The sequence below is a fragment of the Larkinella knui genome (assembly GCF_003858645.1).
GTDB classification, from domain to species: domain Bacteria; phylum Bacteroidota; class Bacteroidia; order Cytophagales; family Spirosomataceae; genus Larkinella; species Larkinella knui.
In genome coordinates this window covers 865,071-980,413 of sequence record NZ_RQJP01000001.1, presented here as the reverse complement: position 1 = coordinate 980,413, position 115,343 = coordinate 865,071, and the positions used below count along the sequence as shown (strand labels likewise).

107 protein-coding genes and 1 tRNA gene (1 of these 108 only partly in view) are annotated in these 115,343 nt (G+C 50.1%); 48 read left to right on the top strand and 60 right to left on the bottom strand.

Annotated elements, in window-relative coordinates; translation table 11 throughout:
* Positions 1-244: 244 nt before the first annotated feature.
* The 11 genes from EHT87_RS03965 to EHT87_RS03915 all read right to left on the bottom strand — a co-directional run bounded on the left by EHT87_RS03965 (position 245) and on the right by EHT87_RS03915 (position 12,928).
* The gene (locus tag EHT87_RS03965) at positions 245-1,144 is read right to left on the bottom strand and encodes a glycosyltransferase (protein ID WP_124904072.1); all 900 of its coding nucleotides are present in this window, start codon (positions 1,142-1,144) and stop codon (positions 245-247) included.
* A gap of 51 nt (positions 1,145-1,195) precedes the next feature.
* A complete protein-coding gene (locus EHT87_RS03960) occupies positions 1,196-2,077 on the bottom strand; it encodes an aldo-keto reductase family protein (protein WP_124904070.1) in 882 nt (293 codons plus the stop codon).
* 11 nt (positions 2,078-2,088) lie between these two features.
* Positions 2,089-3,111: a Gfo/Idh/MocA family protein gene (locus EHT87_RS03955; protein ID WP_124904068.1), complete on the bottom strand. Its 1,023-nt coding sequence runs from the start codon at positions 3,109-3,111 to the stop codon at positions 2,089-2,091.
* Positions 3,104-3,892: a WecB/TagA/CpsF family glycosyltransferase gene (locus tag EHT87_RS03950; RefSeq protein ID WP_124904066.1), complete on the bottom strand. Its 789-nt coding sequence runs from the start codon at positions 3,890-3,892 to the stop codon at positions 3,104-3,106. The genes EHT87_RS03955 and EHT87_RS03950 overlap by 8 nt, the downstream gene beginning before the upstream one ends.
* 7 nt (positions 3,893-3,899) lie before the next feature.
* Complete coding sequence (locus tag EHT87_RS03945; protein ID WP_185716136.1) at positions 3,900-4,763, bottom strand: glycosyltransferase family 4 protein; 864 nt, start codon at positions 4,761-4,763, stop codon at positions 3,900-3,902.
* A gap of 281 nt (positions 4,764-5,044) precedes the next feature.
* Positions 5,045-5,923, bottom strand: a complete 879-nt coding sequence (locus tag EHT87_RS03940; RefSeq protein WP_124904062.1) for a glycosyltransferase family 2 protein — start codon at positions 5,921-5,923, stop codon at positions 5,045-5,047.
* 18 nt (positions 5,924-5,941) lie between these two features.
* Positions 5,942-7,477 (bottom strand): O-antigen ligase family protein, encoded by a 1,536-nt coding sequence (locus EHT87_RS03935; protein ID WP_185716135.1) that lies wholly within the window; start codon positions 7,475-7,477, stop codon positions 5,942-5,944.
* Positions 7,467-8,630: a glycosyltransferase family 4 protein gene (locus EHT87_RS03930; RefSeq protein ID WP_124904058.1), complete on the bottom strand. Its 1,164-nt coding sequence runs from the start codon at positions 8,628-8,630 to the stop codon at positions 7,467-7,469. Before EHT87_RS03930 ends, EHT87_RS03935 begins: the two co-directional genes overlap by 11 nt.
* Positions 8,631-8,879: 249 nt before the next feature.
* The gene (locus tag EHT87_RS03925) at positions 8,880-9,809 is read right to left on the bottom strand and encodes a glycosyltransferase family protein (RefSeq protein ID WP_124904056.1); all 930 of its coding nucleotides are present in this window, start codon (positions 9,807-9,809) and stop codon (positions 8,880-8,882) included.
* Between the two features lie 52 nt (positions 9,810-9,861).
* Positions 9,862-12,159, bottom strand: coding sequence for a GumC family protein (locus EHT87_RS03920; protein WP_124904054.1), 2,298 nt, complete (start codon positions 12,157-12,159; stop codon positions 9,862-9,864).
* A gap of 109 nt (positions 12,160-12,268) precedes the next feature.
* A complete protein-coding gene (locus EHT87_RS03915) occupies positions 12,269-12,928 on the bottom strand; it encodes a sugar transferase (RefSeq protein ID WP_124904052.1) in 660 nt (219 codons plus the stop codon).
* Positions 12,929-13,777: 849 nt separating this feature from the next.
* Here EHT87_RS03915 and EHT87_RS03910 point away from each other — a divergent pair.
* From EHT87_RS03910 to EHT87_RS03900, 3 genes are all read left to right on the top strand, one after another.
* Complete coding sequence (locus tag EHT87_RS03910) at positions 13,778-14,764, top strand: glycosyltransferase family 2 protein (protein ID WP_124904050.1); 987 nt, start codon at positions 13,778-13,780, stop codon at positions 14,762-14,764.
* Positions 14,765-14,979: 215 nt separating this feature from the next.
* Positions 14,980-17,886, top strand: a complete 2,907-nt coding sequence (locus tag EHT87_RS03905) for a T9SS type B sorting domain-containing protein (RefSeq protein ID WP_124904048.1) — start codon at positions 14,980-14,982, stop codon at positions 17,884-17,886.
* 93 nt (positions 17,887-17,979) lie between these two features.
* A complete protein-coding gene (locus EHT87_RS03900; RefSeq protein ID WP_124904046.1) occupies positions 17,980-18,237 on the top strand; it encodes a hypothetical protein in 258 nt (85 codons plus the stop codon).
* 14 nt (positions 18,238-18,251) lie between these two features.
* On the opposite strand, the gene EHT87_RS03895 is transcribed toward EHT87_RS03900, so the two are convergent.
* Entirely contained in the window at positions 18,252-18,965 is a 714-nt protein-coding gene (locus EHT87_RS03895) for a YebC/PmpR family DNA-binding transcriptional regulator (protein WP_124904044.1), read from the bottom strand.
* Between the two features lie 78 nt (positions 18,966-19,043).
* The gene (lysA, locus tag EHT87_RS03890) at positions 19,044-20,300 is read right to left on the bottom strand and encodes a diaminopimelate decarboxylase (RefSeq protein ID WP_124904042.1); all 1,257 of its coding nucleotides are present in this window, start codon (positions 20,298-20,300) and stop codon (positions 19,044-19,046) included.
* Positions 20,301-20,499: 199 nt separating this feature from the next.
* Here lysA and EHT87_RS03885 point away from each other — a divergent pair, with 199 nt between their 5' ends.
* The 7 genes from EHT87_RS03885 (at position 20,500) to EHT87_RS03855 (ending at position 27,055) form a co-directional block, all read left to right on the top strand.
* On the top strand, positions 20,500-20,790 hold the full coding sequence (locus EHT87_RS03885) for a hypothetical protein (protein ID WP_124904040.1): 291 nt from the start codon (positions 20,500-20,502) through the stop codon (positions 20,788-20,790).
* A gap of 155 nt (positions 20,791-20,945) precedes the next feature.
* The gene (locus tag EHT87_RS03880) at positions 20,946-21,494 is read left to right on the top strand and encodes an RNA polymerase sigma factor (RefSeq protein ID WP_124904038.1); all 549 of its coding nucleotides are present in this window, start codon (positions 20,946-20,948) and stop codon (positions 21,492-21,494) included.
* A complete protein-coding gene (locus tag EHT87_RS03875; RefSeq protein WP_124904036.1) occupies positions 21,491-22,366 on the top strand; it encodes an anti-sigma factor in 876 nt (291 codons plus the stop codon). Before EHT87_RS03880 ends, EHT87_RS03875 begins: the two co-directional genes overlap by 4 nt.
* Positions 22,367-22,729: 363 nt before the next feature.
* Positions 22,730-23,290 carry a fasciclin domain-containing protein gene (locus EHT87_RS03870; RefSeq protein ID WP_124904034.1) on the top strand — a complete coding sequence of 187 codons (561 nt, stop codon included), beginning with the start codon at positions 22,730-22,732 and terminating at the stop codon, positions 23,288-23,290.
* 99 nt (positions 23,291-23,389) lie between these two features.
* Complete coding sequence (msrB, locus tag EHT87_RS03865; protein ID WP_124904032.1) at positions 23,390-23,878, top strand: peptide-methionine (R)-S-oxide reductase MsrB; 489 nt, start codon at positions 23,390-23,392, stop codon at positions 23,876-23,878.
* Between the two features lie 232 nt (positions 23,879-24,110).
* The gene (locus EHT87_RS03860) at positions 24,111-26,684 is read left to right on the top strand and encodes a penicillin-binding protein 1A (protein ID WP_124904030.1); all 2,574 of its coding nucleotides are present in this window, start codon (positions 24,111-24,113) and stop codon (positions 26,682-26,684) included.
* Positions 26,685-26,785: 101 nt separating this feature from the next.
* A complete protein-coding gene (locus EHT87_RS03855; RefSeq protein ID WP_124904028.1) occupies positions 26,786-27,055 on the top strand; it encodes a hypothetical protein in 270 nt (89 codons plus the stop codon).
* A 102-nt stretch (positions 27,056-27,157) separates the two neighbouring features.
* Here the strand turns inward: EHT87_RS03855 and EHT87_RS03850 are convergent, their stop codons facing one another.
* Both EHT87_RS03850 and EHT87_RS03845 read right to left on the bottom strand, forming a co-directional pair.
* Complete coding sequence (locus tag EHT87_RS03850) at positions 27,158-28,918, bottom strand: ABC transporter ATP-binding protein (RefSeq protein WP_124904026.1); 1,761 nt, start codon at positions 28,916-28,918, stop codon at positions 27,158-27,160.
* A 195-nt stretch (positions 28,919-29,113) separates the two neighbouring features.
* A complete protein-coding gene (locus EHT87_RS03845) occupies positions 29,114-30,025 on the bottom strand; it encodes a DMT family transporter (RefSeq protein WP_124904024.1) in 912 nt (303 codons plus the stop codon).
* Positions 30,026-30,214: 189 nt separating this feature from the next.
* Between EHT87_RS03845 and EHT87_RS03840 the strand changes: the two genes are divergently transcribed.
* Complete coding sequence (locus EHT87_RS03840) at positions 30,215-31,315, top strand: helix-turn-helix domain-containing protein (protein WP_185716134.1); 1,101 nt, start codon at positions 30,215-30,217, stop codon at positions 31,313-31,315.
* A 114-nt stretch (positions 31,316-31,429) separates the two neighbouring features.
* Positions 31,430-32,578 carry a DUF4932 domain-containing protein gene (locus EHT87_RS03835; RefSeq protein WP_124904020.1) on the top strand — a complete coding sequence of 383 codons (1,149 nt, stop codon included), beginning with the start codon at positions 31,430-31,432 and terminating at the stop codon, positions 32,576-32,578.
* A 70-nt stretch (positions 32,579-32,648) separates the two neighbouring features.
* Here the strand turns inward: EHT87_RS03835 and EHT87_RS03830 are convergent, their stop codons facing one another.
* Positions 32,649-33,335 (bottom strand): fasciclin domain-containing protein, encoded by a 687-nt coding sequence (locus EHT87_RS03830; RefSeq protein ID WP_124904018.1) that lies wholly within the window; start codon positions 33,333-33,335, stop codon positions 32,649-32,651.
* 224 nt (positions 33,336-33,559) lie between these two features.
* Between EHT87_RS03830 and EHT87_RS03825 the strand changes: the two genes are divergently transcribed.
* Both EHT87_RS03825 and EHT87_RS03820 read left to right on the top strand, forming a co-directional pair.
* A complete protein-coding gene (locus tag EHT87_RS03825) occupies positions 33,560-34,030 on the top strand; it encodes an FKBP-type peptidyl-prolyl cis-trans isomerase (protein WP_124904016.1) in 471 nt (156 codons plus the stop codon).
* A 104-nt stretch (positions 34,031-34,134) separates the two neighbouring features.
* Positions 34,135-34,725 carry a hypothetical protein gene (locus EHT87_RS03820; protein ID WP_124904014.1) on the top strand — a complete coding sequence of 197 codons (591 nt, stop codon included), beginning with the start codon at positions 34,135-34,137 and terminating at the stop codon, positions 34,723-34,725.
* Positions 34,726-34,806: 81 nt separating this feature from the next.
* On the opposite strand, the gene EHT87_RS03815 is transcribed toward EHT87_RS03820, so the two are convergent.
* Positions 34,807-35,547 (bottom strand): EcsC family protein, encoded by a 741-nt coding sequence (locus EHT87_RS03815; protein WP_124904012.1) that lies wholly within the window; start codon positions 35,545-35,547, stop codon positions 34,807-34,809.
* 30 nt (positions 35,548-35,577) lie between these two features.
* Positions 35,578-37,020, bottom strand: a complete 1,443-nt coding sequence (locus EHT87_RS03810; RefSeq protein WP_124904010.1) for a right-handed parallel beta-helix repeat-containing protein — start codon at positions 37,018-37,020, stop codon at positions 35,578-35,580.
* Positions 37,021-37,112: 92 nt separating this feature from the next.
* On the opposite strand from EHT87_RS03810, the gene EHT87_RS03805 reads away from it, so the two are divergent.
* A complete protein-coding gene (locus EHT87_RS03805; protein ID WP_124904008.1) occupies positions 37,113-37,793 on the top strand; it encodes a murein L,D-transpeptidase catalytic domain family protein in 681 nt (226 codons plus the stop codon).
* Between the two features lies 1 nt (position 37,794).
* On the opposite strand, the gene EHT87_RS03800 is transcribed toward EHT87_RS03805, so the two are convergent.
* Positions 37,795-39,000 carry a L,D-transpeptidase family protein gene (locus EHT87_RS03800; RefSeq protein ID WP_124904006.1) on the bottom strand — a complete coding sequence of 402 codons (1,206 nt, stop codon included), beginning with the start codon at positions 38,998-39,000 and terminating at the stop codon, positions 37,795-37,797.
* A gap of 161 nt (positions 39,001-39,161) precedes the next feature.
* Complete coding sequence (locus EHT87_RS03795) at positions 39,162-40,124, bottom strand: MBL fold metallo-hydrolase (protein ID WP_124904004.1); 963 nt, start codon at positions 40,122-40,124, stop codon at positions 39,162-39,164.
* Between the two features lie 167 nt (positions 40,125-40,291).
* On the opposite strand from EHT87_RS03795, the gene EHT87_RS03790 reads away from it, so the two are divergent.
* Positions 40,292-40,522, top strand: a complete 231-nt coding sequence (locus EHT87_RS03790) for a hypothetical protein (protein WP_124904002.1) — start codon at positions 40,292-40,294, stop codon at positions 40,520-40,522.
* A gap of 253 nt (positions 40,523-40,775) precedes the next feature.
* Positions 40,776-41,075: a hypothetical protein gene (locus EHT87_RS03785; RefSeq protein WP_124904000.1), complete on the top strand. Its 300-nt coding sequence runs from the start codon at positions 40,776-40,778 to the stop codon at positions 41,073-41,075.
* Here EHT87_RS03785 and EHT87_RS03780 read toward each other — a convergent pair.
* Positions 41,072-41,824: a DeoR/GlpR family DNA-binding transcription regulator gene (locus EHT87_RS03780; RefSeq protein WP_124903998.1), complete on the bottom strand. Its 753-nt coding sequence runs from the start codon at positions 41,822-41,824 to the stop codon at positions 41,072-41,074. The two genes, EHT87_RS03785 and EHT87_RS03780, sit on opposite strands and share 4 nt — an antisense overlap.
* Before the next feature lie 60 nt (positions 41,825-41,884).
* On the opposite strand from EHT87_RS03780, the gene nudK reads away from it, so the two are divergent.
* The 5 genes from nudK to EHT87_RS03755 all read left to right on the top strand — a co-directional run bounded on the left by nudK (position 41,885) and on the right by EHT87_RS03755 (position 46,705).
* On the top strand, positions 41,885-42,466 hold the full coding sequence (gene nudK, locus EHT87_RS03775) for a GDP-mannose pyrophosphatase NudK (protein WP_124903996.1): 582 nt from the start codon (positions 41,885-41,887) through the stop codon (positions 42,464-42,466).
* Positions 42,467-43,116: 650 nt separating this feature from the next.
* Positions 43,117-43,380, top strand: a complete 264-nt coding sequence (locus EHT87_RS03770; RefSeq protein ID WP_124903994.1) for a hypothetical protein — start codon at positions 43,117-43,119, stop codon at positions 43,378-43,380.
* A gap of 187 nt (positions 43,381-43,567) precedes the next feature.
* The gene (locus tag EHT87_RS03765; RefSeq protein ID WP_114404734.1) at positions 43,568-43,759 is read left to right on the top strand and encodes a cold-shock protein; all 192 of its coding nucleotides are present in this window, start codon (positions 43,568-43,570) and stop codon (positions 43,757-43,759) included.
* 172 nt (positions 43,760-43,931) lie between these two features.
* Complete coding sequence (locus EHT87_RS03760) at positions 43,932-46,064, top strand: Tex family protein (protein ID WP_124903992.1); 2,133 nt, start codon at positions 43,932-43,934, stop codon at positions 46,062-46,064.
* A gap of 71 nt (positions 46,065-46,135) precedes the next feature.
* Positions 46,136-46,705: a C40 family peptidase gene (locus EHT87_RS03755; protein WP_229320825.1), complete on the top strand. Its 570-nt coding sequence runs from the start codon at positions 46,136-46,138 to the stop codon at positions 46,703-46,705.
* Here EHT87_RS03755 and EHT87_RS03750 read toward each other — a convergent pair.
* The 6 genes from EHT87_RS03750 to EHT87_RS03725 form a co-directional block, all read right to left on the bottom strand.
* Positions 46,702-47,259, bottom strand: coding sequence for an NUDIX hydrolase (locus EHT87_RS03750; RefSeq protein ID WP_124903990.1), 558 nt, complete (start codon positions 47,257-47,259; stop codon positions 46,702-46,704). The genes EHT87_RS03755 and EHT87_RS03750 overlap by 4 nt on opposite strands.
* 152 nt (positions 47,260-47,411) lie before the next feature.
* A complete protein-coding gene (locus EHT87_RS03745) occupies positions 47,412-48,089 on the bottom strand; it encodes a ClpP family protease (protein ID WP_124903988.1) in 678 nt (225 codons plus the stop codon).
* A 109-nt stretch (positions 48,090-48,198) separates the two neighbouring features.
* On the bottom strand, positions 48,199-48,417 hold the full coding sequence (locus EHT87_RS03740) for a hypothetical protein (RefSeq protein ID WP_124903987.1): 219 nt from the start codon (positions 48,415-48,417) through the stop codon (positions 48,199-48,201).
* A 5-nt stretch (positions 48,418-48,422) separates the two neighbouring features.
* Complete coding sequence (locus tag EHT87_RS03735) at positions 48,423-48,980, bottom strand: RNA polymerase sigma factor (RefSeq protein ID WP_124903985.1); 558 nt, start codon at positions 48,978-48,980, stop codon at positions 48,423-48,425.
* Positions 48,981-49,245: 265 nt separating this feature from the next.
* A tRNA-Ala gene (locus EHT87_RS03730) sits at positions 49,246-49,319 on the bottom strand.
* Between the two features lie 115 nt (positions 49,320-49,434).
* Positions 49,435-49,920 (bottom strand): DUF3299 domain-containing protein, encoded by a 486-nt coding sequence (locus EHT87_RS03725; protein ID WP_124903983.1) that lies wholly within the window; start codon positions 49,918-49,920, stop codon positions 49,435-49,437.
* Between the two features lie 177 nt (positions 49,921-50,097).
* Here EHT87_RS03725 and EHT87_RS03720 point away from each other — a divergent pair, with 177 nt between their 5' ends.
* From EHT87_RS03720 to EHT87_RS03690, 7 genes are all read left to right on the top strand, one after another.
* The gene (locus EHT87_RS03720) at positions 50,098-51,612 is read left to right on the top strand and encodes a sensor histidine kinase (RefSeq protein WP_124903981.1); all 1,515 of its coding nucleotides are present in this window, start codon (positions 50,098-50,100) and stop codon (positions 51,610-51,612) included.
* A complete protein-coding gene (locus tag EHT87_RS03715) occupies positions 51,584-52,237 on the top strand; it encodes a response regulator transcription factor (RefSeq protein WP_510186261.1) in 654 nt (217 codons plus the stop codon). Before EHT87_RS03720 ends, EHT87_RS03715 begins: the two co-directional genes overlap by 29 nt.
* Positions 52,238-52,374: 137 nt before the next feature.
* Positions 52,375-53,010, top strand: coding sequence for a peroxiredoxin (locus tag EHT87_RS03710; protein ID WP_124903979.1), 636 nt, complete (start codon positions 52,375-52,377; stop codon positions 53,008-53,010).
* A gap of 323 nt (positions 53,011-53,333) precedes the next feature.
* Positions 53,334-53,606, top strand: coding sequence for a hypothetical protein (locus EHT87_RS03705; RefSeq protein WP_124903977.1), 273 nt, complete (start codon positions 53,334-53,336; stop codon positions 53,604-53,606).
* 173 nt (positions 53,607-53,779) lie between these two features.
* The gene (locus EHT87_RS03700) at positions 53,780-54,520 is read left to right on the top strand and encodes a glycoside hydrolase family 25 protein (protein WP_124906001.1); all 741 of its coding nucleotides are present in this window, start codon (positions 53,780-53,782) and stop codon (positions 54,518-54,520) included.
* Positions 54,521-54,531: 11 nt separating this feature from the next.
* A complete protein-coding gene (gene pgi, locus EHT87_RS03695; protein WP_124903975.1) occupies positions 54,532-56,202 on the top strand; it encodes a glucose-6-phosphate isomerase in 1,671 nt (556 codons plus the stop codon).
* 80 nt (positions 56,203-56,282) lie between these two features.
* Positions 56,283-57,119, top strand: a complete 837-nt coding sequence (locus tag EHT87_RS03690) for a PorT family protein (RefSeq protein ID WP_124903973.1) — start codon at positions 56,283-56,285, stop codon at positions 57,117-57,119.
* A gap of 80 nt (positions 57,120-57,199) precedes the next feature.
* Here EHT87_RS03690 and hisS read toward each other — a convergent pair whose 3' ends face one another.
* Positions 57,200-58,567 carry a histidine--tRNA ligase gene (hisS, locus tag EHT87_RS03685; RefSeq protein WP_124903971.1) on the bottom strand — a complete coding sequence of 456 codons (1,368 nt, stop codon included), beginning with the start codon at positions 58,565-58,567 and terminating at the stop codon, positions 57,200-57,202.
* Positions 58,568-58,694: 127 nt separating this feature from the next.
* Here hisS and EHT87_RS31220 point away from each other — a divergent pair, with 127 nt between their 5' ends.
* Positions 58,695-58,871: a hypothetical protein gene (locus tag EHT87_RS31220; protein ID WP_185716132.1), complete on the top strand. Its 177-nt coding sequence runs from the start codon at positions 58,695-58,697 to the stop codon at positions 58,869-58,871.
* 70 nt (positions 58,872-58,941) lie between these two features.
* On the opposite strand, the gene EHT87_RS03680 is transcribed toward EHT87_RS31220, so the two are convergent.
* Complete coding sequence (locus tag EHT87_RS03680) at positions 58,942-59,280, bottom strand: hypothetical protein (RefSeq protein ID WP_124903969.1); 339 nt, start codon at positions 59,278-59,280, stop codon at positions 58,942-58,944.
* Between the two features lie 150 nt (positions 59,281-59,430).
* On the opposite strand from EHT87_RS03680, the gene EHT87_RS03675 reads away from it, so the two are divergent.
* Complete coding sequence (locus EHT87_RS03675; RefSeq protein WP_124903967.1) at positions 59,431-60,195, top strand: methyltransferase domain-containing protein; 765 nt, start codon at positions 59,431-59,433, stop codon at positions 60,193-60,195.
* A gap of 7 nt (positions 60,196-60,202) precedes the next feature.
* Here EHT87_RS03675 and EHT87_RS03670 read toward each other — a convergent pair whose 3' ends face one another.
* The 7 genes from EHT87_RS03670 to EHT87_RS03640 form a co-directional block, all read right to left on the bottom strand.
* Positions 60,203-61,189 (bottom strand): NAD-dependent epimerase/dehydratase family protein, encoded by a 987-nt coding sequence (locus EHT87_RS03670; RefSeq protein ID WP_124903965.1) that lies wholly within the window; start codon positions 61,187-61,189, stop codon positions 60,203-60,205.
* Between the two features lie 16 nt (positions 61,190-61,205).
* Positions 61,206-62,213 carry a glycosyltransferase family 2 protein gene (locus EHT87_RS03665; protein WP_124903963.1) on the bottom strand — a complete coding sequence of 336 codons (1,008 nt, stop codon included), beginning with the start codon at positions 62,211-62,213 and terminating at the stop codon, positions 61,206-61,208.
* 9 nt (positions 62,214-62,222) lie between these two features.
* Entirely contained in the window at positions 62,223-63,506 is a 1,284-nt protein-coding gene (gene hemL / locus EHT87_RS03660; protein WP_124903961.1) for a glutamate-1-semialdehyde 2,1-aminomutase, read from the bottom strand.
* Between the two features lie 106 nt (positions 63,507-63,612).
* On the bottom strand, positions 63,613-65,340 hold the full coding sequence (locus EHT87_RS03655; RefSeq protein ID WP_124903959.1) for an ABC transporter substrate-binding protein: 1,728 nt from the start codon (positions 65,338-65,340) through the stop codon (positions 63,613-63,615).
* 163 nt (positions 65,341-65,503) lie between these two features.
* Positions 65,504-67,336: a membrane protein insertase YidC gene (yidC, locus tag EHT87_RS03650; protein WP_124903957.1), complete on the bottom strand. Its 1,833-nt coding sequence runs from the start codon at positions 67,334-67,336 to the stop codon at positions 65,504-65,506.
* A 132-nt stretch (positions 67,337-67,468) separates the two neighbouring features.
* Complete coding sequence (pyrG, locus tag EHT87_RS03645; protein WP_124903955.1) at positions 67,469-69,133, bottom strand: CTP synthase; 1,665 nt, start codon at positions 69,131-69,133, stop codon at positions 67,469-67,471.
* A 126-nt stretch (positions 69,134-69,259) separates the two neighbouring features.
* Positions 69,260-70,240, bottom strand: a complete 981-nt coding sequence (locus tag EHT87_RS03640; RefSeq protein ID WP_124903953.1) for a GlxA family transcriptional regulator — start codon at positions 70,238-70,240, stop codon at positions 69,260-69,262.
* Between the two features lie 170 nt (positions 70,241-70,410).
* On the opposite strand from EHT87_RS03640, the gene EHT87_RS03635 reads away from it, so the two are divergent.
* The 5 genes from EHT87_RS03635 (at position 70,411) to EHT87_RS03615 (ending at position 74,877) form a co-directional block, all read left to right on the top strand.
* Positions 70,411-70,995 (top strand): alpha/beta fold hydrolase, encoded by a 585-nt coding sequence (locus tag EHT87_RS03635; RefSeq protein WP_124903951.1) that lies wholly within the window; start codon positions 70,411-70,413, stop codon positions 70,993-70,995.
* Positions 70,996-71,146: 151 nt separating this feature from the next.
* Positions 71,147-71,584, top strand: coding sequence for a VOC family protein (locus tag EHT87_RS03630; protein WP_124903949.1), 438 nt, complete (start codon positions 71,147-71,149; stop codon positions 71,582-71,584).
* Positions 71,585-71,706: 122 nt separating this feature from the next.
* Positions 71,707-72,294: a dihydrofolate reductase family protein gene (locus EHT87_RS03625; protein WP_124903947.1), complete on the top strand. Its 588-nt coding sequence runs from the start codon at positions 71,707-71,709 to the stop codon at positions 72,292-72,294.
* Positions 72,295-72,353: 59 nt separating this feature from the next.
* The gene (locus EHT87_RS03620; RefSeq protein ID WP_124903945.1) at positions 72,354-72,602 is read left to right on the top strand and encodes a hypothetical protein; all 249 of its coding nucleotides are present in this window, start codon (positions 72,354-72,356) and stop codon (positions 72,600-72,602) included.
* A gap of 88 nt (positions 72,603-72,690) precedes the next feature.
* The gene (locus tag EHT87_RS03615; RefSeq protein WP_124903943.1) at positions 72,691-74,877 is read left to right on the top strand and encodes an outer membrane protein assembly factor BamB family protein; all 2,187 of its coding nucleotides are present in this window, start codon (positions 72,691-72,693) and stop codon (positions 74,875-74,877) included.
* A gap of 13 nt (positions 74,878-74,890) precedes the next feature.
* On the opposite strand, the gene nspC is transcribed toward EHT87_RS03615, so the two are convergent.
* Both nspC and EHT87_RS03605 read right to left on the bottom strand, forming a co-directional pair.
* Positions 74,891-76,024 carry a carboxynorspermidine decarboxylase gene (gene nspC / locus EHT87_RS03610; protein WP_124903941.1) on the bottom strand — a complete coding sequence of 378 codons (1,134 nt, stop codon included), beginning with the start codon at positions 76,022-76,024 and terminating at the stop codon, positions 74,891-74,893.
* 120 nt (positions 76,025-76,144) lie between these two features.
* The gene (locus EHT87_RS03605) at positions 76,145-76,966 is read right to left on the bottom strand and encodes an energy transducer TonB (RefSeq protein WP_124903939.1); all 822 of its coding nucleotides are present in this window, start codon (positions 76,964-76,966) and stop codon (positions 76,145-76,147) included.
* 123 nt (positions 76,967-77,089) lie between these two features.
* Here EHT87_RS03605 and EHT87_RS03600 point away from each other — a divergent pair, with 123 nt between their 5' ends.
* On the top strand, positions 77,090-78,490 hold the full coding sequence (locus tag EHT87_RS03600; RefSeq protein ID WP_124905999.1) for a glucoamylase family protein: 1,401 nt from the start codon (positions 77,090-77,092) through the stop codon (positions 78,488-78,490).
* A 76-nt stretch (positions 78,491-78,566) separates the two neighbouring features.
* Here EHT87_RS03600 and EHT87_RS03595 read toward each other — a convergent pair whose 3' ends face one another.
* Positions 78,567-79,778: a saccharopine dehydrogenase family protein gene (locus EHT87_RS03595; RefSeq protein WP_124903937.1), complete on the bottom strand. Its 1,212-nt coding sequence runs from the start codon at positions 79,776-79,778 to the stop codon at positions 78,567-78,569.
* 260 nt (positions 79,779-80,038) lie between these two features.
* Here EHT87_RS03595 and EHT87_RS03590 point away from each other — a divergent pair, with 260 nt between their 5' ends.
* Together EHT87_RS03590 and EHT87_RS03585 are read left to right on the top strand one after the other, a co-directional pair.
* On the top strand, positions 80,039-80,470 hold the full coding sequence (locus tag EHT87_RS03590) for a WapI family immunity protein (protein WP_124903935.1): 432 nt from the start codon (positions 80,039-80,041) through the stop codon (positions 80,468-80,470).
* 222 nt (positions 80,471-80,692) lie between these two features.
* Positions 80,693-81,262 (top strand): TetR/AcrR family transcriptional regulator, encoded by a 570-nt coding sequence (locus EHT87_RS03585; protein WP_185716130.1) that lies wholly within the window; start codon positions 80,693-80,695, stop codon positions 81,260-81,262.
* A 46-nt stretch (positions 81,263-81,308) separates the two neighbouring features.
* On the opposite strand, the gene EHT87_RS03580 is transcribed toward EHT87_RS03585, so the two are convergent.
* On the bottom strand, positions 81,309-82,604 hold the full coding sequence (locus EHT87_RS03580) for an aminopeptidase P N-terminal domain-containing protein (RefSeq protein WP_124903931.1): 1,296 nt from the start codon (positions 82,602-82,604) through the stop codon (positions 81,309-81,311).
* 83 nt (positions 82,605-82,687) lie between these two features.
* Here EHT87_RS03580 and EHT87_RS03575 point away from each other — a divergent pair, with 83 nt between their 5' ends.
* A complete protein-coding gene (locus tag EHT87_RS03575) occupies positions 82,688-84,226 on the top strand; it encodes a S8 family serine peptidase (RefSeq protein WP_124903929.1) in 1,539 nt (512 codons plus the stop codon).
* A 75-nt stretch (positions 84,227-84,301) separates the two neighbouring features.
* Here the strand turns inward: EHT87_RS03575 and rfaD are convergent, their stop codons facing one another.
* Positions 84,302-85,267 (bottom strand): ADP-glyceromanno-heptose 6-epimerase, encoded by a 966-nt coding sequence (gene rfaD / locus EHT87_RS03570; RefSeq protein WP_124903927.1) that lies wholly within the window; start codon positions 85,265-85,267, stop codon positions 84,302-84,304.
* Positions 85,268-85,583: 316 nt separating this feature from the next.
* Here rfaD and EHT87_RS03565 point away from each other — a divergent pair, with 316 nt between their 5' ends.
* Positions 85,584-86,000, top strand: a complete 417-nt coding sequence (locus EHT87_RS03565; protein ID WP_124903925.1) for a 6-pyruvoyl trahydropterin synthase family protein — start codon at positions 85,584-85,586, stop codon at positions 85,998-86,000.
* 3 nt (positions 86,001-86,003) lie between these two features.
* The gene (gene lpxB / locus EHT87_RS03560) at positions 86,004-87,146 is read left to right on the top strand and encodes a lipid-A-disaccharide synthase (RefSeq protein WP_124903923.1); all 1,143 of its coding nucleotides are present in this window, start codon (positions 86,004-86,006) and stop codon (positions 87,144-87,146) included.
* Here the strand turns inward: lpxB and EHT87_RS03555 are convergent.
* The 5 genes from EHT87_RS03555 to EHT87_RS03535 all read right to left on the bottom strand — a co-directional run bounded on the left by EHT87_RS03555 (position 87,139) and on the right by EHT87_RS03535 (position 92,073).
* The gene (locus EHT87_RS03555; protein WP_124903921.1) at positions 87,139-87,705 is read right to left on the bottom strand and encodes a 1-acyl-sn-glycerol-3-phosphate acyltransferase; all 567 of its coding nucleotides are present in this window, start codon (positions 87,703-87,705) and stop codon (positions 87,139-87,141) included. The genes lpxB and EHT87_RS03555 overlap by 8 nt on opposite strands.
* Before the next feature lie 37 nt (positions 87,706-87,742).
* Positions 87,743-88,888 (bottom strand): site-2 protease family protein, encoded by a 1,146-nt coding sequence (locus EHT87_RS03550; RefSeq protein ID WP_124903919.1) that lies wholly within the window; start codon positions 88,886-88,888, stop codon positions 87,743-87,745.
* Positions 88,851-89,531: an HAD family hydrolase gene (locus tag EHT87_RS03545; protein WP_124903917.1), complete on the bottom strand. Its 681-nt coding sequence runs from the start codon at positions 89,529-89,531 to the stop codon at positions 88,851-88,853. Before EHT87_RS03545 ends, EHT87_RS03550 begins: the two co-directional genes overlap by 38 nt.
* A gap of 11 nt (positions 89,532-89,542) precedes the next feature.
* Positions 89,543-90,496 (bottom strand): acetyl-CoA carboxylase carboxyltransferase subunit alpha, encoded by a 954-nt coding sequence (locus tag EHT87_RS03540; protein ID WP_124903915.1) that lies wholly within the window; start codon positions 90,494-90,496, stop codon positions 89,543-89,545.
* 140 nt (positions 90,497-90,636) lie between these two features.
* A complete protein-coding gene (locus EHT87_RS03535) occupies positions 90,637-92,073 on the bottom strand; it encodes an MBL fold metallo-hydrolase RNA specificity domain-containing protein (protein ID WP_124903913.1) in 1,437 nt (478 codons plus the stop codon).
* Positions 92,074-92,333: 260 nt separating this feature from the next.
* Between EHT87_RS03535 and dacB the strand changes: the two genes are divergently transcribed.
* Positions 92,334-93,866 carry a D-alanyl-D-alanine carboxypeptidase/D-alanyl-D-alanine endopeptidase gene (gene dacB / locus EHT87_RS03530; protein WP_229320823.1) on the top strand — a complete coding sequence of 511 codons (1,533 nt, stop codon included), beginning with the start codon at positions 92,334-92,336 and terminating at the stop codon, positions 93,864-93,866.
* Between the two features lie 10 nt (positions 93,867-93,876).
* Here dacB and EHT87_RS03525 read toward each other — a convergent pair whose 3' ends face one another.
* The 4 genes from EHT87_RS03525 to EHT87_RS03510 all read right to left on the bottom strand — a co-directional run bounded on the left by EHT87_RS03525 (position 93,877) and on the right by EHT87_RS03510 (position 98,250).
* Positions 93,877-94,326, bottom strand: a complete 450-nt coding sequence (locus tag EHT87_RS03525; protein ID WP_310587507.1) for a response regulator — start codon at positions 94,324-94,326, stop codon at positions 93,877-93,879.
* A complete protein-coding gene (locus tag EHT87_RS03520) occupies positions 94,286-95,776 on the bottom strand; it encodes a sensor histidine kinase (protein WP_124903907.1) in 1,491 nt (496 codons plus the stop codon). The genes EHT87_RS03525 and EHT87_RS03520 overlap by 41 nt, the downstream gene beginning before the upstream one ends.
* Positions 95,777-95,903: 127 nt before the next feature.
* Complete coding sequence (gene hslV / locus EHT87_RS03515; RefSeq protein WP_124903905.1) at positions 95,904-96,443, bottom strand: ATP-dependent protease subunit HslV; 540 nt, start codon at positions 96,441-96,443, stop codon at positions 95,904-95,906.
* Positions 96,444-96,546: 103 nt separating this feature from the next.
* The gene (locus tag EHT87_RS03510) at positions 96,547-98,250 is read right to left on the bottom strand and encodes a pyruvate dehydrogenase complex dihydrolipoamide acetyltransferase (RefSeq protein WP_124903903.1); all 1,704 of its coding nucleotides are present in this window, start codon (positions 98,248-98,250) and stop codon (positions 96,547-96,549) included.
* 163 nt (positions 98,251-98,413) lie between these two features.
* Here EHT87_RS03510 and EHT87_RS03505 point away from each other — a divergent pair, with 163 nt between their 5' ends.
* Positions 98,414-100,150 (top strand): FAD-dependent oxidoreductase, encoded by a 1,737-nt coding sequence (locus EHT87_RS03505; protein WP_124903901.1) that lies wholly within the window; start codon positions 98,414-98,416, stop codon positions 100,148-100,150.
* 70 nt (positions 100,151-100,220) lie between these two features.
* Here the strand turns inward: EHT87_RS03505 and EHT87_RS03500 are convergent, their stop codons facing one another.
* The 6 genes from EHT87_RS03500 to EHT87_RS03475 all read right to left on the bottom strand — a co-directional run bounded on the left by EHT87_RS03500 (position 100,221) and on the right by EHT87_RS03475 (position 108,438).
* Positions 100,221-100,991: an oxygenase MpaB family protein gene (locus tag EHT87_RS03500; RefSeq protein WP_124903899.1), complete on the bottom strand. Its 771-nt coding sequence runs from the start codon at positions 100,989-100,991 to the stop codon at positions 100,221-100,223.
* Positions 100,992-101,249: 258 nt separating this feature from the next.
* Positions 101,250-102,011 (bottom strand): OmpA family protein, encoded by a 762-nt coding sequence (locus EHT87_RS03495; protein ID WP_124903897.1) that lies wholly within the window; start codon positions 102,009-102,011, stop codon positions 101,250-101,252.
* A 36-nt stretch (positions 102,012-102,047) separates the two neighbouring features.
* A complete protein-coding gene (locus tag EHT87_RS03490) occupies positions 102,048-103,640 on the bottom strand; it encodes a DUF1501 domain-containing protein (protein ID WP_229320820.1) in 1,593 nt (530 codons plus the stop codon).
* Positions 103,641-103,670: 30 nt separating this feature from the next.
* Complete coding sequence (locus tag EHT87_RS03485; protein WP_124903893.1) at positions 103,671-105,221, bottom strand: DUF1800 domain-containing protein; 1,551 nt, start codon at positions 105,219-105,221, stop codon at positions 103,671-103,673.
* Between the two features lie 124 nt (positions 105,222-105,345).
* A complete protein-coding gene (gene lepA, locus EHT87_RS03480; protein ID WP_124903891.1) occupies positions 105,346-107,133 on the bottom strand; it encodes a translation elongation factor 4 in 1,788 nt (595 codons plus the stop codon).
* Positions 107,134-107,211: 78 nt separating this feature from the next.
* On the bottom strand, positions 107,212-108,438 hold the full coding sequence (locus tag EHT87_RS03475; protein ID WP_124903889.1) for a DUF819 family protein: 1,227 nt from the start codon (positions 108,436-108,438) through the stop codon (positions 107,212-107,214).
* A gap of 601 nt (positions 108,439-109,039) precedes the next feature.
* On the opposite strand from EHT87_RS03475, the gene EHT87_RS03470 reads away from it, so the two are divergent.
* On the top strand, positions 109,040-109,528 hold the full coding sequence (locus EHT87_RS03470; protein ID WP_124903887.1) for an Lrp/AsnC ligand binding domain-containing protein: 489 nt from the start codon (positions 109,040-109,042) through the stop codon (positions 109,526-109,528).
* A gap of 5 nt (positions 109,529-109,533) precedes the next feature.
* Here EHT87_RS03470 and EHT87_RS03465 read toward each other — a convergent pair whose 3' ends face one another.
* Positions 109,534-110,091, bottom strand: a complete 558-nt coding sequence (locus EHT87_RS03465) for a DUF8453 domain-containing protein (RefSeq protein WP_124903885.1) — start codon at positions 110,089-110,091, stop codon at positions 109,534-109,536.
* 138 nt (positions 110,092-110,229) lie between these two features.
* Between EHT87_RS03465 and sufB the strand changes: the two genes are divergently transcribed.
* Positions 110,230-111,675, top strand: a complete 1,446-nt coding sequence (gene sufB / locus EHT87_RS03460) for a Fe-S cluster assembly protein SufB (RefSeq protein ID WP_124903883.1) — start codon at positions 110,230-110,232, stop codon at positions 111,673-111,675.
* Positions 111,676-111,807: 132 nt separating this feature from the next.
* Here the strand turns inward: sufB and EHT87_RS03455 are convergent, their stop codons facing one another.
* The 3 genes from EHT87_RS03455 to EHT87_RS03445 all read right to left on the bottom strand — a co-directional run bounded on the left by EHT87_RS03455 (position 111,808) and on the right by EHT87_RS03445 (position 114,488).
* A complete protein-coding gene (locus tag EHT87_RS03455; protein ID WP_124903881.1) occupies positions 111,808-112,557 on the bottom strand; it encodes a hypothetical protein in 750 nt (249 codons plus the stop codon).
* Positions 112,554-113,666 carry a serine hydrolase domain-containing protein gene (locus EHT87_RS03450; protein ID WP_124903879.1) on the bottom strand — a complete coding sequence of 371 codons (1,113 nt, stop codon included), beginning with the start codon at positions 113,664-113,666 and terminating at the stop codon, positions 112,554-112,556. Before EHT87_RS03450 ends, EHT87_RS03455 begins: the two co-directional genes overlap by 4 nt.
* Before the next feature lie 99 nt (positions 113,667-113,765).
* Entirely contained in the window at positions 113,766-114,488 is a 723-nt protein-coding gene (locus tag EHT87_RS03445) for a hypothetical protein (RefSeq protein WP_221621977.1), read from the bottom strand.
* Positions 114,489-114,658: 170 nt separating this feature from the next.
* On the opposite strand from EHT87_RS03445, the gene EHT87_RS03440 reads away from it, so the two are divergent.
* Together EHT87_RS03440 and EHT87_RS03435 are read left to right on the top strand one after the other, a co-directional pair.
* Positions 114,659-114,970: a DUF3817 domain-containing protein gene (locus tag EHT87_RS03440; RefSeq protein WP_124903875.1), complete on the top strand. Its 312-nt coding sequence runs from the start codon at positions 114,659-114,661 to the stop codon at positions 114,968-114,970.
* A 21-nt stretch (positions 114,971-114,991) separates the two neighbouring features.
* Positions 114,992-115,343 carry the 5' portion of a lipase family protein gene (locus EHT87_RS03435; protein ID WP_124903873.1) on the top strand. 752 nt of this gene lie beyond the right edge of the window, so only the first 352 of its 1,104 coding nucleotides appear in the window; its start codon is at positions 114,992-114,994; the stop codon falls past the right edge of the window.

Here is a 115,343-nt window from a genome sequence, read left to right as displayed (position 1 = left end):
CAATACTCTATCATTTTTATATATTGGAAATAAAAATTAAGTAAATTACTATCTAGATTTTTTCAATTTACTTAAAAATAATTTTACTTTTATTTGTCACTTCTTTTTAAAGAGCGACAATTAGCGCATACTTCTTTTAAGTTATTAGCAACTATAATGAAGTGGAGTATGATTTATATCGCTGATCTTATAAAAACGATGGTAAAACTTAATTTTCATATAGCCATGCTGTTTTAGTATTGTTTCATCGAAAACCCGCATACGTCAATAATCGCGCGAAAATGCGTACCTGCAAACTGTATTTCCAGCGAAATTGCCGGGCAAAATGATCCTCCTCATTCACCTGCTTTGCGAACGAAAATTTCCGCCTAACACCCGGATCGAGTACGGTTTTGTAGCGATTGTATTCATTGGTATTCATACCGTCTTTTGAATAAAATCCGATATTTTCCACTTTAGACACCGTGGGATACAGCGTTTGCTTGCCCTTTTTAAAAATGTTGTAACAAACGCGGATATCCCAGGCATCCAGCTTCCCTTCCATCGTTTTACGGAGCATTCGGACCATGTCCATACCCGCCCGATTGAAGGCCCTGCGCTGGCCCGAATCGTTCATAAACTGTTGAAAGTCGGTAATCTCCCAGTCGATTTCCTGCCAGCGATCGGCCCAGATTCCCCACCCCCAGGCACAATGACGGCCAAAAAAATAGCCGTCAGCCTGGTAACCATCCGGTTTTTTGAAGGGAAATGTGTACCCGCCAATCGAAAAAACCCGTTGATCATCAGCGTAGTGCGCCAGAGACTGGTTAATAAAATCCAGGAAATTCGGGGTGGTGACAATGTCGTCTTCCACCACAATGACGGTCGGATGCGCCTTCAACACCTTCGTAACGCCCTGAATGATGGAGTCGGCACACCCGATGTTATGCTCGCTGATCATGCGGTGTACCGTTTTGAAACCCGTTATTTCCCGGACAAGCTGGCGAACCTGCTCCACTTTCGGCACGTCTTTTTCGGATCTCGGGCCATCCACAAAAACGTACAGTTCACTCTCGGAGGCCAAATGGTTGGCCCGGAGAGCCGCCAGGGTCTTCGCTAATTCGGACGGTCTTTTGTAAGCAAAAAGGGCAATGGGGGCTATCATTGGGAATATAGTCAAGTCAGAAACAACAGAAAGTGAGTTAGTTAGCAGTGGCTAGACCAAAACTGCTTCATCTTTCTTCCAGTATTGATTAATCAGATCCCGGTTTTGTTCGATGTGGCTCCGCGAAGAAGCGCCAAACAGAATGGAACTGATGTGCGGCAGATTGCAAACGTACTCCAGGGCTTCTTTGGGAGGAATGGCACCCGCGGCAAAGACCTGCATGGCAATGACGCGCATTTGTTTTTCCCGCAAAGTACGCTCGTAAAGCTCTACCCCACCGGTCATCCGGAAACCCACTTTGTTGATCGAAGCACAGATAATCGGATTCTCGACGCCCACCTTCTCCAGTGCCTGGTGCAGCATGGGAAGATTCATCGTGATAAAACCGGCTTCTGCGTTGTATTTTTTCTTGACGTAATCGCTGAACGCCCGGAAAAAATCGTACATGCCTAATCCCAGAATCAGGTCGGTAATGACGTTCTGGATAAAAATAACGTCCGTCCGCACGCCCTTGAACATCTTCATCTCGGTGTCTACCAGAATTTCCATGATGCTGATGAAGTCCTTTTTAAAAACCGCCAAACCGCCTTTCGCCAGCGTACCCAGCAAATTTGAGCTTGGCATGTATTCCTTCAGCGTTCCCATAATCCCCAGTTCCGTTACCGCATTGGCATACTTGTGCGCATAAGGCATACAGGGGTAAATCTGAAAATTGGCGTACTGATTCGGGTTCCGGCGGATGTGGTCGCAAATGTTGGCAATCCGGTCGTGCGTCGTACACATAAACGTGTTGATGTCGCAATCGATGGCGGTATCCAATACCTTGATAATCGCGCTGTCGTCCTTGAAGCGGACGGCCTGAGCTCTTGATTTTTCGTCGGAAAGGTGGTTGACGGCAAAAAACTGGTTATCACCAAATAAGATTCGTTCCATGATCGTGTGCACTATTGAGGGTAAGTTCGTAATAAATTGAGGACCCGGTCGGTTTCCAGCGCACTGCGGAAGGTGCTGATTCCGTGAGCATTCCGGTTTTGAATACAGCGGGCGAAATAATCGATCTGCGCCGAATACTCTTCCCCCCGCAGGTAAAAATCGACACCGGGTGTCAGATCAGTGATGTATTTCACGTTCCAGCCTTTTTCGTATCCGGCAATCGCTGGGGCGGTTTTGAAATACACTTTCATTTCCTGCGCATCCGCCACCAGTTTTCCGCTCATCCCGATAATGGTGAGCTGCGTCGACATTTTCCGGTAGGTTTCATCGCTCCAGTTCACCGATAGAAAACCGGATATACCGCTGTCCAGATGCAGCGTAGAATACACTGCATCTTCAACGCTGGAGGAATAGATCTTTTTGAGCGTGCTGCCATCCACCTTGTCTACCCGTCCGAGCACAAACTGCAGCAGATCGACCACATGGGAGGTATAATCCAGCAGACACCCGCCCCCTTCGCTCGGATTCGACCGCCAGGTGTCTTCTTTTTTCCGCGTGACCACCGGACCGTAGGATTCGGCAACAAAATGGTAGACGTCGCCCAATGCGCCCAGATCGACCAGACGCTTGACTTCGTTGAAAACCCCGATAAACCGGTTGTGATACCCCACCTGCGTAACCAGATTTCGGGCCTCGGCCAGCCGAACCAGTTCTTCGCCCTGGCTCATGTTCAGGGTGAACGGTTTTTCCATAAACACGTGAAGACCTCGCTCCAGGGCAAAACGGGCCATTTCGAAGTGCAGCTTCGTCGGCGTGGCAATCAACACGGCTTCGGGACGCACTTTATCGACCATTTTTTTGTAGTCGGCAAAGCACTCGAAGGCGGAATGCTGTTTGAGGGCTTCCATCACGATTCCGGATGTGTCGCAGACGCCAACGACCTCCAGCGCCGGGTGGGCATTCAGAATCGCCAGGTGCGAAATCCCCATCTTTCCCAGGCCAATGATGGCAATCTTTACTTTTCGATCAGTCATTTGCTATCTTTTTTAAACGGGTAAAACACAGGAGCATATCTTTTACAAAAACGAGTTGATTCCGGGTATTCCGGCGGAATATTTCCGGGCGATGAAAAATCCGCACCAGCCATTCGAGCCGGAGCGTAATCCAGATTTTAGCCGGCCGTTTGCTGTTTCCGGCATACCAGTCGAAGACGTTGCCGATTGTGGCAATCACTTTCGTGTTGAGGGAAGACTTATTTTGGTAGGCCCATTTTTCTTGTTTCGGTGCCGACATGCCCACAAAAACGACATCCGGCTGAAAGGCGTTGATCCGCTCGATAATGGGTGCCGAGTCTTCGGCGGTCAATTCGTCTTTGTAGGGCGGAGAATAGTAATCCGCTTCGAGCCGGGGGAAATCTTTGGCCAGTTGGGCCACGATTTTTTGCAACGTTGCTTCCGTCGATCCCACAAAAAAGCACCGCCCGCCCCGCTGGTTAAAGTAAGCGGCCAGGTAATCGAACGTGTCCGCACCGGCAATTTTTCTGATGTTTTTGCCATTCAGCAAAATCGAACCGAGGGCCACGCCAATACCGTCCAGCGTCAGTACGTCGCAGTTTTTGAGAGACTTTTCGAAGAGGGCATCTTTCCGGGCGAGTCCATACGAATTCGGGCTCATGGTGTTGATCAGCAGGGTGTTCTGTCCACCAATCGGGAGCTGATCCAGTTTACCCGAAAAAACCGGGTACCCCATGACCGTCGTGGTAAGTGCCGGCTTCGCGCTTGCCGGCGTAACGTTCTGAACGAAGGTTGTATTCATCGGATAATTAGCAGTTGAGTGCAGCGTCGAGCACCGAGACCATATTTTTTTCAAAAACCGGTAAGCTGAATCGGTTGTCAAACTTGGCCTGACCGGCTTTCCGGAAAGCGTTGAACCGTTCGTGATTGGCCCACAGCCCCATGATTTTATCGCAGTATTGCGACACATCGTCCGGATTGATCACGAATCCATCGACGCCATCCTCGATCAGATCCGGAATGCCTCCTTCGGGAGAAGAGACGGGAATCAGGCCAAACTTGAAAGCTTCCTGAATGACTAAAGGAGTCGTTTCCCGTTTGTAAAAAGTCGGAAAAATCAGAAAATCCGAAGCCCGTAAATAGGCATCTTTTTCGTCATTGTATTTCGGGCCGACCAACGTAATCTGGTAATCCAGTTTTTTTTCACGAATCAATGTCAGAAGTTCGGTCATGGATATATCCGACTCGTTACCGATAATATCCGCGTGATAGGCGAATCCTCTTCTGGTTAATTCGGCACAAATACTGACAAAAACCAGGATACCTTTTTCAATGATCAGATTGGATAAAAACAAAAGTTTGGGACCACTCTCTACCGTATAATCGCCCGTTCGTACAGCACTGGTGCCGGGGGTACCGCTGCAAACGACGTACTTTTTTGTAGTATACGAATCGAATTCAGCGAGAAGGAGTTTTGACGTAACAATGAGGTTGGAGCCGTTAATCATCCCCCTCGTAATCAACCGATTGAGTTTATTTTTTTGAGCCGTTGTCTCGATGCCTTTCTCGTGCAGCATCACGACCCGGTTTTTGATAAAAGCCGCGGCAATCATCCAGACCAGTGCGCTTTTGTAAAAAGCGATTCCATCCGTGCTTAAGGTAACGAATACCAAATCGTAGCGAGTCGATAAACAGGATTTTATAATTCGCAGACAAAGCTTTGCGATAACGGCAACTTTTGACCAGCTAAATTTCTGTACATCACTTAAATCTTTGGCCGTTATAATATTAATATGCTCCGTTTCGAATTTTTCATTGATCGATATACTCGTTTTTAGATATTCATTAATCTTGGACGCTCCGTGAATTGGTGGAGGAAGTTGTGTCAGGAAAAGTATTTTATTGGTCTTTTTCATCGGTTGTATTCTTATTGTTTCTGCGATAGTTAGTCAGGCTAGATCAAGCGTAGTTTTCGAAGAAAATAACCGGTAACGATTCGGCCGACCTCCAATACCAAATACAAGTGTTTGGTGTGGGTATGGCGCATCGCAAAATGGTAGCGCATGGGAATATTGATGGGCGAATAGCGCCCCCATAATCCTTTCCAGAACTTGCGGATCGGCAGTTGATGATTGACCTGGAGCCCGGTGGCCTCAACGTGCTCATAAACGATGCTGGAGGGCGCTATGACCAGGCGATAACCCGCCCGTTTGGCCCGAACCGTGAATTCAATATCAGCCATGTAGTGGACGTAATGTTCCGTATCGTAGAGGCCCACTTTCTCAAATACCTCGAAGGGAATGAGCACACCCCGACCCGGCAAACTGTCGGAATCGATCGTGTCGGTAGTTTCTGTTAACTGACTGTAACTGTTGCCGAAATGGGCGTTTGCCAGGTAGGTCTCGTTCGCCGAATAGAGATTCAGTTTCATACCGGCATATTGCAGGGAATCAGGTTTGGCAATATCGACGCTGACCGAACCGGCCAGACACGGTTTATGCTGAGCGTAGGTGGCCAGCAGCGAAGCCACATAATCCGGACGAACTTCGGTGTCGTCGTTAATAGTCAACACAAAATTTTCTTCGTCTGCCACCCGGTTTTGCAGTGCATACCGAACGCCGACATTGGTACCTTCAGTCCACCAGAGCGTTCCGTCACCGGGCAACACCACCACATCCGGAAATTCGGTCCGGATCATCTCATCAGTCCCGTCGGTCGAGCCGTCGTTGACCACCACAATGGTAATTCGGGAAATCGTTTGGCGGGTTAAACACGCGAGACACCGCCGGGTTAAGTGCTTTCGGTTATGAACGGGGATAACAATAAAAATCATCGTATGTCCGGTTTATCGTTAGTGGAGTACAGGCTCAGGGTGCCGATCGGTTTGCATTCGGAATTCATTGCTTACGGAACCAACCGCCAGCCGGTTCGCCTGAATGCTAAATCCCAGCCAACACCAGATCAGCATCAGGTAATTGGGCTCCCGGATCGCCTGGATCTTGAATTCGTTGATGAAAAATACCGCCCAGAAAACGGCCATTCCTACGACCAGGGCTTCCAGATGCGGCTGAGGAGCCGATCGACAGGCAACCAGCGTCTGAAAAGCGTGATTGAGAAGTAACAGGATGAACAAACCGGTGCCAATCCAGCCCAGCGTAATGGGCAGGCTCAGGTATAAATTGTGATAATCCCGCATTTCACTATTGGGTATTCCAAAAAAAGCCATGGAATAGTGCTCGGAAACGCCATAACCGTACCCAATCAGCCAATCCTGGTCCAGCAGTCTTTCCAGACCGGCCTGATACGTTTCACCCCGGTTGATGGCTTCCGCACTTTTCGCGGAACCGGAACTCAAGCGATTCACATCCAGCTCGTTGAGCCGTTCCATGACGTAATCCAGGCCGATGTAAGGTCCGACGAGTACGATCAGGCCGACAAAAGCCCCCACGGCACCCAGCAGAGCGGGTTTCCGAACAAATTGGCTCCGGTAGTAAAACAGATAAAAGAAAGTCACAGGAATCAGCAGCAAAATCGACGATCGCGTGGCGGTCATCAGAACACACAGGAACGAGCCGATCACCGCCAGAGCCGGAATGATGGCTTTCATCCGAAAATACCGGCTGACCTGTCCGATCAGGATCGGAAAAAACACGGCATACAGGAGCGATGCATATTCGGCAAAGAGTTCGAAGTCTTTAAATGGACCGTCGGCCCTTTCGGACTTATTTTCGTACGTTTCCCAACCATTGTTTTCCAGGCCATCGCCATTGCCTTTTGGCAATAAAGGTGAAACCGATTCGAGGAAGTGGGTTTTCTGACTCAGCGCAATTACCACGAACCATAGCCCCACCCCGGCCATCACCAGCAACAAGCGGCTGAATAAGGCGGTCGTGGCCGGTAGCTGAAGAATAAAAAGAAACAGGAAAGCATAGGACAGACTGACCAGAAATCCTTCCATTCGACCAGACACGGAGGATTCGGCCACAAAAACCAGCCCCAGTGCATTGACCAGGAACAAGCCTCCAAGGACCGTTTTCTGGAACGGCGTCAGATTCGACGTTCCCTCCCACCACGGCTCGACGAAGGCAATAACCAGCAGGGCCAATACATTGATGTAATTCCACAAGCCCCCGTGGTTGTTACCGTAGTAGAAATGGCTGCAGGTGAAAATAATCAAGACGTAATCGAGGTAAAACCGGCGGAACAACAGGCGGATCAACAGAAACAGGATAGCGGCAAAACCGATCGGATACCCAATGGTGGGATTCACCAGATCACTCAGACACAAATGCCCAACCAGCAACAGACCGACGATATGCAGGAGCAGTTGCGGCAACGAAAGGAGGGCTACGGCCTTGCCGGGCAGCCTGTTCAGGTTAGTTGGCATGGCGTATGATTTCCTGATAAATGGATACCGTCTTGTCGATAATTTGCTGCCGGTCATGGCGGTTTCGGGCCACGGCCCGGGCGTTGGAAGCTATGGCCCGGTGCAGCTCCGAATTTTTCCATAGCGTCAGCACGGCATCGGCAATCGAGTCGGGCTCCAGCGTAGTGAGTAATCCGGTCTGTCCGTGGTCGATCAGGGAACTCACCCCACCGACGTCGGAAGCGACGACCGGCAAACCGGCGACCTGCGCTTCACAAACGCTGTTCGGACTGTTGTCGATGTAGGACGGATGAATCAGACAGAACGCTTCCTGATAGGCTTCGCGTAGTTTCTTCCCGTTCAAAAATCCTTTGTGCTCGATATCTTCCGCCCGGATATTGCTCAATTCCAGCGAATGAATGAGTTGAATGACGTCGGCCTTGTCACCGGATCCCGCCACACAAAACCGCAACGGGAGCGTACGGCACAGGGAGTCGTAGGCCCGGAGCGCTTCCCGGATGCCCTTGATCCGGTTGGTACCTCCGACAAAGAGAAGTGTTTGGGCGGTTTTGGCACTGACGGAAACCGGCTCGAAAAACTCGGCCCGGATCGGTTCCCAGTTGTGGTGAATCACGGCGTTGGGCTGCATCCGGAGGGTATGGGACTGATCCCAGTGGGTCCGGCAAATGAAATGCCGGACCGAACGCAGGTATTTCCGTTCGTAATAACCCGCCACCAGCCACGAGATATGGCGGTAATCGGGTTTGGCCGGAAGAATTTTATAATATTCCGTGACGATTCCCTGGACAGAAAGGACTTTGGGAATGGGCAAACCGGCTCCGATCACTTGGTATTGCTGCTCTGAACCGTGGATATGCACCAGATCAAATGTTCCCTTCAATGACGCCAAATACGAGCGCAGGCGGTTAATTCGCTGGGTGTAAGCGGTCAATAAATCCCATTTATCATCGGGCACTTTTAGATAGATATAATTGATACCGTCTGCCGTAAATAGTTCATCCTGGTCGATGGCGGAGGAATAGCTCATGATGGTAAGGCCCAGGCCGTTACTGGAAGCCAGACCATTGGCCAACATCGTCATCCAGGGAACCGGATGGCGGTTGGGGTTGACCCTCAGGGGGTGCGGATAGTCGCCTAACCAAAGGATATTCATACGGTTTGAAGGTTAAAAGCGGGAGCCGTCACGTGCTTCCGTTTATATAACCCGGCGGAAGTACTCAGAACACAGCCATAAACCCCGGGTGGATGAATTTTGAAGATCGATAAGACCGGAAGCGTTATCGTAGATAGGGCAAAGTTCACGGCCGGAACCCCCAGGTACCACGCCGTCTTTTTAAGCTTTTCTACAATGGATTTGGTCATTAACTGAATTTGAATAGGGTGTCGTGATGGATTTGCGGCCTCAGGCCACAGTCAGAATTTCGGATAGTTTTTGTACCCTCCGCTTCAACCGAATCCAGAGGGGATCTTTGCGCAGGAAATAATGATCCATGTTGTAGGCGTCGAAATTCGGGTGCCGAACGGGTTCTCTATGAGCGTCCTTTATTTGAAAATCCGCGTGAGCCTTCCGTCGATGCCGGAATTCATCGGACCGGCTGTCATGCACGCCTTCAGCGCCAATATTTTGAATCAGATTTTTCCGGGGTGTAATCGAAAGGCCACCGTTCCGGAATAGGGCATATTGCCACTGGTAGTCCCAGGTGTGTTTCTGCGTTTGATGATAAACCGTATCGAAATTGCTTTCCCAATAGTGAACATGCCGGTGAGCGGGCAAGACTTTGGTGATCAGATCGGTATTTTTCTCCAACGGCCAGGTCGACATCTGGTAATCATAATGCTGCCAGGCGCGTCGCCAGGTGGCCCACCCCCAGATGTGTCCGATTGCGGTAAAGAAATACGACGACTCAATGGGAAATTCTTCGTTCCAGCGCGTTCCGGAAATGTGCATAACCCGCTCGTCGTCCTGATAGCGGAGCAACATTTCCGCACAGAAACTGAAAAAGGCGGGCGTCGGCACACAGTCGTCTTCCAGGATGATGCCCATCGGTTCGTACTCAAAAAACCAGGCTATTCCCTCACTGACGGCCCGCCCACAACCCAGATTCTGATCCCGCTTCAGAATGCCAACGCGGCAGGGCCAATCGATCCGGTTCAGGAGTGCAAGGCACTTTTCAACGTTTTCCGCATCCGTCGGGTGTCCGGCCCGGGGACCATCGACGGCCACGTAAATACGGGAAGGCTTGACCGTTTCCAATACCGAAAGGACTTCAGAAGCGTACTGCGGCCGATTGAAAAGCAACAAAAGAACCGGTATGTCAACGGAGTTGAACATCGCGTGATAAATGAGGTAGAAAAAAAGGAAAAGGAATTACCGGATCATGGGGCTAGGTTGGCTGGCTCCGCTTCAAACTGGTGGTTGCGTACTGGTGGTAGTACGGCTTTTGCTCATTGACACCATTGAGAACTACATTCAACCGCTGAAACCGTTGTTCCTGATAGAGCGATTCCAGGGTTTTGAGTGATTTTTTGGGCGTTACATCGCAGCGGACAATAAACAGGGTCGCATCGACATGAGCGGCAATCAACTGCGCATCGGTCACCAGACTGACCGGTGACGAGTCGATCAGGACGTACGAAAACCGGGAACGTAATTCGTCGATTAACGCCGGCAGACGCGGACTGCCAAGCAGTTCGGCCGGGTGAGTCGGCAGCTGGCCACTCGTGATGATCCAGTAATTCTTCTGACCCGGGACTTCCCGAAGGATAGAATCCAGCGTAGCCTGCCCTTGCAGGTATTCTGTGATACCGATCGAATTGTCTACCCCCAGAGCCGGATGAATCTGTGGATTGCGTAGATCCATTTCCAGCACCAGGGTGGGGTGATCGGCCATTGCCAGACTGGCTCCCAGATTGGCGGAGACAAAGGATTTGCCTTCGCCACTGACACTGGATGTAATTAAAATAACCGGCGTTTGGGTTTCATTTCTCAGAAACTGAACCCGGGTGCGAAGCATCCGGATTTGCTCATCAATCAACGAGCGGCTTTGGGGAAGCAGGCCAACGGACGGATTACCAGGGTTTTGAACCAGCTCGGCCAGAATAGGAACCTGCGTGGCCTGTTCGACATCCGAGCGACGCAGGATCCGCCCGTTGATCAAATCTCGGGTGAAGATTACGCCAATGGGTAACAAAAAACCGAGTAATACGCCCAGCAAAACCAGGTAGCTTTTGCGGGGTTTTACCGGTATACCGCTATGATAGGGCTTATCGACCACCCGGCTGTCGGAAACCGTAGAAGCATACGATAAAGCCGCTTCTTCGCGCTTCTGAAGCAGATAGGTATACAGATCATTCTTGATTTTTTGCTGACGGGTGATGTTCAGAAGCACACGGTCTTTTTTCGGCACCCGCCGGATCAGCCCTTCGTTGTGTTGACTAACGGCTTGCAATTCGCGCTGGGTGCCGGTGAGCGTCTGCCGCAAGGTTTGAATATTCTCCCGAATATTGCTTTTGACCGAACGAATCTGATCGTCAAGCGACTGCACCAGCGGATTCAATTCGTTCATGGTCGATGCCAGATTTCGGCGTTGCAATTCCAGGTCGCTGAGCTTGGTAACCATCTGAAGCAATACCGGATCATTGAGGCCCAGCGTGTTGGGGGCTGTTCCCAAATCACCGGCTTTGTTCTCAATGTAATCCTCCATATTTTCCAGCGCCCGCAACTGAATCATGACCTGATTCAACTGCGCATCGTTCTCTTTGACGGTTTGCAGCAGGGTGCCCGCCTGTGAACTCAAATCGGTAATTCCTTCCGCTGATTTATACGATTCTACCTCTTTTTCAATCGCAGCCAGATCATTTCCAATCAATGAAAGCCGCGATTCGATGAATTTAAGCGTGTTGATCGCCATGCGGTTTTTTTCTTCAATAGCCGCCCGGTTGTATTCTTCAATCAACTGGGTCAGCAGCGCCATCCCTTTTTGGGGAATAGTTTCTTCGATTGATAACAACAGAACGGTTGAGGTCTTACTGGTCGGCTCCACTTTCAGACTTTTCAGGTAGGAACTAACGACCTTTGAAACGGGCATCACCTGCACTTCCACTGGGTCAACTTTCGGGCTAATGGGCTGTCGGGTGGCCAGCCGCAACTGACCAAAGGGCGTCGTGATGACCTGATTGACCGGATACGGTTTTTGGTTGATGAGAACGGTTTGGGAATCGACAAACTGGATGGAAAGGGCGGTCGTGTAAAGGGATTCGTTCGGTTTCAGCACCTGAAGAATAATGGGCGAGTCTTCGTAAAGTTGCTGGTTTCGGAAAGTCCCCGGGCGTGAGTAAAAGACATTCAGATTCAGCCGTTCCACCACTTTAGTCATCAGCATGGTGGATTTCAGCACCTCGGTTTCGTTTTCAACAACTTTTTTCGGGATGAAAATCTGCTGTTCTTTCAGCACTTTCTCTTCAAAGCTCCCCTTCTTTTCATCATTAATCATCAAGCTGGCCTGGATGCTGTATACCGGCGACAATTTTAGAGCATAAGCAACGGAGAGAGCACCCATTAGGGTAACCGATCCGATAAACCACTTCCAATAGTGCTTGTATCGAAGAAAAATAGAGCTCAAATTAGGGCTCTCAAGTTTCCTCGATGGTGACGGTTCATAATAGAATTGATTCGATACCATGCTATTATACAATTTGACGACACTGTCTCTTTCGCTACTTGCTTTGCTAAACCTGATCTATCTCAAAATAACCGACTATTCGAGCGACAACGGTGCCTTCTCTGCGGCATCACCAGGCATTTTCATCGCCCTGAAACATCGTTTTAATAGTCCACCAGCAGATGAGCATATCAAAAAAAAAGGAACATTTTTTAATATAATGCAGGTCATAACGTAACCTGCGCTCCATTTTTTTGGGCGTCTCGGTTAGTCCTCTGGCTCCGCGAACCTGGGCCAGCCCCGTGATTCCCGGCCGGACCGCATAGCGACTCGGATACCGTGGAATAGCCGTCCAATAGGTCTTGTCGTGATCAACAGCATGGGGTCGGGGACCAACCAGACTCATATCGCCCAGTAAAACATTCAAAAATTGCGGCATCTCATCCAAATTGTTCTTACGGAGAAATCGGCCGACGGACGTAATGCCAGGATCATTTCGGGTGACCTGTTTGAATGGCACCGTACGGCTATGCACCATTGTCCTGAATTTGAAACACCGAAAGGTTCTTCCATGCCGTCCCGTACGCATTTGCACAAAAAAAACCGGGCCGGGTGACGTTAATTTAATAGCAGCGCCAATCAGCGGAACCATCCAAAACAAGACGAGTAATGTGATAAGAAATGCAAAAACCAGATCGAATATCCGCTTTGAAGCACTCACAAAAACACCGCCGGAAGGAGAGATTATACGATCATTTTCAATGATTTCAAGATCAGTATAAGTTACCATAATAACCTATTATTAAAGAGGAAGGCAGAGAATGTATATAAATAAACTAGTAAAAATAAATCCAATCCGATGCTAGAAAAGCGCAAAGCCTGCCTAGTTCGAAATGACAAATAATTTCCTGATCAATAGAGATTTAGTACTATATGGGAATCTTAAAAACTGATTACACGTAACAATAAAGCTGCAGAAAAAATAAGTAATACTACTCAATTTTAATATTTACTGGGTAGTAAGTACTAGTTGTATCGAATTTAGTAGTGAAAAAATAGTAAAAATTAACTATTGGCACCCTATCTCAATCAGGGCAACAATCCAAAGTTAATACATGAATTTTAAAATAAAATAGAATTTTATTCGGCAATAAGCCATCTGAGCGGACCCTATCGCTTTATCAGACAGAGTACAAAAAAAATCATATGATTTTGTTTACTATAAAACATACTCATTGGGCAGATTAAAATTTTACAGATAATACTCAGATATCAATTAACACAAAACAATCTATGAATTGTACTAAACGTATATGTATCCAATATATGTTTAACGGTTACATTTTTTTGTACATAACGAAATGCTTTTCACAATCGCGTCTGATAACCCTTTCATTTAACAGACAAAAAATAATTTATATTTTTTTTATACTTTCAATTAAATACTACTGCTAAAAACTACGATTCGGATTTCATTATGAGTTGCTATTGTTAAAATTAAAAACCGACTTCAGATGCGTATAACTATTTCACCTAGTTCTCTTTAAAAAGGGAACGTTCCCAATCTGCAAAAACAATTGGAGGCATCCGGGATGGAGCTGTGTTATGACTCGATTTAATACGTAACTTTGCATCCAGTATGCAAGCGCCCGATCTCTCCATCATTCTCGTTAATTACAAAACTCCGCACCTCATTGTCGATTGCCTTCGTTCGGTCGAAGAACACACGTCCGGTTTGACGTATGAGGTTTTGGTGGTCAACAACGATCCTGATCCAACGGGTCAGGCGGTGGTTTTAACCGCTTTTCCAAGCACACGGTGGATTGAAATGGGCTACAATTCCGGTTTTGCACGCGCCAACAACCGCGGCATTGCCGAAGCCAAAGGCCGCCTGATCCTGCTGCTGAATTCGGATACGCTGCTCATCGACAATGTATTTAAACGATGCGCCAGCGTGCTGGACAGCCGCCCCGAAGTGGCCGCCGTTGGGCCGATGCAGATAACGCGCGAAGGCAAAGTGCACACTGAAGCCTACGACGGTTTTTCTCAACTGCGCCGGTATTTTTACATCGTGCCCACGTCCGGTTTTTTCAAACACCTGCTTCACCGCCTGCTGCCCGACAACCACTATTCCGACCCGAACGAAGTAGACTGGCTCATTGGCTCCTTCATTATGACCCGCCGGGAAACGGTTCGGAAAGCCGGTGGGCTGGACGAAAATTTCTTTATGTATGCCGAAGATGTGGAATGGTGCTGGCGGCTGGGCAAACAGGGTAAAATGCTGCTCTTGCGCGATGCTTTTTACATTCATTTGGAATACGGCAGCAGCACCGACTACCAGGAACGGAAAGTCACGCATATCAACCGGTTTAAACCGCAAATGCACGTTTCCAATTTGTTGTGGGTTCGGAAACAATACGGCGTGGGAGCTTATTTAATCCTGATCCTGCACTACTTGACGTTGTTACCCGTGATCTTCGGCTGGAAAATCGGCGTCAATCTGCTCAACTTTCGGAACCCTTTTTCGGGCTTGGAAAACCAGCGGGAATTTGCCCGTCAGGTTGGCATTTTCCTGCGTTTCTTCTGGAAAACCCTCTTCAATCAAAAGGGATTTTATAAAATTTAGGCCGGGCAGAATTCGCCCTTAAATTCTCTGAATGGAGCTTTCGGTAGGTGACGCATTCATAATTAGGTTTCCTGGCAGCATAAAAACTGGGTAAAGAGGGGCATTTAAACCCTTCAACTCCCAAACTTTATTGTTATAATTGTCCCCAATGGCTCCAAACCGTATACACAACCCAGGCAATTGTACGTTCTTGTAGGTATAGAAATTTATTGGTTATGAAAACATATTTCCTCACGTTATGGTGGGCTTTGTTTCTTGGATTGCTTGCAATTACAGAAACGCAGGCAACTCACTTGCGGGCCGGCGAAATTACCACCCGTCGTATTTCCAGTACATCCCTGACTTATGAGGTCACCATGACCACCTACCACGATGAAATCGGGGGGCGAACGGCTAGTGACCAGCAGGATCCATCTTATTTTTGCTTCGGTATTGGGCCAGCCGTAGCCGTGAAACGAGCCAGTCGCATTGTAATCAATCGGGCCACAACGGCCAATACATACGTCGCTACGTTTACCTATCCGGGGCCTGGTACCTACCGCATTACCTGTACGATTACCAACCGGAACGAAAACGTCCGCAATATTCCGACTTCCATTCAAACCAGTTTTCAGCTCCAGACCACCATTGTTGTCAATGCCGCCCTTGGGCTGAACAGTACCCCGGTCTTGTTGAATCCTCCTCTGGATTCCGCGCGGGTTGGTCAGAAATGGTGTCACAATCCGGCGGCTTATGATGCCGACGGCGACAGTCTGGCCTACCGGCTATATGTCCCTTCCGGAAAACTGAACGACGAACAGGGCAACTGTACCTTAAAGTCGGTATCGGGCTACTCCGATCCCACGCTCATTGGTGTCAATCGAATAAACGAAGCCGGAACCGGTCCGGCTACCCTGACCGTCAATGCTATAACCGGTGACGTTTGCTGGGATGCGCCTGCTGAACAGGGCCAGTACAACATTGCTTTTATTGTGGAAGAGTGGCGCGACGGGGTCAAAATCGGGGAGATCATCCGCGATATGCAGATCATCGTTACGGCGTCGCCTAATAAACGTCCCGCTATTCAGGTTCCCGACGATATTTGTGTCGAAGCGGGTACGCTCATTCAACGGAATATTACCGCTACCGATCCCGATGGAAACCGGGTCGAATTATCGGCTTATGGCGGCCCCTTCAACGTTGGGCCCGACGGCCGGCCGTACCTGGCTGCGGATGGGAAGACCCGGCTCAACATTATTTCGCCCGAATTTGCTACGTTTTCACCCACTACGGCGCAAAATACGCCCGCTACGGGGACCTTCCGCTGGCAGACGAATTGTGCTCACGTCCGCGCCGAACCCTACGATGTCATCTTCCGGGTGGTCGATTTGCCCAGAGGAAGCGGCCAAACCCAGTTGGCCACGCTCGAATCCTTCCGCATCAAGATTTACGCGCCCAAACCCCAGGGACTGACCGCCCGCCCGGCCGCCGATGCCGCCGGACGCGCCATCATCCTCAACTGGACTGCTTATGCCTGCGGGGTGTCGTCGTTGCCGGAAGGCTCTCAAATGGTGATTTATCGCAAAGAAGGCTGTTCGAATGTCGCTCTGGACCCTTGCACCAATCCCGGACTGGCTCCTTCAACCGGTTATGTGGAAGTAGGCCGGGTCGGTATTGGCCAGACTACGTTTACCGACAACAACAACAACCAGGGACTCAAACGGGGGGTGCAATACAGCTACCGGATTGTGGTCATGCTGCCCCGTCCCAACAACGGCCAGAGTGTGGTTTCCGAGCAGGTCTGCGTGAACTTACCCCAGCAGGTGCCCCTCATTACCCACGTCACCGTCGACAGCACCTTCGAGACCCGGGGCGTCATTACCGTCCGCTGGACCCGCCCGCCCGGCATCAACCCCAACGATGGCACCGGACCGTTCCAGTACCGCCTGTTCCGGGCTACGGGGTTGACCGGCACCAACTTTACCCAGATTGCCGCCATCACGACCACCCTCCAACCCACGGTGGCCGATACGGTTTACACCGATCGCGGTCTCAATACCGTAGCCAATGCTTACCGCTACCGCATCGAGTTCTATTTCACCGAACCGGGGACGGGACAGCTCCAGCGACTGGATGTGACCGACAACGCCAGCTCGGTCCGGCTGACGGCCACCGGTGGCGTCAAGCGGGTTCAACTCAAATGGGAAGCCAATGTGCCCTGGAGCAATGACAACCAGCAACACCGCGTTTATCGCAGTAAAACCGGTCCCAATGGCCCCTTCAACCTGGTGGCGGTGGTTCCGGTGACCACCGCGGCCAGCTACGTCTACACCGATCAGGGGGCCGATACGTATGCCGCCGATGGGGTGCAGCCGGTGAGCATGTCGGTGGATAGCAATTACTGTTACCGGGTCGAAACGGTGGGGCGGTATTCGGCTCCGCTGACGACGATACTGCTCAACAACTTCTCGCAGGGGGTCTGTGCCATGCCCATCGATACGGTCAAACCGTGTCCGCCCCAACTGGCCGTCGACACGCTCAATTGTGCGGCTTTGACGCCGGAGGCCTTCTGCAACCAGACCACGTTTGCCAACAATCTGACGTGGCAAAACCCGGCAACGGGAAATTGTGATCGCAACATTGTCAAGTACAACATTTATTACACGCCCTGCGAAGGGCAGGACCCCGTGTTGCTGACGTCGGTGAATGCCCCCACCCTGACGTTCCGGCACGAGAATCTGAGCTCGTTTGCGGGCTGTTATCAGGTGACGGCGGTGAGCCGCAGCGGAGTGGAGAGTGCCCCCTCGAACCGGGTATGCAAAGACAATTGCCCGTATTTGATGCTGCCGAACGTGTTTACGCCCAACGGCGATGGTAAGAATGATGTGTTTCAGCCCATGCAGTGCCCCCGCTTTGTGGAGTCGGCCGAGTTGACGGTGGTGAATCGCTGGGGCGCGAAAGTCTACCAGAGCAGCGACCTTTCATTGAAGTGGAATGGCAAAAACAGCCAGGGAAAAGACGTTCCGGGGGGCGTTTATCTGTATCAGGTAACCGTCAAATTCAAACGGGTGAACTGTTCAGCACCCGCCGAAATCATTAAAGGCTGGGTCGAACTGCTGCGCGAAGCAGGCAACGCAAATTAATACGTTAGACCAACGAGTGTTGAGAAGAGACGAAAGACTTGATGAGCAGCTACCGGCGCTTCGTCTTTTGTCTCTTCGCTTTACGTCAGAACCATGTGGTACTTCACCATCCGCCAGAACGATTTATCCAACGATCAGTATCAGCTACTGCAAAAGAAAGCCAGTTTAACGGAAGTGGAAATCTTCAATGAACCCTACGAAAACCTGTGCCTTTTCGAAGTCGAAGGGAGTCATTACCCGCAGTTTGTCGATGCACTGGATCTGGAGGGACTGGCCTACGAAGTGGTCAGTGAGCGCCCCTCCCGGAAGCAATTGATGGATTCGATGCGCTCAGGAGGAAATAGGCGGTAATCGGATTTTCCCGATTACCGCATGTTATGAAAGACGTTCAGGACATCTTCATCTTCTTCGATTCGTTCCAGAAGTTTTTCCACATCCGCGGCTTCTTCTTCAGTCAATTCCTTGGTATCATTTGGAATACGCTCAAATTCAGCCTGTTTGAGCTCATAGCCTTTTTCTTCCAGGTGTTTCTGAATGGCACCGAAAGCCGTAAACTCACCATAAATCACAATCTGCTCGGCTTCTTCGTCCAGTGAGATTTCATCAGCCCCAAAGTCGATCATTTCCAGTTCCAGATCATCCAGATCGATGTTCCCGGCCGGAATGCGAAATACGGATTTGCGGTCGAACATGAAGTCGAGCATACCCGAAGTCCCGAGGGCACCTCCGCACTTGCTAAAATAACTCCGCAGGTTGGCCACCGTCCGGTTGATGTTGTCCGTGGCGGTTTCTACTACAATCCCAATGCCATGCGGGCCGTAGCCTTCGTAGGTTATTTCCTTAAAGTCTTCCTGTTCTTTCGAAATAGCCCTTTTGATGGCCCGATCCACATTTTCTTTCGGCATATTGGCCGCCCGGGCATTCTGGATAACGGCCCGCAATCGTCCGTTAGTGCTCGGATCAGGCCCTCCGCTTTTTACGGCAAGAGCAATATCTTTTCCAATTTTGGTGAAGGTTTTAGCCATCATCCCCCACCGCTTGAATTTTCTGGCTTTCCGGTATTCGTATGCGCGTCCCATGATTGAATTATGGATGATGAATGATGAACGATGAATTGATGCGTTAGCCCTTTATCGTTCATCATTCATAACTCATCATTATTTTTTAATACTTATTTCTTCTTCAAAATCTACTTCAATCTGATTCCGAACCAGGTCTTCGAAGGTTTCGCGCCGACGGATCAGGTACGGTTTGCCTTCATAAACCAGCACTTCGGCGGGTCGAACCCGCGAGTTGTAGTTGGAACTCATGCTGAAACCGTAGGCTCCGGCATTTTTAAGCGCCAAGACGTCGCCCGGACGAACTTCATTCAGCGACCGATCCCACCCCAACGTATCGGTTTCGCAAATATACCCGACCACACTGTAGGTCTGTTTTTCGCCCGCCGGATTCGAAACGTTCACAATTTCGTGGTAAGCATCGTACATCATCGGTCGGATCAGGTGATTCAAACCCGAATCAACACCCACAAAAGTACGGTTCGGGTTCTGCTTCACCACATTGACGTTGACCAGCAGAACGCCACTTTCGCTCACGAGAAACTTGCCGGGTTCAAAACACAATTCGATTTCCCGACCATAGTTCCGGCAAAAATTCCGGAATGCCGTCGTCACTTTTCGCCCCAGTTCCACAACATCCGTACTGTGATCGCCTTCGCGGTAGGCCACTTTAAAACCGCTGCCGAAGTCGAGAAATTCCAGATCCGGGTAATCGCTGGCGAGTTCAAACAACACGTCGGCTCCTTTCAAAAACGCATCGGCATTCTTGAAATCCGAACCGGTATGAATGTGCAGCCCAACGACCGGAATCGAATACCGTTCCACGATGGCGCGAATTTCGCTTCGCTGCTCCATCGAAATACCAAATTTGGAATCGGCGTGTCCCGTCTGAATTTTTATATTTCCGCCTTCGGCAATGTGCGGGTTGATTCGGATTCCGACCGGTTTACGACTACCGTAGGTCTGGCCCATGAATTCCAGCAAGGGTAAACTGTCGACGTTCAGGCGAACGCCCAAAGCCAGAGCTTCCTGAATTTCGGCAAACGACACCCCACTCGGCGTATACATAATCTGCCCGGAATCAAATCCGGCCAGCAAAGCCATCCGGATTTCGTTAACCGAAACCACTTCGATATCAATGCCCCGGCTGCGCATCAACTTCAGAATCGACACATTTGTCAGGGCTTTGGCTGCGTATTTTATCTTTAGCGTGACGCCCTGAAAAGCCGCCTGAAGCGTCCCGATTTTCTCAATAATTTTGTCGGCATCATATACGTACAAAGGAAGGCCGAACTCTTCGGCCATGGCCAGAACGTCGACGCCCTGAATCTGATAACGGTTTTGATTGATCTGCATAAGCCGTGTTGACAGCCAATTTTGAGGTGCAAATATAAGCGATTTTATGCCATTTTTGGCAACTCCACTGCGATGCAAACGCATCCTGAAACCGCTTTTTACAAAAAATCCCGGCGGCAATAAAAACCGCCGGAGCACTTCGGATGAACAATTCGCGCTTTTCTGGGTTAATTTTCTACTTAACGTAGATACCAGAATCATGAAAAAAATAGCCTTTTTAGCTGGAATCCTGTTCTGGATCACCAGCCAGGGACAAGCCCAGACTCCTTCACCCAATGCCCACGCGCCCGAGCAGGCGTCGGAAACCTTCCCCCAGGGGGATCCTACGGCCAAAATGGACTCGTTGAAAAGCAAGCTGGTCAAGGGCACACAATCGAGCCGGAACGCCCGGCGTTCGAGCGATGCAGCCGTCAACCGGAACACGACTATAAAGAAAAAAACGACTAAGACGGTCAAAACGAAAAAGACCGGTGATCCGTCGGAACGGTAATTTTTTCAGTGGATACGCCAAAAAAAGCTATTTCCAACCCTGGAAATGGCTTTTTTTTTATTTTACGTGCTAAATCATCCCCTGGATGTTTGCCCGCATCATTTTATTCGTATTTTTGACTTCGACCCTTTTGGTTACTGAATTACTCCATTACCTTGAAGCGTTCAAACCTCCCATTTTCGGAAGACGTACTGGTCAAAAAGCTCCAACTGCGAGAGGAACAGGCTTTTCATTTGCTGTATGACCAGTATTCGCCTGCTTTATATGGCGTAATTTTGAAAGTTGTACGTGATGAGGAAGCCGCCCGTGACGTTTTACAGGACTCGTTTGTCAAAATCTGGCGCAATATTCCTTCTTACGACGCCCAGAAAGGCCGACTCTTTACCTGGTTGCTCAATATTGCCCGAAATACGGCAATCGATGCCATCCGTACCCGTCATTCAGGTCAATCAATCCAAACCAGCACCGATATCGTAGATATTATTGATCAAAATCAGCAAACCTATCAGCCCGCTGTAGAAACGCTTGATTTGCCCGATAAGGTGAATCAATTAAACCCTGATCGTCGAACGGTAATTGACCTTGTCTACTTCTATGGATACACCCATGAAGAGGTAGCACAGAAACTCAATTTGCCTCTCGGAACGGTCAAAACTCGAGTTCGGTCTGCTTTACAGGAATTGAAGAAGTTATTCGGCACATGAACACGAAAGAATACATTGAGTCTGGAATACTGGAAGAGTACGTGCTTGGCACCGTCAGCCCGCAGGAAAAGCGGGAGGTCGAGTGTATGTCGAGCATTTACCCTGAAATCCGACAGGAGTTAGACCAGTTGTCTGCCGCCCTGGAAGAGTATGCCCAGACGTTGCGCCGTGAACCACCCGCTGATATTAAAACCTGGCTATTGAATGAATTAGAATTTGGTACTTCCCTAAACACAGACGTTAACGAATCAGCCCAATCAACCGATACAGAATCAGCAGAAATAACGGAAACACCCATTCGGCCGCTCTATTCAAAAGAGGAATATCCCAATTCAAGACCAACGTTTCGGGTGACCTGGCTGGTAGCCGCTTCACTAGGGTTGATCGTGTTGGTATTTGCTTACTTTCTGTATTCCCAATTACAGGGTAGTCAGCAAACGCTCAGTTCCCTGCGCAGTGCAAACCAGGAGTTAACGGAAGAAGTCCGGCTTTTGCGGGCTCATCAGGCGGAATCGGATCAAACCCTGGCCATTTTGAAAGAACCCGGTACGCGGGTCATCCGGCTGAACCCAACCGATAGCACGACTTCTAATCTGGCCACTATTTACTGGAATGCGAGCACGGGCCAGGTTAATCTTGAAATTGATTCGCTGGTCCGGCCACCGGAAACGCAACAGTACCAGCTTTGGGCCATCGTTGATGGAAAACCGGTCGATGCCGGCGTGTTTGATGTGGGCGAAACGACCCGCGTGGTGCAGCAGACTAAAAAGTTTCTAAAAGCGGATGCCTTCGCCATTACGCTCGAACGGCGTGGAGGGAGCCCCACTCCTACTCTTTCCACCATGGTTGTCCTCGGAAATGTGAATTCCTGATGGACGTATAGTCCGTATTTAATTTTTGCAAGTAATCCCCATCTATACGTCGATCAATTCTACCTAGAAACGTATAACCCCTAAACTTACTTTTTCATTTAATAGTGATCATTTTATAATTTACACCCTTCTTTAAAATCCGGATTTTCTTTTAGCAAGGCGGTATTAAATTATAAAATAACTCAATAGCCAATCGATTAAGAAAACGGCCTTGACAGTGCGTCAAGGCCGTTTTCTTTGAAGTTAGTTTCTTTTTTCAAGCAAATCAAATCCAAATGGAATATAATGACGTAGGTATTGTTGTGAGTCGGTTGCAACCAGATTCTTTCGTTTATTTCCACCTAATTAAAATCAACATTCATCATGAAAGCCACAATTAAAACTGGATTTATTATAGCCATCCTTTGCGCATTTGTTTCCGTTTCTTACGCTCAAAAGCCAAAAGAAGTTGGCGGTGCAATGATGTATCCGACCAAAAATATCATTGAAAATGCCGTTAATTCAAAAGATCACACCACCCTGGTTGCTGCGGTAAAAGCGGCTGGTTTAGTTGAAACGTTACAGGGACCGGGCCCCTTTACGGTTTTTGCCCCGTCCAATGACGCTTTTGCAAAATTGCCCGCCGGAACGGTTGAATCGCTGGTGAAGCCCGAGAACAAAGCTACGCTGACAGGGATTTTAACCTACCACGTCGTAGCGGGTCGTCTGGACGCCAAAGAACTGGCCAAACTGATCAAAGCCGGTAATGGATCTGCCACCCTGAAAACTGTAGCCGGTGGTGATCTGACCGCTAAAATGAGCGGAAAAAACCTGGTGCTGACCGATGCGAAAGGCGGAACTTCAACGGTCACCGTCTCCGACGTGTACCAATCGAATGGGGTTATCCACTCCATCGACACGGTTTTGATGCCCATGACGATGTAATTCAGCCTGATTATGTTGGTACCGAAAAGCCACATGCACAACTGTACTGTGGCTTTTTCGATTACCAAACTATCCTTAAAAATAAAGTGTTAACTGATTATGAACCGCAATCTTTTTCTTGGAGTTTTGTGTGGGCTGGTGCTCACCGGCTCGATCGCTTCAATCTCGTTGACGCCTGCCCATGACGATGCCAAACCCCGCAAGGTGGTTAAAACCAATGCGGAATGGAAGAAAATCTTAACGCCCCAGCAATATAACGTGTTGCGCGAACAGGGCACCGAACGGCCTTTCACCAGCCCGCTGGTGGATAATCACGAAAAAGGAATTTTTAAGTGTGCCGCCTGTAAAACGCCCTTGTTTAGTTCAGACACCAAGTTTGAGTCAGGCACAGGCTGGCCGAGTTTTTACAAATCCCTGTCGAAAGAAAATGTGGTTGAGAAAGTAGACCGCAGCTACGGAATGGTACGGACCGAAGTCGAATGCGGGGTTTGCGGAGGGCACCTGGGACACGTTTTTGAAGACGGCCCCAAGCCGACCGGCCTGCGCTATTGCATGAACGGCGTAGCCCTGGAATTTGAAAAGAAATAAGCGGGTAGTAACTCGCTGGTTTTGAGCCAACCCGGTGAGCGGGTTGGCTTTTTTCATATTATATCGTCTAAATTTCCGTTATATTTGCTTTGAAGGGCGGATTTTCGAATCCGTCTTTTTTGCATACACGATTATATTTGCTTTTTAAATCCAGACGGACAGAACGTGCATCCTTCTCAAGATGCAACGGCCCGGGTTCCGTTCTTCAATTTTAACCGTCAAAATACCAGGCATGAGTAAATTCTGGGGGCAGCTTCGTACCCTTTGGCAAGGCATCACCGGCTTTTTCGGTCAACTAAGCAGCGGCTTTAAGCGACTGATTTACCGTTTGATGTCGGGTCTTTTTGGAAAAGAGCGTGTCGATTCAGCAACCGAAAAATACCGGGGTGTTCGGCAAAGCTACCGAAACTGGCTTAACGCCCGCTTTGATACCCGATCACTTGGTTTCCGGATCTTTTATACGACCACGAAAAGTCTTATCCTTGGCTTTGTGCTGGTGCTGCTATACGTTCTTTCCATCGAAACCAATTTCCTGTACCTCAGCGGAGAAATGCCGAGCGTCGAGGACCTCAAGAACCCGAAAGTTGCCCAGTCTTCCGAAATTTATTCCTACGATAAAGTCATGATTGGTCGGTTTTTTACCGAAAACCGTACGCCAATTAAATTCACCGATTTACCGCCTTCGCTCATCCAGGCGTTGATTGCAACGGAAGACATCCGGTTTTACGAACATTCGGGCATCGATACCCGCAGCTTGGGACGCGTGGCCTACGGTGTTTTGACCGGAAACAGTTCCGGTGGGGGCAGTACGATCACGCAACAGCTGGCCAAAAACCTTTTTAAAACCCGCCGGCGGCAATCACGAGGTTTGCTGTATAATGTTCCGGTGGTCAAAACGGTTATTTTGAAAACCAAAGAGTGGTTGATGGCCATTAAACTGGAGCGGAACTTTTCGAAAGAACAGATTCTGACCATGTATTTCAATACCGTCGATTTTGGTAGTAATGCCTACGGCATCAAAACAGCGGCCCGGACGTATTTCAGCAAATCGCCGGAAAACCTGAGTGTGCAGGAGTCCGCCGTCTTGGTTGGCCTGCAAAAAGCCACGACGACGTATAATCCCCTGATCAAACGAAATTTCGAAAAATCGCGAAACCGCCGGAATGTGGTCTTGAAACAAATGGAGAAATACGGTTTTCTGACCAAATCACAAGCCGATTCCCTTTGCGACTTACCGCTGAAAACCCGGTTTACGCCCGATAACCCGTATTCCGGCCCAGCCAATTATTTTAAAAATGCGGTGGTCGATGTTGTCAAAAAATGGGGCGAAGAAAACGGGTATGATCTCTATACCGACGGTCTTCGAATTTATACCACCGTCGATTCCCGCATGCAGGCGCTAGCCGAAGAGGCCGTCAAGGAGAAAATGAAGCAACTGCAACGGATTTTCGACAACCACTGGTCGGGCCGAAATCCCTGGACGGATGAAGATGGCAAAGAAATTCCGGATTTTTTGGATAAAGTAGCCCAGCGAACGGAACGCTATAAGGCGTTGCAATTGAAATATCCCAACCAGCCCGATTCCATCAGCTACTACATGAAGGAGAAAAAAGACAGCATGACTGTTTTCTCCTGGAACGGCCCGCTCAAGAAATACATGACGCCCATGGACTCCATTGCCTATTACAAACGCTTTTTACAGGCGGGTTTGGTAGCGATGGACCCGCACACCGGTTTTATCCGCACCTGGGTGGGCGGGCTTGATTACGAGTTTTTTCAGTTTGACCACGTCAAACAGGGAAAACGGCAACCGGGGTCGACGTTCAAGCCGTTCGTGTATGCCACCGTTATCGATGATTCGACCATCAACCTAGGGCCCTGCGACCGCCGGCGCGACGAACCCTTCCGCAAAGAGTATATCAACGAAAAGGGAGAAGAAGATTTCTGGGCACCAAAAAATTCGGCCGGATCGTTCTCGTATTCCAATATGACCTTACGCCGGGCCATGGCGCGATCCATCAATTCCGTTACGGCTCAGTTGACCAACGACGTTGCGACCCCGCAACGGGTGGTGGAATATGCCCACCGGATCGGCATCAAGAGTCCGTTGGCGGCTGTGCCATCGGTTGGTCTGGGTTCTTCTGATGTATCCTTGTATGAAATGGTGGCCGCCTATTGCACCTTCGCCAATAACGGCGTTCATACCGAACCTTTGCTGGTTACGCGTATTGAAGATCGCAATGGCAAGGTGATTGAAGAGTTTGTGCCGGAACGCAAGCAGGCCATTCGGGAAGAATCGGCGTTTTTAATGCTCCACATGTTGCGGGGCGGTCTGGAAGAGTCGGGCGGGACGTCCCAAAATTTATGGTCGTATGATCTGTTCAAAAACCACAACCAGGTTGGTGGCAAAACCGGGACGACCTCCAACAATTCCGACGGCTGGTTTATGGGCGTCACCCGCGATCTGGTGGTGGGCGCCTGGGTGGGTGGCGACGATCGCAGCATCCATTTTCGCTCTACGGATATGGGCGAAGGGGCTAAAACGGCCTTGCCCCTGGTGGGCCGGTTTTTGGAAAAAGTGTACCGGGACAAAGCACTGAAGCTTTACCAAGGTCCGTTTGACAAGCCGACGGTTAAAATAACGAAAGATTATCTGAACTGCCCCGGCGGCTATGATGAAGAAGATATGGAAGAATCCGATTCGACCAATACGGATATTCCGGAAGATTCCCTTTTTATTCAACCAGCTGCTCCTCAACAGGTTGACCCGCCCGACACGACACAACGGGCGCAACCCTTCCGATAACTAGTCAGGCCAACCCACTCCGGTTGGCCTTTTTCGTGACCGGTTTTCGAAAACAACACCGGCGGGGAATGGTTATAGCAGGATACCATCAACGCAAGCTTATGACACCATCACAAAATCCGAACCTGCATCCCGTGAAGGACACCGCTCCTTTGAAGGATATTCCTTCGGGGATGGACGACGACCCGAATGCGGATGAGGAAATAATCGATCAAACCGGGCCAACGCCCAGTGAAGAGGAAACCGATCTGGAACCGAATGCGAATGGCGTGGGACGTATTCCCTCAGAAATGGACAACGATCCGGCCAACGACGATAACTTAAATCAAAAAATTGCCTACGCCCTGGCCGGGGCGGAACCGAAAAAATAGGTAAGAGTTAAAAAGTAAGCGTTAAGAGTAAAACCGGTAGCGTTAGCCTACTTTTTGCTCTTAACGCTTACTTTTTAACTCCTCATTCTTAACTCTCTTTTCTCAAACCATCTCCTTGTATTGCATCCGGTATAAATTGGCGTAGAATCCTTCCTGTTGCAGCAGTTCATCGTGTGTGCCCTGTTCTACAATCTGACCTTTGTCGACAACGATGATTTTATGCGCTTCGCGGATGGTCGAAAGCCGGTGGGCGATGACGATGGCGGTCCGCCCTTTCATCAGCTTTCCGATAGCATCCTGAATCAGACCTTCTGTTTCGGTATCGACCGATGAAGTCGCTTCGTCCAACACCATAATGCGCGGGTCGTGAACCATAGCGCGGACAAAGGATATCAACTGACGCTGCCCAACGGAAAGCGTCGAACCCCGCTCCATGACGTTGTAATCGTAACCGCCCGGCAATCGCTCGATGAACTCATGTACGCCCACCAGTTTTGCCGCTTCCACAATTCGCTCCCGGCTGATGGATTTATTACCGAGCGTAATGTTGTTTTCAATCGTATCCGAAAACAGAAACACGTCCTGCAAAACAACGCCGATACTTTGCCGCAGGGCTTCCAGTTTGTAATCGTGAACCTCAACGCCGTCGATGCGAATTTCGCCTTTATTGACATCATAAAACCGGCTCAACAAGTTAATAATCGACGACTTTCCTGCGCCGGTTGCGCCAACAAAAGCAACGGTTTCGCCTTCTTTTACCGTAAAATTGATGTCTTTCAGGACGTAATTTTCATCATTGTAGGCAAACCAGACGTTTTTAAACTCAACCTCACCCCGCCAGGTGGGTGGTGCGTAGGTGCCGGTATTAGGTGTAAAATCGTCACTATCCAGCAATTTCAGAATCCGGTCGGTACTGACAATTCCCATTTGGAGGGTATTAAAGCGATCGGCCAGCATCCGGATGGGTCGGAAAAACAGGTTGATAAACATGATGAAAGCCGTCACGGTCCCGTAGGTAACTTCCTCATTAAGAATCGCTTTTGCTCCATACCAGACTACAAGCCCCGTGGCCGCTGCCGACAGAATATCCGCAACCGGGTAATAGACGGAATAATACCAGATCGACCGGATGTTAGCTTTCCGGTGTTCGTCGTTAATTTGCTTAAACTTTTCGGCTTCAATTTTTTCGCTGCCAAAAATCTGCACGATGTTCATGCCGGTAATGTGTTCCTGCACAAATGAACTGAGGTTAGCAACGGCGGTTCGAACTTCGTTGAACGATACCTTGATTTTTTCTTTGAAAATATAGGTACTCAGTAGCATCAGGGGAATCATCGACAGGCTGATGGCCGAAAGCCGCCAATCCGTATAAAACATGACGGCGATGATCAGAACCAGTTGCAGAATATCGCCGACAATGGCGGCCATGCCTTCGCTGAAGACATCGGAAAGCGTTTCGACATCGGAAATGGTGCGGGTGACCAGTCGGCCAATGGGCGTATTATCAAAAAACTTCAGGCGGAGCTTCAGGACTTTCTGGTAGAGCTGAACGCGGATATCCCGAATGACATTCTGCCCCAGCCAGCCCGACAGATACGTGTTGAAGAACTGAATAATTCCCTGCAAGACCAGCACGCCGATCATCAGAAGCAGCATACGGGTCAATCCCGGATAATCGCCCGTGGCTATTTTGGAATCGATCGTGTAGCGAATCAGCAATGGACCAACGGGTGCCAGAATGGCACTGAGAACTATGATCAGGATCAGGCCGTAGAAATGCAGTTGGTACGGTTTTACAAACGCATATAGCCGTCGCAGGGTAATCCAGTCAAAAATCTGACCACTCTTGGTTTCGGTATTCACAAGAAAACAGTTGGAAGGTTTTTGGGGAGTAACAGAAATTTTGTCTTAAGAGTTTGGATAGGACCACGGATTGAGCGGATGGAACCGATTTACACCGATTAAAATTAAAATCCGTTTATTGATCCGTTCCATCCGTGCAATCGCAACGGCGACCCGGCCGTGTTCCTATCCAATTGTGGTAAGAGGGGAAGTGCTTCATCTGAACTTTGCCAGTTGAGCCAGTTCCTGCCAGGAGATGAGTCCAATCGCCAGAATGGCCAGCCCAAGCCCGATCCGGTTGATTACCAACAGCTTTTCCTTAAAAAACAGGCTAGCCGACAAAGCCGCTACCAGAATGACGCCGATGTTGTAGAGCGGATACACAAAGGCTCCGTTGCCGCCGAATTGAGAAAGCGCCCGAATCAGCGTATAAAAACTCAGGAAGTTTGGAATGCCCAGCGTGATGGCTCCGATCAGATTCTGGCGTTCGATTTTTTCTTTTCCCTGCACCAGCCGGATTGCCAGCATGATTGAACCGGCAACAATCGCGCCAATGACCATCGTCAGCGTTACCTGCAAGGTCTTATCCGCCGAAGGTATATACTTGATATTCATGTAGTTGATCATGGTATTGGTGGCCCCGTACATCAGAAAAACCGCCAGTGGCAACAACGTATTCCAACCCAATGCTTTAATGGTCTGGCCTTCCTCCTTCCTGAACGTACTCAATCCGACGGCCACAACGGCCAGAATCAGACCGATGTAATTCAGCGCATCGAACGTTTTCCCGCCCGTCTGAAAGATGAACAAACTGAAACACACCGGAACGACCAGCGACATATTGTTGGCCAGTGAAGTAGCCGTAATGCCCATTCGCTGCGTCGAAAGTCCCGACAGCATAAAGGTAATGATGAATCCAACGCCCAGTCCGAAGGCGAGCCACGTCCAGGTTTGGGCAAAATCAATCGAAAACGGCTGATCGCGGGGCAATAGCAAAAAACCGGTCAGGAAACACACCGGATAATTGAAGACAATGGCCTGAAAGGTATTGACCCCGAAGCGGGGAAAAATCCGGAAGTTGAGTAACAGAATGACCGAAAGCAGAATGCTCACTATGAGAAAAAGCATGGGAAAGGAATAAGGATGATCGGGTAGAATTTCAACTGTAAAAGTAAAAAGTACGGCACAATACACCGCCATAGTTAAAATTCTACTTTTTCAAATTACCATCATTTTTCACCGAAGCCCAGCAGATTCTATTTGTTCGAATGTGGTCCATCACGTACTTTTAGGATGGCTATTTTGCTTAAATCTACGATGACAACCTGGAAAGCGGTTTTATTTTTACTGGCATCTGGTCAGGGGCTTCTACTCAGTTTCGCACTGATCGTGAAAGGGCTCCGAAACCAGCGCCCGAACCTGTTTCTCGGACTCATCCTGTATATCATTTCCCTGGAGCTTTTAAATGCCTGGGGAATGCAGGTCCGGTACCATCACTCTCCCGACGCATTTCCGTTCTGGACGCTGCAATCCTATCTCGTTTTGCCCCCTTCCATCTGGTTCTTCACACAGTTCAGGACGATACCGGGATTTTTATTCCGGCGCCGGTATTGGTGGGCCTACGCACCCGCCGTTGTGGAAATGCTCGTACAAGTGGGCCGGACGTTGTATGGCCGGACGACCGGGCAGCACCTTCCTCCACTGCTTGAAAATCCGATCTGGTTTTTCTGCACTGAAATACTACCCATTTTAGGTACCGCAGCGGCCGTAGGCTGGTTGGGGTACCAGCTTACGACCATTGCCCCGGAGAAACGAGGGCGGTTTTTATCAATCCGTCCGTTTGTGAAGCACTACGTTTTTTTTGGGTTTCTGCTGATCCTGACGGTGCTTTGGACGGCGGGCGTCATCATTGATTTGCCCATTTTTTCGGGTATCGAACTGTTACTGACGCTCTTTCTATTCGCTTATGGCTATTTGGGGTACGCCGATTCTTCCTATTTTGATCTTCGCGTTGCGCCCAAACAAAAACCGGCCGAAAAACCGTCTTTTGCCCACTTTGACGACAATCAGCAGTGGAATCGATTGAATAGGGCGTTCGAGCAGGATGCTTTGCACACGCAATCCCGGTTGACGCTGGAAGAAGTTGCCGACCGGCTTCAATTACCAACGCGGTATATATCCTACCTGATCAACACGTTTCATCAATCGAATTTCAACCATTTTGTGAATGCTCTCCGGGTGGAAGCCGTAATCCGGAAGTTGAACGACCCCGCCGAGCAGCACAAAACCTTGCTGGCGCTGGCCCTTGAAGCGGGCTTTAATTCTAAATCGAGCTTCAATCAAACTTTCCGGGCCCATACCGGCCAGCCCCCTTCTTATTACCTGCCCAAGCCGAACAAATCGGTGGGACACCTGTAGTCGTTTCGCCACCGTTTCAGGTCCAAAATCACGATTCCAGACGTCCAGGATAGGGATTTTGAGCGCATAACCGAACGCTGTCAGCTTGATTTGCGCCCAAACAACTGAAACGACATGCTTACGCGACTCTTTTTTTTAACTACGCTCCTCTGGGTTCATGATGCGGTTTGTCAACATTCGCAGACACCTGCGCCAACGGCACACCGAACGATTCAGGTACGGTTTCATAAAAACGTGGAGCTGCTGGGGTTTGCTTACTTTTTAAGCTATGAAGGCCGGGACCTGGAAAACGACGAGGGTTTTATCAAGAGTAAACCGATTCGAAAAAAAGAGTGGTACGGATACGGTTTTAGCCTGTATCAACGCTACAAATCCTATCAGAACAACCAGCATCTGGTAACGGCCATGCGCCTGGCCGAACACCTCTGGCTGGATTATCTGATCAATCTGCTTCTCCAGCTGGACGAATTTCCCCGGGCCAGGTTACTGGACCGCGTTCAGGAATCGCATTACCTGCGCTTCTCCACCCGGAAGGACCCGGCCGAAGCCCGAAAAAATACCGAACAGTTTCTCGAAGCCATGAACCGGTTCTGCGAGGAAGTCAATTTTGATGACTACATGACGACCAATCAGCGCAAATACGACAATGCGTTGGCTCAGGTTAGGACAGGTCTACCCGACAACCGGTTTATTCCGGCCCTGGAAGCATTTTACGAACAACACTTTCAGGATTATACACTCATGCCCAGTCTGACGATTCCAACCGGCATGGGGTTTGGCCCCCGGTATACCCTCGACGGGAAAACGCATATCTTTACGGTATTCGGCCCCTTCAATGTGCAGCATTTTTCGGATGAAACGAAACTGGACATGGGCTTTGGTGATCTTCAGCATTTGAAGGAACTGAGTACGCACGAATTTGGGCATTCGTTTGTCAATCACATTGTGAATGAGGCCCCTGCCGGGTTGATTCGTGAAACTGAAAAACTCTTTACACCCATCAAGGAAAAAATGACGAGCCAGGGGTACCCGACCTGGAACGTATGCCTGATCGAGCATTTTGTCCGGGCCGGCGAGATTGTCATCGCCCAAAATCTGGGCAATCGGGTGGCTGCGGAGCACCTGAAGGATCATTACATCAACACCCGGAAGTTCATTTATTTACCGGTAATCCTGCGGGAACTGGAAAGCTACAACGAAAACCGGTCTGTTTCTTATGCCCAGGCCGTCGAAAAAGCCATGAGACAACTTAAAACTGAATGATGAACGAAGGATGATGAACGATGAATTTTCGAGCCTGGCCGTTCATGGTTCATCATCCTTCAGTCAATCGCTACTTTGCTTTCGGCATCAGCACCGAATCCACCGAATGAATGACGCCGTTTGTGGCTTCCAGATCCGCCCGATTGATCGTAGCGGCATTGCCTTGTTCATCGGTAATCGTAATCGTATCACCTTGTTTACCAACCGTTAAGGTCCCGCCCGTCACGGTTTTCAATTTCTGCCCATCCTGCAACTGATCGGCGCTGTAATTGCCTTTTACCACATGGTAGGACAGCAGTTTAACCAGTTTTGACTTCGCGGCTGGCTGCAGCAATCCGTCGAGGGTTCCGGCGGGCAGCTTATCAAAAGCTTCGTTGGTCGGCGCGAAAACCGTGTACGGACCTTTGCCGGCCGCCTGATCCGTTAATCCCGACACCCGCAACGCCCGAAACAAAACCGTGTGGTCAGCCGATTTGGCCGCACTGATGGCCAGATCCCGGTTGGTAGCACCACCCGGTTTCATACCGCCCCGTGATTCCCGGCCCGACCCCATGGGCCCGTACGCATTGGCACTGCTCTGGGTTGAGACCGCTGTGCTGCTTCCCAAAACATTCGGCTGCGATGAGGTCGTGCCGGTGGGTGATGTTGAATTGCTGCGCGAAGTAGAGTCCTGAACCGTTTGAGCCACAACGGCTTTGTTGCCACCAACCAGCAAGCCTAGTGCCAGTGCAACTGCGAAAACTGCTTTTTTCTGCATGATAAATGTTGGTTTGTTAAACAAAACGTTGATAAAATACTAACATCTTACAACACATCCAGCCTTCGTTTTGTTGTCTGAATGTAGTTGGGTTAACGGGACATAACCAGGGAATATTTTATTTTCGGTTGTCTAAAGGCCGTAATCCTATCGTAGAATTGGGCTAGGATTTGCATCCTTTCTCAAACTGTATCACCTTTGTTTCTTTATTCAATTTTTTAAACATGCAAATTACCAAACACAAAGTTGCCGGCATACACTACACGTTGCGCGACAACGACGGCAATATTCTCGACTCAAGCGAAGGACGGGACCCCTTATATTATCTGCACGGTGAAGGCAACCTGATTCCGGGCATGGAAAATGGGCTGGATGGCAAATCGCCCGGCGACAAATTTCAGATCAAGGTTCCGGCCGAAGATGGCTACGGTGTTCGCGATCCGCAAATGATTCAGGCCGTTCCCATCAGCGCGTTTGGTGGTCAGCCGGTTCAGGTTGGGATGCAATTCCAGACGAACCAGGGTCAGGTGGTAACCGTTACCGAAGTAAACGCGGATCAGGTGATGATCGACGCCAACCATCCGCTAGCCGGACAGGAGTTGAACTTCGATGTTGAGATTATCGACGTACGCGATGCTACGCAGGAAGAAGTGACGCACAAACACGTTCACGGTCCGGGTGGTCATCATCACTGATAAGTCGGCTTAACAAGTCGGTCGATTACCGGTATTTTTCATAAATTTGGATAAATGCCGGTGATCGACCGGTTTTTGTCGTATAACCTTCTCTTCTTAAACCCATGAAAAAATTTACCTTCTTTCTCCTTTCGGGCCTTTGCGCGGGCAATGTCTTTGCCCAAACGACCGCTCCTACCCCCGATATTCAGATCAAAACCGCCGTGCTGGCCGCACCTTCCGACAAACGCGATGGGGCCATGGTTTACGGGTATTCGGGTAAGAATGAGATGATTGTGCTGCGAAAAGGAACAAACGATTACGTCTGCCTGGCCGATGATCCATCGCAGAAAGGACTGAACGTTTCCTGTTACCACCAGGGATTGGAGCCTTTCATGGCGCGCGGAAGGGAGTTGAAAAAAGAAGGAAAATCTCCGGCGGAGATCATGAAAATTCGGGAAGAAGAGGAAAAAGCCGGAAAATGGAAAATGCCGAAGCAGCCTTCTTCACTTTTCGTTTACTCAGCCCCCGACTCCAGCTACAATGCCGCAACGGGCGAGGTCAAAAATGGGTATCTGCGGTCGGTGGTCTATATTCCCTACGCTACCTCCGAAAGCACCGGTTTACCCCTCAAAGCCGAAGCCCCCGGCATGCCCTGGATCATGGACCCCGGCACCCACCGGGCACACATCATGATCAATCCGGCACGGAAATAAGCTGATTGGTTTAGAGTTTATGGTTTATAATTGTCTAACGATGAACCAGAATGCGTCAGCCAACCATAAACTCTAAACCAATCAACTTATCTCCAACTCCCTTGCTTCCGCCCACCGCATCCGGTAGGCATTCATGGCGGTTTTTCCGAGAGCGTCCATCAGGCGGTAATTGGCTACTAGACCCACCGCGGCACCGATTCCGGGGACTAATTGCGCCATTTTGACCAGATCGATATAATCCCGGTATTCCTGCTGAAACGTACGCCAGTCGAATTGATCGATGTCGGCGGGGAGTTGCTGACTTTTGGCCTGCCAGTTGATCATCTGCTGATAAACGAATTGCCGTCGCTCCTGGCTCGAAAACGCCAGCTGGAAAATATGCATGATGTAGAGCCGCTCCTTGTATTCGTTGACCGGATAACCGTATATGGCCGCGATCTCGAATAACAGCTTCATTTTCAGGGCAAGTAACAACGGAAAATCAGCTAATCCCAGCAAAATACCGCCCGCTCCGGTCACTCCGCCTTCCGCAGCCCCGGCAGTTTTATAGAACGAAATCCGATCCCGAACCCGCTCTTCGCGTTCCTCCAGCGTTAAAGGCTCCAGAACCGGCTGCCGGGTCAGAAACTCGGCACCGAACAAAACCGCCCGGGTCATTTGCTTGATGGTGGCCGTTATGGCCTGATGAACTTTTTCGGGAATGATTTTATTCATCCGCGTCTGCAGATTTTTTGAAAGCCGGTTGACCGCCGATGGTTTCCGCATCATTTTCTGTCGCCAGAGATTCAATTCGCGCACCACGGCGTCTTCGTAAGGTGACATAGCTGGTTTCTAATTTCAAAATAAATCGGTTCACCGCGGCTGTCGGCGGGTCGTCTGCCGAACACCGGTTCCCACTTTGGCTTGATCCGATACCCGGTTATAGCCTTCAAAGGTTGAGTTATCGACCGTGGTATTATACGAATCGAGACTCAATTGGATGGCCGTTTTGGTACTGTCGGTCGTAACAAACCGGCTACCGGCGGTAATCCGGCTTTGTTTGATGCGCGCGCCAATGATTCCGCTGTTGATAAACTGGCTGTTTTTGACCAGTAGCTCGGTCAGTTGACCGTTGTAATACCGGATGTTTCCGCCCCGAAAGGTGGTTCCGTCGACCGTAATCCGGCGCGAACCTGAGTTTTCGTAGCTAATGTAAGCGTCTTTATCAAATTCACAACCCGGACCGATGAGGGTTTCTTCACTGGTTGAACTGCCTCCGCCGTAATTGGAAAACGAATTACGCGCCACGGTATTCAGCGTTTTGACTTTGGTCAGCGTAGCCGGACCACTGAACGTCAAAACCCCGTCGGTATCCGTCGCTTCCAGCCCTTTTCCGCAGTGTCGGGCCGTAAATGTATTGATCTGGATGCGGTATTGGTAATGAAGTCCTTTTACGGCATTGACGCAATTTTCGGCCTCACCATTCAGAATGGTGGCTTTTACGCGTTCCGAAATACCAAATCCAACCCGGTATCCAACCACTTTGCAGTGGTTCCACGTAACCCGATGGTCGGAATCGGTTTGTTCGCCTTCCGACCAGAAACCGGCGTAAGGGCTGATGCCTTTGGTGTTGCGGGCAACACAATGCAGGAATACCGTACCTGGCGCATTGTCGCTGTCGAAAGCATCGCCAACGCAATCGGTGACCGTACACTGTTCAAAGCGGGTATTTCGGGCATAACCGCCGGCAATAAAAGGCGATTTACCCCCCGCGTCGTGGTAGCGCTTCTGGCCGCTTGCCTGACAATTCCGAAAAACATTGCGATCCGAAACCGACTTTTCATCCCCTGCATTAAACAACTGATTTTCCACCACAAACGTCGATGCGTCGGCATTCCTGCAATACACCCGATCGGCACCGCTGGCCGTGCATCCGCCCAGATAAATACCGCCTTCAATCGGGCTCTGGTCACAATCGAGGGTCAGATCGCGGATGAAAACCCGCTGTTTTCGGTTGGCAAAAAAGGCGTAGCCACGTTGGTTGTTGCGAACAATTACGGTTCTTCCGATACCGGCTCCCTGGATGCTGATGGCCGACCCGGTAATTTCAACCGGCCCCTGTACGAATCGTCCCGCAGGATACATCAACGTCCCTCCGCCCTGTTTTTTGAGGTCAGCAATGGCACGGACGGCCGCCGGTGTCAACTCCGTTTCGCCGGCTTTTTTGTATTTTAAAATCGAAACAACCGGCAGGGCAAAACTCGCTGAACCCCAAAGGATAACGGCAATAAATGGGATAAACTTCGAGTGAAACATTCAGAAATTTGTTAAATTATCGAATTATTCCAGTGACATGAGCGTTAAATATTCACATCCTTTTTACATACAGTCAAGTTAACCAACGGTTTATGAAAAAAGCGCTGCTGATTCTCCTTGCTATTTTGCCCATCAGTCTAGCTAGTGTCGGTACGACGATCAGACCCGCCACCCACACAAAAATGGATCGGGCCAGCCTGTGGTCGGGCGTCTTTGACGAGCTTCATCTAGCCAGTATCGGACTTCGTAAAGAGGTTTTTGACTATGCTCTCCGTGGTCTTCAGAAAACCGCTTTTTCCAAATCAATTCTCAGTATTGTCGACTTGAGTCAACCATCGAGCAAGAAACGCCTTTACGTTATCGACCTTGATCAGCATAAATTACTGTTTCAGACGTATGTGGCCCACGGTCGTAACTCGGGGGAACTGATGGCGGCTTCGTTCTCGAATACCTCGTCATCTTTCCAGTCCAGCCTGGGTTTTTACCAAACGCTCAACACCTATCAGGGCAAGCACGGTTTGTCACTGCAATTGAAGGGGCTGGAACATGGTTTCAATGATAACGCCTTCAGCCGGGCAATCGTTATGCACGGTGCGGATTATGTGTGCGAAGATTTTATCCGCAAAACCGGTCGCCTAGGCCGCAGCCAGGGCTGTCCGGCCATTGCCAATGCCATCAGTAAAGACATTATCCAGGCGATTAAAGGCGGTTCCTGCCTGTTCGTTTATTCGCCGAATCCGGATTACCTGCAAAAATCAACCTTTCTGTCGTAGCTTACAGCGGGCGACCATCCAGCCCATATACATCGTTGTAAAACCGCAACTGCGCCTTGTCATCCACATCGACCCGGTTGTAGACTACAAATACCGGGAATGGTTTGGGGAGTTTAAGCGTCTGGGGCTTCTGATCGATCATACAGCGGTTCATAAATCCCTCATCCAGAACCGGTTGTTGCATGAGGTAGTTAGCCAGTTCGACCGGTTTCTGAACCCGCATACAGCCGTGGCTCCGCCAGCGGTCGGTGGTCTGGTCGAACAGGTCCCGGGCGTTGGTGTCGTGCAGGTAAATGGCTCCGGGGCCCGTCAGGTTGAACTTGATCAATCCCAACGAATTGCTGCAACCCGAAGCCTGCCGGAACCGGTACGGGAAGTTATCGGCAGTCATTTCTTCCCAGTCAATGCTCGATGGATCAACCACTTGCTCTTTTTCGTCCAGCACATCCATATTCTGGCTTTCCAGATATTCCGGATTCTGCTGAACTTTTGGCAGTATTTCTTTCAACCCGATTCCGCGCGGAACATTCCAGTAAGGGTACGTCACAATGTCGGTCAGATAGGTCGTAAAAAACGGAGTTTTCGAGTCTTTTTTACCGGCGATCACGTCCATCGGCAGCAGACATTTTCCGCTGCGGTCGTAGATATTCAACTGAGCCGCAGGAATGTTAACGACCAGAAACCGGTCAAAGTCGAAGCGATTCAGATAGCGGTAAAAATTCAGGGTTTGCCGGATGTACTTCCCCGTATCGGAAGGCGTTCTTTTTTTCAGTTTGTTGTATTCAGCCACCAACGTCGTGTAATGACCGAAAACCGGCGTTTTTTTCAGTGAATCCAGTGCCGACTTGCCTTCATCTTTTTTGAGCATGGCAATTGCCCAGACGGTATCGATCTTTTCCGGAATCTTGTTGTACGTAATCCGGGACGGTTTCAGGCCGTAGCGCAGTTCAAGCAGCAAACCGGTGAACTTCTCGCCAAACTCTTTTTTGGTGTCCGTCTCAACGAACGAATACCGGCTCGTATCGATTCCCACGGAATCGGCAGCGCGGCAGAGTTGCCGCATAACCACTTCGGCCTGCGTTCGGTCCCATCCTTCCGAGGGCACTTCATTTTTATTCAGGAATCCAAAATGGTTGAGTGCAAACCAGCCCACAAACACCACAATAACGGCACTTCCAATTACTATTATAAGATTACGGCGTTCCATAGTTCGTTGAAATTTTACGTACTTCTAAAACGCCTTTCGGGAGGGTGGTGTTTAAATTTTGGAATAATAACCGCAAAAAGAAGCCCGTAAGCACGTTGGCGGATCTCAACGTGCTCGCGGGCCTGCTAAATATAAGTACGAATGTTCTGGTTAGTACCGGCTTATTTTTTTCGGCTTCCTCCAAACAGCAACATAACGGTTCCTACGATCAACCCAATGCCAACGGCCCGGGCAACGTGGTAGGAAATCGGGGGCGGCATATCCACAATGCCCTGCTCATCCGTGTGGGCGGGCTGTTTGGCGTACCGACCGCTTTTAGGAACTTCCCGAGCTTCAAAATTATGAATCAAATCTTCCAGCATCTGCGGCAAGGTGATTCCGCGGATTGCCTTGCCATGGCCGGTGCCGGCCGCGGTTGGGTTCAGAGCCGCCAGCTCCTGAATCGAGCGTTTGGAGGCTTCCCAGTCAATCGTAAAATACGCCGGAGGGCCGTGTAATTCCTGTTTCTGGGTCATTACGGCAAAAGCCGAATTCTGATTGGTGTTGGTAAATGCATCGCCGGCAATCAGACTCCGGTCGCTTTCCCGAAACAGAGAAACGTGGCCGGGTGAATGGCCGGGCGTATGAATTACGCGCCAATCGGGCAGTTCCGGAATCCTACCGTCGGCCGGAAACGGGCGCACCCGATCACCAAAATTGGAAGGCGAGGTGGGAAACATCCACGACATATAGGCCATAGCACCGCCACCCACGGCCGGATCAGGCGGTGGATAATGCGATTTCCCCTGTAAAAACGGCATCTCGAGCGGATGCGCATAAACAGGAACGTCGCCCCATTCCTTCAATAAGGTTTCCAGCGAACCCGTATGATCAAAATGCCCGTGGGTCAGGACGATGGCCCGGGGCGGGTTGTTGTCGCCGAACCATTCCCGCGCTTGCTTCAGAATCGGGTCTGCGCCACTGGGCGTTCCCGCATCGACGAGGACCCACTTGCCGCCGGGTTGTGATTCCCCGACAAAATAGACGTTAACAAAAATGTTTTTTATCCCTCTCACGTCTTCCGCGACGTCATACGGGCCCAGTTCTACGCTGGTTGTCAGATTTTCGGTCGTCTGCCTTTCCATACTCCCCTTTTCGTTTTGTTTAGATTTTTAACCTGAACGATCCGGGTTTGTTGATTTTAGTTATTTACCGTTTCACATTTCTCCTTTTCCGGTTCGCCGAACATAAGGTTTCTTACGCCGGGGCGAGTTCGCAACTTTGGATCATCGAACCAGCAACAACTACGCTCATGAACTTCCTGACGACAACTCCAATCCATTTTTCAAGGCGGTATTTCCGGCAATCTCTGTGCGTTGCCCTGCTAGTGATCGGCTCGGTTTCCTGTAAAAAAGATGCAGCAGTTGAGCCCGATTCGGGACGGGTTGTCTTCTGGTCGGCCAATAAGGCCGTCGAATCGGTCAAAGTGGATTGTTACGTGGATGGTAAAAAATTGGGCACATTGAGCAAAGTCACGGCTTAGGCTCCGTCCTGCGACGCATCTGGTTCACCGGTCGCAACGGTAGAAGCGGGCGATCATAAGCTTGAATACCGGGCCGCCAATGGTCAGACGTTCACCGAAACGTTCACCGTTGAAGCCGGCCAATGTGTTGATTATGAATTAATGTAAGTAGTTGAAAATGGGTTTACCGTTAACCTTACGTTTAAACTAATCGTCTACTTAATTATCCAGTTCTAAATTTGTGTATCTTTGCGAGCGAAAACCGCCGTTAAGGATGCGAGTTCTGAAAGTGACTAAATACAGCCCGATTTTACACGAATTACGGGCATCGTGGGGCGTACTCCAGGCCGGTAAATATTTGCTGGCCGAATCCATGCAAAACCGAATTCCGCAGGAAGATTTATTTGCATATCAGAATGCGATTGCTGAAATCGGCCGGATTGAACGTAAGCTTGATATTCTGTACGACGAAATTCAGGCGGTCGAATTACTGCATCAGGCGGCAATTCTGGTCGGCAATTATGAAGATATGTCGGGCCGCAAACGCTCCAACGGAAACACTTCTTTGAATTAATTCAGCACCCGAATTCCCTGCTGCTGGTATAATTTCAACACGTCCGCCGAAGCCTGCGGGTCTGTGACGATGACCTGAACCAGACTCAAGGGCGCAAACTGGACGTATTTGTCTTTTTCCAGTTTCGTCGAATCACACAATAAATATACGTCATCGGCCTGGCTGGCCATCGCCAGCGTCATACCCGCTTCGGTTTCACTGTGGGCCGACAAACCGTGCTGCGCCGAAATTCCGTCTACACCTAAAAAAGCTTTGTGCGCGTGGTATCGGGCAACGTGTTCGTTGGCAATCAAGCCATGAACGGCCTGCCGTGCCGGATCAACTTCTCCGCCCACCAGATTGACCGTTACTTCCGACTGCATCAACTCGTTGACCACCGGTATTGAGTTCGTAATCACCTGAATACGCTTATTTCGGATAAATTGACACAGCCGAAAAACCGTACTGCCACAATCCATAAACACCACCTCGCCGTCCTTAATTTCCTGGGCCGCCAGCCGGCAAATGTGGTCTTTGTTTTCGGAATTAACAGCGGTTTTATTCACGAACTGCACCGGATTCGTGGCTAATCCGACTTTCATGGCCCCACCGTGGGTCCGATAAATTAGCCCATCGGATGCCATCGCCGTCAGATCCCGGCGGATGGTAATCTCCGACGTCTGCAACAGATCCGCCAGTTCCTTAACCTCTACCGATCCTTTTTCTTCGACCATTTGCAAAATGAGCCGCTTTCGATTAGGAAAATTCATAGCAACGCTTTTAATTTGTTCAAAAATAATCAAAAACGATCAAAAACAACCAATACTTTTATGAATAATTTACGGGTTCAGCTAGTTAAAGAAGAAATTTTATCTGACAATTGGTATACCCTGCGGAAGATAACGTTTAAGTATCAACGCAAGAATGGGGTCTGGGAAACACAATCACGGGAAGCCTATGACCGGGGAAACGGGGCGACAATTCTGCTGCATAATCCTGAGAAAAACACCATCATTTTGACCCGGCAATTTAGAATGCCGACCTACGTCAACGGGAACACCAGTGGGCGGCTGATCGAAGCCTGTGCCGGTTTGCTGGACAATGATAATCCCGAAGATGCCATCCGCCGGGAAACCGAAGAAGAAACCGGTTTTGTTGTCACCAACATCCGGAAAGTTTTTGAAGCCTACATGAGTCCGGGATCCGTAACGGAGAAGCTGTATTTTTTTATGGCCGATTATTCCGACTCGACCGAAAAACGTTCCGGTGGCGGTATTGACGAAGAAGACATCGATGTGCTGGAATTACCGCTTCCGCAGGCCATGCAGATGATTACTGAAGGTGAAATTGTTGACGGAAAAACCATCATGCTACTCCAGCAACTCTGCATTCAGCAATACCAGGTGGCCTGATGCCAGCAGGAGCATTTTACAACGTTTCCGACCCGTCGGCTCCCGTTGTGGCCACGTCTGTGGTGATATATCTTGGGTCATTTATCTGATAATGAACCAGCTACTGCAATACAAAAACTCCAACCTCCCTTTGAACAATCGTTTCACGGAGGCTGGAGTCGACTTCGACAAGTTTACGGGAAAACGGAATCAGGCATCAACTAGACAAAGTTTCGTCTTGCATTCTGACGAATTATCAACGGCAACCCACTAAGATAAAAATCATCGATCGGTTGGTTCCAGACTTGTTTAAACCGTTCATCGATCGTCCGGTAGTCGGGTTGCTGCTTAGTGGTAGAATTCAATTTATACAATTCATCTCCCATAATACAGGAGAGGAGGAAAAATGGATCGTAGTTCATGGAGATAGGATGATTTATGGCTACAAAGTAAGTCGTCGGGTATTAAAAATGGGTGTAAACCGTATTAAGTCAGCCTTAAAAAGGGGCTAATCCGTAAGGCAGAAATTAAAACAAGATTAAAAACAGGATTCTAGATTGAGGAAGATCTCTAAAAAGTGATAAACCGGGCCTGCCTATTTTTTTTACTTCAGCAGGGAAGCGGTTTCGGAAAAAAATTGTTTCTATTATAGAGAACACCATTTTATCGCCATGACGACATTGACAGCCCCCTACATTGACATGCTCCGATCGCTGATCGCTTTACGGAAATACGTCAAGATTTTTTATTCAACCGACCTCAATGAATTACTTTCGGTAACGTCCATTATGACCAGTCTGGAGAATCGATCCGATGGTGATTACATCCAGTTGGCATCCGGAGAATCCATCCGGCTTGATCGGCTGGTGAATGTCAACGGCGTGTATGCACCGGGGCACGAAGACTACGAAAGTTGCTTGGATTGCCGTATCTAACTTTGAAATCCAGCTCAATACGCGCCGGTAGTTATAGCTGTTTCAGGCGGGTTTAGTACCGGAAAATACGTCAATACAGGGCTCCTGCGTGTATTAATGCCTCTATTTCACAAAAAAACTTTTATAAAAATTTGGATAGGATTGTAAAAAAATAGTCCTTTATACAAATTTTTTCAATCATAATTCAATGCAAACAGGAGTAGTAAAATTTTTTAATGAAACCAAAGGATACGGTTTCATTAAGCCGGATGCACCAGGCGAGGACATTTTTGTTCACTCGACGGGCCTTGTCGATCAGATCCGCGAAAACGACAAAGTAAAGTTTGAAGTAGAGCGTGGTAAAAAAGGCCTGAACGCTGTAAACGTAGAACTGGTATAATCGAAAGATAGAGCCGTTTTAGTTTCAAGAAGAAAACATGCCTGGTGGCATGTTTTTTTTTGCCCGCTGAATTAGAACTGCTTACCGCTTTTATCCGGCATTTCTGATTCTTTTTTGTTGACAAACCAGCCTTTCCTGCTTTTTTTGTGGCTTCATACCGTAAACCGAATACATGAGCCCCACCCCTGAAGCTGGCAATCTGCCGGCGCGAATTGCCGCTTTTCTCAACCTGAATGTCCGGCAAGTTACCAATACCGTTCAGTTACTCGACGACGGAGCCACCGTTCCGTTTATCGCCCGTTACCGGAAAGAAGCCACAGGTCAACTGGACGAAGTTCAGATTGGCTCCATCAAAGATACCTATCAAAAACTGCTTGATCTCGACAAACGCCGGGACGTTATTCTGAAGTCTATTGGCGATCAGGGGAAACTGACGACCGAACTTCGTCAAAAAATTGAATCCACCGGCTCCATTACCGAACTGGAAGATTTGTATTTACCTTATAAACCCAAACGGAAAACCCGCGCCACCATCGCCATAGAAAAAGGCTTGGAACCACTGGCTAAACTGATTTTCGGTCAACGGGAAGCGGCTATTGAGAAAAAAGCGTCTTCCTTCCTGAATGACCAGGTAGCAACGGTTTCGGACGCTTTGCAGGGTGCCCGTGACATTATGGCCGAGTGGATCAATGAGGACGCCGACGCCCGCCAGCGAATCCGGAACCTGTTTGAACGTGAGGCCATTATCCGATCGGTCGTCAGGAAAGACAAGGAGACGGCAGGCATTAAATACAAGGATTATTTTGATTTTGCCGAACCCCTCCGCCGGGTTCCCTCCCACCGCCTGCTGGCTATTCGGCGGGGCGAAGCGGAAGGAATTCTGGCGGTCAGTATTTCGCCCGACGAACAAACCGCTCTTGAACGCCTGGACCGGCATTTTTTACGGCATGGACCTTCCGAAAGCATCGACCAGGTGGCAATGGCGGTCAAAGACAGCTACAAGCGTTTGATCAAGCCGTCGATTGAAACTGAATTTGAGAATGTATCGAAGCAGAAAGCCGATCAGGAAGCCATTAAAATTTTTGCCGACAACCTGCGTCAACTGCTCCTGTCGCCCCCCCTGGGTCAGCAGCGGGTTTTGGCCATTGACCCCGGTTTCAGAACCGGTTGTAAAGTGGTTTGTCTGGACGCCCAGGGGAATTTACTGACCAACGACGTCATTTATCCCGACAGTCGGCGGGAACAGGCCCAGCAGACGTTGTTGAAACTCGTGGCTCAGTATCAGATTGAAGCCATCACGATTGGCAACGGAACGGCCGGGCGGGAAACGGAAGATTTTGTCAGAAGTCTGAATTTTGGAAAAACCATCCCGCTTTTTATGGTGAGCGAACAGGGTGCATCGATTTACTCTGCATCGGAAGTGGCGCGTCAGGAATTTCCGGATCAGGATATAACCGTTCGGGGCGCCATTTCCATCGGCCGCCGGTTGATGGACCCACTGGCGGAACTGGTCAAAATTGATCCCAAATCGATCGGGGTGGGTCAATATCAGCACGATGTCGATCAGAACGAACTCAAAAACAGCCTGGACCGGGTGGTTGAGAGTTGTGTCAATCAGGTTGGCGTGTCGCTCAATACGGCCAGCAGTCATTTGCTGCGCTACGTTTCTGGTTTAGGGCCGCAACTGGCGCAGAATATTGTCGAATACCGCGCTCAGAACGGGCCGTTTCAATCCCGCGATCAGTTGAAGAAAGTCCCCCGCCTGGGTGCGAAAGCGTTTGAACAATCGGCCGGTTTTCTCCGAATCGATAAGGCAAAAAATCCGCTCGATAACAGTGCCGTTCACCCGGAAAGCTACGCGGTTGTAGAACGCATGGCCCGCGATTTGAAATGCACGGTAACGGATTTGGTTAAAAAAACCGACCTTCAAAAGCAGATTAAGCCCGAATTGTACGTTACCGAAACAGTGGGTTTGCCAACACTTCGCGATATTCTGGCTGAACTTGAAAAACCGGGTCGCGATCCGCGTGAATCGCTCGCCGTATTTGAATATGATGAGCGCGTCCGAAAACCGGAAGATTTGCGTGAAGGCATGCTTTTGCCGGGCGTTGTTACCAACGTGACGGCTTTTGGTGCCTTTGTTGATATTGGCGTCAAACAGGATGGGCTGGTGCACATTTCGCAGTTATCCAATCAGTTTGTTTCCGACCCGCGTCAGGTGGTCAGCGTTCATCAGAAAGTGCAGGTCAAAGTATTGGAAGTGGATTTGCAGCGCAAACGCATTGCCTTGACGATGAAAATTTAATAGTTTACGGTAATTTCTGGTAAGCCGGTTTTGAATCGCATTCCCCTTGACCATTTTCTATGCAACAAATCATGATGAGGACTTTATTTCGCCCTTTCTGGCCCACTGCCCTTCTGGTGTTGACGTTGTCGTCCTGTTCATTTTTTAAAACTTCCCATTATACCCCGCCAGCCCGTCGAAAACCAGCCGTAGCCAACCGCAAGCCGGTCGGCAAACCGCTCAAAACCGTCGACACCCGGACTTATCAGCAAGGGTATGTACCTCAGGTTGTAAAAATTGCCCGCACCTACACCGGAACCCCGTATCGCACGGGCGGCCAAACGTCGGAAGGCATGGACTGCTCGGGCTTGATTTTTGCCGCCTTCAATACCGTTGGTCTGCAAATGCCGCGGGTTTCGTGGCAACAATCCGAAGTGGGATATGAAGTGGAAGTACCTCAGATTCAGGCGGGTGATCTGGTCTTCTTTGTACCCGACAGCGGCAAAGCCGGTTACGTTTCTCATACCGGAATTGTTACCGAAGTCCGCGGTGAAGGAAATATTATGTTTATTCACGCATCCTCATCACGCGGTGTGCGGGAAGATAACCTGTATTCGAGTTATTTTAAAGGCCGTTTTGTGAAAGCCGTCCGGCCTTTTTAACGGGAGCGATTGAGGAACGGCTCCGCCAATTCCAGCGTCCGAAGGTAGGTGGCCTGAGGGGGCGTATACAAAACGGAATTGGCGCCGGAGCGAAACTCTTCCAGAACGGCAGTCATGGGAACAAACCGCAGATCAGCCACTTCGTCGGATTGCATCACAAACTGATTGAGACGACACCGGGTCCGAAACAGATAGACCGCAGCGTGTTCCCGGTCGATCAGGGAAGCCGTTTTATCGATCACTTCCACATCTACCATTCCCAGAAACACCAATTCACCGGTTTGGGGCCGAACGCCGATTTCTTCCTCAATTTCCCGACTAGCGCATTGTTCATAGCTCTCACCCGGCTCCACGTGCCCGCCCACGCAGACATCCCAGAAGTTGGGCAGAACCACTTTGTCGGGATGCCGCAAACTTAGCAAGATCTCGTCTTGATCATTCAAGACCACAATTTCGGAAGTGCGGTGCCAGTCACCATCACGATGCGCTTCTTTTTTGGGTTTAGTGAAACCCAGTGGTTGGTTTTTTGCGTCGAAAATTTCGAGTAAGTCCATAAAAAAGCCGCATTTCTGCGGCTGTTAATCGTTTGGAATACCGGCTGGTTGCTGTGGTTCCGAGATACCGTACGACATAGAAAGCCGCTTCTGAGTTTGAATCCCTCATTCTGCCCAACAAAATTGGGCATTTTTCACGGGGAATCAGCGGCTTACCGTTGCAAAACTTCATCGATAAAGCCAAAGTTTTTGGCTTCTTCTGCTTTCATCCAGTAATCCCGATCGGCATTTCGTTCGATTTCTTCGGCTGATCGGCCGCTGTGTCGGGCCATAATTTCGTAGAGTTCATTTCGCAAAATGACAATTTGCCGCGCCGTTATCTCGATATCGACGGATTGGCCCTGTGCGCCCCCATGCGGCTGGTGAATCATCACCCGGGCGTGTGGCAAAGCCGATCGTTTCCCCGGCGCACCGGCGCAAAGTAAAACCGCCCCAAACGATAACGCCACACTGGTGCAGATGGTGGCGACGTCGGGCCGGACGTGCTGCATAGTGTCGTAAATACCAAGACCCGCGTAAACCGAGCCGCCGGGGCTGTTGATATACAACAGAATGTCTTTTTTGGCATCGGCCGATTCCAGAAACAACAACTGGGCGATGATGATGTTGGCAATGTTGTCGTCGACGGCCGAACCCAGAAATACAATCCGATCCGCCATCAATCGGGAAAATACATCGACCTCGCGGAAGTTCATGGGCCGCTCTTCAATGACCGACCGGGTCATGTTTTCGACCTGATGCAGGTAGCGATCGACCGTCAGGCCATTCAAATTTTGTCCGTGCACAGCGAATTTACGAAACTCGCCTGCGCTTAGTTCGGGATGATACATGAGGCAATAAATGGTTAGGTATGAAAAAGCGTGGTTTGGGCACTACCGAGCCCGCTGGCTCGTAGAAGCCAGTTAAGATGATCAGTCAAGTTGAAATTTGACGGGCAGTTTACCCAAATAAACGGGTGTAAATCGCGTCCAACTCGCGACGCAGTTGCTGGCGTCCGGCCATACGAAGAGCTTGATAAGCCAGTTTTTGAGCGGCCAGTTTCTGTTGCCAATCCTGGTTCCAGAGCAGCCGGACGGCAACATCCATCCGCTGCTCTTCGTTCAGGTTTCCCTGCAGGTAATCTTCCAGCACTTGAACCTCTTCTAATTCGGGTCGCATCGCAGTCAGGGTTTGAAGCGTTCAATCGACAGATGGCTGACAGCTTTACGCAGCCGTTCCAGACACTTGAATTTCTGTACGGTAGCCGAGCGAATTGACTGATAACCGTGTTGAACGGCAATGTGCTCCAAGCGCTGACCGAAGTAATAGAAGCTGACCAGAATGGATTTGCAGCTCTCGCCCAGTTGTTCGACAAAGGTCATGAGCTTCAGGGCCGTCGGTTCGTCATTTTCTTCGGGTTCCTCCCACAGCAGTTCGTCGTGGTTTTCGGTCAGCGCCGTATTCCGACTCTGCCGGTCCACGTGCTGCCGCCAGAGATTTTTACAAATTCCCATCAGAAAGGTGCTGACCGACGACGTTAGAATCAGTTGTTCATGGACCGTTTTCTCATAGTATAAGATCATGGCCTCATGGAAAATATCTTTCGCATCGTCAGTCGTACCGCCATGTTCCCGGATATAATGGCGCACCATTGGAAACGTTTTGGCATAAATCCGTTCCAGCGTTTTTTCCCGATCAGACAACAGGGCCTTATCCATCGGCAGGCTTTGGGTTGAATTCATACGCTTTTTTAGGGTTTATCGGAAGGAGACGCCAGTATCACCCAAGGATACGGAAAATATTTTTTACGAAGAAAAACGCATCGGAAATCGATCAGCGACTGGAATTTTCAGGGCTACGTTTTGCAGACGGAGAACTTCAACGGTAAAAGGATGAAGGCAAAACGAGTTACCAATCCAGCACATTCATCCATTTACCGTTGAAATCCCTACATTAGTAAACAAAAAAGCTCCGGATTCGCTGAATCCGGAGCTTTTAAAAATCGGGTGGAGATAGTCGGATTCGAACCGACGGCCTCTACAATGCCATTGTAGCGCTCTAGCCAACTGAGCTATACCCCCTTTTTTTGGTGGTGCAAAGATGGGAAATTTTGCATAAAAAGCAATGCGGCTTTTACAGTTTCCACAAAAAAAGCGCCACCCAAAAGCGTGGCGCAGTGATTTTGAGCGAGTTCTATTATTGTTCTACCATTTCGGCATCGGCAATAATGTAGTTCAGTTCATAAATATTATCGGCATTCAGTTTCAGAGTTCCCCGGAACGTCCGGCGCTCATCGGTTTTGAACTTGAGGCCATTTTTCTTGAATTTCAACGACACGACCGATTCAGGACCTGCACCGCCACAAAAGAAGCAAGCGCTGTAGGGAAAAGCAGAAAGAACATATAAATTGGATTCGTAGTCGACCGGAAGCACGTACCCCGTCAATTCAACCGGTTTTCCGCTGAGCTTTTGAATACCGGCTCCGAACGTCGGATACAACATATAAACCGACTCTTCGGGATACCATTTTTTCTTGAAAGTTACATCGCGCAGCGTTTCCCACGACAGCTTGACCGGCTCCGCAGCGACAGTTACCGGCGGGTGACTGACTAGTTTGGCGGGCGTAAAAGCAGCCAGCGTCAGCAGTCCTGAAAGAGCGATAAAGCAGACATTTTTTTTCATGATGAGGTCGCGTTCAGATTAATACAAATCTACACCGTTTTAAGTTTAAAAAACAACACTCGGGGTGCTTTGGTTCGGGTTTTCAATCGCTAAAAAGCATAAGTTACTACCCTAATCCTTCAATTAACATAATTTTTAGTATCTTTACTCTGATCAACGTGGTTGCCTCATAAAACCGTGTCGGAAGTAGTAAACGTTATACCCCAGACTTCTCAGCCTTCGGCCCGCCATTTCAACCGTCTGTTTTTAACGACATTGGTATTCATTGCCGTGTTGTTGACGGTTGCGGAAGTGGTGACCCAGCTTCAAACCAGACGCGAAGCCGAACGGGTTATGGTTTTTAAAATGGCGTCGGCGCAACGCCATCACAGCCAGCGGCTTGTCAGTAAAGTTCTGCAACTGACCCGCCCCGCCGAACGGCTCAATTTTCAAAATAACCTGTCAGAAATCAAAAAACTGTTCGCGCAGTTTGAGACGAATCATTTACACATCGAACAGGGCACAGTACCCGGTTTTCCGGTTATGCTTCACAACAGCGACAGTGTCCGGATTCGCTTTCAAATTTTGAAACCTTTTTACCTGGGTTTTCGGGAAAGCATCCAGCGCATTATCCAGCTGGCCGACCAGGCTCCGAATCCTGAAAAATTCTCAGCCGAAGTGGATCTGACCCGCTTGATGCAAAATGAGAAGCCATTTCTGGACAAGATGGATGATATTGTTCAGCAATATACCCGCGAAACGCTGGAAAACGTGGAACAAACGAGACTAATCGGATTCGTCATCTACCTCTTCACCTTGCTGGCACTGGTTTTTGCCGGATGGTTCATTCTAAGACCAGCCGTTAACAAGTTCGAGGGTGTTATTGTCCAGTTAGTGGAAGCGGAAACCCGAACGGCCACCACCAATCGCAAATTGCTTTCGCTGAACCGGGCCCTGAAAGAAACGCGCCAACAGCTTTTCGATGCGACCCGGAAACAGTACCAGCAACAGATGGATGAGCAAAAACTGCGAACTTCGTATCTGGTAGCCGGGCAGGAAGAGGAGCGCAAGCGGCTTTCCCGCGAATTGCACGACGGGATTGGACAAATGCTGACGGCCATTAAACTACAGGTCGAAAGCTTTGAAAAAAGCCTCACCAACGAAACCAAAGGGACCAAAAATCTGACGGTTCTGAAAAACCTCATTTCCCAGACCATTCAGGAAACCCGCAATGTGTCAAATAACCTGATGCCGACGGTATTAAGTGATTTCGGGCTGGTTCCGGCGGTAAAGATGCTAGCCGATACGCACGACAAAGACAGTAAAATTGATATTATTTTTCATACTAATCTGTCAAATACACGTTTAGATAAGAGTGTGGAGATTGGTGTGTATCGAATTGCTCAGGAAGCGGTCAGTAATGCGCTTCGTCATGCCGAACCCCATCAGATTACCATTGATTTGTTCGAAAAAGATAATTACTTGCATCTTATTGTGAACGACGATGGAAAAGGGTTCCGCATTCACCGCAGTCGTAAAGAAGACAGCAAACGGCCTTCGCAGGGAATTCACAACATGAATGAACGCGCTGCGCTGATCAATGGAAAGTTCAAAATATCATCTGCGCCCGATAAAGGCACAAAAGTACAAGTAAGTATACCTTTTAAACTCGCACACCAGGAATATGAGTACACTCAAGTTGATGCTGGTTGATGACCACTCTATCGTCCGAAACGGAATACGCTCGCTGTTGGAACAGAACGACGAATTCGTCATTGTCGACGAAGCCGGCGATGGTGAGGAAGCCCTTGAAAAACTAAAATCCCAGCAACCGGATGTGGTTTTGATGGATATTTCACTGCCGGGCATGTCGGGTATTCAAACGACGCAAATTATTTCGCGTCTGTATAAAAATATCAAGACCTTGATGTTATCGATGCACAACAATGAAGATTATATCCTGCGTTCGGTGGAAGCCGGCGCCTTCGGGTATATTCTGAAAGATTCGTCGAGCGATGAAATGATGAAAGCCCTGCGGACCATTGCCAGTGGCGAAAAATATTTCAGCTCGCCCGTAGCCACCATCATCCTTAATGGCTACATGCATCAATTGAAAAAAACGGAACGGAGCAGTAAAATCCGGCGTTCCAAACTGTCGAAGAAGGAAAAAGAAATCCTGCAGTTTTTGGTCGACGGGATGAGTAGCCGCGAAATAGCCGAAAAACTGCAGCTTTCTGTCCGGACCGTCGACAACCACCGGGCCAACATGATGCGCCGTCTTCAGGTGAAGAATGCCGCCGAACTGGTCAAAATGGCCGTGGAAGAAAAATTGATCTGAAAAACTATTTTATGCTTCGGTCGTGTTAATGGATTGCTGTCTTTGCAGCGAAATAATAGTCAATTACCACAAGCTGTTATACATTTGCACGGCAAAGACTATAGCATTACTATAGTATAAACCAAACTGTTTTTCTTATGGCACTCCGATTAGGTGACATCGCCCCGGATTTTACGGCTGAGACCACCGAGGGTACAATTAACTTTCACGAATGGCTGGGCAACTCCTGGGGAATGATCTTTTCCCATCCTGCCGATTTTACACCGGTCTGTACGACCGAACTCGGCCGGACTGCCCAACTCAAAGATGAGTTTGAAAAGCGCGGTGTAAAGGTGATTGCGGTCAGTGTTGACCCGCTTGAGTCACACACCGAGTGGGTGAAAGACATCAACGAAACCCAAAATACAACGGTCGATTTTCCGATGATTGCCGACAAAGACCGTCAAGTAGCTGAATTATACGACATGATCCATCCGAATGCCAGTGAAAAATCAACGGTTCGGTCGGTGTTTGTGATTGGTCCCGATAAAAAAATAAAACTGACGCTAACCTATCCGGCTTCAACAGGTCGGAACTTCCTGGAAATTCTTCGCGTCATCGACTCGCTGCAACTGACGGCAAACTACCAGGTGGCGACGCCTGCGGACTGGCAGCAAGGTGAGGACGTGATCGTTGTTCCGGCGGTTAGTACGGAAGATGCGATCAAGAAATTCCCGAAAGGCGTTACCATCGTAAAACCGTATCTGCGGACCACTCCGCAACCGAATAAGTAAGTCATTGGGTTATGATTGAATAAGGTGCCGGCAAACGTATTTTAGATACCTTTTGCCGGCACCTTTTTTTAGAATACCGGTTTGTTTCGTTGATCCCGTTGTTCAAACTGATTTTTCCTGCAACGGAAACCTAAATTTTTTACTCTTTCCGGTTTTCTTCTACACGGAAAGCCTCGGTGACCCAGGGCCGATACCTCATCCATTTATTCTTCAGGCCAGCATAAATACGGACGCCGATTCCAGCTCAGGACTTTTCGCTCATTATTTGGAACAATCAGAAATAATGCGGGTTCTGTCGTGTATAACCAAAGTTAAACAATGTTATGAACGTCACAGAACGCAGTTATGAAAAAGGATCGGTGAAAAACCCCAATCCGAAGCACAAGGAAGGCCCTGTTGCAGAGGCCATTGAGGAGCAAACCGCGAAAATACCATCCGACGTTTTTTTGTGGGCAGCCATTGCATCGATGGGTGTTTCCCTGTTTTACAAAATTACCGGTGAAAACGACAAAGCTTTATTCGTTGGCCAATGGCCAGCTCCGTTTTTGTTGTTAGGTTTATACAACAAAATCGTGAAGCTGGAAGGACACGATTAATTTCTTCGAATAAAGGCCATCCGGGGAGGAAAAGAGAAAGAAATCCATGTCTTTCTCTTTTCCTCCCTTTTGTTTTCCAATCATTTCCTACTTCGCTTCCTCCCTTTTTCTGCTTATTTTTGCCCGACATGAGCCGGATAGTTCTATTTATCTACAGGAAGCGAAGCGTATTAATGTGGCCGTTTCTGGCACTTTCCCTTCTGCTGGTGGGGCTCTGGTGGAATCGATCTTTGAAAAAAGTCAATGAATTACAGTGGCAGTTTGTAAACGGATACGGTATTCGGATGCCGCTGAAGTATACGATTCACGGCATTGACGTTTCCCATCACAACAGTCGCATCAACTGGAAGCGCGTTTGCCAGATGCAGGCCCAGGGCGTGGCGTTGCAATTCGTGTTTGTGAAAGCCACTGAAGGTGCATCCCTGGTTGACCGTCGATTTAAAAACAACTGGCAGGAAGCCCGGAAAGCCGGTTTGAAGCGGGGTGCCTACCACTTTTATCACCCCAAACGCGACCCGGCCAAGCAGGCGCAGAATTTCATCAAAACCGTAACGCTACAACCGGGCGATTTTGCGCCCGTGTTGGACTTTGAACGGAACGCCAAAGGAACGATTCCTGCCGAAAAACTAATTGCCGATATCCGGATCTGGCTGAGCCTGGTGGAAGATCATTATGGTACAAAACCGATCATCTATGTCAACCGGCATTTTTATTTGCTCTACATTGCCGGTAATTTCGACGATTATCCACTCTGGATTGCGGATTATTCTACCGACCATCCGAACGAATTTAAGGCTGACCGGTTGTACTTTTGGCAACACAATGAAAAAGGCTCCGTCGACGGTATTCGCGGAAAAGTCGATTTTAACGTGTTTGTCTGCGAACCGGAACGATTGAATGAAATTTGTCTCTGAACCAACACACAATGCTACCTTCTCATTCTTTTCTACAATTACCTGCTTATCAGCAGCTTCAAAGTCATTTTGAGCAAATCAAAGAACGCCATCTACGGGATTTGTTTGCCGAAAACCCGAATCGTTTTGAAGAGTTTTCACTGCGGTTTGAAGATATTCTGGTCGACTTCTCAAAAAACCGGATCACCGCCGAAACGATCCAGTTGCTTCGCCGATTGGCGGGTGAAGCGGGTTTATACGAAGCAATCGAAAAGATGTTTTCGGGCGACCCCATCAACCTCACTGAAAACCGCTCCGTTCTGCACGTCGCTCTTCGGAATCGTTCCAACACGCCCGTTCTGGTCGATGAAAAAGATGTCATGCCGGACGTAAACGCAGTTCTGGATAAAATGAAAAGGTTTTCAGAACGCATCAGTTCGGGCGAATGGAAAGGTTACACCGGAAAACCCATCAGGCAACTGGTCAATATCGGCATCGGCGGATCGGATCTTGGACCGGTCATGGTAACGGAAGCCTTAAAACCGTATGCCGTGCAGAAAGATGGCAAACCGCAGCTGGAAGTGCATTTTGTTTCCAATGTCGACGGGGTGCACATTTACGAAACCCTGCAAAAACTCGATCCCGAAACCACGCTGTTCATGATCGCGTCGAAAACCTTTACGACGCAGGAAACCATGACCAATGCTCATTCGGCCCGCGACTGGTTTCTGGAGTATGCCGGGGATGAATCGGCGGTTGCCAAGCATTTTGTGGCCATTTCGACGAACCAGTCCGAAGTCGAAAAATTCGGCATCGACCCCGAAAATATGTTTGTTTTCTGGGATTGGGTTGGCGGGCGTTATTCGCTCTGGTCGGCCATCGGTTTATCGATTGCCTGTTACATCGGTTTCGACCATTTCGCCGACTTGCTGGAAGGGGGCCACGCGATGGATCTGCATTTCAAGAATACGCCGATCGAGGAAAACATACCGGTTACGCTGGCGCTCGTGGGAATCTGGTACAATAATTTTTTCGGAGCCGAATCGCACGCCATTCTGCCGTACGATCAATACATGCACCGGTTTGCGGCCTATTTCCAACAGGGCGACATGGAAAGCAACGGCAAATCCGTCGACCGCAACGGCCAGCCAACGGCCTACCAAACCGGGCCGGTGATCTGGGGGGAACCCGGCACCAACGGCCAACACGCTTTCTATCAACTGATTCACCAGGGAACCAAGCTGATCCCGTGCGATTTTATTGCCCCGGCCATCAGCCACCGTCCCCTGGGCGACCACCACAAAATGCTGCTTTCTAATTTTTTCGCCCAAACGGAAGCTTTAATGAATGGCAAATCCGGCGAAGAAGTGGTGGGTGAACTTGCCAAATCCGGAAAGACGAAAGAAGAAATCGAATTGCTGATGCCGTTTAAAGTCTTTTCAGGAAACCGCCCTACGAATTCCATCCTGGTTCAGAAAATCACACCCCGCACCCTCGGTAGTCTGATTGCGCTATACGAACATAAAATCTTTACGCAGGGCATAATCTGGAATATTTTCAGTTTCGACCAGTGGGGAGTCGAGTTAGGCAAACAACTCGCCAGCCGGATTCTGCCCGAACTGGCCGACGACCAGCCGGTTTCATCCCATGACAGTTCGACAAACGGGTTAATTAATTATTATAAAGAAATGCGTCAAGCCTAAACAATCCAAGTTATACCGTGTTAAAAGGGTGTATGTAAAACATGCACCTTTTTTTATACAACTTCAACAATGTTATTATCATGAAACGCAACAGTACTTTGCTTGCGCTTTGCCTTTTGGGAACGTGGAGCGCATTTGCTCAGACCAGCTCGTCGGATTCATCCAGAACATCCACGACTACAACTATTAATTCGACCGGAACCGATTCAACCAACCGCTCGAATTCGACCAGTTCTACAATGGACAACTCGTCGACGAACACGACCTCGCCGACCAACAGCTCTACGTATTCAACGACTCCGAACGCCAGCAGTTCATACTCTTCCAGCTCAACGACATCCGACAACAGTGGCCGGGAAAAACGTCCGAGAGCGGAGAAACCGTACAAGGCGTTTACGGGCGGTTTTTATGTGGGAGCCAACACGACCCGTTACAAGGGTGAAGACATCGACGGAAACAATCCGTCCGGACGTCTTGGCTATCAGCTCGGTGTATTTGTTCGGGGTGGCGGCCGGATTTATGGTCAGATCGGTGCGGAATACTTTGCTTCCAGCTCGAACTACTTTACTCCCGGCGACGGATCATCTATTCAGGATATTTCCGGTAAAATCAACGCAAAATGGCTTCAAATCCCGGTTTTGGTTGGGGTGAAACTGGCTCAGTCTGAGCGCGGTATCTCGGCTGTCCGGCTGGCCGTCGGTGCTGAATATGCCAATCGCCTGAGCAGCAGCACAACCGTCAATATCGACGATAATGAGATTAAAAGCGGCACTTTCCTGGGCCTGGCCAATTTGGGCTTCGACATCGGTCCGCTGCTGATCGACGTGGTTTACCACCACGGTTTTTCCGATGCCATCAAAGGATTTAACAATTCGCAACGCCGGACACTGGGCCTGAACGTTGGGTTCAAGTTTTAATCGATCGTGCGTTGAAAATGATAAAGGTGCCCCGGTTTTAGAATCGGGGCACCTTTTTTTATTCGTCCAGTTTAGCCGGGTTAGGCCCGCGTCAGGCGTTCTACAATTTGCCCGGCAGTCAATTTTTCCTGTTCACCCGTAACCATGTTTCTCAGGGTGAGTTGGCCGGTCTGCAGTTCTTCCGAACCGATCAGAACCACGTAAGGAATGTGTTTTGCGTTGGCATAATCCAGTTGCTTCTTCACCTTGGCCGAATCCGGATACGCTTCGGCAGCAACATTTTGCAACCGCAGCTGGCTCAGCAAAGGCAATCCAAGCGCGCGCGCTCCGGCTTCGAGGTGAACGACCAGAACCTGCGTCGATTGCAAGCCGGTTTCCGGAAACAGATTCAGTTCTTCCATCACATCGTAAATCCGATCGACGCCCAGTGAAATGCCAACGCCAGACAAACCCGGCATGCCAAAAGCGCCCGTGAGGTTGTCGTAGCGGCCACCGCCACTGATGCTGCCAATCTGCACGCCGTTGGCTTTGACTTCGAAAATAGCTCCGGTATAGTAGGACAGACCACGGGCCAGCGTCACATCCAGTTCCATTCGGGCGTCGTTCAAACCGTACTGCTCCACCAGCTGCCAGACCTCTTCCAGTTCGGCAACGCCTTTCAAGCCCACGTCCGAGGTCGCCAGCCAGCTTCGCAACTGACTAAAAGCCGCCTGCGACTGATCGGGAAACTGAAACATGGGGGTTAATTTATCAATCGACTCATCCGAAAAACCGCGTTGTTTCAATTCTTCAACCACTTTTCCCTGGCCGATTTTATCCAGCTTATCGATGGCAACGGCGAGTTGGCCCTCTTGTCCTTCAGCCCCCACCACCTCGGCAATGCCCGTCAGAATCTTGCGGTTATTGATTTTTACGGTAAAATCCTGAATGCCCAGATTCCGCAGGCTTTCGTGCAGCATCAACACAATTTCAGCTTCGCACAGCAGCGAATCCGTACCGACCACATCCGCATCGCACTGCACAAATTCCCGATACCGTCCTTTCTGCGGGCGGTCGGCCCGCCAAACCGGCTGAATCTGATACCGCTTGAAAGGCATCGTCAAAGCATGGCGGTTCATGACCACATAGCGGGCAAAAGGAACCGTCAGGTCGTAGCGAAGGCCTTTTTCAGAAATTTTGAGCGTTAATTTACGAGCATTTTCCTGCCAGTCGGCTTCGGACAAACCGCTGGAAAAATCGCCGGAATTAAGAATTTTAAACAGAAGTTGATCCCCTTCTTCGCCATATTTCCCCATCAACACCGACAGGTTTTCAAGCGCAGGGGTTTCAATCGGCTGAAATCCATACCGCCGGAACGTCTGCCGGATGGTTTCCAGCAAAAAGAGCCGTTTGCTCATTGGTTCCGGCCCAAAATCGCGGGTACCGCGGGGTAAACTCGGTTTTTGCATGGTGCAAAAATAGCAAGCCGGGCGGAGTTTCTTATCAGATTGATAACTACCGATTAAAAATTGATTTTGTGCGGTTTTTCCGCTAATTTTGCGGACAATTTGGAATAAACTATTAATTCATACAATCATGGGAGTAACGGAACTGAAACGCAAAGACCAAAAAAATAAAGCCCGGGCTAACAACAAAATTGCCCGCATCAAGCAATTGCTGCGTCGCCCTGACGTAAAAAATGTTGATGTGGAAGCGATCAAAGCGTCTTTTGCTGAAAAGAAAGCCGCAGCAGCAGCTCAAAAGGAAGCGTAAGCATACAGCAGTTCTTTGTGCGTAGTATGATTACTGCGCTCTGAAAACTGGGCATCACCCGATTGCCTCGTCACGCTCGACGGACGGGGTTTTCTTTTTTTTGCCGGGCCCGAAGTAGTTTCTTCAGGTGCCGGCGAATGGCCCGGCGCGTTTCCATCTGTACCCGGAAAATAATGGCCTGACCAAACAGGGAAAGCCCGGCATTGATGACAATCAGGCTGTAGGTGCCGAGCAAAAACCACCGGCTAAAGGGCTCGCCGGTATGTTTGAGATTGGCGGCTTCGCTGAAAACGCACAATCCATAGCCAATCAGGATTAGACTGAATGGTGCCAGCAGAAGCCATTTGGTACGGGTACTCATCCGCTTGATGAGTCGCCGACCGGGCGGTTTGGAAGGAGCTACGGGCATCGTATTTAATTCTACAAGTTGATCAAAGCTCTAATTTAACAGACTAATTCACATTTCATCTTTAAATCTGTTAATTATTGCGTATTCGGACTCATTTTCGTTCGGCAAAAGTCAATCCCTACCCGGGTTCTGGCTGTGTTTTTCCGTGGTATGAAACAGCTCATCAGCTTTATATTGAAAACAGTACCGCGCCCGGCCCTGCAGCGCGTCAGCCATTATGCCATGAAGGTGATGATGGTTTTCTACCGGGGCAACAACGTTGAATGCACGGTTTGCAGCAAACATTTTCGGGAATTTATGCCCTACGGCCGGAACGCTCCCCGCGCTAATGCCCTGTGTCCGAACTGTCTGGCATTAGAGCGGCACCGACTGATGAACCTGTACCTGCAACGGAAAACCAATTTTTACCGTGACCATCTGAAAGTTCTTCATGTCGCACCGGAACATTGTTTTATCGATCGGTTCGAGAAATTACCCAATCTGGATTACATCACGGCTGACATCGAATCTCCGCTGGCTAAAATAAAAATGGATATTCACCAGATTCCATTTCCGGACAATACGTTCGATGTCGCGTTTTGTAACCACGTGATGGAGCACGTCGATGACGATGCCAAAGCGAGTAGTGAACTCTACCGCGTTCTGAAACCGGGCGGCTGGGCCATCATCCAGTCTCCGATCGACTACAACCGCGAGACGACTTTTGAAGATGCCACCATCACCGATCCGAAGGAACGGGAACGTCTTTTCTGGCAAAGCGACCACGTCCGGCTTTTTGGCCGCGATTATGCCCAGCGGCTGGCCAAAGGCGGTTTTAATGTCGTGGAAGATCGCTTCGTCTTCGAACTACCGCGAGACGAAGTAAAACGGTTTTCGCTGCCCGCCGGGGAGGTCATTTACCTGTGCAAAAAGTAAATCCTGTTTAGCCCTCTACCGGATACGGACCTTCGGAAAATGTCTTGCTATGGTAGCCCTTCGAACCGACTTGTTGCGCCAGTGGACTGGGCAGCTTATCGCCCGCTTTTAAACGGTCGATGATTGCCCTGAAATCATACCGAGGCTCCCAACCCAACTCCGTTCGGGCTTTTTCGTTGACATAAACCCGGTCGATGCTCGGAAACAGCCGCCACCCCCGACGCTCATACTCAGCTACATAGCCAGGGATGTATCTCTGAACCACTTGGGACAGATTACTCCGCAAATCCGCCGTATCGCCCGGTGAAAAAGGCGCTGTGGCACTGATGATGTAGGTACCAAAACCGATTTCCGGCGCTCGTTCAGCCGCCAGCAGGTGGGCGCTTACCACATCCTCCAGGTCGACGCGACGGTTGAGGTATTCGTTGGCCTTCAGGTTATCATCCGGATAAACATCCCGTACCTTTTTGTCGTCATCTTCCTCCAGAAAAAACCGGGAGGTTCGCAGCACCAGACTGGGAAGCCCGTGGTTTCTAAAATAGAGCTGGCAGAGGTTTTCGGCTGCGGCTTTGGTAACGCCGTAAATATTTTTCGGAATGGGCGTCACGTCTTCGGTAATCCAGGCCGTGGGCTCTCCCGCGGGTGGCACCAGCGCATCCCCAAATACACTGGTCGTGCTCGTAAAAATAAACCGCTCAACACCCGCTGCGACCGATTCCTGAAGCAAGTTAAGTGTACCGGAAATGTTGGTGTCGATAAAATCCTGGTGGCTGTGCGTGGCAACATGCGGTTTGTGCAGTGTCGCCGTATGAAAAACCGCTTTTACGCCTTCCAGACACTGTTTTACGAAGGAGCGATCCGTAATGGAACCGACATGTGTGGTAAAAGGAGAGCTGAGAATGTCCAGACTGACGACCTCGTATCCTATATTCTTCAACGTGCGGACCAGTGCTTCGCCCAGGTGGCCGGCGCTTCCCGTGATCAAGACTTTCATGCCCCAAAAGTACGGATCACGACGGATATTCCATGTTCGCGCCGGTTTCCTGGTGGCCTTTGGGTTCACGAAGCCGTTTCCAGCCTTCGCTCAGAAATCCGATTCCATACCCAATGAGCTGAATAAAAGCCGCTTCTACACTCAGAAAGGCGATTTTCAAGCTCTTTTCCTTTTGATAGGCATCCACCAGAATTAAAATCGAGAGCAGCAGCGGGACCGAAACCGCCAGGCCGAACAAAACCGGGTGAATAAAAAACCAGACCGGAATTGAAAACATAAACAAGGTAAACAGCGCGGGAAACGTGTGGACCAATCGCAACTCGGACGGATAAAACCGGGCAATGTTGATGCGGGCGCGGCCAAAAAACCGCAGCTGGCGGTAAAATTGCCCAAAATCCGTTCGGCGTTTGTGATAAATGAATGCTTCGGGAAGCAGGCCGGTTTTGAAGTTGGTTTCAATAATCCGAATGGCAAACTCGATGTCCTCCCCCATCCGGCTGATTTTGTAGCCTCCGATTTTCTCGTACACGTTTCGCGAAAACCCCATGTTGAAACTGCGCGGATGAAATTTCCCGCCCAGATTTTTCTTGCTGCCGCGAATACCGCCCGTCGTAAACGGCGAGGTCATCGAATAACTAATGGCTTTCTGAATGGGTGTAAAACTGGGGTGAGCCGCGTCGGGGCCGCCATACGCATCGAGCCAGTCGGATTGCAATCGCTGCTCGACGGCTTCAAAATAATGCGCAGGCACCAGCGCATCGGAATCAAAAATCACAAAATAATCGCCCGTGGCCCGCTCGAAACCGTAGTTTCGGGCAAAACCCTGCCCGCCATTGGGTTTGTCGTAATAATGAATGTTCAGCCGGTTTTTGAACGACTCGACCACCGCATCCGCCCGCGTTACGGAACCGTCTTCGACTACGACAATCTCGTCGGGAACGCGCGTTTGCCGGCTCAGACTTTCGAGCAATTCGCGCAGTTCGTCCGGGCGATTGTATACGGGAATGATGACGGAAAAGCGCATCGAATAATTTTAAATGACCTCTTTCAATGCCTCTTCGTTTGCCCAGATCACCTGATCGACCAGTTCATCGGTCAGTGCAACGGACAGAAACAGACTTTCAAATTGCGACGGGGCCAGGTAAATTCCCCGCTTCAGCATTGCATTGAAATACCGCCCAAACAAGGGGAGATCACAGGTTTTGGCATCGACAAAATTAGCAACCGGCCGCTCCGTCATGAACAGCGTATACATGGAGCCGAGGTGATTGATCGTAAAATCAAGTCCCAGTTTGATCATGCTGGCCCGAAAACCATCCGTCAGCCGGGTTCCCAGTTCTTCGAGTCGCGCATACACGTCCGGGTGTTCGTTCAAATGCCGGAGCATCGCCAGACCGGCCGACATGGCAATCGGATTGCCCGACAGCGTCCCGGCCTGATAAACCGGACCGGCGGGCGACACCACATCCATAATGTCCCGGCGGCCCCCGTAGGCCCCCACCGGCATTCCTCCGCCAATAATTTTTCCCAGCGTGGTCAGATCGGGCCGAATGCCAAACCGCTCCTGCGCTCCGCCTTTGGCCAGTCGAAAACCGGTCATTACTTCGTCGAAAATGAGCAGAATACCGTTTTTATCGCACAAATCCCGCAGTCCTTGCAAAAAACCGGGTTCGGGAAGCACACAGCCCATGTTGCCCACAACGGGTTCCAGAATGACGGCGGCAATCTGATTGGCATTGGCGTCGATCAACCGCTCGACGGCGTACAAATCGTTGAAGGGAGCCGTCAGCGTGTCCAATGCAGTCGCTTTGGTAACTCCGGGACTGTCGGGCGTTCCCATCGTGATGGCGCCACTGCCGGCAGCAATCAAAAACGAATCGCCGTGGCCGTGGTAACAACCCTCAAATTTGATTAGTTTATCGCGGCCGGTAAAACCGCGTGCCACCCGAACGGCGGCCATCGTGGCTTCGGTGCCGGAATTGACCATTCGAACTTTCTCGACTGACGGCACCATGTCGATGATCAATTCGGCCATTTCAACTTCTTTCCGGGTTGGCGCTCCAAAGGAAAAGGAGTGCTGAATGGCTTCCCGCACAGCCTCCTCCACCGGTTCGAACGCATGACCCAACACCATGGGTCCCCAGGAATTGATCAGTTCGATATACCGGTTTCCATCCTCATCAAAAATGTAAGGCCCCTTGGCCGATTTGATAAACAGTGGATTTCCGCCCACGGCCCGAAAAGCCCGAACCGGCGAATTTACACCCCCCGGAATCAATGTCTTTGCTTTCTCGAAAAGTTGCTCGCTTGTTGTCATTATATTGAGCGATTGAGTGATTGAGCAGTTGGGTGATATAAGGTCTATTTGACTTTTCACTCTAACGCTCAATCACTCGATCACAATTGGTTAAACTCGTTCACTATTATTTAATAAGTGTAAACCGTGTTCCGTCAAATTTAACAATGGGAACAACCTGGTTTTCGTTGCTGGCCGTATAATCATACCCGGAAAGTAAATAACCTTCTTCCGGTGCGGTTTTTAACTGGGATCGGCTCGTAATCTGACCCCGGTTTCGGGCGAGTGTCCGACCAAAAAACAGGAGCAGATCGTAGCCCTGATAGGCATACGTCGATGGAATCAGGTTTCGTTGATCCAGGTATTGCTCTTCAAATTCGTCGGTTTCAGGGCGCTGCTGATCCACAAATTCGGGATAAACCAGGTATAAATCACTTTTGGTAAAAACAGACAACGGATCTTTTACGAAATCAAAAGCCGAAGCCGTGGCAATAACCGGCACCTCAATTTTCCGCTGGTTCAATAATCGGAGTAATTTTGGCCCCATATTTTCATCGCTACTAACCAGAAAAATGTGGCCGGGTTTGTTCGTTTCCGACAACCGGATGGATTCCAGGTCGGCCCCCACTTTACGAAAATCCTGTATGGCATAGCCAATTCGCTTCAATTCATTCTGGTAAAGCACCGCCAGCGTGGAGTCTTTTCGGGTATTTCCAAAATAGATAGCGGCTTTTTTAACCATCGACAGGGTTCGGGCAAAAGCCGCGGTTTTTAGCGCCTGCTGGTTAAGCGATGGCGTGGCAAGAAACGCAAGAGGCTGATTGGCAATCAATTCGCTGCTGGTTGAAATCGGATTCACCAGCAGAATAGAATTCGCATTGGCAAACTCCGTGGCAACCCGGTTGGGTTCGGCATAGAGCGGCCCGATAATCAAATCGTTCTGAACAAAGCCCGGATTAGCTACCAAAGCCGTCATTTTCGAAACGTCATTATCCACATCATAGGCAAACAGATTGACCGTTATGCCCTCCGACTGCAGTTTCGTTTTAGCCAGTTTCATGCCGTTGTACAAGTCCAGCGCGTACTGGTTGGAACGGGCGCGCTCCTCCGGATTGATTTCGTTGATGCGAAATGGAAACAGCACGGCAACATTATAATACCCCTTGTTGCGATTTCTCTCCGGCTTAACCACGGTAGAAGCCGTCGCATTGGGGTTGCTTTCCGTTGCCACAGGGCGGGCTATTGCCGGAATGCCAAAGCGGTTGGTCAACCGGTCAGACAACTCCAGATCAGCCGGCGAGGTGGATGTTCGCTGGATCTGATCGATTAACGTCAAGGCCAGTTCGCGGTTGTTCGGAAACTCTTTCTGCATCAATTTCAGCCGGTTTAGATCATTGATCTGGCCGAAATAATAGGCTTCGAGTTTACTGACATCGGCTTTCAGAGCCGGGTCGCCAATGCGGCCTAGATTTTCAATTCCTTCTTCGTATTGGCCGCTTTCAAAATAGGCCGCTCCCAGCAAGTAATAAACATCGTCCAACTTCTTCCAATTCGGAAACCGGTCGATCAACTGCCGTAACATCATCCGGCTTTCCGAAAACCGTTTCAGATTGAAGTCGGCCAGCGCGTGGTAATAATGCGCATAGGGAGCAATTCCGCCCGTCTGGCCATCCGTCAGGGGGCGCAACTCCGCTTTTGCCTTAGTATAGTCTTTCTGCTGGATCAAGCGCACTGCATTCTGATACCGGCGTTCGGCATTGTCAGTCTGGGCCATTGCCGCCTGCACCGTCGCCCACAAAAAGACACTGAAACTGAATGACCTTAAACCAGTATGAGAAGTTAAAAACCTATTCATTGGGTTCTGTTAAGAAGCGTGGCACAAAACTAACAAAACCAACGCAGATGCGTTGGTTTTGTTACGACCAAGAATGACGGCGGGTCTGCTTTTTGTCGCGAATCTTTGAAAAAAGCTTTCCGACGCGTTTATTCCGCCATTCAGGTTGGAATAAAATACCGTCTTATTTTTTCGGCCGTTTTTTAGCGTCTTCAGCCTGCTTTTTAGCTTCTTCGGCCTGCTGGAGTGAACGTTGCAGCAAATCCTGAAATTTCGATTTTTTGACGTCTCCTTTCGCAAACTTCTTCCGGTTTTCTTCCAGCACCGCCTTGATTTTGTCTTCATCGACGAACTTGCGAATCAACAACTGCTGGGCAATTGTCACTACGTTCGAAACAAAGTAATAGAACGTCAGACCGGCCGGAAAGGAATTCAGCACAAACATAAACATCAGCGGAAAGACATAACTCATGGCTTTCATGTTGATCGGGCTGTTCTGCTGCGTGGGCGTCATCTGGTTGTTGTAATACGCATAGGCCAAACTCGAAGCCGTCATGAAGATCGTAAACAAACTCAGGTGGGAACCCAGGAACGGAATCGTAAACGGAAATTTGATGAATGAGTCGTACGTCGATAAATCACTCGACCACAAAAACTCTTTTTGGCGCAGTTCGATCAGGTTGGGAAACAGAAAAAACAAAGCCATCAAAACCGGCATCGTTGCCAAAACCGGAATACAACCGCTCAGCGGACTTACGCCCACCTGCTGATACAGTTTCATGGTTTCCTGTTGCTGCTTGGCCATGTCATCGCCAACCTTCTCCCGAATGGCGTTTACTTCAGGGCCTAACACCCGCATTTTCGCCATGCTAACGTAGGAACGATACGTCAAAGGCGTCAATAACAGTTTAACAAAAACCACCAGTGCAATGATCAGCAAGCCGTAATTGGAAATAAACCGCTCGAGAAAACTAAATACCGGCACAAAAAAGTACTTGTTAACCGGCTTCAGCAAGGCGTAACCGAGGTACACATTGCGATCAAATTCGGGCGCCACTTCGTCGAGCAGCTGGTAGTCGTTCGGGCCGAAATAGAAGCGGTAATTTCCTTTTCCGCGCTTCACATCGGCGATGGGAATCAGGACGTCAGCGATGGCGGTTTTTACCGTACTGGAGTCAGCCTCGTTCACGAGCGTTTTAAAAACCGCCTTTTTAAAGGGACTGTTTTCGGAAATAAAACCCGCCAGAAAATATTTATGCTTGATGGTAAACCACTTCACCGGCTCCTCAAGCGTGGCTTCATGATCGGCCGCGCCTTCGGCCAGCCCGTCGAAATTTTCATCGGCAGACAGGTAATTGATCGTTGCTGATTTGCGGTTTTCGGCCAGGTCGTTTTCAAACTGCCGCATTTTGTCCTGCCACAGGAACCGGATGTCGTTGTTCGTGACCAGATTATCCAGGCCGTTGAGTTTCAGGTCATAATCGACCACATAGCCTTGGGCCGGAATGGTATACGTTTGCTCGACGGATTGCGTGGGCGACAGGGCCAGCTTGAACGTGATGGTCTGACCCGATGCGCTGGATTGGGCCGGGGCGGTGGTTTCAAAAAACAGTTTCTCGATATTCACTTTCCCACGGTTGGTGGGCAGTTCCATCACCATTTCGCTGCTCTGCTCGTTAATCAGCACCAGCGGTTTCTGGTCGTAGGTTTTGTAGTTTTTCAGCAGGACTTCTTTGACGCGCCCACCTTGTGTGCTAAACGTGACCCGAATGTCGGGGTTTTCAACAATAATGTCCCGGCTTTGACCCGTGGCGGCTGCAGCGAAGTCGCCATACATCATGCGGGAGGCTGCCGAATCCAGGGGTTGTTCGGCCTTCGTGGCGGCTTCCGGAGTGGGAGAAGAAGTTACTTTTTCCTGTTCGGGTTTCTTTTCCGGAGCGGGCTTTGGCATCAACAACTGATACCCCAGCAACATCCCCAGAATCAATACAATGCCAATAATTTGATTACGATCCATTTTTTTAGTTTAATATCTGCTGTTTGAGGGGCAACCCGGTTGCCAGGCCTTGAAACCGCACCGGCGGCCCGGGTTCCCCCTTAAACAGCAGACGAATCATTTTAGTCCGCAAAAGTACGGAGAAGCAAAGGCTTAACCAACATGCGCCGTGGAGTCGACCATCCGTTTATCCTGAGAATGAACCTGAGACGCCCGCACGAACTGCACAAACAACGGATGCGGATCCATCACCGTGCTCCTAAGTTCCGGGTGGAACTGTACGCCGACAAACCACGGATGGTTTTTAAGCTCCACGATTTCAACCAGTCCGGTTTCCGGATTAATGCCGGTTGGAACCAGGCCGGCTTTCTCAAACTGGTTGATAAATTCGTTGTTAAATTCGTACCGGTGGCGGTGGCGCTCACTGATTTGCGATTTCCCGTAAATGTGATGGGCCAGCGAATCTTTCTTGATTTTACAGGGATAAGCCCCCAGCCGCATGGTACCGCCTTTGTTGGTCACCATTTTCTGGCTCTCCATCATGTCGATAACCCGGTGCGATGCATTTGGGTTCATTTCCGAGGAGTGGGCATCGGTCCATCCCAAAACGTTGCGCGCAAATTCAATACAGGCACACTGCATGCCCAGGCAAATGCCCAGAAACGGCACCCCATTTTCACGGGCGTAGCGGATCGCGTTGATTTTACCTTCGATACCCCGTTCACCAAAACCGGGAGCCACCAGAATCCCGTCGAGATCCCGTAGGCGTTCGGCCACCTGATCGAAATCACCCAATGTTTCGGATTGAATCCACTCGACATTGACCTTGCACTCGTTTTCGGCCCCGGCATGAATGAACGCTTCGGCGATGGATTTGTAGGCATCGCGCAATTCGACGTATTTCCCAATCAAACCAACCGTAATGGAGTCGGTGGGATTTTTGAGGTGGCCCAGAAACTCCTTCCAGCTATCGAGATCGGCGTCCTGATCATTGTACAGGTCGAGCATATACAAGGCCCGTTGATCGAGTTTTTCTTTCCGCATCAGCAGCGGAACATCATAAATCGTTTCGGCGTCGATGGCTTCGATGACCGAGTTAACCTGAACGTTACAAAACAGCGCAATTTTCCGGCGAATGTCATTGGGCAACGGGTGTTCGGTCCGGCACACAATGATGTCGGGTTGAACGCCGTTTTCCAGCAGCATCCGAACGGAGTGTTGCGTCGGTTTGGTTTTCAGTTCGCCCGCCGAAGCCAGGTAGGGAATCAGCGTCAGGTGAATGACCAGGGTATCTTTCTCGCCCAATTCAAACTTCAACTGCCGGACAGCTTCCACAAACGGGAGCGACTCGATATCGCCCACACAACCGCCAATTTCGGTAATAATGATGTCGTATTCACCGGTTTCGCCCAGCAAACGAATGTTGCGTTTGATTTCGTCGGTAATATGCGGCACCACCTGCACCGTACGACCCAGAAAATCGCCCTTGCGTTCGCGGGTGATTACGTTGTTGTAGATCCGTCCCGTGGTGATGTTGTTAGCACGTGACGTACGAATATTCAGAAAACGTTCGTAGTGTCCCAGATCGAGATCGGTTTCTGCGCCGTCGTCAGTGACGTAGCATTCGCCGTGCTCGTATGGATTGAGCGTACCGGGATCAATATTGATATAAGGATCAAACTTTTGAATCGTGACCGAAAGGCCGCGAGACTGAAGCAATTTTGCAAGCGAAGAGGCAATAATGCCCTTGCCTAAAGAAGAAGTTACACCGCCCGTAACGAATATGTACTTAGCGGTTTTCTGACCGGATGGAGCCATGTCTGAAAACGAAATGTGGTTGTTACGGGATATAAAGGTAGAGAAATTTACGGAGAAAAGGGTGCTGTGTAAGTGAAAAAAGTTGACGAAGGGCGATAATCGGTTGATGCTCAGCGAATGGTCGTGTCACGCAACGGCCGCTTCTTTGTTGTATTTATTGCGGTACTCGATTGGCGACAATCCGGTGATTTTTTTGAATATCGTCCGGAACGCTTTTGTATCCGAATAGCCCACATCGTACATAATTTCATTGATATTTTTCCGGCTGATTTCCAGATTTTTCTTGGCGGCTTCAATTTTAACGCGCTGAATGTATTCAGCAACGGTATTGGAAGTAGCTTTTTTAAACCGGCGCTCCAGATTCCGACGACCCAGTGCGTGCATTTCCGCCAGTTGATCGATGGTAATTTTATCCTGAAAATTCTTCTCGATAAATTCCTGCGCTTTCTTTACCGGCTCGTCTTCATGTTCTTTCTGGCCCTGAAAAATGGTGAAGGGCGACTGCGTTTCCCGATCGATTTCAATGGCAAACACTTTGGCCGAAAGCACGGCGATATCGCGACCCGCGTATTTTTCGATGAGGTATAAGATGAGATTGAGGTACGAGAAGGCTCCCCCACTCGAATAAATGCCCAGTTCGTCCGTGATGATCCGTTCCGTTACCAGATTCACGTCCGGAAACAGGTGCCTGAATTCATTGGTCGCCATCCAGTGCGTAGCACATTGCCGTCCTTTCAACAAACCGGTTGAAGCCAATAAAAAAGCCCCTAGACACAGGCTCGCCACTTCCGAACCGCCCTTGTATTGTTCCGTTATCCACGGTATGAAGTCCCGGTTATTGTCGATCGCCGTTTGCAGATCGCCATCCAGAGCAGGAATGATGATCAGATTCGTCTTCTTGACATCGGTAAAAACCACATCCGCATGCGCCGTAAAAGCACCACCACTCAGGGGCGTTTCTTTCAAAAGCCCCACCAGTTGCACCTGGAACAAGGGCTTTTCACCCCTGGCTTTAAAAAACTGATTGACTTGCGTAAACAGTTGGCGGGTTCCCTCCAGGCTACCTAAAATAGCCCCTTTGGGGACTAGAATCGATATATGCTTCATAGCACCAAAAGTATAGAAATGGTTTGTCGTAATCAACCCCTTTTATTGCCGCGTTTACCCCCTATCGGTATCAAATCGTTCCTGTACGTTTGTAGTGCCTACTGAATCCCGGAGAACTACGACCCAGAGGAATCCAACACGTGGATTGGCCAACAAACACATTCACTACGATGAAAAAGCAGGTTCTGTTCATTCACAGCGCCGGACCTCAGGGTTCCCACGCGGGCAGTGACGATTTAGTGGCCTATTTAAACGATGCGCTGGGCGCTAAATACCGCGTGCTGCATCCCAAAATGCCGGAGCCCGAAAATCCATCGTATGCGGCCTGGAAACTACAGCTTCAATCTCAACTGGCCTCGATTACCAGTGACGTTATTCTGGTAGGCCATTCATTGGGCGGTTCGGTTTTATTGAAATTTTTGTCTGAAGAAAAAACCGAAACACCGATTGCCGGTCTGTGCATCCTCGGAGCGCCTTACTGGGGAAACAAGGGCTGGAAAAGCACCGATTTTGCTTTGCCGAAAGACCGCTCGATACTTTTACAAATTCCGAACATTATTCTTTTTCATAGCCGGGACGACGACGTGGTTCCATTCGATCACCTGCACGAATACGCCAAAAACCTCCCGTTTGTTACGGTCCACGAACTGGATCACTACGGGCACCTTTTCGTCAACGGATGCCCGGATTTGATCCATGAAATCAGAAGATTATTTAAAAAGCACGTCGGAAAGAAAAGTCTGCAAACCCCTTAAAACCGTTCCGATGGTCACGGGCAAAGCGGCTTTTTATTCTGATATACTGTCAGAATCAATGATGCTTAAATGGTCATTCCAGCCTGGGCCTATTGGCAGGAAAGACCCCAACTTGTAATGGAATTTACCAACGCTTAAACCTATCGATACAATGGCAACAATCAATCCGTATTTAAATTTCAAAGGCAATACCGAAGAAGCTTTTAATTTTTACAAGTCGGTGTTCGGTGGCGAATTTATCATGGTACAACGTTTCAAAGATACACCGGAAGGCGAGCGTGTGTCGGCGGAAGAGGGTGATAAAATCATGCACATTTCGTTACCAATTGGCAAAGGAAACATTCTGATGGGAACCGACGCGCTCGAATCGATGGGGCATAAATTAACGGCCGGCAACAATTTTCAACTTTCAATTGGCACTGATAGTCAGCAGGAAGCCGATGCTATTTTTAACGCCCTTTCTGCCGGAGGCCAGGTTGAAGTTCCCCTGGGGAGGATGTTTTGGGGCGCTTATTTCGGCATGTTTACGGATAAATTTGGCATTACCTGGATGGTAAGTTTCGATGAAAATGCCTTGCCCCATTCGTAAGATCGAAACCTCAAATGAGGCCGTAACACCACCTGAAAGTGTGAATTACTTCACAAAAAAGAGAACTCAGGCCCTAATTGAATGGGGCCTGAGTTCGTCTACCAGTCTCTAGTTACGAAACAATGAGAAAGATTAAATTGCAAATGCAAATATCGCTTGATGGTTTCGTGGCCGGACCAACCGGAGAACAGTATTGGATGGTCTGGAATTGGGACGATACGCTGAAACAATACGTTTCGGATCTGGCGGATTCCGTCGACACCCTGCTGATTGGACGCGTTACCTACGAAGGCATGGCAAATTACTGGCCTTCAGCGGCCGAAAATCCCGGAGCCTCCGCTGAGGAAATCAACTTTGCGAACAAAATGAATGCGTTAAACAAAGTAGTTTTTTCGACAACTTTGTCAACCGTTACCTGGTGTAATTCCCGGATAGCAGCGGCTTCGGTTAAAGAAGAAGTGGCTACCTTAAAGCAAATGCCCGGAAAAGACCTGATAATTTACGGTGGTGCCCGAATTGTTTCGTCTTTTATAAAACTTGGCCTGATTGATGAGTATCATCTTTTTGTCAATCCGGTTGCTGTAGGAAACGGTATGCCAATCTGGAAAGAGATCGATGATCGCATTCCATTGAAATTAACGAACACCGTTACCAGTAGTAGCGGCATTATTATACTCTGTTATCTGCCCGAAAAAAATACCCCCAATTAAGAGCAGGAAATTGTCTTGCTTTGCAAACCAGATACCGGAAAACAAACCGAGCAGGTAGAATGATAGAAGTTTTTAAAACTGACGTGATCGATCGACGTCAAGCGGACCGGCTTATTGATCAGATCCACACCATCCAGTCGGCGTATTCCGCTACTTTTGATCTGGAAGATTGCGATAAAATCCTGCGTATCAAATCCACAAACGGCATCGTTGATGCTTGCGTTATCATCAGGATTTTACGGGATTTCGGATTTAATGCGGAAGTATTAGCGGATGACGACCACGTGATTAGCCAGCCTTTTTTCTAAAACCGGCAATTCCGGCCCGTGTTTGCCTAAATCTCCGGGCGATTGCTTATTATTACGATGCAAAGCAACCCCAGCTTGTCATCTTCCCATGCATCAAATCCATAGGACCCTAACCCGTTGGCTCCTTCACAAACCGGGCTTTTTTGTCAGCCTGATGGCGTTCATTTTAGTGGCTGGCTATCAAGCGAACGACGATAAAAACCGCACCTGGAGTGTCTACAAAGCCGACGCCGAAAGCACCAGTTATTCCACGCTGGATCAGATCACGGCCACCAATGTGCATCAGTTACAACTGGCCTGGACTTTTCATCCGAACGATGCCAAAACCGGGGCTCGGCCGGGCAGCAGCGAGTGTAATCCCATTGTTATCGATGGTATTTTATACGCCACTTCGGCCCGGCATCGCGTCTATGCCGTGGATGCTTCTACCGGCGAACAGAAGTGGTCATTCGATCCGTTCGACGGCGGTGAAGGCGGTGGCGTCAGTCGGGGTGTTACGTATTGGGAAGGCCCAAAGGGCGATGGCGGCTCGGACAAACGAATTCTGTTTACCGGCGGAGATGTGCTCTTTGCGCTGGATGCCCGCACGGGAAAACCGGTTTCGGAGTTTGGAAAAAATGGACAGGTGAGTATGAATGTCGGGCTGCGGGATGCCCCTGAAACCATATCGGTCATTCCAACGTCGCCCGGAATTGTTTATCAGGATCTGCTGATCATGGGTGCCGAAGTTTCGGAATTGTATGGGGCCCAACCCGGCTACATCCGCGCCTACAATATCCGGAACGGCAAATTGGAATGGACCTTCCATACCATCCCGCTGCCCGGTGAACCCGGCTACGAAACCTGGCCGAAAGATGCGTATAAATACGCCGGTGGCGTCAACGACTGGGCGGGCATGAGCGTGGACACCAAACGCGGTATGGTATTTCTGGCGCTGGGCTCTCCCTCATACGATTTTTACGGGGCCGACCGGAAAGGCCAAAATCTGTATGGCAACAGCGTGGTGGCGCTCGATGCCAAAACCGGCCAATACCGCTGGCATTTTCAAACCGTACACCATGATTTGTGGGATTATGACCTGCCTGCTCCCCCGAATCTGGTCACGGTTGAACGAAACGGCAAAAAAATTGACGCGGTGGCTCAGGTTACCAAACACGGTTTTGTGTTCGTTTTCGACCGCACGACCGGCGCGCCCTTGTTCCCGATTGAAGAACGGAAAGTTCCGGTTTCTCACCTGCCGGGCGAAGAAGCCTGGCCCACCCAACCGTTCCCGCTAAAACCCAAACCGTTTGCCCGCCAGTGGATGACGGAAGCCGATTTAACCCGGTACTCGACGGCGGGGCATGATTCGATTGTGAAAAAATTCCGGTCCATGCGGTATGAAGGGTTGTTTACTCCGCCGGATTTGAAAGGTACCCTGATGCTGCCCGGCACCCGCGGTGGGGCCGAATGGGGCGGGGCAGCGTATGATCCCACCACAAGCATTCTGTACGTCAAATCCAATGATTCGCCGGAAATCCAGTCAATGCAGAAAGTCGATCCCGAAAAAGAAGCCAAAGATCAAACGGTTTTCGCTCAGGGAAAAACCCTTTATATGACCTACTGCGTGAGTTGCCACGGGAAGGACAAAAACGGCGACGAACCCAATTACCCTTCGTTAATTGGCCTCCGCAACCGGACCACCCGCGAAGCGGTTTTAGCTAAAATCAAACAGGGCGGTGGAAAAATGCCCGCTTTTGCCAGCGTTGTGAAAGGGAAAGAACAGGGCATTCTTGCATTTTTGTTTGATCGGGAAAAGAACTCAACGAAAGTGACCAAACTGGAAACCGGTCAGACGCAGGCCGGGGCCGACAAATACCTGAATTTAACGGCCTATGGGCATTTTAGAGATCCCAACGGGCATCCGGCCCTTAAACCGCCCTGGGGAACGCTCAATGCCATCAACCTAACGACCGGAGACTATGCCTGGCAGATTCCGCTGGGAAACCAGCCGGAATTGCAGGAAAAGGGGGCGGCAGAAACCGGGCTGGAAGGCTCCGCCGGCCCTATCGTTACGGCCGGCGGACTGGTATTTATTAGCGGCACCCGGGATCAAAAAATGAGAGCATTCGACAAGTCAACCGGCCAACTCATCTGGGAAACCCGGCTGCCGGGCGTTGCCAACGCCACCGCCTGTACCTATTGGAGCGGAAACCGCCAATTCATTGCCGTATCCGTTGGCGGCAGTAAAGAAAATCCGGCCGGGTCTATCGTGGCTTTTGCGTTGCCAAAATGAAGGTTTCGATTCCCTAACTCAACCGGTCTTTGAAACTTTCATACCCGTAGGTTTTCACCAGCCGAAACGTTTCATCTTCCTGCCAGATACCGATCGCCGGCAGATTTACGCCGTTAAATGTGGTGGTTTTCACCATCGTATAGTGAATCATATCATCGAAAACGACCCGATCGCCGATTTGCAGCGGTTCGTCGAAGCTATAATCGCCCATGAAGTCACCGGCCAGACAGGTCATCCCGCCCAGGCGATACGTCGGTTTTCCGGCCACGGGTTCCTGGTAGGCATTCAGAATGCGTGGTTTGTAGGGCATTTCGAGGGTATCCGGCATGTGGGCGGCAAACGACGTATCCAATACCGCTACCTGAATTCCCTGACTGTCGACCAGATCCAGAACAGTGGACACCAGCACACCGGTTTTCCAGGCAATTGCCGAGCCCGGCTCCAGGATCACTTCCACATCGTATTTTTCCCGAAACGATTTGAGCAACCCGATCAGGTGAGTGGTGTTATAGCCTTCGCGCGTCATCAGATGCCCTCCGCCCATGTTCACCCATTTGGCCTGGTGCAACAGATCGGCGAACCGGTTTTCCAACGCTTCCAGGGTGCGTTCAAGCGTGTACGAATCGTTTTCACAAAGCGTGTGAAAATGAATGCCTTCCATACCGTCTGGTAAAACATCACCAAGTTGATCCCGCGTTACGCCCAGTCGCGAACCCGGAACGCAGGGGTTGTACATGTCCGTTGCGACTTCAGAATACTGGGGATTGACCCGAATACCGCACGACACGCCCGACTCCATCGCCCGGTTTCCAAACCGCTCCCATTGGCCCATCGAGTTGAACGTGATGTGGCTGCTGCGCGCCAGAATTTCCTCAAATTCATCGTCACGGATCGCCGGGATGTAGGTATGCGCCTGCACTCCCATGTAGTCGTTCACCAGCTTGATTTCATTGAGCGAACTGGCCGTGGCGCCCGACAAATAACGTTTTACCAACGGAAAGACGCTGTACATGGAAAACCCTTTGAGCGCCAGGATAATCTGGACACCCGCCTGCTGCTGCACGGCGTCGATAAGTTCTAGATTGGTGCGGAGTTTGGCCTCTTCCAGTACAAAACAGGGCGAGGGAATCTGGTTATATTTGATCATCAGGAAACGCCAACAGTGGTTTTGGAAACCACAAAAGTAGCGAAATCGACGGGTTTGTTGCGCATAAAAAACGCCGATTCAAGGTCGGCGTAGGTACAAATTGGGAGGACAGGGTGGCCATCATTCCAGCGCAAACACGACCGGGAGCGTAAACCGGACGCGTACCGGGCGCCCCGATTGCTTGCCCGGTTGCCAGGGAGGCATTTTTTTTACCACCCGCAGGGCTTCTTCATCACAGCCAAATCCAATGCCCTTCACAACGGTTACATCGACAATGCTGCCGTCGGTATTGACCACAAATTGAAGATACACTTTACCCGAAATCCCGGCCCGGGATGCCGCGGGCGGGTATCGCAGATTTTTTTCGAGAAATTCAGCCATCTGTTTCATCCCACCGGGAAACTGCGGATTCTGTTCAACCGAAATAAAAACTTCGTCCGGTTTGCGTTCGGCCTCGATCGCTTTTTCAACCGGTGCCGGTCCGGCCGTTTCCGTGGGTGCTTCAATCGTTTCGAGCGCATTTGGATCCCCTTCCTGGGTTTTATCACTCGAAACTTTATCCTCCAGATCATCCACCGTCGGCACCGTCACCTCATCGGGCGCTTCAGTAACCACTTCCGGCGGCAGATTCCGGACCGTGGCTATTTTTGGCAGCACTTCCGGTGGTGGCGGAACCACAATGGGCGGCTCCTCCTGCGGCAGGGTCTTGATATTTTCCAGCACCACTTCATTCATAAACTGATCCGGCGCTTCGGCGGGTTTTAGCCGGTTATAGAGCGTTGGCGTCGCCAGAGCGGCTCCAAATAGCGCAATTCCCAACCAGAGCGCCCGACTGGCACTCCGGTTATACACCTGCCGCAATTCGTAGGCGCCATACAGTTTATTGCGGTTTTCAAATACGATGTCGTCGAGCGTGGCGACTTTTAGCTGTTCGGGTGTCATAGCCTGGTAGTAGTTAGTGACTGATACAAATATATATAGGTAAATTATATATACAAGTTTATGATCAACTATTTTGTTTTCTTTCTACTATCTTTCCCGCACCATACCGCTGATTACTTTGCCATGAAAGTCAAAGGCTGCCAATACCGGTTTTATTTGTCCCGTGCCAGTTGCGTTATTCTACGATTTTGTCTGTTTCTGACGGTTTGTTTTACGCAAATCCGGGTGCCATCCATCGCCCAACCCCGGGGCGTCGCAACGTCGAAGCGGTTCCTTGATTCCCTGCAACGGGAGACTTTTCATTACTTCTGGGATTTGGGCAATACCGCCAATGGCCTGATTCCCGACCGGTATCCAACGCCTTCATTTGCCAGTATTGCCGCCACCGGATTTGGGCTGACGGCGTATGTGCTGGGCGTTGAGCGGGGGTATGTGAGCCGCCAGGAAGCTGCCGACCGGACCCTGAAAACCCTGCGCTTTTTTACTTACGCCCCCCAATCGGCGGATGAAAAAAACGCGACCGGTTACCACGGTTTTTTTTACCATTTTCTGGATATGAAAACCGGGCTCCGGTTCAAACAGGTGGAATTGTCGACCATCGATACGGCTTTGCTCCTGGCCGGGATGCTCAGTTGTCAGACGTATTTTGATAAAAATACCTCTGCCGAAAAGGAAATCAGGATGCTCGTCGACCGCATCTATCGGCGGGTCGACTGGCAGTGGATGCAGGCCCGAAAACCGCTGGTTTCCATGGGCTGGCATCCCGAAAGCGGTTTTATCAAGACGGACTGGAAGGGGTATAACGAAGCAATGATTCTGTATGTCCTGGCGCTGGCTTCGCCCACGTATCCCATTGAATCTGAGGCCTGGACCGAATGGACATCGACCTACGACTGGAAAGAATTCAAGGAGTTTTCACACGTTAATTTCGACCCGCTGTTTGGCCATCAGTATTCACACATCTGGATCGATTTCCGAAGCATCAAAGATGCATACATGCGCTGGCGAGGAATCGATTATTTTGAAAACAGCCGCCGGGCCACGCTCGCCAACCGCGCCTATTGCATCGAAAACCCGGAAGGATTCAGGGATTACCAGACCGACATCTGGGGATTGACGGCCAGCGATGGCCCGAAGGATACGCTCATCAATGGGCGGCAATTCTTCTCCTACCGCGCCCGCGGAGCCTCAGCTTTGCAGGTAGTGGACGATGGCACCATTGCGCCTACAGCCGCGGGCGGATCGATGCCGTTTACGCCGGAAGAAAGCATTCGGGCGCTCCAGCTAATGAAATACCGGTATGGAAAGAAAATCTACGGTCCCTACGGTTTTAAGGACGCCTTTAACCCGAGCTACCCGGGTCAGTGGTTCGACACCGATTACCTGGGAATCGACAGCGGGCCCATTCTGCTGATGACCGAAAATTACCGCACCAATCTCATCTGGAACCTCATGATGCGCAATCCCATCATCCGCCGGGGCTTGCTCCGGGCCGGCTTCCGGGGCGGCTGGCTTAGAAGTTAATTTTTAATGATGAATGATGAACGATGAATTATTGCGTCAGCCCATTCATCATTCATCATTTATTATTCATCATTTATTATTCACCTTCTACGCTTAGTGGCTCATTGACCTGATCCTGAACCGGCAGGCCCTGTTTGTTCATTTGTTCGATGAACGGGTCGGGATCAAGCTGTTCGCAGTTCCAGACGCCCGGTTGCATCCAGACGCCCTTCAGCATCAGCATGGCCCCGATCATAGCCGGAACGCCCGTGGTGTAGCTAACGGCCTGTCCGCGAACCTCCTTATAGGTCTCGGCGTGGTCGCAATTGTTCCAGATAAAGTACGTTTTTTCCTGTCCGTCCTTGATGCCTTTGATCTGGCAACCGATCGACGTCTGGCCCGTATAATTTTCGCCCAGCGTATCGGGGGCGGGCAATACGGCTTTCAAGAATTCCAGGGGCACAATGTCGATGCCCTGAAACCGGATTGGTTTGATGCTGGTCATTCCCACATTTTCCAGCACTTGCAGGTGGGTAATATAAGCCTGTCCGAACGTCATCCAGAACCGCGCCCGTTTCAGCGTCGGGAAGTTTTTGACGAGGGATTCCAGTTCTTCGTGATACAGCACGTACGACTCTTTAGGGCCAATTTCGGGGTAAGAAATCGGTTTGTGAATCGACATAGGTTCAATTTCGATCCATTCGCCATTCTCCCAGTAGCGTCCCGGCTGCGTAATTTCGCGAATGTTGATTTCGGGATTAAAATTGGTGGCAAAGGCCTTGCCGTGATTTCCGGCATTGCAATCGACGATGTCCAGATAATGCATTTCATCGAAGTGGTGCTTGGCGGCATAGGCGGTAAAAACCTGCGTGGCCCCCGGATCGAATCCGCAGCCCAGCAAGGCCATAATACCGGCTTCCTTAAACCGCTCCTGATACGCCCACTGCCAGCTGTATTCAAATTTAGCTACCTCTTTGGGCTCATAATTGGCGGTATCCATGTAGTGCGTCCGCGTTTCCAGACAGGCATCCATAATGGGCAAATCCTGATAGGGCAAGGCCACGTTGATAACCAGCACGGGTTGAAATTGCTTGATCAGCATCACCATTTCGGCAACAACGTCGGCATCGACCTTCGCCGTTTTGATTTCCACACCGTGCATTTCCCGGATCTCAGCGGCAATTTTATCGCATTTGGAAAGCGTCCGGCTGGCCAGCATAATGTCTGTGAAGACGTCGGCATTCAACGCGCATTTATGCGCAACGACACTCCCGACTCCTCCGGCACCAATAATCAGCACTTTAGCCATTTTATATCTCTGACTGGTTAGAATTTGGGAATTGATCCCGTGTTTACGAATGAAAAAAACGGGATGAACGACCAAAAACGGTTGAACAAATTCGCGCAAAGATAGACAACCGCCCCCGTTGTCGGCACAAAACCGTAAAAAAGATTGAAACCGGGTCATTAAAAAAGATTCCCATTTTTCATTTGGAGTAAATCGGGTTGTAAACTATATTTGGTAGATAGGCCAACGTATGTCTAAAGACAAAACCCTCCCCTAACGTTATGAAACTCAACAGCTCTACGGGTTCTTTTGAACTATTAATAAAAGGCTACGGTGTAAAGGGAACAAACTGGCGGGAACGCAACAGCCTGCTTTGTGAGCTTTCGACCGAATGGCAGAAAGAATTTTACCAGCAATCGGCTCCACTCCACACCTGGGAAATCAAACGGCTGATCAACGGCCTGAAACTGCTCTGGAACCGGGCGGTCAACCACGTGACGGTTTCGTTTGCCGAGCCGGGTTTGAACGTCGAAGCGACCTCGCTGCCGAACGAACACTACCATTTGCAGATCCAGTTGGACCGCTCCCTGACGCCTTCCTGGCATCCTTATCCGGACTTTCCACTGCTGATGGACGTCACCTTGACCCGGTTTCAACTCCGCGAAGCCATTCGGGATCTGGTCAATCAGCTGGCGCTTTTCCCGGAACGGTGATCTTTATTCAGACACCTACTAAAGTTACCGTTTTCTACCTTTTCTCTCACTTTTACCTATCATTTTCCGAAAGCGAACTCCTTTTTGCCTAATAAGCCGTAACTTTGTCCGAATTAATCAGTAATTATAGCTTTATAACCAAATTGAACGGGGACATTTTTGCCCCAAAAATTTGAGATTAATCGAATGATAGAGGAACGGAAAAGGAGTCGAACACAGACCATGGCTCGCATTCTTCAGGCTGTCGGTCAAGTGATTTCCGAACGTGGCGTCAACCGAGTTGGAATCAATGCAGTGGCTGAGAAAGCCGGAGTTAACAAAGTGCTCATTTACCGGTATTTTGGGGGTTGGGAAGGCCTGATGCAGCAGTTTCTACGGGAAGGGCATTTTCTGACCGACTACAACAAACAGTTTCTGGAAAACAATTCGGAGTCTGATCTTAACGTGAAAACCCAAGCCCGGGTCGAATACCTGATCGGGCTGCTGCGCGAGCTGAAACACCGGACACCCGCTCAGGAAATGTTGAAGTGGGAAATCAGTAATCCGGGTTCGTATCTGACTCAACAACTGGCCACCACCCGCAATGAATCGTTCCAGCAGATACTGGACAAATTCTTCACCAACGAAAAAGAAGACCAGAATGCCGTAACGGCCATTCTGGTATCGGGCATTACCATGCTGCTTCTGATTGCCCCCAGTCAGCACCAGTTTATGAACGTCGACTTGCAATCCGAAGAGGGCTGGAAACGAATCGAGTACGCCATTCACCGGATTTGTGATACGCTACACTAGCCTGTGTCAGCGCCGGGCCGTTATCAATGCCCGGCGCTGGCCTAAGCTATTGATTCATTAAATCCTCAATTTCCTCAATTTCGACCGGGATCGAATCCATCAAATCAACGTTACCGGTTTCCGTAATCAGGATATTGTTCTCCAGCCGGATCCCCAGCCCTTCCTGGCGTATATAGATACCCGGTTCGCAGGTAAAAACCATCCCAGCTTCAAATTTGCGGTATTTATTGCCGACATCGTGCACATCCAGCCCCAGAAAATGGGAGGTTCCGTGCATGAAATACTTCCGGTACAAGGGCGCATCCGGGTCCTGTTTCTCCACGTCATGACGATCCAGTAAACCCAGGCCAATGAGTTGCGCTTCCATGATCTTTCCGACTTCCCTGTGGTAGTCGTCCCAGACATTTCCCGGCACCAGCATCTTTTTTGCTTCTTTCATCACGTGCAGAACGGCTTGGTAGACGGCTTTTTGGCGGTCCGTAAACCGCCCGTTTACCGGCAGACTACGGGTCAGATCGGCGTTGTAATTCCCGTATTCGGCAGCCACATCAAGCAGAATCACCTCGCCAGCTTTACACGCCTGGTTGTTCTGGGTATAATGCAAAACGCACGCATTGGCGCCCGATGCGATGATGGGCTCATACGCAAATCCGCGCGACCGCTGGCGAACGAATTCGTGCAGTAATTCGGCCTCGATTTCATATTCCCACACGCCGGGTTTGATAAATTTCAACAACCGCCGAAAACCGTCTTCCGTAATCCGAACCGCTTCGCGGAGCAGCGTCACTTCCTCCGGCTGCTTGATGGCCCGCAGGTAATGCATCAGGGGTGCCAGTCTTTCAAACCGGTGAAGGGGGTATTTTTCTTTAAATTGACGGATGCCGCGCGCTTCACGGGATTCCACTTCCGACGAATTTCGGGTGTGTTCGTTGGAATTCAAATAGAGGTGCTCGGCTTCAAATACCATCTGAATGAATACTTTTTCGAACTCATGCGTCCAGAAAATCGACTTTCGGGAAATGCCCGAGGTCTGTTCGGCTTCTTCTTTGGTCAGTTTATGGCCCTCCCAAATCTCAATCAGCTCACTGGTTTCCCGCAAAAAAAGGACTTCCCGAAATTTCTCGTCCGGATGCTCGGGAAACAACACCAGAATGGTCTCTTCCTGATCGACGCCGGACAGGTAAAAAAGATCATTGTTCTGTCGAAAACCCATCGTGCCATCGGCATTGGTCGGCATAACATCATTGGCGTTCAGAACCACCACGGATTTAGGTTTCAATAAGCCCGCCAGACGCTGGCGGTTTCGGGTAAACAAGTCGTTGCTGATGGCTGTATACTTCATACGGTCCGTGTTTCAAAGGTGCTTATTCGGTAATATCAATATCATTTTGTACTTTAATGCCTAAAATTGATGTTTTCGTTTCAATGAAAAAAATTGCAACGCTTCTTTTTGGGATATTGGTCGTTGGCACCGGTCTCACGAATGCCCAGTCCAAATACTGGATTACCCTGAAAGACAAGCCTTCCGCCCAGCATCCGTCGCTTTCTCCCCGTACGCTTTCCAATCGCCAGTCGATGGGATTATCGGTAGACGAAACGGATTTCCCATTAAATCCGGCTTATTTGCAGGCTTTATCCGATGAAGGCGTCCGTCCCCTGTATCGTTCGCGCTGGCTCAACGCGGTTTCAGCGGAGTTGACGCCGGATCAGGTGCAAGAGGTAAAAGCGTTATCGTTTGTCAAAGAACTGGTTCCCATCGATCGGAATATCGTCATCAACAGCATTGATCATGATGTAACAAAAGTTCAAATGGCACCGGTCATGTCTCAGATTCAGGCCGAAGTATTTGGCCGGGCCGGGATGACTGCCAAAAATGTGACCATTGGTGTGATCGATGCCGGTTTTTTCGGGGCCGACTCCGCCAGTGCCCTGAAACAGATTTTCCACCGGAACGGTATCAAGGATGTCCGCGATTATGTGAATACCAACCGGCCACGCAACGCCTTTTTTGGTTCACTCGAAACACTTTCCGATTTCCACGGCACGGAAGTTATGGCGGCTATTTCGGGCCATGATCCGAATGAAAATATCCAGTATGGACTCGCCACGGATGCCACTTTTTACCTGGCCCGCACCGACCACGGTGCCCGTGAGTTTCGGGGCGAAGAAGATAACTGGATTGCTGCGATGGAATGGATGGACAGCCTGGGCGTACGCATCATCAATACCTCCCTGGGTTACGCGAAAGGATTTACCAATCCGAAAGAAAATTATCAGCCCGATCAAATGGATGGTCACACGAGCCTGATCAGTAAAGCCGCTCAATTGGCCGCCGACAAGAAAGGCATTCTGGTAATCGTTTCAGCCGGTAATGAGGGCGACGACCGCTCGTGGCGGATCATATCGACACCGGCCGACGCACAGGGTGTGCTGGCCGTTGGCGCAACCAACAATAAAGTCTGGAATCGCATTGGCTACAGCAGCATCGGTCCGGAATTTTTGCCGTATCTGAAACCGAATGTTTCCTGTTTTTCGCTCTACGGAACCTCCTTATCGGCACCGGTCATCACCGGTTTTGCGGCTTGCCTGATGCAGGCGAATCCGAAGCTGACCAACAAGGAATTGATCAGCATTATTGAAAAATCGTCGCATCTCTACCCCTACGGCAACAATTACATTGGGTATGGCGTCCCGCAGGCATCACGCGCGCTGGCGCTGGCGAAAGGACAACCGACACCCTCATTGGCCCGTTCCATTAAGGTTTCAGGCAAAACTTATTCCCTGCCACTGGCCGAATACGCGGATGTGTCGGTGTCGATTTTCCACAAAAAAGACGACACCCGTGTGCTGCAACAGGAATCCATGCGCGTTCAAAACGGTGCCATTGTGCTGCGCCGAACCCACGATGAAAAGCGGACGACGGTGGATTTAAAGAAAGAAGTGGTCGAAATTATCTGGCAATAACGTACCCACGGACTTTAGTCCGTGAGTGATCAATAAACACGTAACAATGCTCACGGACTAAAGTCCGTGGGTACGTTACAGGGTGTTTCCGGGAATTAAATAATTCTTCACGTAATCTTCAATACCGGTTTCCAGCGACTGAAACGGTTGGGTATACCCAATGGAGCGCAGTTTGCTCATGGAAGCCTGGGTGTAATACTGGTATTTGTCCCGGATGTCTTCGGGTGTGTCGATGAATTCGATTTGGGGCGTGATGCCCATTGCCAGAAAAGTGTTGTTGGCTAAATCCAGGAACGTCCGGGCTTTGCCGCTGCCCAGATTATAAATTCCGGAGTTTCGGCGGTGGTGCATCAAAAACACGCAAACCTCCACCACATCTTTCACATAAATGAAGTCGCGCATCTGTTCACCGTCTGCGAAATTCGGGTGATGCGACCGGAATAACTTCATCGAACCTTTCTGGTTGATCTGACAGAAGGCGTGATAAATAACCGACGCCATGCGGTTTTTGTGGTATTCGTTCGGCCCGTAAACATTGAAGAATTTCAGCCCGGCCCAGAAGAAAGGATGCTTTTCCTGTTCCAGGACCCACTTATCGAACTCGTTCTTGGAATCGCCGTAGGGGTTGAGCGGTTTTAACTGCGGAATCAGCGATTCGTTGTCGTCGTAACCCAACTCACCCAACCCATAGGTTGCCGCAGAGGAAGCATAAACCAGCGGAATCTGGTAGTCAATGCATTTCTGCCAGATCTTTTTGGAGTACTCTACATTAAGATGTTCAAAAATACTCCGGTCAAACTCGGTGGTATCGGTTCGTGCACCGATGTGAAATAGAAACTCAATCTCATGATAATTGTCATCCAGCCAGTCGAAAAACTCTTCGCGGTCTACCCGTTCCAGAATGCGTTTCCCTTCTAAATTGGCCAGCTTATCTTCCCGTGAAAAATCATCGACGGCAATGATAGCATTGAAATTTTCCTGATTCAATCTTGAAATCAGACAGCTTCCGATGAAGCCTGTTGCGCCCGTAACAATTATCATACTCCGTAGAAATTGAGCAACGATTGTTTTAGGTTAGATTAAATTTGTGTGATCTTCCTCATAAACAGGGTGTAAAGTTAGGATAATTCAGTACACCAACCTATCCACGTTTTAATGAAAAAATAGAACAATTCCTATATTGACTTTACAAACGGCACGTTAAAAATGATCTTTTTGTTAACTAAAAGGTGACTTGAGTCAAACTCAATTTGGATTTTTATTAACGCTTCGAAGGCTGTAATTTTGCAATCAACTAAGGGCAGTTGACATAACACGGGCTGCCCAAAACGACGAATCGCCCGGGCGATGGTGTATAATGGTATATATTAGCAGAAAAGAACATTTTAACGCGGCCCACCGGTTGTTTAACCCGACTTGGTCTGACGAAAAAAATAAGGAAGTTTTTGGCCCGTGTGCAAACGTAAACGGGCATGGTCATAACTTTGAATTAATTGTAACGGTCAAAGGAGAGCCAAACCCCGATACCGGTTTTGTAATCGATCTCAAAGTGCTGGGGGATCTGGTAAAGGAAGAAATTATCGATAAGGTCGATCATAAAAACCTCAACCTGGATGTCGATTTTATGCGCGGGAAAATGGCCAGTTGCGAAATATTTATCGTTGAAATCTGGAAAATTCTGGATCGGGCTCTTGAAAAAATTACCGAAGCCCGGCTCCACCGGATCCGTCTCTACGAAACCCCAAAAAATTACGTGGATTATTATGGGGAATAACCTATGACGTATTACCTGATTGCCGGTGAGCGTTCGGGCGACCTGCACGGCGGAAATCTCATCAAAGCCATTGGTCGCTATGATTCCCAGGCCCGCTTCCGGGCGTGGGGTGGTGAGCAGATGGAAGAAGCCGGGGCAACGCTGGTGCGCCACTACCGCGAAATGGCCTTCATGGGCTTTCTGGAGGTCGTTCAGAATTTAGGAACCATCCGCCGAAACCTACGCGATTGCCAGCAGGATGTACTCACGACCCGTCCCGATGTGCTGATTTTGATCGACTACGCGGGTTTCAACTTGCGAATGGCCCGGTTTGCCAAAAAACACGGCATTCGGGTTTTCTATTACATTTCGCCAAAAGTGTGGGCCTGGAATCAGAAACGGGCCCTGAAAATCAAGGCGGTTGTCGATCAGCTGTTTGTTATTTTTCCCTTTGAGGTCGATTTCTACAAAAAGTACGAATATAAGGTCGATTACGTCGGAAATCCGCTGATGGACGCCATTGCGGGTTTTCAAATCGATCCTGAGTTTCGAAAGAAGAACGGCCTAAGCGACAAACCCATCATTGCCCTCCTGCCCGGAAGCCGGCATCAGGAAGTTTCCATCATGCTGCCCATGATGATGGAAACCATACCTCACTTTCCTGACTATCAATTCGTTGTATCCGGCGTCAGCAATCTTCCTGAATCGCTGTATACCGAGTCGATGCAGGGATTTCCCACAACGCCGGTGGTGGTGGATGCCGCTTATGATCTTCTGTCGGTGGCCGATGCGGCTTTGGTAACTTCCGGAACGGCAACGCTGGAAACAGCCCTGTTGAATGTACCGGAGGTGGTTTGTTACAAAATGTCGTGGGTGACCTATCAGGTAGCCAGCCGGCTGATTGCCGTACCGTATATTTCGCTGGTTAATTTAATTCTTAGGCGGGAAGCCGTCCGGGAGTTGAAACAGTACGAGTTGACGACGGAAAATCTGGTTCAGGAACTGACGAAAATACTGCCCGGCGGGTCGGAACACGAACGCCAGCGAGCGGATTATGCGGAGTTGCGGGAAAAAGTTGGTGGTCCGGGCGCTTCCGACCGCGCGGGTGAGCTTATGGTGTCGTACTTACGGACTAACGGACCGTCGGGCAGGCCGGCCGTTAATTGATCAGCCCGGTTTGCTCATACCGCTTGAGCCATTCCTTTTTTTTGCCCTGAATGTGGCTGAAAAACTCGAAAACCGGTCGCATATCTTTCTGAAAATCGCCGGTCATGTAGAGTGGCTCGCTTAGAATTACGGCTTTGCGGGGATAATCGATACCGGTCAGAATGATGGGAACATCCGCTTTCAAGGCAATGTAATAGAACCCGGTTTTGAGCCGGTCGACATCACTTCGCGTCCCTTCGGGGGGAATACAGATGTGCAGCTTTTCGGTTTGCACCAGTACATCGACCATGGCATCGACCAGGTTGTTAGCCCGGCTGCGATCGACGGGTTTGCCCCCTAAAATCCGGAAAAACCAGCCCGCATACCACGTAAAAAGCTCCCGTTTTGCCAGATACTGAATCCAGACACCAGTCGTGGCCCTCGCTCCTACGCCCACCAGAAAATCCCAATTCGTGTTGTGGGGCGCAAGCACCCAAATTGCTTTCGGGAGGTCAGGAACTGTGCCGAGAAGTTTCCAACCGGCTAGTTTATAAAGCCACCTGGCAAATGCGCTGAACATACTCTTCTGATACAGGACGCCTGTTTGTAGGACAAGATTAAGAAAATATAAACGGTTTTGGGCTAAAACACAAAACGAAAATGAGTAAAGCCAGCCAGCCCAGAATAACCCGACCGGTGCCCAATGGCTGATCATCCTGGGTTTCGGGGTGGTATACGCCCAAAAAACGGCCCAGAATCAAAATAAACAGCAGAAATCCGGGATAACCGGTGACCGTCGGAAAAAAGTACGATACCAGAAACTGCCCGGCTACCACACTCAACGCCAGCAGCAGTGCCGTCATCCGGTTGTCGTTAATGCTCTGAAAGCTGAGAAAAAGCCCCAGGATATACAAGCCCAGATAGCCCAGTTCATTCATGAAATCACGATCGTTGGCAACGATGAAATCCGATGGTTTGATAAAGCCCAAACCGGAGTAGAACGCAAAGCCGATCAATAAAACCGGAGCAACCATCCGAAACGCCCGACGGCCAATCAGGCTGTAGAGTACGTGACCGCCATCCAGTTGTCCGATCGGAATGAGATTGAGCGACGTAAAAAACAAGGCAAAATACCCCGCCATCAAGTACGGGTAGTGAATCATTTCGTACGGATGCGGCAACCGGGCCGGATCCGCTACGTAGGTTTTGAAGAACCAGAACAGAATGTTATCTCCCAGCCGAATGACACTGTCGGGCGGCAGGTTTTTATAAACATGCTGCCCAAACGCCAAACCGTACTGTTTGTATTCGGGGTGGATGGTAAAAATGTGCTCAGGGGGCGGCAAGTGGGAAAACCCATACCACAACACCACTAACGCCAGCGCAAAACCGGCTAATGGACCGGCAATCCCAATATCAAAAAACTTTTTGCGGCTGCTGATGAAATCCTGAATCCGGATAAAAGCGCCCATTGTGCCGAGTGTTTGCCCGAAACCGAACCAAAGCGGAATGTAATAAGGCAAGGTGACGCGAACATGGTGGTAGCGGGCTACAAAAAAATGGCCGAATTCATGCACCGTCAAAATGGCCAGAAACGGAATCGAATAGTGCAGACCGTCCCAGAATTCGGGCCATCCGATACCGTGCTCCGGATCGAGAAAAAACCGGCCATACATCCATTCCGCACCAGCCGCGGTCGTAGAAAACAGGGTAAGTATAAAAAGGCTAGCTTGAATGAGGTACGTCCTCGTTTGTGGATTCATCGCGAAGATAATCAAGAATCGTCAGGGGCGGTTGCACCTGTACAGCATGTATACCTAACTCAGCAGCCGCCCGGATGTTATGCGGATTATCGTCTAAAAACAGGGTTTCTTCCGGTTTCAGGCCCGAAGTTGTCAAAACGTGCTGATAAATTTCCGGGGAAGGCTTGGCCAGTTTTACTTCATACGAGTAATAAACCCGCTCAAAAAGGGCTTCGAGCGAAGGCTGGCCGAGCTCGGTAAAAATGGTATTAACCTTGGCAATGTGGATCGAACTGGTGTTACTCAACAGAAACAGGCGGTATTGTCCATGAAGCTGGCGGATGCGCTCCACCCGTTCTACGGGCAGATCGAGCAAAACGGTATTCCAGGCGGTATCGATGACCTCATCCGCCCACCGGTCCGGTGCGTCGCTGCGGTTTTTGAGTAAGTCGCGAACGTGCTGGCGAAAAGCCGCGTCGTCGATCAGCCCGGTTTCGTATTGCGTCGTCAACCCGTGCTCCCGCCAGAGCGACTCCACTTCCTCTTCACTCAGACCCGAAAGCACGGCGAAATTGCGGATGGGGGCGCGTAAATCGATGGGAATAATGACGTCGCCGAGGTCGAAAATAATATTTTTAATACCGGGTTTTAAAACACCTGCCATAGGTTTCACAATTATTCGACCACAACTCCCATCGAACAGAACTTCTCGATGCGCTGGTCGATGCGTTCTTCGGGCGTAAAGTGAGCCAATTCAGCGATGGTATCGAGGATGGTTTTCTTGATTCGGCGGGCCATTTCAGCGTGATCGGTATGCGCGCCCCCCTGCGGTTCTTCGATGATCCCATCCACGAGTTTGTTTTTCTCCATATCGCGGGCCGACAGTTTCATGGCTTCGGCCGCCTGCTCCTTATAATCCCAGCTTCGCCAGAGAATCGTCGAGCAGTTTTCGGGCGAAATAACGGAGTACCAGGTATTTTCGAGCATCAAAACGCGGTCGCCAATCCCGATTCCCAGCGCCCCGCCCGAAGCGCCTTCGCCAATGACAATGCAGATGACCGGAACCTGAAGCATGAACATTTCCTTCAGGTTACGGGCAATGGCCTCGCCCTGACCCCGTTCTTCGGCTTCGAGACCCGGATAGGCACCCGGTGTATCGATCATCGTAACGATGGGCTTGTTGAATTTTTCGGCCAGCTTCATCAGCCGGAGTGCTTTGCGGTATCCTTCCGGATTGGCCATACCAAAGTTTCGCTGCTGGCGTTGTTTGGTATTTCGTCCTTTCTGCTGGCCAATCAACATAACGGTTTGCCCGTCGATATCGACAAAACCGCCGACCATGGCCGGATCATCGCGAACCGTCCGATCGCCGTGCAGTTCAATAAACTGTCCGCCCATTAACGAAATATAATCAAGCGTGTAGGGCCGGTCGGGATGGCGGGAAAGCTGAACGCGCTGCCAACGGGTAAGGTTATCAAAAATTTCCTTGCGGAGCTTTTCAATGCTGACTTCCAGCGACGCAACAGCTTCAGTAACATCAACGTTACTGGTACCGGCCAGTTTCTTCATTTCGACCAGTCGTACTTCCAAATCGGCTATAGGTTTTTCGAAGTCCAAATACGTCCTCATTCAAAAAATAGTTCTCAGTTGCCCGTTTTAAACTGCCCGTTTTCCATTCCCGATTTTGTCAAAGGCATCGGAAAACTGACATGGGTACTTTTTTCGATTGGCAAAGTTAGCGGAAAATCCGGTTCAGCAACCTTTCGTTGTCACAACTCATACATCTGGCCCTTCGTGGGGAGCTCCACATTCGGAAAACCTTCCTCGAGCAGCGTTTGCTGAAAAGCCGACATACTCGTGAATTCGCCGTGTACCAAAAATACCTTTTTCAATTTTTCAGGCGACTGATGTTTCACAAACCGCACCAGATCGTCGCGGTCGCCATGCCCGCTGAATACGTCGGTTCGTTCCACTTTCGCCAGAACCGGTTCTTCCTTGTCTTTGATCGAAATGGTGGGTTGCCCATTGAGCAATCGCCAGCCCAGCGTTCCTTCGGCGCAATACCCGATGATGAGAATGGTACAGTACGGATTGCTGATGTTGGCGGCTACGTGCTGTTCGACACGCCCCCCCTGCACCATACCCGACGACGAAATGATGATACACGGCTGGTTGTAATTGGAAACTTCCCGGCTCGCTTTTGAACTTTCCAGGTATTCAAAATTGACAAAGTCAAACAGGGATGCATTTTCTTCCTGATACGCTTTCGCTTCCTTGTTCAGCATCCGCAGGTTTTTCTGGTACACCTTCGTGCTTTCCAGTGCTAACGGACTGTCAGAGAACACTTTAATCGGAGGAAAGCCCTGCTCGGTATACAGCCGGTTGAGCGTATACAGGAGCGCCTGCGTGCGTCCAACGGAGAACGACGGAATAATCAGCCGACCCGGTATATCAATGCAGGTTCGCTTGATGACATCGGCCAGCATCGCTTCCGGGGTTTCGGAATCGATGTGCAGCCGGTTGCCATACGTCGACTCACAAATCAGATAATCGACCGGTGGAATGGGTTCGGGATCGCCCAGGAGCGGGTAGTTCCGACGTCCGATGTCGCCCGAAAAACAAATGCTTTTTTTCTCGCCATTTTCAACAACGTTAATGACGATATGAGCCGCGCCGAGCAAATGCCCGGCCGGAATAAAGGTAACATCAACGCTATCGCCGAGCCGGAACTTTCGGTTATATTGGATAGGAACCACGTTTTCCATCGATTCCCGCACTTGTTTCTCCAGAAATAAATCTTTCTGCATGGTAACAAGTTTCTTTTTAACCTTTTGCTTTTTGCTCTTCCCCATTTCGCTCAGACGCCGGTGGTTGAGCGAGGCCGCGTCCTGAAGCAGCAGGTTCGTTAGCGAATACGTAGGATCAGTACACAAAATCTGGCCTTCATAGCCTTCCCGGTACAAGTTTGGTAAGTTGCCGCTGTGATCGATGTGGGCGTGAGTCAGCAGAACAACATTGATTGTGGAAGCTTCAAACGGGAAGTAGCCTCCGATCGATTTCGGAGATTCATCGTCGTGCCCGTTTAAGACGGCTTTTTTATCCATATCGGCCCCGCAATCAATCAGAATTCGGTAATTGTCATCCGTTTCCAGCAGAAACATACTACCTGTTACCTGACGGGCCGCCCCCCAAAATGTTAACTTCATTCGATTCGATTAATGGCTTTGATTCTGTTTTTTACAAGTGTACAGTTTCAAAGAAGCTACAAAACATTAATTACATATTATTTGATAGAACAACAGATAAGGGCTTTAAATTCTGGCTATTTTTGCAAAGCTACAAAATCCGCTTTCATAAACTATTGGTAACCGACACACAGATTGGATGAATGAAACGGATGAAAAAAGGTCAATTTTTATCCAATTCATTGAGTCATCCGGCCTTACTCTTCCTATTTTGTATTTCCATGCATCGATACGCCGTATTAATTTTAAGTTATTTTTTTGTAATCATTCCGCTCTGCCAGGCACACCCACCCGCCGATTCGCTGGGCATACAACGCCTGCAAACGACAATGACCCAGCTGCAAACCAGTCCGCTCGTTCGGAATGGTACAGCCGCCCTGTCGGTGCGTCGGGCGCGCGATGGTGGCGTACTTCTGGACTTTAACGCCCGGATGAGCCTTCCTTCGGCATCGACCTTAAAATTGGTAACCACCGCCACCGCCCTGGCCGTGCTGGGTGACAATTATACCTTTGGAACCATTCTGGAGCATGATGGCACCATTCGGGACAGTGTCCTGAACGGCAATCTCTACATCCGGGGATCGGGCGACCCCACGCTGGGCAGCAATCGCTTTGCGGAATTTGCCGACGCGCCTACCCTCCTGCGCACGTGGACGGAAATGGTTCACAGCGCGGGAATCAAACACATTCGCGGGTCGGTGATTGGCGATGCATCGGTTATTCAGTCACTTCCCGTGCCGAACACCTGGGTTTGGGGCGATATGGGCAATTATTACGGAGCCGGCGTTTGCGGGTTAAATTTCAACGAAAATATGTACCGGGCGGTATTCAAACCGGCTAAATCCGTTGGTCAGCCCGCCGGATTACTGCGAACCGAACCCGCAACGCCTTTTCTCCGGTTTCAGAATAACGTCCGAACCGGCCCCACCGGATCGGGCGACGAAGTCATTATTTACAACGCTCCGTTTTCACCCCAGGTTTTTCTGGAAGGCACGGTTCCGGCGGGCATGAATGTATTTGGGGTCAAAGGATCGCTGCCCGATCCGGCATTTTTTACGGCTTTTGCGCTTCAGGAACAGTTGACCAGAGCTGGTATTTCCATAAACAGCCTTCCTCAGTCGATCGGGCCGGGTCGCCTTCCCGAGCCGGGCACTACTGAAGCACCGGCACAGGTTCCGGCGGCCAAACGAACGCCCTTACATCTCCATACATCCGTACCATTAGCGGAGGTTGTGCGGCTGACGAATCATCAAAGCATCAATTTATACGCCGAATCGCTGCTCATTCTGGCGGGCAATGCGTTGGCCAAAGCACCGGTAACGACGGATCAGGCCCTTCAGCAGCTGACCCGGTTCTGGCAGGGCAAAGGCGTCGATTTAACCGGTTTTCGACCAAAAGATGGCAGCGGGTTATCGCCGGTTGGCGCGCTGACAGCGGCCAATCTTTCCGGTATTCTGGCCGTGATGACGAAGGAGAAAAGTTTTCTTCCGTTTTATGACAGCATTCCGGTGGTGGGCGAATCCGGGACGGTTAAAAATCTGGGACGTGGTACGGCAGCTGCCGGAAATATTCATGCCAAAAGTGGCACCATCGAGGGTGTGCGGGCGTATGCCGGGTATGCAACCTCGGCCGATGGCGAACTGTTGAGTTTTACCGTCCTGGTAAACAAATACAACCCCGGTTCTTTAAAAGGCGTGATGGGTTTTCTGGAACAGATTATGACGCAACTGACGACGTTGAAAGTCAACGAGTAACGGCGATTTTTCAGTTTCGGCCGCTCACTTTAACGACGTTGAACCAGTATTCGCCGATCGTTTGCGTAATATCCATCAGTTTTTTAAAGGACGCCGGCTTGGTAATGAAGCTGTTCGCACCCCATAAATACGAATTATCAATGTCGATGCTGGCGTCGGACGTGGTGAGAATGACCACCGGAATGTGACGAAGGTCACGATCCGCCTTGATTTCCTGCAACGCTTCCCGGCCATCTTTGCGGGGCATATTCAGATCCAGAAGAATCAACTCGGGTAAGGGATGATCCGAACTTTCGTAGCGACCCGTACGACGCAGGAATTCCATTAATTCTTCGCCATCTTCCACTATGTTCATTTCGGTAACCGGAAAATGCTGTCGGAAGGCTTCACGCGTCAAAAACCGATCGTCTTCATCGTCGTCAGCTAATAATATATGTACTGGTTTCGTGGGTTGTTGCATTGTCATGAACAGACTGCGTCTGCTTTTCGGGTAATACAATGATAAAAGTCGTTCCAACGCCGGTTTGGCTCTGGGCCGTAATCAGGCCTTTATGATTGTTAACGATGCGCTTGCAGATGGCCAGTCCGATACCGGTTCCTTCGTACGTGCTTTTTCCATGTAATCGCTGGAAAATTTTAAAAATGTGATCGATGTACTTTTCATTAAATCCGATCCCGTTGTCGGTAACCGTTATTTTGTAATACTTTTTCCCCGGAATAAGTTCTTCGTAATCCGCCCCATCAATCGATACGCCTTTGATCGAAATAACCGGGGGTTGACCGGGTTTGGTAAACTTGAGGGCATTCGAAATCAGATTGGAAAAAAGGTGATCCATCTGGCTTTGAACGGCTTCGATTACGGCGAGTTTATCGATCTGAAAGGTGGCTCCGGCGGTTTTTATTTTCAGCTCCTGATCGCTCAGAATCCCCTGGACGACCTCGGCCAGCCGCACAGTTCGGAAAGGCTCTTTCTTGGTCGAAATACGGGAAAAGTTAAGCAGATCCTTAATCATTTTTGACATCCGCTCCGCCGATTGCAGGATTTTATTCAAATACATCACTCCCTCCGGCGTCAGCCCGTTCTCATGCCGGTCGCGGAGCAAATAGCCAAACGACTGAATTTTCCGCAACGGCTCCTGCATGTCGTGGGAAGCCACAAAGGCAAACCGCTCCAGCTCTTCGTTCGATATTTCCAGCAACTGAATCTTGTCCTGCAACTCGTCCTCGTACGCCCGCAGTTGATCTTCCGTTTTCTGGCGGGTATTCAACTCATTTTCCAGCAGGTTATACGAAACAATCAGCGTCACAAACGTCAGCAACGACAACGTAAAGATACTAATAAGTGTATTGCGAAAGGCATGTTCGGCGGCTTCAGAATGGGTGTCGAACCGGATTTGCTCAACTTCATTCATTTTTTTCAACAACTCCCGCACCCGATCCATGCGGGCCTTGCCCAGGAGCATATACGTCCGGGCGATGGAGATGGGCAATTTTTTTTTAACCGCATCGACCTGCTGGCGGGCCATCGCTATTTTGGTGTCGATTCGCTGCGAGAGCGAATCCAGGTTTTGGAGTTGTTGGGGATTATCGGCCACCAGCGTCCGGATTTGATCCAGCTGCGGAGTAAACTGCGGCAATGCATCGTCAAAAGCGGCCAGATAAATACCGTCTCCGGAAGAAGCCAGATAACCGCGTTCGCCGGTTTCTACGTCGGTTATGAGCGACAGAATACGGCCCAGCCGGTTGGTTACCTGCTGGCTGTGTTCGATCCGGTCGCTGGCTTTTCGATACTGATTGTAACTGTATAAGGTCAGGCCGAAACCCAGTGCAATCAACAGCAAGGCCGTTCCAAATCCGAATGTGATCCGCTTTCTGACGGCTTTGGGTAAAACTGCTCGCAAACCTTTCATAAAGAGGATTAGGTAGTTTGTCAGTTTTAAAAAGTTTATGGTTTACAGTTCATGATTTATAATTGGCTGACGCTTGCATTTCATACGTCAGCCAATCATAAACTATAAATTATAAACCATAAACCGACTAGCGTATCGTTTCCACCACCAGATTGTGGTTTGTATAAATGCAAATATCGGCCGCAATATGCAAACTTTCCCGTACCATTTCTTCGGCCGTCAATTGGGAAGCGTGCTTCTTCATCGCCAGGGCTGCCGACTGGGCGTACATACTACCGGAGCCAATGGCAGCAATCTGATTATCCGGCTCAAGAACATCGCCGGTACCGGAAATAACCAGCAAATCGTCTTTGGAAGCCACAATCAACATGGCCTCCAGTTTCCGCAAATACCGGTCGGTCCGCCAGTCTTTTGCCAGTTCAATAGCCGCCCGTTTCAGGTTTCCGCCGTAGGCATTGAGTTTTTCCTCAAATCGTTCGATCAGCGTAAACGCATCGGCAGTAGAACCGGCAAATCCCGCCAGCACTTTCCCGTTCATCAGACTTCTTACTTTCCGAACGTTACTTTTAGCAATCGTATTACCCATCGTAGCCTGTCCGTCGGCCCCGAGCGCAATTTCGCCATTGTGCAGAATGCCAATGACGGTAGTGGCGTGAATTTTTTGCATCCTTTCTTTCCAGTTTACGGCATCTAGTTTACAGTTTATGGAGTCTGGTAGGGAAACTGTACCGTAAAACCATAAACCGTAAACTGCAAACTATAAACCGGTTTTATACCAACATTCCGAATGGATTTTCCAGCAGGCCCTTGAACGTCTGCAGGAAAGAAGCGCCCGTGGCACCATCGACCGAGCGGTGATCGCACGAAAGGGTAACTTTCATGACGTTGGTCGGCTTGGCGATATCGCCTTCAAATTTGACGGTTTGTTTAATCGAACCAATCGCCAGAATACAGGAATCGGGCGGGTTGATGATGGCCGTAAATTCGTCGATACCGAACATGCCCAGGTTGGAAATCGAGAACGTGCTGCCTTCCCAGTCTTTCGGCTGGAGTTTTTTGTCTTTAGCTTTTCCCGCCAGATCTTTCACTTCGGCGGCAATAGTCGATAACGTTTTCTGGTCGGCATTGCGAACAACCGGCACCAGCAGGCCTTCATCCACCGCCACGGCAACGCCAATGTTGACGTACGAATACCGTCTGATTTTATCACCTAACCACGACGAATTCACGGCCGGGTGTTTCTTCAGCGCCAATGCGGCCGCTTTCAGGACAAAATCGTTGAACGATACCTTGACCGGACTGACCTCGTTGACTTTGCCACGCAGATCCATCGCCTTGTCCATGTTGATTTCCATGGTCAGGTAGAAATGCGGAGCCGTAAACAGGCTCTCCGACAAACGACGGGCAATCGTTTTCCGCATCTGGGTCAGCGGAATGTCTTCGTACTCGCCCTGGGCAACCGGAGCCGGTTGAACGGCAGGAGCAGCCGGTTTTGGGGCCGGAGCCGGGGCGGTTTGCACCGGAGCCGGTTGCGCGGCTGGCTGGCTGGAAGGCTGGAAGGTTTCGACATCGCGTTTTACAATGCGTCCGTCGGGGCCAGACCCCTGCACCTGCGCCAGGTTGACGCCTTTTTCTTTCGCAATCGACTTGGCAAGCGGTGAAGCCAGAACCCGGCCTTCGTGGCCGTTGTCGCTCGTGGCTTCCGCCGGAGCCGCCGTTGGTTGCGCTTCGGCTTTGGGAGCTTCAACAGCCGGGGTGGCGGCTGGCGCTGCGGGTTGTCCACCGCCTTGCAACAGTACTTTAAAATCGGCGCCTTTTTCGCCAACCACCGCGATCACTTCATCCACGGCAACGGCCTGGCCTTCCTTGACGCCGATGTACAACAGGGTGCCCTCTTCGTAGGCTTCCAGATCCATCGTCGCCTTGTCGGTTTCCACCTCGGCCAGTACGTCACCGGCTTTCACGGTGTCGCCTTCTTTTTTATTCCAGGCCACGATGGTTCCTTCGGTCATCGTATCGCTCATTTTCGGCATCCGAATGATCGACGCATTGACGTTGGCTGCCGGAGCAGCCGAAACCGCTTTCGGGTCGGGCGTCTGGCTGGTGGCCTGGCCCGGAGCCGCGCCATTCGGGCTGGGGGCGGGTGTGGCTGGTTTTTCGGCCGGTGCTTCGGCTTTCGATTCCGATGCACCGTTTGACGAACCGGAACCATCCAGTAAGGATTTAAAATCTTCACCGGCTTTCCCCACGACGGCGAGAATGCCATCGATCGGTACGGCCTGGCCTTTTTCAACGCCAATGTATAATAACGTCCCTTCGTCGTAAGCCTCCAGGTCCATCGTCGCCTTATCGGTTTCCACCTCGGCCAGCACGTCGCCCGACTTGACGGTGTCGCCTACTTTCTTATGCCATTCAGCGATGACACCTTCGGTCATGGTGTCGCTCATCTTGGGCATTCGGATTAATTCTGCCATATGCGGTTTTGTGCAAGTATATCAGTAGTTCTGCTTCGAGTGTTCAAAATTAGAAGAAAGCGGGGAAAGTTGGTTAACCTGACGCGAAGTTTCCACTTATCCGCTTTGATTTGCAAATTGCGGCCTGATAATCGACCACCCCGCCTTTTCCATTACCGTCTTTATGAATCGAAGAAATTTCATTGAAACCGTTGCTGTTGGCAGTATAGTCGCGACATCGGCATCGTCGTTTGCCCTCCCAACGCCGGCACTGGCTGAAACGCGCGGGTTTGCCCCGAATCAAAGTAGTAACGAATTTTCGGCCGATGTAGTTGTCGCCGGTGGTGGATTGGGGGGATGCGCGGCTGCTTTAGCGGCTTTGCGTTCCAATCTAAGGGTTATTCTGACGGAAGAAACCGATTGGATCGGTGGGCAGATTTCCCAGCAGGGCGTGCCTCCCGACGAGCATCAGTGGATCGAAACCCACGGTGCGACCCGGCTTTACCGGACTTTCCGGACGGCCGTCCGGGACTATTACATCCGGAATTATCCGCTGACCGACGACGCCAGAAACCGAAAACAGCTCAATCCGGGCGACGGGGCGGTTTCCCGCCTGTGCCATGAACCGCGGGTAGCCGTGGCGGTTTTGCTGGACATGCTGGCACCCTACCTCAGTTCACAACAATTAACGCTTTTGACGGAGCACAAGATCACGGGGGCCGATGCTACCGGCGACCGGGTGCGGGCCTTGAAAGCGGTAAGCCTACGCAGTGGAAAGGAAGTGATGTTGACGGCGCCGTATTTTGTGGATGCAACCGAACTGGGCGATTTATTACCGCTGACCGGAACAGAATTTGTCACCGGAACGGAATCGAAAAATGAAACCGGCGAACTGCACGCTCCCGAAAAAGGAGATCCCGCGAACCAGCAGGCCTTTACGGTTTGCTTTGCGATGGATTACGTGCCAATGATCAACAACAAAGCCGTTGACCATAGCATTGAAAAACCCAAAGATTATGATTTCTGGCGGAATCTGGTTCCGAAATTAACGCCCGCGTGGTCTGGTAAACTCCTCGACCTCTCCTATTCCAACCCGTCGACGCTGGAACCCAAAACACTCGGTTTTCATCCGGAAGGCATTGCCACCGGCTCAGCCCTGAATCTGTGGAATTACCGCCGGCTGATTAGCAAAAGCAATTTCAAACCGGGAACCTACCTCAGCGATATTACCGTGGTGAACTGGCCCCAGAATGATTATTTCCTGGGCAACCTGGTGGGTGTGAGTGATAAAGAATTCAAAAAACACGTCGATCAGGCCAAGCAGCTCAACCTTTCGCTCTTCTACTGGCTCCAAACCGAAGCCCCCCGCCCGGACGGCGGTCAGGGCTGGCCCGGTTTGCGGCTACGACCCGACATCATGGGCACGGAAGACGGCATGGCCAAGTATCCTTATGTCCGGGAATCACGCCGGATCAAGGCGGTTTTCACCGTTCTGGAAGAACACGTCGGCGCGGCCAACCGGGCCTTGATTACGGGGCAAAAAACCGGCAACACGGCGGCTGATTTTTACGACAGCGTGGGAGTTGGGTATTACCACATTGATTTGCATCCCAGTAGCCGGGGCAACAATTACATCGATTTTGGTTCGCTTCCATTTCAAATCCCTTTGGGTGCGCTCCTGCCCCGGCGCATGGAAAATCTGCTTCCCGCCAACAAAAATATCGGCACCACGCACCTAACGAACGGCTGCTACCGTCTGCATCCCGTGGAATGGAGTATTGGCGAAGCCGTCGGCGCACTGGTTGCTTTTGCCCTCGACAAAAAGGTGATTCCCCGCGCCGTTCGGGAGCAAAAACCGCTGCTGGAAGAATTTCAGAAGTTGATCCGGACTCAGGGAATTGAAACGCACTGGCCGAAGTGAATGACGAATCACGCAGTTTAGGCGCAGACGCTCACGCAACGGAATCGGTTTTTGCCCAACAAGCCGTCTATTACCCTGCCACCACTTCCCGGTCCAACTCCCTGATTTGGTGCAGGTAAGCTGATGGCAATAAAATTCGTTGGGTCAGCGCGCGTAACCGCAAGCGTTCCAGCACTTTATAGAGCCACATCATCGACGCCAGGGCTGGTTTTTCAGGCAACGGCAGTCGTTTTCGAACTTGATCCGGCACTAACAGTGATTGCGCCTGAAGCAGCAACCCATACCGCCAGTTCCCCAGTTCTTCCCGATACCGTACAAAAAGCTGGTCGGTAAATGAGCTGTGCGCCAGATCACGATCCAGATGAAGCCGCCGGTCGGTTTGCCAGTCGGCATAATTTTGCGGTAGTTCCGGAACGCCCATGCCCTCGCCCACGCGCAGAAAGGTATCGAAAAGCTCTTCGCGCTCCGGGTTGGTCAGTGGGCGGTGCAGCAGCTGAAAAGCCCGTTCGGAGTAATCGATCAGCATATACAAGACGTCGCGATAAGCCCAGTCGGGAATCTGGTAACCCCGGCTTTTTTCGACGCCACCGTGAATAGCCCGCATCCGGTTGATGGCTCCAACGGCTTTTTCATGCGGCATAAACACAATTTCCTGGGCGTATCGAACCGTCGAAAATAACCGGCCAATCGGATCGGCGGGGAGTTTTCCGGTGTAAAACAGCCAGTCGACAGCCCGGTTTAATGCAAATTCAGCGGCCCCTCCTGCAAAAATGAGCAGAATCACATCGGCATCACCCCATATTTTCCGAACAATCGAATCTTCACGAACAAAATAGCGCATCGGGACAAGCAAATCACGTAAAAACTGATAACGCAATTTTACCCAAAAAAGCGCCCGACAGGCCAGTGTCTTTGACAATTTACCCATTCGGCACTGGCCGTCGAACGATCGTTGCATTCTCCCTGAACCGTGTTTTCCCGAATGACTTTAACGGTTCGAACCTGACAGACCACACACGGTAAACTTGTAAAAATAGTACTCCATGCCCAGCCAGCCACTAACCAGTAAGTTAGAAAGGAGATTCCGGAGTGTCAGGCATCACATCCTGAGGACCGTAAACTCAACCCGCCGGTTTAGTTTCTTGTTGAGTTCATTATCGTTGGGAGCGGCCGGGCGGTTGTCACCGTAGCCCTGGTACTGAAGGCGGTTTTCGGGAATACCGCGTTGAATAAGGTAATTGGTGATGACCCGCGCCCGGTTTTCAGAAAGGGACTGGTTCAGCCGCCGGTCGCCGACGTTGTCGGTATGCCCCGCGATTTCAATCACTAGCTTGGGGTAGCTTTTCAGCGTATTCAGCAGGATGTCGAGCTGCGGATACGACTCCTTTCTCAAAATGTAACTGCTTTGATCAAAATACACATTGTCGAGCCGGATCTTGTCATTCACTTTTAAATCGCGGAAGATACTGTCGGGCTTCGCCGTTTTTTCCGGACCGACTTTTTCCACTGCGGCTTTCTCCATCAGGGCGAGGTGTTCATAATTCGCGCAGGTGTCGCAGGGCACAAACAACACCTCCTCCATCGCGTAATAGCCTTTGGCGGTCGTATTGATCACCACCGTATCACTTTGCCCCAGCGAAAATGTAAACTCGCGCCCCGGCGAACTCTTACCATTGAAGATTTTCCTGGAAATCATGGCTTTCACCCGGTAAGTAGCCGGAATTTCAGCCCGGGTCTTTTCATCAATTGCTTTTACGGCAAATACCGTTGTGTGCCGTTCAACCAGTTTGGTTGCGGGTTGGGCCAGACCGGGCATGGCTGGCAAAATGGTTAGCCAAACAATAATTGATAAATAATGCATACTTTCTTTTTTGCTAAAACTGTGCCAATTCCCATTTCAATGCACCACTACCATTCGCTTGGTGAGCATACCGGGCGCGGTTTCAACACGTAGTACGTAACTCCCGGCCGGTAAATTTGCCACTGTAAATTGCAGGGTTGTCGGCGTTGGCCGTGACGTTTGCACGGATAAAAACCGCCCCTGCAGGTCCGTAACCTGAACGGATTTAACACCTTGCCTAAGCCATTCCGATTCCAGCACCACCCCGGCCGATGCCGGGTTTGGATACAGCCGCGCGTCAGATACCACGGGTTCCAGTGCCGTAACGGTCTGCCGAAATACCGGTGCTACCGGAAAATCCTTAAAGAGGGTTGCCGTTTCGGTGTCGGCGTCGGTTTGGAGCCAGTCGGTTAAAATGGCCGCATACACTTGCCGGAAGTCGGTCTGCATCTTCAGGTTGTTGTTGTTGAGATCGCTCAGATTCGGATTTCGACCCACCAGGGGCGACTTGATGGCATTGCCAAAAACGAACATGGGAGCCGAAGTGCCGTGATCGGTGCCCAAACTGCCGTTCGAGATGGCCCGTCGCCCAAATTCCGAAAACGTCATGCCCACCACCCGATCATCGACTTTGAGTTGAGTCAGGTCGTTTTGAAAGGCCAGAACCGCATCGGAGAGTATTTTGAGTAAATTCGCATGGGTGCCGGTCGAGGTGTCGGTAGCCACCACCTGATTGGCATGGTTGTCAAAACCGCCCATGGTCAGATAATAAACCTTGGTTTGCAAACCTCCGCTGATGAGCCGGGCGATGATTTTAAGCTGGTCGCCCAGGGCATTTTTATCCGGGTACTTAGCCCGGTTCATTCCCAGACCAGCCGCGGTTTTGATTTGCCCGGCATACCGGACCGAACTGGCCTGCTGCTGGCGAATGTATTCGATTTGCCGCCCGGCGTAGCCCGGAATGGTTGATAGGGGATCTTTGGGCGTTTCGCCAACCAGCCGGGCGAACGTGTCGGGATTTTGTAACACGATGGTCATGGCATCTGTCGGGCCGAGCAGGGCCGTCGACGTCACATAGCCAATTTGAAGGGCGGGCGGGTCGGGCATTTTACCGGTAGGATAGCTGTTCGGATAGCCCGGAAACCGTTTGTCGAGGTAACGTCCGGTCCAGCCCGAAGCGGAGGTTTTGTCCGCATCCACCGCTGTCATCCAAATGTCGCTCGCCCGGAAGTGTGAAAAGTTGGGTGTCGGATACGAAACCCCCTGTACAATGCTCAACTTTCCGTCATTAAACAGCTGCTGCATCCCGGTCATGGCCGGATGCAGGCCGGTGCCGGCGTAATTTTTCAACTTCAGGGCTTTGGCTTCGGAGATGGCAATATTGCCCCGAAAACCCGGAGACGTATACACCCCCATCTGGTCGAGCGGGATCACCGTGTTCAAGCCATCGTTACCGCCCTGGAGCTGAATAATGACCAGCACCCGGTCGTTTTGATCAGCCAAACCGAGCAACGACTGGATGAACGACGACGGGCGGGCGAACGCTTTGGCCCCATACCCATCGATCAGGACCGGAAGTACCAGCGACGAAGCTGCAGATTGTAGAAAATGACGACGCGTTTGTTTCATTGCCTGAGTGAGTGCGGTCATGACCAAAACGACGGTCCGGTCATGACCAGTTTACATAACCTGAAACTCGGCCATTCGGAAAATGTATTGCAGGAAAGCAGTCAGTTTCATCTGCACCGCCTGTTTTTTTGCCGCAACGTTCGGTGACCGTACATAATCGTTCCACTCGAGGGTCCACTCATAGCGGGGAATTGAACCGAGGAGAATTGTATCGGTCAGGAAATCTTTTTGCGGCTGTGTCGGCAAAATGGCCAGCAATTGGCCGGTCAGCTCGTCCACCAATCGGGCCGGATCAGATGGATCAGATAAGTTCTTGACATACGCCAGCACGTCGACAGCGGGTTTGCCGTTCAGTTTTAAAGCACCCGTCGTCACCATGTCACCGAATGAGCCGCGTAGGCCCAGGGTGGTCGAATTAATCCACTGCTGATAATAGCCGGTTTGATGGTAGGCCGTCCACCCGAATACCGTTGGCGGGTTCAGCAAATCCTGCTGCTGTTCCTTAACACGACCGTAGATATAATTCCCGATTTGATAAAAGGCGGTTGGATTTGCCACTGCATCCGGAGCCTGCAATCCCCAGAAACGAAACGTCCCGACAACCAGATCAACCGGTGATTTGATCACCGCACCGCGCAGGGATTCGTCGTAGAAATGCTGACTCTGGAACAGAGCTGTTAGCACCGGTTTGATCTCAAAATTACCTTTTTGGAACAGATCGGCGAGGGGCTGAATGAAATTCGTTTCAACCTCGGCCGGGATGTCCGAGTTGACAAACCAGCGGTATAGTTTGCGGCAGATATACCGGGGCGTTTCGGCCTGACGCAGTATTATAGTCAGCAAATCATTCAATTCGTCGATGCCGGCATTGGCTCCCGACCGACCTTTGACCACCGCATTCTGATACGCCGGCGAGAAGGTTTTGTCGGAGGTGTCGTGCCGGTTTGCCCGGAATGTGCTGCCGATGGCTGCGCTGGCTGGACTCCGATACCCCGTATCGGTCCACCCCGTCAGGACTTTGGCAGCCGCCCGAACGTCATCTTCCGTATAACCGCCATTCCGGCCAATGGTGAAGAGTTCCTGAAGTTCGCGGGCATAATTTTCATTGGCTGTCCCCGCAACGTTCTGGTTGCCATTGAGAAACCGCAGCATGGCCGGGTCCTGCGTAATGGCGATCGTGAAGGCTTTAAAATTACGCAGCGCATGGTGTCGCAGCAACGCATTATACTGATACACATACCGGTAATCGTTGACGGCCACATCGGTGACTACAAAGTGATTAGACCAGAAGAGGGTCATTTTTTCGAGCAGCGATACGGGCTGATTGAGCATCAGATTGGCCCACCAATTCTTGATGTATCCGGTAAATTTACCCGCATTGACCACATCGAAAGGTTGGTCATGAAAGGACTTCCCGGTGGCTGAATCGAGCGGAGGATTGGGGGCTGGCTGGTCGGCCAGCATTTTTTTCAGGATGTCAGAAGCCGTTTGCCCGGTGAATTCCCTGACCTGCCCGGCGGTTGGGCCGAATGTAGCACGCCGGAGCAGGAAGGTAACCTGATCTGCCGTCAGTGGTTTCAAATACGCATCCAGTAAAGCCACAGCATTGCTGATTTAACGGGTAGGACTGACTGACGACAAACGGGCTATAAGACTTAATCGCTGATTATCAATTGATTACTATTTAATTAAATAAATTGGTTAGATGCGAAGTGTATCGTGCCAATTAGCTGATCTTGAGAACCGCCATGAAGGCTTCCTGCGGAATTTCCACATTCCCGACCTGGCGCATCCGTTTCTTTCCTTTTTTCTGTTTTTCCAACAGCTTCCGTTTCCGGCTGATGTCACCGCCGTAACACTTCGCCAAAACGTCTTTACGCAGGGCCTTCACGGTTTCGCGGGCAATAATTTTCTGGCCGATAGCCGCCTGAATGGCAATTTCGAACTGCTGACGGGGCAGCAACTCACGCAGTTTTTCACAGAGTTTCTTGCCCCATTCATACGCTTTGTCGCGGTGAACAATGGCCGACAGCGCATCGACGCCTTCGCCATTCAGCATGATATCGAGTTTCACCATCGTCGATTCCCGGTTGCCCAGAAACTCGTAATCGAGGGAAGCATAGCCGCGCGAGATGGTTTTCAATTTATCAAAAAAATCAAAAACCACTTCCGCCAGTGGCATTTCGAATTGAAGCTCAACCCGGTCGGAGGTCAGATACACCTGATTTTTGAAAAGGCTCCGCTTATCCATGCAAAGCCCGATAATGGCGCCCACGTATTCGGCCTTAGTAATGATTTGCGCTTTGATAAAAGGTTCTTCGATCCAGTCGATACTGCTCGGATCGGGCATTTCGGCCGGGGCGCTCACCTGAAGCGTTTCTCCCCTGGTCGTGATGACTTCAAACCGCACAGAGGGTACGGTGGTGATCACGGTCATATCAAATTCGCGTTCCAGACGCTCCTGCACAATTTCCATGTGCAGCATTCCGAGGAAACCGCACCGGAAACCGAAGCCCAAAGCCGCCGACGTTTCCGGTTCCCAAACCAGCGAAGCGTCGTTGAGCTGGAGCTTTTCCATCGCTTCCCGCAGTTCTTCATACTCGCTGGTATCGACCGGATAAATACCGGCAAAAACCATCGGTTTCACTTCTTCGAAACCCTGGATGGGGGCGGCAGCCGGAGCGGCAAAGCGGGTGATGGTATCCCCTACTTTTACTTCTTTGGCCACTTTAATGCCCGAAATCAGGTACCCTACGTCTCCGCATTCGATCACCTCTTTGGGGACCTGACTGAGCTTGAGCGTACCGATTTCATCCGCAAAATATTCTTTGCCGGTTGCCATGAACTTGACCTTGTCGCCCTTTCGGATGCGGCCGTTCTTGACCCGGAAAATAACTTCAATTCCCCGGTAGGAATTAAACTGAGAGTCAAAAATCAGGGCCTGTAGTTCACCGTCAGGATCGCCAACCGGTGGTGGTACCCGCTCGACAATGGCATTGAGAATCGCTTCAATACCGATCCCTTCCTTGCCGCTGGCCGGAATGATATCTTCCCGTTCGCAGCCGATCAGGTCCACCATTTCGTCCTTCACTTCTTCGGGCATGGCGCCGGGAAGGTCGATTTTGTTCAGTACCGGAATGATAACCAGGTTGTTATTCATGGCCAGATACAGGTTCGAAATGGTCTGTGCTTCGGTTCCCTGGGCGGCATCCACCAGCAACAGCGCGCCTTCGCAGGCGGCAATGGACCGGGAAACCTCATAGGAAAAGTCGACGTGGCCCGGCGTATCGATCAGGTTGAGCGTATAGGTTTCGCCTTTATAGGTGTAATTCATCTGGATGGCGTGGCTCTTGATGGTAATACCACGTTCGCGCTCCAGATCCATGTCATCCAGAAACTGAGCCTGCATGTCACGTTCACCAATGGTTTTTGTAAATTCCAGTAATCGGTCGGCCAGGGTGCTTTTGCCGTGGTCGATGTGGGCAATAATGCAAAAATTACGTATATATTTCACGCTGTGAAAACGGTTGTCTGTCTCGGTGCAAATGCAAAAATACTTAAAAAACCGCAGATTGTCTTCACCCGGTCAGGGTTAGGGCGACGCTAGTTGCATCATTATTCCGCAGACATACCCCATGTAGGTTCCGACGGCGTATCCCAGAATGGCCATTAACACGCCCACCGGTGCCAAAACCGGATGAAAAGCTGCGGCAATAATCGGTGCCGTTGCCGGGCCGCCAATGCAGGCCTGGCTGCCAACCGCCAGAAAGAAGTAGGGCGCCCGGATGAACCGGCTGACACCGATCATCATCAGCACGTGAAAAAGCATCCAGACTAACCCTACCAGAATCAGACCAGGATGGTCCGCAATGGCCAGAATATCCATTTTCAATCCGATGGTAGCGATCATCAGGTACAGAAAAACAGTGGCAACCTTTGAAGCGCCCACGCCTTCCAAATTTCGGGCTCTGGTAAACGAAAGGCCAATTCCAATGGCTGTTGCCAGGCCGACGATCCAGAAAAACGGCGCATTCAGGCTGAACTGGCTCAGCAGCGGAGAATGGGCATCGATATAGGGGGCAATCTGATCGGCTAATGCATGAGCAACGGCGGTGGCCCCAAAACCAACCGCCAGAATCATGATCAAATCGGTTGCCGTCGGTATCCTTCGAATGGCATCGACCTGGCCCTGAATCCGCTGTTTAACCTCTTCTACGGCGCTGGCGTCGGCTCCTAACCAGCGATCGATCGCAACCGAATGGCCTGCACCGTATAATAGGATGCCCAACCACAGATTGGAAACGAACACATCGACGGTTACAATGGCGGAAAATAAATTGCTGCTGGGCTGAAAAACCTCCTTCAGTGCGGTTTGGTTGGCCCCTCCACCGATCCAGGTTCCGGCCAGCGTGGCCAGCCCGCGCCAGACCGCATCCGGCCCCTGCCCGCCAACCAGTTCGGGTGCTAGCTGGGCGATGCACCAAACCGCCAGCGGTCCGCCCAGCATGATGCTGGTGGCCGATGCGGCAAACATCACTATGGATTTACGGCCCAAACGCCGGAAAGCTTTGAAATCGACATTGAGGGTAAACAGCACCAGTGAAGCAGGCAGGAGAATGCGCGAAACCACCGGATATAATTCCGTTTTATCGGCATCGACCCATCCCAGGGTATTTAATAAGGAGGGTATAAAGTAACACAGAAGGGTAGCCGGAATGTAGTGGTAAAACTTCTGCCAGAACGGACGCGGACTAGCAGAGGTGGTAAGAACCGCTGCTAAAATCAGAAAAAGAACGCCGAGAATAATGGGATCCGACATTAGACGATGATTACGGTGATGCTGATGATACGGGTGATGACAGCCATTTTTCGGAATCAAATAACCGCAAAATTTACCTTTACCGCATCATTTTCCGCTTTATTATCACAGCAATCCATCAAAACAAACAACGCCGGCCTCAACCTGAGCCGGCGTGTTAAGATTACACTTCATCAACAAACTAAAAACCAATCGGAATGCAGCTGCCGGAGCGAACTGCCGAAGCCATTAATTTTGTTGCGGCCGATGTTCAGATCAGGCCAAATGCTGTAGGAGGGGGACTCGAACCACCCACGGTGCGGTTAGCTACAGTACAACTTCTGGTGGTCAACCCCAGTCGCTTTTGCAAGCGGCATTATGCTGCGTTTTTCCCGTGATCACCACCCCCGAGACAGGAGGGCACGTCTGCCAATTTCGACATCCTACAAGGTGAAAACAACTCCGTTAAATCAATTTTTTGACCGTTCTGATCGATTCAACAGTACAAAGTTAATGCAAATCCGGTCTTATTTACAAATTCTTTATAAAAAAATTAGAAAAATTTCTGTTTTCTCAAAAGATCACTTATTTTGTTGAGGAAATTAAAAAAAGTACGGTTCAAATGGAAAAAAATTTAGAGATTGATAATGTCGATCTCAAGATCCTCACGTTGTTGATGGAAGACGCCAACATGGCCTACACCGAAATTGGCAAGCGGATTTTCGTTTCGGGCGGAACCGTTCACGTCCGGATGAAAAAAATGGAGCAGATGGGCATCGTCCGGGGTTCGCAGCTGGTGATCGATCACACGAAACTGGGGTGGGACATTAGCGGTTTTCTGGGGATTTATCTGGATAAAAGTTCGCTCTACGAAGACGTCGCAATTGAACTGCTGAAAATTCCTGAAGTCGTCAACCTGCATTATACCACCGGTATTTACAGCATTTTTGCCAAAATCGTTTGCCGGGACACGCAGCATCTGCGCGAAGTCCTGCATGACAAAATCCAGAAAGTAGGCGGTATTCAACGGACCGAAACCTTTATTTCGCTGGAAGAGCGCATTTCAAGACCGATTCCGTTCGGCGTTAACGTGCCTGCGGATAAAGAGTAACGGCTTTATTGTGGGCAATCGTCCAGCGGAGTGACTTTTCCCTGATCGAGCAGCCAGCAATTTCCGTAGACATCGGCGTAAGTGATTCGAAACTGAAACGTCGGATCAGCAATCACATCGCTCAGAAAATCAGCCCAATAGCTATTGTTCTGCGTTTTGTAGATTTCAATTTCATCCCCGGCTTTAAGGACATCGCCGGGCCTGAGGTCATTCCAGAAACGTCCCACCCGCTGTACGGAGTCCCGGGGTATTTCGGTCGTTATGACCTCGTTGAACAGCTTAATATGAGAGGCTGCGGTTTTGCCGCGATACCCAAATTCGGCTTTTTTAAGTAATGCCGGACCGACTCCATTATTTTTCAAAACAAGGACAAAATCGTTGTCAATGTGATTCCCCGCAAGTTGCACATACGGCCAGACAGAAGCCTGCTGCTGTTCCCGGGCGATACGGGTTTGAAAAATAGACACGATTAAAGCGGCAAAACTCAAAAAGGTAGCCGACAGGCCCAGAAGCAGTTCAATATTGATGCGTTTTTTAGGATCGACGGGTTGGTCAGACGGCATATCGAACAATTGGCTTAGTTTTGTCGGATTTACCAAATAAAGGGAAACTTTCCGATATTTGCCTAATTGGAATGGAACAGTCATCCGATCCGTTTTGTTATTCCATTGACTTTTGCGTGTATTAGCCCGCAACCCATTATGAGCAAAGACGTTGAAATTTTAGAAAGCATTACCAATTCCGAATATAAATACGGTTTCGAAACGTTGATTGAAGCGGATGAGGCACCGATTGGCTTAAGCGAAGACATCGTTCGGTTCATCTCCGCTAAAAAAAACGAGCCGGAATGGATGCTGGAATGGCGGTTGAAGGCGTACCGGTACTGGGTTACGCTGAAAGAACCACACTGGCCTAATCTGACCTATCCAGCTATTGATTATCAGGGGCTTAAGTACTATTCAGCGCCCAAGCAGAAGAAAACAATCAATAGTCTCGACGAGATCGACCCCGAACTGCGCGCGACCTTCGAACGGTTGGGCATTTCGCTGCAGGAACAGGAGCGGCTTTCGGGCGTTGCCGTCGATGCGGTAATCGACTCGGTTTCCATCGCGACGACGTTTAAAGTGAAACTGAAAGAACTCGGCATCATTTTCTGTTCGATGACCGAAGCCGTTCAGGAACATCCCGAACTGGTTAAAAAATACTTAGGCTCGGTGGTTCCACCGAGAGATAATTACTTTGCCGCCCTTAATTCGGCGGTTTTCTCCGACGGCTCGTTCTGTTACATTCCCAAAGGCGTTCGTTGCCCGATGGAACTTTCGACCTATTTCCGGATCAACGCGGCCGGAACCGGGCAATTTGAACGGACGCTGATTGTGGCTGACGAAGGTTCGTATGTGAGCTATCTCGAAGGCTGTACGGCACCCATGCGCGACGAAAACCAGTTGCACGCAGCTGTGGTTGAGTTAGTTGCGGCCAAAGAAGCGCAGATCAAATACTCGACGGTGCAAAACTGGTATCCGGGCGACAAAGAGGGCAAAGGCGGTATTTACAACTTCGTGACCAAACGCGGTATTTGTGAAGGCGCTCACTCGAAAATCTCCTGGACGCAGGTGGAAACCGGTTCGGCCATTACCTGGAAATATCCGTCTGTGATCCTGAAAGGAGATTATTCCATCGGCGAATTCTACTCGGTAGCGGTAACGAATAATTACCAGCAAGCCGACACGGGCACCAAGATGATCCACATCGGAAAAAACACCAAAAGCCGGATCGTGTCGAAAGGAATTTCGGCAGGCCGGAGCCAAAACTCCTACCGGGGTCTGGTGCAGGTGTTCAAACGGGCCGAAAATGCCCGGAATCACTCCCAGTGTGACTCCCTCCTGCTGGGCGACCGTTGCGGAGCGCATACGTTCCCGTACATCGAAGTGAACAACCAGACGGCAACCGTCGAACACGAAGCGACCACGTCAAAGATTGGGGAAGATCAACTGTTCTACTGCAACCAACGCGGTATTCCGACGGAGCAAGCCGTGGCGCTCATCATCAACGGGTATGCCAAAGAAGTATTGAACCAGTTGCCAATGGAATTTGCCGTAGAGGCTCAGAAACTATTGGAAATCAGCCTGGAAGGTAGCGTTGGCTAATTCAAATTATTCATTGGAAATACGAAAAGGCAGGCTTCGGTTTGCCTTTTTTCGTTTATAATTAATCCGGAAAATGAAATAGCAGGCAACGAAACAGCAAGCACGTTGGCTAAACCGCTCTGCTTCATTCGATTAAAAGGACCTTTGTATCCCTACTCCGAAACTTTGCTGTAACCAAATAACGGGTCTTGGTTGCCCGTATTTGAAATAACTCAGCTGATACGTAGCCATTCCGCAAAAATTTTTGCGGAATTGGTATTGATAACTGACCTGAACATCTGCCATCTGATTTTTACCTAACCAGCTTACCGAAAACTGTTCTTTGCCATAATAGGCGTAATCCGGGCGATACACGGCGCTGGCTGCCGAAGCAAAAGCCTGAATCTGTAGCCGATGAGCCGGACTAAACCGGTACGACATTTGGGCCGACGCTCCCAACGAAACCGCTGCTGTAGTCAGAACCGTTGCCACGTCAGTATCGGGCGAATAATTTGTCGAGTTCCCTAAGAGCCGGAGGCCAGCGCCACCAAAATACTGAAGGCGGTTTTCCGGTTTGTCGGCTGGTGAAAGCCGCCAGCGGTAATTCAAAATCACGTCCATAGATCGGCTGGCGGCTTTTCTGGAAACCACCGATTGGGGATTTACCTGCGTAAAACCGGTTTCGAGCTGCCATTGCGTCTGCGGTCGCTCCTGTTCATACACAACCCTCAGCTTCAGGCCGGTTCCGCGGTAGGTGTATGGTGAATGAAGCTGATCCTTGATTTGAAGCGGAGCCACTCCGGCACTAATTCCCAAAAACCGGTTCCGTTGCTGCGCCACGGCAGGGGCAAAAACGGTCGTTCCGAGGATACAAATCAGGGTCTTGAGCCAGGTTGTTTTCATAACAAAGCGGGGAGAATGCCGAACCGAATCATACCAAAGATCTGCGCGGTGAGCCCGGAATTCAGGTTTCCGGCGGTCGAAACAACCACCAGATCCGCACTGGGAATGACCACGATAAACTGTCCACCATTGCCCGACGCGTAGTAGGCAGGATAGATTTTATCATCCACCGTGAACTGCCGACGCCACCACAAGTAACCGTATTCCTGATTGCGCAGAAGAGTCTGGTGGCGGGTCGACGCGTCGATCCAATCCGCCGAAATCACTTGCCGACCCTGCCACTGCCCTTTGTTCAGGTAGAGTTGACCGATCTTGGCCATATCCCGGGGTCGAATAAATAGTCTGCCACTTGTATTGACCGGCCCGGCTGGCATTCGATCCCAGCGGATGGGCTTGATAGTCAGCGGGTCCCACAGATAGAGCTGGGCAAACTCATCAACGGTTTTTCCAGTGGCCTGCTGAAGAATACCGCCCAGAACGGCCACGCCCCCGGTGCAGTAGTGCGTTTGTGTGCCGGGACTATTTTCCATGGGCAGGCTGAGGGTGTAACGGATCCAGTCCTGAGCCTGATACATCTTTTCTTCGCGCCCCGGCGATTGCGAATCGTCATCGTTGCAGTCCAGACCGGAACTCATGGTCAACAAATCCCGAATAGTGATCTGTTTTTTCGCATCCGTAAGGTTCGGCAAGGGAGCCTCTTTGGGGAAATAATCGACGACTTTCTCATCCAAACTCTTGATGAAACGCTTATCCAACGCAATGCCGATCAAAGCCGAGGTAATGCTTTTTGTAGCCGAGTAGATGTTTTCGGGAACAGATTCCGTATAGCCACCAAAGTAATTTTCGTAGACCAGCTTGCCGTTTTTACTAATCAACAGACTATGAATATTCCGATACTGCTCGGTGGTGATCATATCCGTTAGCTGCTCAATCGGTTTCGGATTCATCTGCTGGCTTTGGAGCGAGGCAACTGACCACCCGTCCTCAACCGACTTGGGAATCTGGTAGCTATACTGTACCGACGGGTCACGGCTCAATTGTCCACACCCTGCCAGAGCGGCTAAACTCACCCAACCTAGTATCCGTCGGAATAAAATGCAATTGATCATCAGGCTTTCCCGGTTTTGCCTTCAAAGGTGATACGGCTGGTGCAGCAATCAAACTAAACAGGGATGGCTTAACATTCTTTAACAAGTAAGTTGGCCGCCCTAGCCAGCCTGTCCAAAAAAGTACATCACTGTGATCAACAAAACCACCAGGACCGACCAACGAAGTACGGTTTGAATACCCGGTTTTGGCCCGTCCTGCAACACCTGAACGCCAAGCGGAATCAGGGCAATACAAAGCCCGGTGGTTGCCAAAACCGATACCACCGAACTGCCTTTGAGAACGCCAATCATGAGAGCCGCCATGGAACCCAGTGCGATGGAACGGAATAGATTCAGGGTGCCGGAAAGGTAGGCCCCGATGGCCAGCACGATCCAGCCAAACATAACAGCCGCCGACAGGGTAGCGACGATGTGGAAAGCACCGTACGAATCGGCAACGGCCCGGATCGCCGATTCCAGATTTTGCACCCTGACTAATTGAAAAGCCAGGTGGTTGATTCCGTAATGGAAAGTGCGCGCAAAGAGTCCCAGAATAACGAGCGTTCCGCCCCAAACCGCCCAGCCGGGTTTCGTCTGACCAATCAGCCGGGAAAGCGTCAGGATAGCAGGCCAAAGCAGAATAGTGCCGGCTAAAAAGAGACTGTACGAAGTCGTTAGCAGAGCGGGATGTTGCTCAAACGCCTTGAGTTGCTGGGGAAAGAAAAAATCAAACTGAATCCGAAGCAGTTCGCCAGCGAGCAAGGCTAGTGGCGCTGCAATCAGCGTCGTTCCGCCTACCCAACGGCCTGGAAACCAGAAGGTCTCCGATTTAGATGAATTCATACGTAGAGATTCCATATAGAGTTCAAGATATATGCAATACCAACTACTGGGTTAAACATATTACACGGATGGCTTCAACCATAAATGAGTGGTAAACCATTCTGGTGGTAAGGGATATAAAAGAATGCTGTCGTATGTTTGCAGTGAACACTTTCTGTAAATTGAAACGTATGCCACGCTCCCTTAAAACTCCCCTCGGTCGATTTCGCTTCATTGGCATTCTGGAAGGAATATCCTACCTCGTTCTGCTGGGAATTGCCATGCCGCTAAAATACCTGGCCGGCTGGCCGCATGCTGTCAAAGTAGTGGGCTGGGCACACGGTGTTCTCTTTATTGCGTATCTTGTTGCATTGATTGCCGTCACCATTGACCGCCGTTGGTCCCTTATTCGGGTGATCGTTGCTTTTATAGCATCGCTGGTGCCATTTGGCACGTTTTGGCTGGAAAGTCGCCTGAAGAAAGAAGAGCAAGCGGTTTCATAACAAACAGCTCTCCAACACCTTATGAAAAAACTTTCCGTACTTGTCCTGCTCGTTCAGATTGCCGTGGTAACCTGCGTATCAGCCCAAAACCGGCTCCAGCCCGGTTTTAATCTTCAGGAATATCTTGACCTGCTGGGGGTGGCCGGTCAGCAGTACGACTCCCTCCCTCCCATCGAAAAACCGCCGGTTTCGCCCGATTACAAGTTTGTTTACCGCTCACCCGTAGTGGGCCTGTTCAATCGCTGGGCGCTCTGGGTTCGTAACGACCGGGTAGCCGTTATCGATATCCGGGGGACAACGGTCGATGTGCCCAGTTGGCTGGAAAATTTTTACGCAGCCATGGTTCCCGCAACGGGTTCGCTGACGCTGAATG

What these genes read in the sequence shown, in the direction of transcription:
- EHT87_RS03965 (WP_124904072.1), bottom strand. Translation starts at nt 1,144, where the DNA reads ATGATAGCCCCCATTGCCCTTTTTGCTTACAAAAGACCGTCCGAATTA.
- EHT87_RS03960 (WP_124904070.1), bottom strand. Translation starts at nt 2,077, where the DNA reads ATGGAACGAATCTTATTTGGTGATAACCAGTTTTTTGCCGTCAACCAC.
- EHT87_RS03955 (WP_124904068.1), bottom strand. Translation starts at nt 3,111, where the DNA reads ATGACTGATCGAAAAGTAAAGATTGCCATCATTGGCCTGGGAAAGATG.
- EHT87_RS03950 (WP_124904066.1), bottom strand. Translation starts at nt 3,892, where the DNA reads ATGAATACAACCTTCGTTCAGAACGTTACGCCGGCAAGCGCGAAGCCG.
- EHT87_RS03940 (WP_124904062.1), bottom strand. Translation starts at nt 5,923, where the DNA reads ATGATTTTTATTGTTATCCCCGTTCATAACCGAAAGCACTTAACCCGG.
- EHT87_RS03935 (WP_185716135.1), bottom strand. Translation starts at nt 7,477, where the DNA reads ATGCCAACTAACCTGAACAGGCTGCCCGGCAAGGCCGTAGCCCTCCTT.
- EHT87_RS03930 (WP_124904058.1), bottom strand. Translation starts at nt 8,630, where the DNA reads ATGAATATCCTTTGGTTAGGCGACTATCCGCACCCCCTGAGGGTCAAC.
- EHT87_RS03925 (WP_124904056.1), bottom strand. Translation starts at nt 9,809, where the DNA reads ATGTTCAACTCCGTTGACATACCGGTTCTTTTGTTGCTTTTCAATCGG.
- EHT87_RS03920 (WP_124904054.1), bottom strand. Translation starts at nt 12,159, where the DNA reads ATGGTATCGAATCAATTCTATTATGAACCGTCACCATCGAGGAAACTT.
- EHT87_RS03915 (WP_124904052.1), bottom strand. Translation starts at nt 12,928, where the DNA reads ATGGTAACTTATACTGATCTTGAAATCATTGAAAATGATCGTATAATC.
- EHT87_RS03910 (WP_124904050.1), top strand. Translation starts at nt 13,778, where the DNA reads ATGCAAGCGCCCGATCTCTCCATCATTCTCGTTAATTACAAAACTCCG.
- EHT87_RS03905 (WP_124904048.1), top strand. Translation starts at nt 14,980, where the DNA reads ATGAAAACATATTTCCTCACGTTATGGTGGGCTTTGTTTCTTGGATTG.
- EHT87_RS03900 (WP_124904046.1), top strand. Translation starts at nt 17,980, where the DNA reads ATGTGGTACTTCACCATCCGCCAGAACGATTTATCCAACGATCAGTAT.
- EHT87_RS03895 (WP_124904044.1), bottom strand. Translation starts at nt 18,965, where the DNA reads ATGGGACGCGCATACGAATACCGGAAAGCCAGAAAATTCAAGCGGTGG.
- lysA (WP_124904042.1), bottom strand. Translation starts at nt 20,300, where the DNA reads ATGCAGATCAATCAAAACCGTTATCAGATTCAGGGCGTCGACGTTCTG.
- EHT87_RS03885 (WP_124904040.1), top strand. Translation starts at nt 20,500, where the DNA reads ATGAAAAAAATAGCCTTTTTAGCTGGAATCCTGTTCTGGATCACCAGC.
- EHT87_RS03875 (WP_124904036.1), top strand. Translation starts at nt 21,491, where the DNA reads ATGAACACGAAAGAATACATTGAGTCTGGAATACTGGAAGAGTACGTG.
- EHT87_RS03870 (WP_124904034.1), top strand. Translation starts at nt 22,730, where the DNA reads ATGAAAGCCACAATTAAAACTGGATTTATTATAGCCATCCTTTGCGCA.
- msrB (WP_124904032.1), top strand. Translation starts at nt 23,390, where the DNA reads ATGAACCGCAATCTTTTTCTTGGAGTTTTGTGTGGGCTGGTGCTCACC.
- EHT87_RS03860 (WP_124904030.1), top strand. Translation starts at nt 24,111, where the DNA reads ATGAGTAAATTCTGGGGGCAGCTTCGTACCCTTTGGCAAGGCATCACC.
- EHT87_RS03855 (WP_124904028.1), top strand. Translation starts at nt 26,786, where the DNA reads ATGACACCATCACAAAATCCGAACCTGCATCCCGTGAAGGACACCGCT.
- EHT87_RS03845 (WP_124904024.1), bottom strand. Translation starts at nt 30,025, where the DNA reads ATGCTTTTTCTCATAGTGAGCATTCTGCTTTCGGTCATTCTGTTACTC.
- EHT87_RS03840 (WP_185716134.1), top strand. Translation starts at nt 30,215, where the DNA reads ATGACAACCTGGAAAGCGGTTTTATTTTTACTGGCATCTGGTCAGGGG.
- EHT87_RS03835 (WP_124904020.1), top strand. Translation starts at nt 31,430, where the DNA reads ATGCTTACGCGACTCTTTTTTTTAACTACGCTCCTCTGGGTTCATGAT.
- EHT87_RS03830 (WP_124904018.1), bottom strand. Translation starts at nt 33,335, where the DNA reads ATGCAGAAAAAAGCAGTTTTCGCAGTTGCACTGGCACTAGGCTTGCTG.
- EHT87_RS03825 (WP_124904016.1), top strand. Translation starts at nt 33,560, where the DNA reads ATGCAAATTACCAAACACAAAGTTGCCGGCATACACTACACGTTGCGC.
- EHT87_RS03820 (WP_124904014.1), top strand. Translation starts at nt 34,135, where the DNA reads ATGAAAAAATTTACCTTCTTTCTCCTTTCGGGCCTTTGCGCGGGCAAT.
- EHT87_RS03815 (WP_124904012.1), bottom strand. Translation starts at nt 35,547, where the DNA reads ATGTCACCTTACGAAGACGCCGTGGTGCGCGAATTGAATCTCTGGCGA.
- EHT87_RS03810 (WP_124904010.1), bottom strand. Translation starts at nt 37,020, where the DNA reads ATGTTTCACTCGAAGTTTATCCCATTTATTGCCGTTATCCTTTGGGGT.
- EHT87_RS03805 (WP_124904008.1), top strand. Translation starts at nt 37,113, where the DNA reads ATGAAAAAAGCGCTGCTGATTCTCCTTGCTATTTTGCCCATCAGTCTA.
- EHT87_RS03800 (WP_124904006.1), bottom strand. Translation starts at nt 39,000, where the DNA reads ATGGAACGCCGTAATCTTATAATAGTAATTGGAAGTGCCGTTATTGTG.
- EHT87_RS03795 (WP_124904004.1), bottom strand. Translation starts at nt 40,124, where the DNA reads ATGGAAAGGCAGACGACCGAAAATCTGACAACCAGCGTAGAACTGGGC.
- EHT87_RS03790 (WP_124904002.1), top strand. Translation starts at nt 40,292, where the DNA reads ATGAACTTCCTGACGACAACTCCAATCCATTTTTCAAGGCGGTATTTC.
- EHT87_RS03785 (WP_124904000.1), top strand. Translation starts at nt 40,776, where the DNA reads ATGCGAGTTCTGAAAGTGACTAAATACAGCCCGATTTTACACGAATTA.
- EHT87_RS03780 (WP_124903998.1), bottom strand. Translation starts at nt 41,824, where the DNA reads ATGAATTTTCCTAATCGAAAGCGGCTCATTTTGCAAATGGTCGAAGAA.
- nudK (WP_124903996.1), top strand. Translation starts at nt 41,885, where the DNA reads ATGAATAATTTACGGGTTCAGCTAGTTAAAGAAGAAATTTTATCTGAC.
- EHT87_RS03770 (WP_124903994.1), top strand. Translation starts at nt 43,117, where the DNA reads ATGACGACATTGACAGCCCCCTACATTGACATGCTCCGATCGCTGATC.
- EHT87_RS03765 (WP_114404734.1), top strand. Translation starts at nt 43,568, where the DNA reads ATGCAAACAGGAGTAGTAAAATTTTTTAATGAAACCAAAGGATACGGT.
- EHT87_RS03760 (WP_124903992.1), top strand. Translation starts at nt 43,932, where the DNA reads ATGAGCCCCACCCCTGAAGCTGGCAATCTGCCGGCGCGAATTGCCGCT.
- EHT87_RS03755 (WP_229320825.1), top strand. Translation starts at nt 46,136, where the DNA reads ATGATGAGGACTTTATTTCGCCCTTTCTGGCCCACTGCCCTTCTGGTG.
- EHT87_RS03750 (WP_124903990.1), bottom strand. Translation starts at nt 47,259, where the DNA reads ATGGACTTACTCGAAATTTTCGACGCAAAAAACCAACCACTGGGTTTC.
- EHT87_RS03745 (WP_124903988.1), bottom strand. Translation starts at nt 48,089, where the DNA reads ATGTATCATCCCGAACTAAGCGCAGGCGAGTTTCGTAAATTCGCTGTG.
- EHT87_RS03740 (WP_124903987.1), bottom strand. Translation starts at nt 48,417, where the DNA reads ATGCGACCCGAATTAGAAGAGGTTCAAGTGCTGGAAGATTACCTGCAG.
- EHT87_RS03735 (WP_124903985.1), bottom strand. Translation starts at nt 48,980, where the DNA reads ATGAATTCAACCCAAAGCCTGCCGATGGATAAGGCCCTGTTGTCTGAT.
- EHT87_RS03725 (WP_124903983.1), bottom strand. Translation starts at nt 49,920, where the DNA reads ATGAAAAAAAATGTCTGCTTTATCGCTCTTTCAGGACTGCTGACGCTG.
- EHT87_RS03715 (WP_510186261.1), top strand. Translation starts at nt 51,584, where the DNA reads ATGAGTACACTCAAGTTGATGCTGGTTGATGACCACTCTATCGTCCGA.
- EHT87_RS03710 (WP_124903979.1), top strand. Translation starts at nt 52,375, where the DNA reads ATGGCACTCCGATTAGGTGACATCGCCCCGGATTTTACGGCTGAGACC.
- EHT87_RS03705 (WP_124903977.1), top strand. Translation starts at nt 53,334, where the DNA reads ATGAACGTCACAGAACGCAGTTATGAAAAAGGATCGGTGAAAAACCCC.
- EHT87_RS03700 (WP_124906001.1), top strand. Translation starts at nt 53,780, where the DNA reads ATGTGGCCGTTTCTGGCACTTTCCCTTCTGCTGGTGGGGCTCTGGTGG.
- pgi (WP_124903975.1), top strand. Translation starts at nt 54,532, where the DNA reads ATGCTACCTTCTCATTCTTTTCTACAATTACCTGCTTATCAGCAGCTT.
- EHT87_RS03690 (WP_124903973.1), top strand. Translation starts at nt 56,283, where the DNA reads ATGAAACGCAACAGTACTTTGCTTGCGCTTTGCCTTTTGGGAACGTGG.
- hisS (WP_124903971.1), bottom strand. Translation starts at nt 58,567, where the DNA reads ATGCAAAAACCGAGTTTACCCCGCGGTACCCGCGATTTTGGGCCGGAA.
- EHT87_RS31220 (WP_185716132.1), top strand. Translation starts at nt 58,695, where the DNA reads ATGGGAGTAACGGAACTGAAACGCAAAGACCAAAAAAATAAAGCCCGG.
- EHT87_RS03680 (WP_124903969.1), bottom strand. Translation starts at nt 59,280, where the DNA reads ATGCCCGTAGCTCCTTCCAAACCGCCCGGTCGGCGACTCATCAAGCGG.
- EHT87_RS03675 (WP_124903967.1), top strand. Translation starts at nt 59,431, where the DNA reads ATGAAACAGCTCATCAGCTTTATATTGAAAACAGTACCGCGCCCGGCC.
- EHT87_RS03670 (WP_124903965.1), bottom strand. Translation starts at nt 61,189, where the DNA reads ATGAAAGTCTTGATCACGGGAAGCGCCGGCCACCTGGGCGAAGCACTG.
- EHT87_RS03665 (WP_124903963.1), bottom strand. Translation starts at nt 62,213, where the DNA reads ATGCGCTTTTCCGTCATCATTCCCGTATACAATCGCCCGGACGAACTG.
- hemL (WP_124903961.1), bottom strand. Translation starts at nt 63,506, where the DNA reads ATGACAACAAGCGAGCAACTTTTCGAGAAAGCAAAGACATTGATTCCG.
- EHT87_RS03655 (WP_124903959.1), bottom strand. Translation starts at nt 65,340, where the DNA reads ATGAATAGGTTTTTAACTTCTCATACTGGTTTAAGGTCATTCAGTTTC.
- yidC (WP_124903957.1), bottom strand. Translation starts at nt 67,336, where the DNA reads ATGGATCGTAATCAAATTATTGGCATTGTATTGATTCTGGGGATGTTG.
- pyrG (WP_124903955.1), bottom strand. Translation starts at nt 69,133, where the DNA reads ATGGCTCCATCCGGTCAGAAAACCGCTAAGTACATATTCGTTACGGGC.
- EHT87_RS03640 (WP_124903953.1), bottom strand. Translation starts at nt 70,240, where the DNA reads ATGAAGCATATATCGATTCTAGTCCCCAAAGGGGCTATTTTAGGTAGC.
- EHT87_RS03635 (WP_124903951.1), top strand. Translation starts at nt 70,411, where the DNA reads ATGAAAAAGCAGGTTCTGTTCATTCACAGCGCCGGACCTCAGGGTTCC.
- EHT87_RS03630 (WP_124903949.1), top strand. Translation starts at nt 71,147, where the DNA reads ATGGCAACAATCAATCCGTATTTAAATTTCAAAGGCAATACCGAAGAA.
- EHT87_RS03625 (WP_124903947.1), top strand. Translation starts at nt 71,707, where the DNA reads ATGAGAAAGATTAAATTGCAAATGCAAATATCGCTTGATGGTTTCGTG.
- EHT87_RS03620 (WP_124903945.1), top strand. Translation starts at nt 72,354, where the DNA reads ATGATAGAAGTTTTTAAAACTGACGTGATCGATCGACGTCAAGCGGAC.
- EHT87_RS03615 (WP_124903943.1), top strand. Translation starts at nt 72,691, where the DNA reads ATGCATCAAATCCATAGGACCCTAACCCGTTGGCTCCTTCACAAACCG.
- nspC (WP_124903941.1), bottom strand. Translation starts at nt 76,024, where the DNA reads ATGATCAAATATAACCAGATTCCCTCGCCCTGTTTTGTACTGGAAGAG.
- EHT87_RS03605 (WP_124903939.1), bottom strand. Translation starts at nt 76,966, where the DNA reads ATGACACCCGAACAGCTAAAAGTCGCCACGCTCGACGACATCGTATTT.
- EHT87_RS03600 (WP_124905999.1), top strand. Translation starts at nt 77,090, where the DNA reads ATGAAAGTCAAAGGCTGCCAATACCGGTTTTATTTGTCCCGTGCCAGT.
- EHT87_RS03595 (WP_124903937.1), bottom strand. Translation starts at nt 79,778, where the DNA reads ATGGCTAAAGTGCTGATTATTGGTGCCGGAGGAGTCGGGAGTGTCGTT.
- EHT87_RS03590 (WP_124903935.1), top strand. Translation starts at nt 80,039, where the DNA reads ATGAAACTCAACAGCTCTACGGGTTCTTTTGAACTATTAATAAAAGGC.
- EHT87_RS03585 (WP_185716130.1), top strand. Translation starts at nt 80,693, where the DNA reads ATGGCTCGCATTCTTCAGGCTGTCGGTCAAGTGATTTCCGAACGTGGC.
- EHT87_RS03580 (WP_124903931.1), bottom strand. Translation starts at nt 82,604, where the DNA reads ATGAAGTATACAGCCATCAGCAACGACTTGTTTACCCGAAACCGCCAG.
- EHT87_RS03575 (WP_124903929.1), top strand. Translation starts at nt 82,688, where the DNA reads ATGAAAAAAATTGCAACGCTTCTTTTTGGGATATTGGTCGTTGGCACC.
- rfaD (WP_124903927.1), bottom strand. Translation starts at nt 85,267, where the DNA reads ATGATAATTGTTACGGGCGCAACAGGCTTCATCGGAAGCTGTCTGATT.
- EHT87_RS03565 (WP_124903925.1), top strand. Translation starts at nt 85,584, where the DNA reads ATGGTATATATTAGCAGAAAAGAACATTTTAACGCGGCCCACCGGTTG.
- lpxB (WP_124903923.1), top strand. Translation starts at nt 86,004, where the DNA reads ATGACGTATTACCTGATTGCCGGTGAGCGTTCGGGCGACCTGCACGGC.
- EHT87_RS03555 (WP_124903921.1), bottom strand. Translation starts at nt 87,705, where the DNA reads ATGTTCAGCGCATTTGCCAGGTGGCTTTATAAACTAGCCGGTTGGAAA.
- EHT87_RS03550 (WP_124903919.1), bottom strand. Translation starts at nt 88,888, where the DNA reads ATGAATCCACAAACGAGGACGTACCTCATTCAAGCTAGCCTTTTTATA.
- EHT87_RS03545 (WP_124903917.1), bottom strand. Translation starts at nt 89,531, where the DNA reads ATGGCAGGTGTTTTAAAACCCGGTATTAAAAATATTATTTTCGACCTC.
- EHT87_RS03540 (WP_124903915.1), bottom strand. Translation starts at nt 90,496, where the DNA reads ATGAGGACGTATTTGGACTTCGAAAAACCTATAGCCGATTTGGAAGTA.
- EHT87_RS03535 (WP_124903913.1), bottom strand. Translation starts at nt 92,073, where the DNA reads ATGAAGTTAACATTTTGGGGGGCGGCCCGTCAGGTAACAGGTAGTATG.
- dacB (WP_229320823.1), top strand. Translation starts at nt 92,334, where the DNA reads ATGCATCGATACGCCGTATTAATTTTAAGTTATTTTTTTGTAATCATT.
- EHT87_RS03525 (WP_310587507.1), bottom strand. Translation starts at nt 94,326, where the DNA reads ATGCAACAACCCACGAAACCAGTACATATATTATTAGCTGACGACGAT.
- EHT87_RS03520 (WP_124903907.1), bottom strand. Translation starts at nt 95,776, where the DNA reads ATGAAAGGTTTGCGAGCAGTTTTACCCAAAGCCGTCAGAAAGCGGATC.
- hslV (WP_124903905.1), bottom strand. Translation starts at nt 96,443, where the DNA reads ATGCAAAAAATTCACGCCACTACCGTCATTGGCATTCTGCACAATGGC.
- EHT87_RS03510 (WP_124903903.1), bottom strand. Translation starts at nt 98,250, where the DNA reads ATGGCAGAATTAATCCGAATGCCCAAGATGAGCGACACCATGACCGAA.
- EHT87_RS03505 (WP_124903901.1), top strand. Translation starts at nt 98,414, where the DNA reads ATGAATCGAAGAAATTTCATTGAAACCGTTGCTGTTGGCAGTATAGTC.
- EHT87_RS03500 (WP_124903899.1), bottom strand. Translation starts at nt 100,991, where the DNA reads ATGCGCTATTTTGTTCGTGAAGATTCGATTGTTCGGAAAATATGGGGT.
- EHT87_RS03495 (WP_124903897.1), bottom strand. Translation starts at nt 102,011, where the DNA reads ATGCATTATTTATCAATTATTGTTTGGCTAACCATTTTGCCAGCCATG.
- EHT87_RS03490 (WP_229320820.1), bottom strand. Translation starts at nt 103,640, where the DNA reads ATGACCGCACTCACTCAGGCAATGAAACAAACGCGTCGTCATTTTCTA.
- EHT87_RS03475 (WP_124903889.1), bottom strand. Translation starts at nt 108,438, where the DNA reads ATGTCGGATCCCATTATTCTCGGCGTTCTTTTTCTGATTTTAGCAGCG.
- EHT87_RS03470 (WP_124903887.1), top strand. Translation starts at nt 109,040, where the DNA reads ATGGAAAAAAATTTAGAGATTGATAATGTCGATCTCAAGATCCTCACG.
- EHT87_RS03465 (WP_124903885.1), bottom strand. Translation starts at nt 110,091, where the DNA reads ATGCCGTCTGACCAACCCGTCGATCCTAAAAAACGCATCAATATTGAA.
- sufB (WP_124903883.1), top strand. Translation starts at nt 110,230, where the DNA reads ATGAGCAAAGACGTTGAAATTTTAGAAAGCATTACCAATTCCGAATAT.
- EHT87_RS03455 (WP_124903881.1), bottom strand. Translation starts at nt 112,557, where the DNA reads ATGAAAACAACCTGGCTCAAGACCCTGATTTGTATCCTCGGAACGACC.
- EHT87_RS03450 (WP_124903879.1), bottom strand. Translation starts at nt 113,666, where the DNA reads ATGATCAATTGCATTTTATTCCGACGGATACTAGGTTGGGTGAGTTTA.
- EHT87_RS03445 (WP_221621977.1), bottom strand. Translation starts at nt 114,488, where the DNA reads ATGAATTCATCTAAATCGGAGACCTTCTGGTTTCCAGGCCGTTGGGTA.
- EHT87_RS03440 (WP_124903875.1), top strand. Translation starts at nt 114,659, where the DNA reads ATGCCACGCTCCCTTAAAACTCCCCTCGGTCGATTTCGCTTCATTGGC.